We start from the raw sequence: 115343 nt of genomic DNA on the forward strand, positions 1-115343 counted from the left end.
GCGGCGCCGACGAGCCCGGTCACGAAGACGCAGGCACTGAGGGTCTTGAGGGCGGGTGGGGCGATTGTGGTCATGCTCGAACACCTACTCGGAAGTTCTTCGGCGCCTCGCACGCGAGCCGCCGGCTTGGTATCTGCATCGTCGAGAATTACGCCTCTCGGGTGCGTAAGACTCCTGAGCCGCATTTCCGCACGAAACGCTAGCGGCACGATGCCGACAATCCCGATAGGCGCGGCGTCGTTATCCAAATCGAGACCTTCGCCGCTTTCGGAGGCAATTCGAAGTCTTGTCCGAACGGTTATCCAAGGGCACGGCCCTTTTCTCCCGCTTCGTTAGATTGTCAGCGGCCGCGATTGATGTTCGGCCGTTACGCCGAATCGAGAGGGAAGGCCCAACCGATGACCCGTACCCCCAAGTTCCTGATGCTGTCCCTCGCCGCGACGTTGGCGTCGACGGCGGCGCTCGCCGTCTCCGCGCCCTCCGCCACGGCGGATCCGTTCTGCGGCGGTACCGGCAGCGGCGGGAGCAGCGGGTTCGGGAGCACCGGCGGCGCGGGCAACCCGATCCCGTGGTTGAACGGTCAGGACGGGCGGCTCCCCAACCTGAAGGGCAAGACCCAGGCGATCGAGCATGTCACCGGCCTCAACGGCCCCAACGACACCGCACGGCGGTTCAACGTGGTCGGCACCGACCTCGGCATCATGTGGGACAACGGCGCAGGCCAGGTCCTCACCGCGTTCGGCGACACCACCGGGCTCAGCCAGGCTCCCCTGTGCGAGGGGCTGGTCGGCGACTGGCGGAGCAACGTGCTCTTCCGCAGCTCCGACCGCGACCTCGGCGACGGGATGAGCATCGACAGCTCGCCCCTTGACCGGCCGAATCACTCGAAGGAATTCCTCCCGAGCAAGAAGATCCCCGGCGTCGAACACACCGTCATCCCGACCACCGGTATCTCCGTCAACGGGGTGCAATACATCAACTACATGTCCATCCGCAGCTGGGCGGCGCCGGGCGAATGGGTCACCAATTACTCCCAGATCGCAACCTCCACCGACAATGGCGAGACCTGGACGCCGCGGCCGGAATCGGTGCGGCTGAATGTCCTCGACGACGCCCTCTCCCTGGCGAATCTCCCGGCGACGGGAAATCAGAATTTTCAGATGGGCGCCTTTGTCAAGCACGACGGCTTCATCTACAACTTCGGCACGCCCTCGGGCCGTTCCGGGCAGGCCCGGCTCTCCCGCACCCCGGAAGCCTCGATCCTGAACGTCGCCGGCTACGAGTACTGGGACGGCCACGGCTGGGTGGTCGGCAACCCCGCCGTCGCGGTGCCGGTGCTGGACGGCAGCGTCAGCGAGCTGTCGGTCCAGTACAGCGCCTACCTGGGCAAGTTCATCGCGCTGTACTCCAACGAATCGAACGCGCTGATCATGCGGACCGCGCCGGTGCTGACCGGGCCGTGGAGCACACCGGAGACGCTGATCAGCAGCGCGACCGTGCCCGGCCTGTACGGCGCATACATGCATCCCTGGTCGGAGGGCGAGAACCTGTACTTCCTGGCCACGACCTGGTCCGACTACAACGTGATGATGATGCGCACCAAGCTCAGCCGCTGACCCCGACGAGCGAGAGCCCCGCCGACCGCACGGGTCGACGGGGCTCTCGGCCGCTTACCGGTTACTGCGAGACGTTGACCATCTCGTAGTCGGCGACCGTGCCCGCCAGCACGCGGAGGTGGTCGTCGGCGCTGCCAAGCGTGTGCTCGATCGCGACGAGCCGGGAGACGTAGTGCCCCACCGGGTACTCGGCGGTCATGCCGATGCCGCCGTGCATCTGGATGGCCTCCTGACCGATGTGCCGCGAGGCCCGCCCGATCTGCAGCTTGGCCCGCGAGGCGATCGTCGGATCCTTCACGCCGTCGGCAAGGGACATCGTGGCGTACAGGCTCATGCTGCTCGCCAACTCCAGCGAGACGTACATGTCCGCCGCGCGCTGCGTCAGGGTCTGGAACTTCGCCAGCGGAACACCGAACTGCTTGCGCTGCTTGAGGTATTCCGTGGTCAGCCGCAGCGTCTCCGCCATCGCCCCGACCGCCTCGGCGCACAGTGCGGCCTGCGCGCGCACCTCGGACGCGGTGATCGCGGCGGTGACGTCGCCGCCGTCACCGAGCTGCTCGGCAGGCGCGTCGACGAACTCGACCTGGGCGCCGCGGAGCCCGTCGTGGGTGGCGTAGCCGCGCCGCGTCACGCCCTCGGCGGCGGCGTCGACCACGAACAGGCCCACTCCCCCGCCGGGGAGGGTCGCGCTGACGACCAGGCTGTCGGCGCAGTCGCCGTGCAGCACCGGGTTCTTGCGACCGGTGAGGACCCATCCGTCGCCGCGCGCGGTGGCGGTCGTCGAGACCTCGCTCGCAGGCCACCGACTACCGGGTTCGGCGTGCGCGAACGCCAGCAGCACGGTGCCCTCGGCGACCCGAGGCAGGTAGCGCGCGCGCTGGTCGGCCGAGCCTGCGTCGGCGATCAGCCCACCGGCGAGCAGCACTGCGAGGTACGGCTCCGGCGCCAGGGCCCGGCCGATCTCGTTCATCACGGCCATCGTCTCGACCGGTCCGGCACCCATCCCGCCGTCCTCCTCGGCGAAAGGCAGTCCGAGCAGACCGATCTCGGCGAAGCTCTTCCACACGTCCCGACTCCAGCCGAGGTCCGTGGCGGTGACGGCGTTGCGCTTCTCGGCATCGTAGCTGCGGGCGAGCAGCTCACGGGTCGTGTCGCGCAGCATGACCTGTTCGTCATTGAGTTCGAAGTCCATTGCGGCGCCTCACAATCCGAGGATCGAAGAGGCGATGATGGTGCGCTGCACCTCGCTCGATCCGCTGTAGATGGATACCTTTCGGTAGTTCAGGTAGGTCGGGGCGGCGTGCTGCGCCCAGGACGGCGAGTCGATGTCGGCCGCACCGAACGGCAGCGAATCGGGGCCCGCGACGTCCATGAGGATCTCGGTGGAGGCCTGCTGCAGCTCCGAGCCGCGCAGCTTGAGCAGCGAGGACGCCGGGTTGGGCTTGCCGTCCGCCGAGCCGGCGACCACCCGCAGCTGGGTCAGCTCGAGCGCGAGCAGCTCGTTCTCCAGCTCCGCGAGCCGCGCCGCGAACAGCGGGTCCTGCAGCAGCGTCCCGTCGCCGACCTTGGTCTGGGCCGCCAGCTCCTTCGCCTTGGCCAGGCGCACCTTGGAGGTGCCGACCCGGGTGACGCCGGTGCGCTCGTTGCCGAGCAGGAACTTCGCGTATCCCCAGCCGGCGTTCTCCTCGCCCACGAGGTTCTCGGCAGGGACGCGAACGTCCTCGAACCACACCTCGTTGACCTCGTAACTGCCGTCGATCAGCTTGATCGGGCGGACGGTGACGCCGGGGGTCTTCATGTCGATGAGCAGGAACGAGATGCCTGCCTGCCGCTTCGGGGCGTTCGGATCGGTCCGGACCAGGCAGAAGATCCAGTCGGCGTGCTGTGCCAGCGTGGTCCAGGTCTTCTGGCCGTTGACGATGTAGTCGTCGCCGTCGCGGACGGCTCGGGTCTTGAGCGACGCCAGGTCTGAGCCCGCCTCCGGCTCGGAGAAGCCCTGGCACCACCAGATGTCGAGGTTCGCCGTGGCGGGCAGGAACTTCTCCTTTTGCTCCTGCGAGCCGAACGCCGCGATGACCGGTCCGACCATGTCGGCGTTGAACGCCAGCGGGTCCGGCACCGAGGCCAGCTGCATCTCGTCCAGCCAGATGTGACGCTGCACCGGCGTCCAGTCGCGGCCGCCCCACTCGACCGGCCAGTTCGGCACGGCGAGCCCGTTGGCGTTGAGGATCGCCTGGGTGGTCTTGAAATCCTCGGCGGTCAGCTCACCGCCGCGCGCGGCGCGCTCACGGATGTCGGCCGGGACCTGGGTGGTGAAGAACGTGCGCATCTCGTCGCGAAAGGCGAGTTCCTCGTCGGTGAGTTTCAGGTTCATTGTGTGCTTTCTGTGTCAGATCGCCGAACCCCGGCCGGCCGAACCGGACGGGGCGAGCCGAGAGCGCGCACCGCAGAACTAAGCGCACGCTCATTTCCTAAGCGCATGCTTATACTTGTCCCGTTGGCGGGTGTTGTCAAGGTGCAGAACGTGAAGCGGAGGCCAAGGGTGAGCGAATCAGTGGCGGCGGAGACACCCGGCGTGGTGAGCAGCTCCAAGGCCGCCGCGCGGATCCGGGCCGCAGCCGTGGAGGCGTTCGCCGAGAACGGCTATGGCGGGACCACCACCCGCGACATCGCCGCCCGCCTCGGCCTGAGCCCCGCCGCGATGTACCCGCACTACAAGTCCAAGGAAGAGCTGCTCTACGCGATCAGCTACGAGGGCCACCAGCGGTGCGTCGAGCTGCTCACCGACGCCGATCCCGTCGACTCGCCACCCACCGCCAGGCTGCGCGCGGTCGTCGGCGCCTTCACCCGCTGGCATGCAACGCACCACGCCCGCGGACGGGTGGTGCAATACGAGCTGACCGCGCTCTCACCCGAGCACTACCGCACGATCATCGGGCTCCGCCGCGACGTGAACCGGATCGTCAAGCGGATCGTCAGGGCGGGCGCCGCGGACGGCTCGTTCGTCGTGCCGGACGTCGAGGGCGTGACCCTCGCGATCACCTCGCTCTGCGTCGACGTGTGCCGATGGTTCCCCGGTGGCGGGTTCACCGAACCGGATCGGGTCGCGGAGCTGTATTCCGAACTGGCCCTTCGACTCGTCGCGGCCACCGCCTGACCGTCAGTCCCGCCCGCGGCCCGGTTCCGCGCGCGAGGTGAGCGCCAGGATGTCCCGGTACAGGACGCTCTGATACGCCCCCATCAGCTCCTCGACCCCGCCGAACTGGTCGCCGACGTGATGGGTGTTCTCCGCCGAGAGTTCCCGGTTGCCCGAGCGCGCGATGAGGTCGTCGATCCGCGAATCGAGGCTCATCGTCCGCTGCACCGCGGCGATCGCCTGCAACTGCTCCTCCGCCTGGGAGAGCAGGTCGCCGATGCGGGCCAGCGCCGCGACCCGGTCGACCAGCTGTTGCCACACCGGAGCCAGCGCCGTCTGCCGCGCCGTGATCTGGGCGCGGGCACCCTCGCCCCGCGTGGACCGCATGGCAGCGGCGAGCTCGGCGGTGATCCCCCGCAGCGCCACCGTGTCGGCCGCGATCTGGATCAGCTCGTCCGCCAGGTCCAGCTGGGCACGCTGGATGAGGAAGTGCTCCGAATGCCAGGCCGACGACCCGTCGATCCGGTCGTACAGCGTGCCCGCCAGGTAGAGCAGGGTGTCGTAGCGGTCCGCGAACCGCTCGCCCTCGGGCGCAGCGCCCTGGGCGAGGGCCTCGGCGGCCCGGCGACCGACGCCGGCCAGCGGGGTGCTCTCGGTGAGCGCGGCCACCCGCTCCGCGGCGGCGCCGAGGGTCGCGTTCCGCACCTGGTCGACGGGGCGATCGCCCGAGGTGACGGGCACCGGGGTCCGCTGCAGCGCGGCGAACAACGCCTCCCGCTGGTCGGGTTCGAGGTGCACCCCGTCGCGGCGCTCCCGCCGGATCGCACGTACCCCGCTCGCGTAGTGCGTGGCGGACAGCACCATGGCAGACCGCAGGTGATCGAGCCGCTTGGCGACCTCCGCCGCCCGGAAGGTGAACACCGCCTGCACGGGCCCCGGCCGCAGCTCCGCCGCCCGACCCGCGAGCCGGGCCTGCTCGTCGGTGAGCCGTCGGAGGGCACCGAAGCCCCCGATCGACGGGATGGTCCGGCCCGTCCGCCGCCGCTCGGCGAGGATCTCGCGGGTGGCGACGTCGACGTGTCCGGCCGCGATCAGCACGGCCGCCTCGTCGGACAGCACCGGCAGCCGGGCCTCGACCCACGCCCCCTCGCTCCACCGCCGCACCTGCAGCGAGATGCGCTCGCGGCGCTGCGCCGCGGTCTCGTAATCGCCCGGGACCTGCGGGTCATCCGACATCGAGCCTCCTCGAGTTCCAGGACTCCACTGTTCCAGAAATCCGGGGAACGCGCCGCGACCGCTTTCGTGGATCTTGCACACCCGGGATGGGAAACTCTGACGGTGACGCAATCACCCGAACGCGGAAACAGACGCCGGATTCGTCCATCACTGCTGCGGTTGTGGGGCATCGCGGCGGTCGGCCTGCTGTGGCCGGTACCCGTCGCCGCGGCACAGGCGCCGCCGAGCCAGCCCGCCGCCTGCGTGCCGTTCGGGACCGCGCAGCTGCCGCCGGGAGTCCCGTCCGGCGGCGGCAGGCTCGGGTTGATGAACCTGCCGGTGTTCACCGGACAGTCCGCCCCTGCCAGCGTCGAACTACGCACGCCGACCACGCAGTTCAACCGGTTCTCCGATTTCGCACTGGTCGGCCACGACCTGCTCACCCGTCCCCGAACGGCAGGCGGTGCCAACGCCGAACCGTGGCGCTACGTCCCGATGCCCGAGTGCCTGCGGGGCCGCATTATCGGGATCTCCGTGGACGACGACGAGTTGGCCGCCATCGGCGACAACGGCTGGATCTACACGATGGACAACGCCTCGCAGGACCCGATCTTCTGGAACTGGACGTCCGCGTGGGGCTCGCCGCTGTGGTTCGCTCCGGGACAACAACTTCCGGGCGAGAACGGGAACGGCTGGGCGCTGAGCGTCTCCTCCCCGTGGGACAACCAGACCTTCACGGACATCGCGGGGCGAATCCACTACGTGGGGCTGGGGAAGATGACGATGCTGCCCGCGCTGACCGGCGACGGCAGCCGCATCACCTTCGCGGACCCGTGGCTGCCGAACGACGACAGCTACGAGATCGGCGGCCCGGTCGGTGGCCGATTCCAGTCGATCTCGCTGTCCGCGGCCGGGTCGACGACGTTCGTGATGAACAGGTACGGCGACATGTACACCCGCAGTTTCGATTTCGACTCGTCGGGCTCGGACTCGGTCTTCTTCCGGTACAGCTGGGACAGCCAGGCCGGTAAGCCAACCGCACCCAACATCTTCGCCGAACTGCTCGATCGCAGCACCGCCGCCATCCAACTGCCCGCGCCCGACTGGGTCCATCAGCCCAAGGTCCCCGGCGAGATCACCTCGGCGATCAGCGTCAACTCAACCGGGCCGGGCCCGGGCCAGCGCGAACTGCGGGTCGAGGGCCGCCGCGACGGCGCCACCGGGTTCTGGCACAAGAGCCCGACCGCGCCCGACTGGGAATTCACCCGCACTGACGCGGCGCGCCTTGGCACCCCCGTGGACAACCCGTCGGCGGACCGGTCGAAGGACACCCTTGCCCCGCCCGCACCCTGGCACCTGTCCGGGAACCTGCCCGCGCGCGACGGCAGCATCGACGGGCAGACCCTGATCGACATCGGCCTCCCCTACTCGGTCGTCGACCCACGGCTGCTCGACGCGGTCGGATCGCAAGCCGCACCATCGGGTTACCGCATCTCGGCGTCGCACTTCGACCCGGCGGCCACCAGCAGGGCGGCGACGGTGACCGCACCCGACGGCGCCGAGATCCCGGTGATCCTGCACACCGCGGACGGACTGCGCCTCGGCCCCCGCGCCGCCGGGCTCGACGGGGAGCCGCGCCATCTGGTCGGCGCCGTCGAGGTCCCCCGCGATGCCTTCGACACGCGCGGCGACGATCCCGCGCTCGACGGCTTCGTCCGGGACTGGATGCGGGGCAGGCAGATCGCCGCCATCACCCTCAGCGCCACCGACCACGATCTGGTGGTGAGGTAGCACCGTCGAACCCATCGAACGACAACCGAGGAAATCAGGTGCCGCGATGCACAAGCTCACCGTTCGATCCATCGCACTGACTGCCGGCGCCATCGCGGCCCTCACGGCGTGCGCGGACCCGATCTCCGGAGTCGCGCAGGATGATCCGCCGTCGCCCGAACAGGTTGGCGAGCTGTTCGACACCTGGAACGAGACGCTGGCGACGGGCGACCCCGAGGCCGTCGCCGACCTGTACGCCCCGGACGCGGTGCTCCTCCCCACTGTGTCCAATGAAGTACGCACCGACCGCGCCGGCATCGTCGACTACTTCACCGGCTTCCTGCCCAGCAAGCCGAGCGCGGTGATCGAGCAGTCCGTCGTCAACGTGCTCGACGCGGACAGCGCGATCGACACCGGCGTCTACCGATTCACCATGAACAAGCCAGAGGGCCAGGAGGTCGTCGATGCCCGTTACACGTTCGTATACGAGAAGAGGGACGGCAAATGGCTGATCGTGAACCACCACTCCTCCGAGATGCCGGAATCATGAACCGCGCCACCGCACCCCGCCCCCGACTCGTCGTGCTCTGTGGCGTGCTGACGGTGGGCGGGGTGCTCGCGCTAACCGGCTGCGGAGACGGCAGCGAGGGCCTCGCGACCACCTCGGGGTCGGTCACCGCAGCGCCGGTCGACTCCCCCACCTCCGGGTCGGGCGCCACGCTCATGTCGACCACCCCGAACACCGCCTGGAGCACCGACCCCCAGCGGGCCGACGCGTCCGACGACGCGCACCTGACGGTCACCGGCCTGCGCGTCGGCGGTCACGACGGCTATGACCGCGTGGTCTACGAACTGGGCGGCACCGGCGTCCCCGGCTTTTCGGTCCGCTACGCCGACCTCGCCGTCCAGGAGGGCAGCGGGGAGGTGATCCCGATGGCAGGCAACTCGATCCTCGAGGTCCTCATCACCGGCAGCGGCTACCCGTTCGACACAGGTGTCGCCGAGTACGACGGACCGAACCCGTTGCCGGGCGAGGGTTCCGAGTTGATCACCGAGACCCGGATCTCCGGGGTGTTCGAGGGGACCACCCAGTCGTTCATCGGACTCGAGTCCGGCGGTCATCCGTTCACGGTGTCCACCCTGAGCGACCCGACCAGGCTGGTCGTCGACATCGAGCACTGACGTCGACGACCAGCCCGGCGGCACAGGCGATCACACCCCTGCGATCGCCTCAAGCGGCTTGGTGCGCGCGGCCCGCGCGGCCGGCCACAGTGCGGCCAGCACTCCGACCACCGCGGAGCCGAGCAGCATGGCGACCACCTGCCCCCACGGCACCGCGATCACGTCGAGGCCCTCATCCGCAAGCGTGCTGACGAAGCCCCAGCCGAACGCGACTCCGAGCAGCACACCGACCGCCGCACCGAAGACCGCGATGAGCACCGACTCGAGGTAGATGGTGCGACGCACCTGCGGCCGCTGCATACCGACGGCCCTGAGCATTCCGATCTCGCGGCGCCGCTCCACCACCGACAACGCGAGGGTGTTGATGATGCCGAGGATCGCGATCACGATGGCCAACGCGAGCAGTCCGTAGAGCACCGCCAGCAGGGTGTCGATCTGCTTGCCCTGGCTGCCCTTGAACTCCTCACGGTCCTTGACCTGCACCACCAGGAACTTGTCAGTGGCCGCCGCCAGATCGCCGCGCATCGCCGCCAGGTCGGCGCCGGGCTGGGCCTCGATCAGCACCGCCCAGACCGCCCTGACCGCGGCCGGGGTCACCTGCTCGTACACCGATTCGGGCACCATCCACTTGCCGAGGAGCTGGGAGTCGGCGTAGATGCCGGTGACATTGGTGGTCACCTGCTCGCCGTCGCGGTCGGTCAGGACGACCGGCGTACCGATCCGCCATCCCTTCTCTGCGGCTGTCGTCCGGGAGACCAGCATGTTGGTGCCTGCCAGCTCGGCCGACCCCTCCTCGAGGGTGTAGTCGAGGACACCGTCGAGCTGTCCGCTGAGGGCGGTACCGAACTGCTGCTCGTCGTCGATCTTGACCGCAACGCCGTGCAGTTCGACCGCGTCCGCAACCCCTGGCACGTCCTCGACGGCGGCCGCCGCACCGAGGGGAACACCCATCGAATCCGGGCCCGCGAGGATGTAGTCGGCGCGAACACCGTTGTCCACCAGGGAGTTCACGCTCTCCTTCGCGGAAGCGCCGAACACCCCGATCACCGACACCAGCATCAGCCCGAGGGTCAACGCGAACGCGGTCGCCGCGGTGCGGCGGGGGTTGCGCACGGCGTTGGTGCGGGCCAGCCGGCCCACCGGACCGAACGGCTTGGCGAATACCGCGCCGAGCGCGCCCACCACCGGGCGCGAGAGCGCCGGGGCCGCGAGCAGGACCGCGACGATCAACGCGGCCGCACCGAGGCCGACCGTCGTGGCCGCCCCGCCGCCGGTGCCGCGAGAGCCGACCAGCAGCAGCGCGCCGCCGACCACCGCGGCGATCGCGCCGACCAGCGTCCGCACCCGCAGCGAGTCACCGGTGGAGGAGAACTCCTCCCGCATCGCGGCGACCGGCGGTACCTTGGCCGCCCGGCGCGCGGGGCATAGGCACTGACCACCGTGACGAGCACGCCGACGAGGAGCGCGACGATGACGGTGCGGGGCTCGAGCTGCAACGGCCCGGACGGCAACCCGACATCGAAGCCGTTGAGCATCGCGCGCAGCCCGTAGGCGAGGCCGACGCCCGCGGCGATGCCGAGCGCGCTGCCGAGCAGGCCGACGATGAGCGCCTCGAGCACCACCGAACGCCCCACCTGCTTGCGGCTGGCCCCGATCGCCCGCAGCAGCGCGAGCTCGCGCAGCCGCTGGGCCACGATCATCGAGAAGGTGTTGTAGATGATGAACGTTCCGACCAGCAGCGCGATCGCGCCGAACGCGAGCAGGAAGTAGTTCATGAAGCTGAGCGCCGAGTTCACCTCCGCCTTCACGTCCTCGCGGACCTGATCGCCGGTGTCCACCTTGAGGTTCGGGAGGGCGGTCGCGACCCGGTCGCGGAGCTCGGACTGCGAGACCCCGGTGCCCGCGACGTCGATGTAGTCCACGTGGCTGCCGTCGGTGAAGAGTTCGCGCGCCTGCGCGCCGTCGAACTGCGCGCCGACGAATCCGCCGGAGTCGGACGGTGTTTGGTAGATCCCGCTGACCGTGACGTCGATGACGCCGCTCGTGGGCACCAGCACCTGGGTGCGGTCCCCCACCGCGAGACCGGCCTTGCGTGCCGCGCCCTCGTTGAGCGCGATCTGACCCGGAGCGGCGGGCGGCGCCCCCGCGACCATCACATCGGGATCGCCGAGCGCCTGCTCCGGCGGGGTGTACGACAGCCCGATGCTGGGCGCGCCGCCGGACTGCAGCGGCTTCTTGTCGGCGCCGAGCAGCACGATCGGGCCGTCGACGGCAGGCACGACCGCGCGCACCCCGTCGACCGCCTCGAGCTTCGGGAGCTCGGTCAGCGGCACCCCACTCGACCCCTCCTCCAGTCCGCTGACCCGGACGTCGACGCCCTTCGCCGCGTCCGCGAACAGCCCGTCGAAGGTCTTCTGCAGCGTGTCGGTGAACACGAACGACCCGGCAACGAAGGCGGTGCCGAGGACGACGGAGAGCACGGTCAGCGCGAGCCTGACCTTGTGCGCCGCGAGGTTTCGCAGCGACACCTTGCGCATGGGTGAGGACATGGTTCAGCCCTGTCCGTCGACGGAGACGGTGTCGACGGTGTCGAGCCGCTTCATCCGGTCCAGGACGGTCTCGGCGGTCGGGTCACGCAGCTCGTCGACGATGTGGCCGTCGGCAAGGAACACCACCCGGTCCGCGTAGCTCGCGGCCCGCGGATCGTGGGTGACGATCACGACGGTCTGGCCGAACTCGTCGACCGCGGCCCGCAGGATGGCCAGCACCTCGCCGGAGGAGCGGGAGTCCAGGTTGCCGGTGGGCTCGTCGCCGAAGATGATCTCCGGCTGACCCGCCAGCGCCCGCGCGCAGGCGACACGCTGTTGCTGGCCGCCGGACAGCTCGCTCGGCCGATGGTCGAGCCGGTCCTTGAGCCCGAGCCGGGTGAGCACGTTGTCGAGCCAGGACGGGTCGGCCTTGCGGCCCGCGATGTCGAGCGGGAGGGTGATGTTCTCCAGCGCCGTGAGCGTCGGAACCAGGTTGAACGCCTGGAAGACGAATCCGATCCGGTCGCGCCGCAGCTGCGTCATCTGCTTGTCGGAGAGGGTGGTCAGCTCGGTGTCCCCGATCATGACCGACCCCGAAGTGGCGGAGTCCAGCCCGGCCAGGCAGTGCATCAGCGTCGACTTACCGGACCCCGAGGGCCCCATGATCGCGGTGAACTCGCCGCGCGCGAAGTCGGCCGACACCCCGTCCAGCGCGCGGACCTGGGTGTCCCCGGAGCCGTACGTCTTGTTCAGGTTCTGCGCGCGGGCGGCGACGGGGGTGGGGGCCGGCGTTTCGGTTGACACCGCGACGGCGCCGAGGGCATGCGAGCTCATGACTGCCTTTCGTCCTGGGGCTGGGCTGACACTGCGACCGCATCAGTCTTGTCGGAGCCGATATGCGAGCGCCATCAGGGACCACCCTGATCTTTTGGCACAATCGAACCATCACGGGAGGCGATCAGTGGCAGCTCGTCAGAACGTCGGCGGCACCGCCGTCGAGGCGCGAACCAGCGACGTCGTCGCGTTTCGACTACACGCGCACCATCTCACAGACCGGCAACCGGCCGACGGGTTGCACGAGATCGCGGGTGCATGCGGAATCCAGAACAGTCCGCCTGGTTCGGCACTGCTGGCGCTGCACGCCCGCGTCGTGGGCGTGACGCAGGACCGCATCGACCGCCTCGTCGGCGAGGAGAAGAGCCTGCTGCAGACCTGGTGCATGCGCGGCTCGCCGTTCTATTTCCCGACCGTCGACGCTCCTGTCTTCACCACGGGCGTCCTGCCGACCACCGAGACGGCTCGACTGCATCTGATCGTCGGCGTCGACCACGCGCTGAACGAACTCGGGATGGGTTTGGACGAGGCTGTCGACCTCACTGCCGACGAGATCGGGGCGGTGCTGTCGACGCGGCAGCTCGCGATCAATGAACTCGGCGAAGAACTGGCCGAGCGCATCGCGGGCAGACTATCACCCGCCCGACGCGAGACCTGGCAGGCGACCGGCCCCTATGCCGCGAACCAGCCGCTCGGTGAGGCCGTCGTGCACTTCTGCATCCGGATCCTGACGTTGCGCGGCGTCGTCTGCATCGCACCGCGCACCGAGAACAAGGCACCGTTCGTCCTGCTCGAAGAATGGCTGGGAAACCCTCTGCCGCAGGTCGACCCCGACAGCGCCCGCGCCACCCTGCTGCGTCGATACCTGCACTGCTACGGGCCATCCACCCGCAAGGACTTCGCGGCCTGGGTCGGTGTCCGCGCCGGCGACGTGGACCCGTGGTGGACCCTGCTGGATGAGGAGCTCACCCCCGTCGAATTCAACGGTAACCGGACGTGGATCCACTCCGACGATCTGGACACGCTCCGGTCGCCGCCCGAGGCTCGCGGGGTGCGGCTGCTGCCGCCACGCGACCCCTATACGCAAATGCGTGATCGCGACACCATCGTCGACCAGAAACACCATCGCGAGGTGTGGAAGACGGTCGGCGAGCCCGGCGCGGTGCTGGCCGACGGCACGATCGTGGGAATCTGGCGGCCTCGCAAGAGCGGCCGCACACTGACGCTGACGGTGACGACATTCCGATCGCTGGGCCCCGAGCTCCGCAAGCAGCTGCACGAGGAGGCCGATCACGTGGCCGAGCTGCGCGGTGCGACAGCGGTGCAGGTCGAGTTCGAGCGGTGAAGATCGGCCGAGAAGGGGTTCTCGAAGTCGTCTGTCCGACCCAGGCCCTACCCTGGTAGCCATGCGCATCGGAGCACACGTACGCGAGGACGACGATCCCATCGGGGCAGGTGAGCGGCTCGGCGCGGAGGTGGTGCAGCTGTTCCTCACCGATCCGCAGAAGTGGAACAAGCTGACCCCGCATCCGAGGGCCGAGCAGATCCGCGACAGCGCGATCGACGTCGTGGTCCACTCGTCGTACGTCATCAACGTGGCGAGCCTGAACAACCGGATCCGGATCCCCTCCCGCAAGTCGGTGGCGGATCAGGCGAAGGCCGCGGCTGACCTCGGCGCGATCGGCCTGGTCGTGCACGGCGGGCATGTCCGCGACGGCGAGGACCCAGCCGCCGGTTTCGACAACTGGCGCAAGCTGTTCGAGCGGCAGGCCGACAAGGGCGGCTTCGAGGTGCCGATCCTGATCGAGAACACCGCGGGCGGGGAATCCTCGATGGCCCGGCGGTTCGACGACATCGCCCGGCTGTGGGACCAGGTCGGCGAGTTCGGCGCCGGCTTCTGCCTCGACACCTGCCACGCGTGGGCCGGCGGCGAGGAACTGGTCGGCGTGGTGGAGCGGATCAAGGCGATCACCGGGCGCATCGACCTGGTGCACTTGAACAATTCCCGCGACGAGTTCAACTCCGCGCGGGACAGGCACGCGAACCTGACCGACGGCACCATCGACCCGGAGGTGCTCGCGGCCGTCGTGCTCGCCGCGCAGGCCCCCGTCATCCTCGAGACCCCGGCGGACGGCCTCGCCGACGACCTCGCCTACCTGCGCGAGGCCGTCGGCAACGCCTGAGCCGACCCCCTACAGCGCCTCGGCGATCCGCTTGATCTCGTCGAGCCGCGCGTCCCATTGCGCGCCGATCGCCTCGAGCCGGCGACCGACCGCGCTGAGGGTGGCGCCGATCGCGCGGTATCGCACCTCCCGGCCCACCGGGACGCGTTCGACGAGCCCGGCGGCCTCGAGCGCCACGAGGTGCTTCGCGATCGCCTGCCTGCTGACGGGCAGGCGATCGGCGAGCGCGGACGCCGACAGGTCCGCCTCGCCGAGCAGCACGAGGATGTCCCAGCGGGTGTCGTCGGCGAGCGCCGCGAACACGCGGGTCGTTACCGGGCCCCCTCTTGTCATGCCGCCTTCGCCTCGAGGTAGGCCACGAGCTCGTCCAGTTCGGCGTTCCAGCCCTGCCGGTTGCCCTCGAGCGCGTCGCGGCGCTCGGACTCCACGTTGCTGACCCGGTCGAATCCGGTCTCGACGACGGTGAGCTCGGTCGAGCCACCGAGCTCACGGAGCGCAAATCGCACGTCCGTGCCGCGGATCAGGTCAGGGTCATCGGCCTGGCCCCAGCGGTAACCGAAGCGATCTGGCTCGTCGACCTCGATGATCTCGAGCGGCATGTCGCCGTGCTCGTCCCAGCTGAAGACGCCCCTGGCCCCGACGGTGAGCGAATCGATGACCGCACGCTGGCCGAACCATTTCGCGATGTGCTCCGGATCGGTCAGTGCCTGCCAGACCCGATCGCGCGTCGCGTCGATGATCACGGTGCGGCTGACGGTGTAGCGCCCCTCGTCCACGATTGCCTGACCTGTCGACGTCATCTCGATCTCCTCCTGTGGGTTGCCCGCGATATCTGCAACTCAATGGTTGCACTTACGGTCAACCAATGCAACTCTCCGGTTGCATCAAGGAGGTCGCGTGTCGCTGCCCGTCGTCCCGGGAATTCGGGTCGCCGATTGTTAGGATCGGCAAGTGAACTCGCTGGTCGAGGCCCTCAGCTCCGATACCGCACCCTGGTGGGCGGTACCGCTGTCGATGATCCTCGGGATCCTGCTCGGCGTGTTCGCCGTCCGGCGCGGCAGATCGGCATCGACACCGGAACCGGTCCGCATCAACACGTCCGACCCGCAGGCCCGATCCACCTACGTGCGCTTCCTTGCCGCGGCCGACCGGGCACACAACAGCATCGTCGAGGTCGACCATGCCGTGCTCGCCGACGCGGACCTCGAGGAGTCGCTCGAGTCCGACGACCCGCAGCTGAAGGCCCTGGCCCGGTCCATCGTCGAGATGGACTCGATCGCAAACGAACTCCGGATCTGCGCCCCCGGCCCGGTGGTCGACGCGACCGTCGCCCTCTTCGGATTCGTCACCGACTCCACCATCGACGGCGTCACCGACCAGGACGCGTTCCGGACCCGGTACAACGACAAGAAGTCCGCACTGATCGGTGCGATCCGGGAGTCACTCGGGGAGCAGCCGCTCACGCCTGCACGCTGAACGGGTCGTGGTCGGCGGTTCTGCCTGGCGCCCCGACACCGGGCAGCCAGCCGCTGAAATCATCTCTCGCCGGGGGCACGGTTATCCGGTACCTTCACCTCGGAGCAGCACACGACACGAGGAGCATTGAGTGAACGGCAAGAACCTGGCACGTCGCACCACGGCCGCATTCGCGATCGGCGCGACCGCCACCCTCGTGTTCGCGGGCACCGCGGGCGCCGACCCCCAGTCGGACGGCATCCAGGATCTCCGCAAGGCCGCCGCCAACTCCGAGGCGAACAGCGCCGCCGTCGACGTCCTGGTCGGCTCTCCCCTGGTCACCACCAACATCGCGAGCTCCTTCGGCCTGTTCGCGTTCACCTCGCCGACGATCGGCTGCGGCCCCGGCGTCCCGATCACGCTCACCGGCGCCTCCGCCAGCAGCGGCGGCGACCTCAAGGCCGGCCAGATCCGGTTCCAGGCCTCCCCCGCGTCTCCGGCGTGGCGAAGGGCTCCGGCCTCACCGCTGTGTGGGTCAACACCAGCACTGGCGCCCGCGGGATCGCGCCCATCGACGGTGTCACCGAGTTCGGCACCCCGTCGCTGTCGAAGGTCGTCGACTCGGGCCCCGGCAACGTCGCCGCCGCACTGTTCGGCACGGTCACCTACGCGGACGCGACCTGCGTGGTGCTGCCGACCGTCGGGATGTTCACCGTGGCGCCTGACGCGCCTGCCGCACCCGCCAAGTAGCCTTCCGCCCCAAAGCAAACAACGCCCGGCCACGATGTGGCCGGGCGTTGTTCTTGTGTGGTCAGTAGCGGTCGCGCTTGGGCTTGCGGTCGAACTTGCCCTTGCCGCCGTCGCGCGGGGGCCGCTGCCCTGGCGGGCCCTGGTCAGGGGTCAGCTGGATGAGCACACCGGAGATCCGGGTCCGCCGCAGCGCCTCGAGGGTCTCGCTCGCGAGGTCCGCGGGCAGCTCCACCAGGCTGTGATCGGGCCGAATGCTGATGTGGCCGAAGTCGCTTCGCCGAAGGCCGCCCTCGTTGGCGATCGCGCCGACGATCGCGCCCGGCGCCACCCGGTGCCGCTTGCCGACCGCGATCCGGTAGGTGGCGAGCTCCTGCCCCTCCCGACCGAACTTGGGCGTGTCGTCGAACTTGCGGGGCGGGCGCTCCGCGCGCGGCTCGCGCTCGCGGCGCGGCGGCGCCGGCGGCTCGGGCGGCATCAAGAAGGTCTCCCCGTCGCGCGAGAGCACGGCCAGGGCCGCGGCGATGTCGGCGAGCGGCACGTCGTGCTCGCGCTCGTAGTCCTCGATCAGAGTCCGGAACAGCGCCAGGTTGTCGGAGTTCAGGCTCTCGGTGATCGAGTCGCCGAACTTGGCGACGCGCTGCGCGTTGACGTCCTCGACGGTCGGCAGCTGCATCTCCGTCAACGGCTGGCGCGTGGCCTTCTCGATCGCCTTGAGCAGGTGCCTTTCCCGCGGCGCCACGAACAGCAGCGCCTCGCCGGAGCGTCCGGCGCGGCCCGTACGGCCGATCCGGTGGACGTAGGACTCGGTGTCGTGCGGGATGTCGTAGTTGACGACGTGTGAGATGCGCTCGACGTCGAGGCCACGGGCCGCGACGTCGGTCGCGACGAGGATGTCGAGCGCGCCGCTCTTGAGCTGGCCGATGGTGCGCTCACGCTGCGCCTGCACGATGTCGCCATTGATGGCGGCGGCCGAGAACCCCCGCGCCCGAAGCCTTTCGGCGAGGTCCTCGGTGGCCTGCTTGGTGCGGACGAAGATGATCATCGCCTCGAAGGTCTCGACCTCGAGGACCCTGGTGAGCGCGTCCAGCTTCCGCTGGTGCGCGACCTGCACGTACCGCTGCGTGATGTTCGGCGCGGTCGACGTCTTGGTCTTGACCGTGATCTCGACCGGGTCGTGCAGGTACTGCTTGGAGATCTTGCGAATCGCCGCGGGCATGGTCGCCGAGAACAGCGCCACCTGCTTGTACTCCGGGGTGTCGGCGAGGATCCGCTCGACGTCGTCCTGGAAGCCCATCTTGAGCATCTCGTCGGCCTCGTCGAGCACCAGGTAGTCCAGGTGCGAGAGGTCGAGGGTGCCCTTCTCCAGGTGATCGATCACCCGGCCCGGCGTGCCGACGATGATCTGTGCGCCGCGGCGCAGCCCGGACAGCTGCACGCCGTAGGCCTGGCCACCGTAGATGGGCAGCACCTGCAGTCCCGGGATGTGCGCCGAGTACTTGCCGAACGCCTCGGCAACCTGCAGGGCGAGCTCGCGGGTCGGCGCCAGCACCAGCGCCTGCGGCCGCTTCTGCTCGGTGTCGATGCGGGAAAGGATCGGAACGGCGAACGCCGCGGTCTTGCCGGTGCCGGTCTGCGCGAGTCCGACGACGTCGTTTCCGGACATCAGCGGCGGGATCGTCGCGGCCTGGATCGGCGACGGCGACTCGTAGCCGACGTCCGAGAGTGCCCGCAGCACCCGTTCATCGATGCCGAGATCGGCAAAGGTGGTGGTGTCGGTTTCCGGCTCGGGGTTGTGCTCGGTGTCGCTCATCTCACCAGGAGTTTAGTACGTCGCCGCCGGGAGTCCCGTTCACGCCCTTGTCGCGCCCGTCGCCGACACCGGCCGGACGGGCTGACGGAGCACCGTCCGCAGCTTCTCGGGCGCCGACTTCCTGGGGTCCCCGAGGTAGATCTCGTGGTGCTTGCCATTGAATTCGAGACCGCGGCCGGGAATGAACTCGGTGTGCAACCGCTCGAGGGTCGGCGCCTCGTCGTCGTACGAGCCGACGTGCATGATCTGCACCGACAGGCCTTCGTCGAGCAGTTCGTGCCGCAACTCCCCCACGACGGGCAGCTTCTTCTTGGACTCCGTCTCGGCGAGGATTGCCGCGACCTCCTCGGCGGCCATCCAGTCCGGCTGTCGGATCTGCATGGTCCAGTACCACTCCGACTTGCTGCGGTCGACGAAGACGGCGGGGTCCGGCGCCCACCACCGGCCCTCCAGCGGCCCGACCACATAGTCGGCCTCGTGCCTCTTCTTGCTCGCGAACTTCACCGCGTACGAGGCGGCGTACAGCGCCTCCACCGCCAGCCGATAGTCCTCGGAGACGTTCGGATCGCCGTGTCCGTCGATCATGAGGAACCACATCGGCGGAACCTCCACCAATGCGAAGTCACCGGCCGCCGGCGAGTAGAGCTCCTTCTGCTTCTTGAAGTCCAGCTTGGTCATCGTTTCCTCTCAAGGGATGTCAGGGTCCGGGCGACCCAGCTCAGTTCCGCGTCGAGCATCACGACCGAGTACTCGAAGACGGCCTCGACGAAATCCGGTAGCGGTTGTTGGGCGTCACGCGCGGCGAGCACCTCGGCGCGCTTGCGCAACAAGGCGTCCGAGCGTCGCCGAAGTGCGGCGACCGACTCTGCGGGCGGGATGAGCGGCCAGTTCGCCATCCCGACCAGCACCGGTGCGGCGGTCGCGGACGGCTCGGCGAGCAACTGCGCGGTCCGCTCCGCGGCGGCCGCGCGGCCGGCCGCGGTGATCGCGTAGACCCGGCGGGGTCGGCCGGGTCCGCCGACCTCGGCCGCCACCTCCTCGATGAGGCCGCGCTTGTCGAGCTTGCCGAGGAGGTAATAGATCGAGGAGAACCCGATCTGCGTCCACTGCCGCATGCCGCGCTCGTCGATCACCTTCTCGAGGTCGAAGCCGTGGCGCGGACGCTCGGCGATCAGGCCGAGGACGGTCACCTCGGATTCGGTCAGGTCTGCGGGCACCCGCATATCCTAGCACTAGGATATAAGTGGCGTGGGCCGCACGGCCACCCTGGTCGCGGCTCCGCGGCGGCCGCTGATCACAATGTGCCCGTCCCATTCGCCCGAATCCGACTAGGAGCGACAGTGCCCGAGCAGACGCCGATCCCCACCCACTGGTACAACATCGCGGCGGACCTCCCCGTGCCGCCGCCGCCCCACCTGCACCCGGGTACCCGGGAACCGGTGACCCCCGCCGACCTCGAGGCACTGTTCCCGAGCGCCCTCATCGCACAGGAGGCCGCCACCGAGCAGTACATCGAGATCCCCGAGGCGATCCGCGAGGTGTACAAGACGTGGCGCCCGGCGCCGCTGATCCGGGCCCGCGAGTTCGAGAAGGCGCTTGGCACCCCGGCCCGCATCTACGTCAAGTACGAGGGCGTCAGCCCGGTCGGCAGCCACAAGACCAACACCGCGGTGGCGCAGGCGTATTACAACGCCCAGGACGGGGTCAAGAAGATCACCACCGAGACCGGCGCAGGCCAGTGGGGCAGCGCGCTGTCGTTCGCGTGCGCCAAGTTCGGCATCGAGCTGGAGGTCTGGCAGGTGCGCGCCTCCTACGCCTCCAAGCCGTACCGCAGGCACCTCATCGAGACCTACGGCGCCACCGTCCATCCGAGCCCCTCGGATCTCACCGAGTCCGGGCGCAAAATGCTGGCCGAGTTCCCCGACACCCCCGGCTCGCTCGGCATCGCGGTCAGCGAGGCAGTGGAGGTCGCGGCCGGTGACCCCGACGCCCGCTACGCCCTCGGCAGCGTGCTCAACCATGTGGTCCTGCACCAGACCGTGATCGGCCTCGAGGCCGTCGAGCAGCTGCGTGCCGCGGGCGAGGAGAACGCGGACGTGGTGTTCGGTTGCGCCGGTGGCGGTTCCAACCTGGCCGGGCTCGCGTTCCCGTTCATCCGTGAGGTACTGCACGACCGGGCCCGCACGCGCATCGTCGCCGCCGAGCCCGCCGCCTGCCCATCGATCACCAAGGGCGAGTACCGCTACGACCACGGCGACGTCGCGGGCCTGACGCCGCTGCTGAAGATGCACACCCTCGGGCAGGACTTCGTCCCTGACCCGATCCACGCAGGCGGACTGCGCTATCACGGCATGGCGCCGCTGCTCAGCCACACCGTCGAGCTCGGTTACGTGCAGGGCCAGGCCGTCGACCAGACCGACTCGTTCGCCGCGGGCGTGCTGTTCGCACGCGCCGAGGGCATCGTGCCCGCACCCGAGTCGGCCCATGCGATCGCCGCCTGCGCCGAGTACGCGCGTGGCCTGACCGAGCCGGAGGTCCTGGTCATCGGCCTGTCCGGGCACGGCATGCTGGATCTGCCCGCCTACCAGGCCTACCTGGACGGGAACCTGACCTCCACCACATAGGCACACCGGCGGGCGCGCCTGCGTCGCGCCCGCCGGCTGGGCCATACTCGTGCCATGGTCGAGATCGCCGTTGCCCAGTTCTCCGCAGGACAGGACAAGCGGGAGAACCACCTGACACTGCGCAACCTCGTCGGCGAGGCCGCGGCGCGGGGCGCGCACGTCGTGGTGGCACCCGAGTACGCCATGTTCACGGCGCCGCCGACGGACGAACGCATCCTCGCCGCGGCCGAGCCACTGGACGGACCGTTCGTCGGCGGGATGCTCGAGATCGCCGGCCAGTTCGGCGTGCACGTGATTGCCGGCATCAACGAGGCCCTCGACGGCGACGACCGGGTCTCCAACACCCTTGTCGCCGCGGCCCCTGACGGCCGGATCACGGCCGTCTACCGCAAGCTCCACCTCTACGACGCCTTCGGTTACCGGGAGTCGGAGTTCTTCCGGGCCGGCGCGATCGACGATCCGGCGACCTTCGAGGTGGACGGGCTCACCTTCGGCATGCAGACCTGCTACGACCTGCGGTTCCCTGAGGTGACTCGGCGGATCGTGGACGCGGGCGCGGACGTGCTGTTGCTGCCGGCGCAGTGGGTGCCCGGGCCCATGAAAGAGGACCACTGGACCACGCTGGTGCGTGCGCGCGCGATCGAGAACACCATCTACGTCGCCGCCGCCGACCAGAGCGCCAGGACCGGGGCGGGCAACTCGATGATCGTCGACCCGATGGGCGTGGTGCTCGCGTCGCTCGGCGATCAGGTCGGAACCGCGCGCGCCGAGGCCACCGCCGAGCGGATCGCCCAGGTTCGGGCGACCAACCCGGCACTGGCGCTGCGCCGGTTCGGCATCACCGAGCGCTAGGTCCCTCGACCCGGCCCGCGAACTGTGCGCGTGTTTCACCCCGACTGGGGTGAAACACGCGCACGGGCGCCGGAGGCGCTCGAGCGGCGTAGCGTCAGAGACAGGATGCTGTACGAGACTCGCGCGAAAGCCGGTCGCGCGTTGGCCGAGTCGCTCGGCCACCTGCGCGACGCGGACCCGCTCGTGCTCGGGCTGCCAAGGGGTGGGGTGCCCGTCGCGACCGAGGTCGCGCACGAACTCGGCGGCGAACTCGACGTGATCCTCGTCCGCAAGCTCGGAGTGCCATGGCAGCCGGAGTTGGCGATGGGCGCGCTCGGCGAGGGGGGCATCCGGGTGCTCAACGACGACGTCCTCGCGCAGACCGGGATGAGCCCGCTCGGGCTGGCCACCGTCGAATCGCGGGAGCGCCGCGAACTCGAGCGGCGCGCCAGGGTGCTGCGCGGCGATCGGGGCGGATCCCGCTGCGCGACCGGACCGTGGTGATCGTCGACGACGGCATGGCCACCGGGGCGACGGCGGCGGTCGCGTGCCGGGTGGCCAGGGCCGACGGGGCCGCCCGCGTGGTGGTCGCGGTGCCCGTCTCCTCCGAGGAGGCGGTCGCACGGCTGACCAGGGAGGCGGACGAGGTGATCTGCCCGCTCGTCCCGCGCTGGCTAGGCGGTGTCGGCGGCGCCTACCGGGATTTCCACCAGCTGACGGACCAGGAGGTGACCGACCTGCTCGCCACGTGATCTTCACCTCAACCCGGCGAAAAACCCGCAGATCACGAGACTTGGGGTTACACGTAAAACTCCGTAGCGAGGCTAACCCTCGCAATTCGGACAAGCTTGAGAGTGCATACCGACCACGGATGTGATCCAATGCACACTCCACACGTCAGTAGTACCTGGAGGGGTCACAGTGCGAGAGTTCGAAGTTCCGGCGTCGTTTTCCATCCCGGAAGACATCTCCATGGCCGATACGGTGTTCCGCCTCGAGAAGGAGAGCCCCCAGCACGTTCCCTTCAAGCGACTGGTCGACGGCACCTGGGTCAACGTCACCGCGGCTGAGTTCGCCACGCAGGTCAAGGGTGTCGCAAAGGGCCTGATGGCCTCCGGCATCGCACTCGGCGATCGCGTCGCCATCCTGTCCGCCACCCGCTACGAGTGGGTCGTGCTGGACTACGCCATCTGGACTGCGGGCGGCTGCACCGTCGCCATCTACGAGACCTCCTCCGCCGACCAGGCGCAGTGGATCCTCGAGGACTCCGCCACCTCCGTGCTTGTCGTCGAGACCGCGAAGCACGCCGCCACCGTCAAGGACGTCGCCGAGGCCGCCCCCGCGCTGCGGGAGATGCTGCAGATCGAGGCGGGAGCCCTCGACGAGCTCACCGCCCGCGGCTCCGCCATCACCGACGAGGAACTGCACGAGCGCCGCGGACAGGTGAACGCCTCCTCCCCCGCCACGCTCATCTACACCTCCGGCACCACCGGCCGCCCCAAGGGCGTCCAGCTCACCCACTCGAACTTCTACGCCGAATCCAAGGCCGTGAAGATCGCACTGAACGACGCGATGTACGAGGGCCAGAGCACCCTGATGTTCCTGCCGCTGGCGCACGTGTTCGCCCGCGCCATCTCCTTCGGCGCCTTCGACAACAAGGTGACCGTCGGCCACACCGCCGACATCAGCACCCTGCTCGAGCAGTTCGCGGCGTTCAAGCCGAACTTCATCCTCTCGGTGCCCCGCGTGTTCGAGAAGGTGTACAACTCCGCCAAGCAGAAGGCCGAGGACGGCGGCAAGGGCAAGATCTTCGCGAAGGCCGCCGACACCGCCATCGCCTGGAGCGAGGCCCAGGACACCGGCGGAGCGGGCCTCGGGCTCAAGCTCAAGCACGCCCTGTTCGACAAGCTGGTCTACGGCAAGCTGCGGGCTGCGCTCGGCGGCGAGTGTGACCGCGCGGTGTCCGGCGGCGCGGCGCTCGGCGCGCGTCTCGGCCACTTCTTCCGTGGCATCGGCCTCCCGATCTACGAGGGCTACGGCCTGACCGAGACCAGCGCCGCGATCACCGTGAACACCACGGATGCCCAGAAGGTCGGCTCTGTCGGAAAGCCGATCAACGGGCACGCGGCCAAGATCGCTGAGGACGGCGAGCTGCTGGTCAAGGGGCCGGTCGTGTTCAACGGCTACTGGCACAACGACGCGGCAACTGCGGATTCCATCCGCGACGGCTGGTTCCACACCGGTGACCTCGGCTCGATCGACTCTGAGGGCTTCGTCTCGATCACGGGTCGCAAGAAGGAGATCATCGTGACCGCCGGCGGCAAGAACGTCGCCCCGGCCGTGCTCGAGGACGCGCTGCGCGCCCACGCCCTGATCAGCCAGTGCCTGGTCGTCGGCGACGCGAAGCCGTTCATCGGTGCGCTGATCACCATCGACCCCGAGGCGCTGCCGGGTTGGCTCGAGCGCAACGGCATCGCCGCGGACATCGCGATCTCGGAGATCGTCAAGCACCCGGACCTGGTCGCCGAGATCGACGCCGCGGTCGCCGAGGGGAACAAGAAGGTCTCCAACCCGGAGCAGATCAAGAAGTACCGCATCCTGGATGTCGACTTCACCGTCGAGACCGGCGAGCTGACCCCCACCCTCAAGCTCAAGCGCAACATCATCCACCAGGAATTCGCGACGGCGATCGAGGCCATTTACACCTGAGCGAGCCCCGGCCATGAGTGAATGGGTCGTCCCTCCGATCGGGGGACGACCCATTCGTTTTCAAGGAGGACTGCCAGATGCTCAACCCGCAGGACGTACTCGTGTACGACCCGGTGACGACCTTCTTCAACAACCTCGCGCTCGCGTTCGGCTCGGCCGACGCGGTCATCATGACCTGATCCGACTCAGTAGGTCGCCGGCAGATCCGCGCGCAACTCCGCGGTGAAGTCGGCGACCGAGAGCGGCCGAATCTCGACCGCGGACTCGGTCCGCACCAGGTACCGACCGTCACCGCTCACGTCGATCCAGCTGAACGCCCGGCTCGCCGACGCCGCGGGCTGGTCGACTCCTGTGGTCACGGTCACCTGCCCCACCCCGTTACGCGGCAGATCGAGCAGCGCTCGGATCCGGGCCGCCGTGGTTGCCGAACGCACTGGTACCAGGAGTGAGGACCGGCGTCCGCCGCGGACCTCGGACACCGGAGCCCTCATCGCCCGCCCGCCACCCGCTTCGGCCCCCGGCAGCATGTCCATGATGCGCTGGGCCAGCGTGTCCACCCCGCCGAGACACATCGCCAGGTCCCCACCCGTGTCCGCGGTGGGGCCGGGGCGCTGCGCGACGACAACGGAGGTGCGCTCGCTCGCGCACCCCAGCACCCGGACCACGGCTGCGGGTCGCCCATCCCATTCGGCGGCGAGCCGCCCGTCGCTGACCGCGGCAGGCCGGCCATCGCTGACGGCGGCGCCGCCCTCCACCCCGAATATCTCCACCCGCACGGACGGTTTCGCGAGAATCCCCAACGCCACGTCGAGCTCCGCGGAGCGGTAGCCCTCGTACCAATCGGACAGCGCTTGCGCGTGGGCGGCACTGTCGTCGCCGCTGCGATGTACCTCCAGCGGGTACGGGAACCGGTCTAGTCCGGCCTCGCGCCAGGCATGGTCGAACTCATCCGAGCTGAGATTCCATCGCATCCTGATCAACCGTCCGTCCCCGACTACGTGCCCCTGTTCCGGTTGGACGCACACGCGCCCGACGCGGTTCCACCTCCGCGCTCGCTCGGCTAGATCCGGGCCGCGTCCACCAGCCGCTGCGCCACCGTGACATCGCCGAACACCTCGAGCGCCGCGAGCGGTCGTCGCCGCCACATCGTAAGCAGCAGCTCCTGCGCGGTGCCGCGGACCGCGACATCGCCCTTGGCGTGCCCGGCCTCGACGGTGACCCCCTCGGGTCCGAACCGCAGCAGCCATTCCGCATCGTCGGTGTCGGTGCCGTGCAGGTGCACGGTCCTGCCGTGCAGCTCCGGTGGGATCCGATCGGCTGGCATGGCGCGGACCAGCATCAGGCGGGCCCACTCGTCGACGCCGTCCGCGGCCGACTCCGCGGAGATGTCCTCCGGCGGGGGCCACCCGCGGCGTGCAGCGCGTCGGCGGCGTCGACCCGGTGCACCGCGACCTCGTGGGCCTGCCTGCGCGCCCAGAACCCCACGGTGCCGGGACCCGCGAACGTCGGTGCGCCGCGGTCGAAATCGTGGGCGGAGATCTCGGCCAGGAGCTGCTCGAGGGATTCCCGATATGCGGGCAGGCAGTCCGGGCCGCGGGGCAGCGACTCTGGCTGACCGGCCCCGTGCAACTCGGCTCCCGGCCCCGCCGCGAGCGTCGTCCGCACCCATCGGTGTACCCGCCCGGTGTGCCGCACGACCCGCTCCAGGGTCCACCCCGGCACCGTCGGGACATGGGCGTCGAGCGCCGCCGCGGGCATCGCGGCGAGCCGCAGGCCCTCGGTTCGCAGCGTCTCGAGGTGTTGGTCCGGTGTCATTCCTGAACGGTACCCAGCACGAAGGCCGCGACGTCGGAAGTCACGACCCGCTGCACCGGTTCGTGCAGCAGATCGTGACCGGCGTCCGGGTATTCGCGCAGCGCGGCGGACGGCAGTGCCGCCGCCCACGACCGGACCGGGTCGATCGGCGCCATCCTGTCGTCGACGCCGTGCAGGGTCAGGATCGGCAGCCGCGTGGCGATCGGCGGCCGCGAGGCGATGACGCGCGGCAGTGCGCTGAGCACCGCCGCGCGAAACCTCGTCGGCTCCACCTCGATCGCGGCGAGCGCCGCGGCCGCGCCGAGCGAGTGCCCCATCACGACCACCGGCAGATCCGGACGCTGTTCCTCCGCGATCGCGGCGAGCCGCAGGGCATTGGCGCCCAGTCCTGGCAGCGGACCGATCACCCCGAGGTCACCCTCCGACAAACCATGGCCGATGTGATCGAGGGCCCACACCTCGATGTGCTCGGCCGACATGGCCCGACCGAACCGGTGATAGTTACCGCTGTGCTGGCCCAACCCGTGCAGGAACACCATGACGGCGACCGGATCCGGCACCGGCCAATGTCGATAGTGAATCTGCCCGCTGACCCCCGAGAAGAATGGCATCGGGACATTGTGCCGTCAGCACACCGCGCAGCGGCACGAAATCATCTGAGATAGTCGACCGATGCCGCGACGCTTCCTCGCATGTGCCCCCACCCTCCTGCGCGTCCTCGGCGTAGTCGCGATCGGCACGGCGGTCAGCGGATGCGGCGGCGCGGGCATCGAGGGGACTGCGGTCGCCGCCAAGGACTGGGGCACCCCCGCCACCTCCAGAGGGCCTGCGCCGACGCGCCCGCCTGATCCGGCTGCCGCAACCGACGCCGCCCGGATCGGCGCCGGGTCCCCGGTCGACCCCGAGGCCTACCACGACGCGAAGGAGACCGACTCCTCCCCCGCCGCGCCACCATCGGATTTCACTTCACGACACCGAGCGGCAACATCCGCTGCTCGACGCCGAAGGAGCCGACCGTGCTGCTGTGCGAGGTCAGGGACCACACCTATCCGTCCTCGGCCAAACCCGAAGACGCGAAGGAGCCGTGCCAGTGGTTCCCCGATTACGCGATGCTCACCGACGAGGGCGTCGCCGCAGGCGTGTGTCTGCCCAGACCGCTGGTCACCCGGGGCAGCAAGGTGCTGCCCTACGGCAGCAGTATCCGGATGGGCGACTTCGGCTGCCTGAGCACCGAGGGCGGATTGCTCTGCGCCAACGAGGTTTCCGGGCACGGTTACCAACTCAGTCGTGAGGCGCTGCGGACTTTCTAGGACGAAGCCGCCTGTCAGCGCCCGGTCGGAGCACAGGCCGCCACCAGCGCCGGCAGCGCCTCGGCCGCGGTGGCCCGCCAGCAATGGGTTGCCACGGCGGTCAATTCGGTTGGCTCCGGATTGATCTCGACCACTGTCGCACCCGACGCGGCCGCCCGCGCCGGGAGTTCTGCCGCCGGGTACACCATCCCCGAGGTGCCGACGACCACCATCAGGTCGCACCCCTCGACGGCACCCTCCGCGACGTCCCACGCCGCCTGCGGCAACGGCTCGCCGAACCAGACCACGCCCGGCCGAACCGCCGCGCCGCACGCCGCACATTCGGGTGGCGAAAGACGTTCCACCGGTTCTCGATCCGGAATGACGTCGACGTGCGCCGCCGTTCCGCACGCACTGCACCGCGGCGCGAAGAGGCTGCCGTGCAGGTGCGCGGCGACGTCCGAGCCGGCCCGCTCGTGCAGGTCGTCGACGTTCTGGGTGACCACGGCCAGCTCGGCGAACCGTGCCCAGTCCGCCACGGCGCGGTGACCGGCGTTCGGCTGGACCCGTCGCACCAGCGTGCTGCGCCACTGGTACCAGGCCCACACCAGCTCGCGATCACGTTCCCACGCCCGCGGGTGGCCAGCTCGGTCGGGTCGAACCGCTGCCACAGCCCGGTGAGCGCGTCGCGGAAGGTGGGCACGCCGGACTCTGCGGACATGCCAGCCCCGGAGAACACCACCACCCTGGCCGCGGTGCGGGCCGCGTCGATCAGCACCGGATCGGGTTCAATGGGGCTCATGTCGACGATTGTGCCCGGATACGGCGACACCCTGCCCAAGCTGCTGATCGTGGACCCGGCACCGGACCCGGCCGCGGAGGACCGGATCGCCGGGTCGCTGCACCGCATCGGTGTCGCCTCCCGGCCCACCGGGCTGCGCGCGCCGGGCCAGCACCTGTTCGGGACCCGGATCGTCTCCGCGGTCGGCGACGCGTCGTGGCTGGACGGGGAGTACGCCGAGGTGGGCCGCTGGGTGCGGGTGATCGTCGCGCTCGGCCCGGCCGGCTGGGATGCGACGCTGCGTGCGCTGGCGGCGGCGGGCGTCGTACCGCCCGAGCCCGCTCCGGGGTTCGCGCCCGGCGCCCGATTGACGCTGACCCCGGCCGACGGCCGCCCGGTGACGGTGCTCGGCATCGACCACCCCGCCGACCCGGACCTGCTGGGGGACGCGGCGCTCGACGCCGAGTTGGCGGCGGCCCAGACCCTGGCCGGTGTCTCCGCGGCCTGCGGCGGGCGCGGCTGACGACCGCCCGCGCCCGGATCCGGGTGGCGTTCACCCGGCTCGGTCGGTGCCGTCTGCGATAGTCGTCCCCGTGTTCCTCCTCGACGACGTGTTGATCTTCAGCGCCAGCGACTTGTCCCAGGCCGCGGAGTGTGAATACGCGCTGCTGCGCCGGCTCGACGCGAAGCTGGGGCGGATCGAACCGGCAGGCGCCGACCGGACGGACCCGATGCTGGCCCGGACGTCGGAGCTCGGCGACGCGCACGAACAGCGTCAGCTCGACCGGTACGTCGAGCTCTTCGGGATGGTGTGGTGCGGATCGACCGACCGCGCCTGGACTGGGAGGAACTGACCCGGGCGAACAAGGCGACGGTGGCAGCGGCCCGGTCCGGTGCGGACGTGATCTACCAGGGCACCTTCTTCGACGGACGCTTCCTCGGCTTCTGCGACTTCCTGGTGCGTGAGGGCGGCCGGTACGTGGTGGTCGACACCAAGCTCTCGCGCCACGCCAAGGTGACCGCCCTGCTGCAGTTGGCGGCCTACGCGGATGCGCTGACTGCGGACGGGGTCCCCGCCGCGCCGCACGCAACGCTGGTCCTCGGTGATCACAGCACCGCGGACTTCGCACTGGGCGACATCGCGCCGGTGTTCCGACAGCGTCGCGACGAGCTGATCCGGGTCCTCGACGGGCACCACCGCGAGCAGGCGCCGGTGGCCTGGTCCGATCCGCGCTACCGCTGCTGCGGCCGATGCGAGCAGTGCACGCCGGAGATCGCGCGGACCCGGGACCTGCTGCTGGTGGCCGGGATGCGATTCTCGCAGCGGGAGAAGCTGATTCGCGGCGGCGTCGCGGACCTCGACGCCCTAGCCGACCGCACCGAGCCGGTCGAGGGCATGAGCGCACGCACCTTCGGCGGACTGCAGGCCCAGGCCGCCGCGCAGGTCCGGCAAGCGCGCTCGGACACCCCGGTGTACGAGGTGATCGACGGTGCGAGCGCGCTCGCCGCCGTCCCGGAGCCCGACCCGGGCGACATCTTCTTCGACTTCGAGGGCGACCCGCTGTGGGCGGAGGACGGATCCACCGACTGGGGCCTCGAATACCTGTTCGGCGTGACGGAGACCGAAGGGACCTTCCGCCCGTTCTGGGCGCACGACCGCGCCCAGGAACGCCGCGCCCTGCTCGACTTCCTCGACTATGTCGCCGAGCGCCGCACACGTTTCCCGGGCATGCACGTCTACCACTACGCGGCCTACGAAAAGTCCGCGCTGCTGCGGCTGGCCGGCCGCTACGGCGTCGGCGAGGAATCGGTTGACACGCTGTTGCGGGAGAACGTGCTGGTCGACCTGTACCCGGTGGTCCGCGGCGCGGTCCGGGTCGGCACCTCGTCGTACTCGATCAAGAAGCTCGAACCCCTGTACATGGGCGAGCAGCTGCGCGACGGCGACGTGACCAACGCCGCCGCCTCGATCGTCGCCTACGCGGACTACTGCGCGCTGCGCGACGCGGGGCGCGAGCGCGAGGCACAGGACCTCCTGAAGGAGATCGCCGACTACAACGAGTACGACTGCGTCTCCACGCTGCGGCTGCGGGACTGGCTGCGGGCCGTCGCGGCGGAGCACGGAGTGCAGCCCCACCCGGCGCAACAGGTGCTCTCGGCGCCCGTCGAGGAAGCGAGCGCGGCCGAGACCGCGCTCCGCGACCATGTCGGCGACGCCCTGCCAGGAGAGCGCACCGACGACCAGCGGGCCGCGGCCCTGATGGCTGCCGCGGTCGGCTACCACCGACGCGAGCGCAAACCGTTCTGGTGGGCGCACTTCGACCGGCTCGTCCAACCCGAGGACGAGTGGGCGGAGGCCGCCGACGTGCTGGTGGCCGAGCGGGCCGAGGTGCCCGTGGAGTGGCACAAGAGCACCCCGCGGCAACGCAAGCAGCGCAGGCACGTTCGCCTCGCTGGGCACTGGGGCGCCGGCACCACGGTTCGCGTCGGCGACCAGCTGTACGCGCTCTACGAGCAGGGCACCGGGATCGGCTCCGACGACCCGCGCACCCGCGGCGCCGTCCTCGTCACGGTCCTCGCTCTCGAGGAGGAGGACGGACCCGACGGCGAGCCGCGCGAGGTGGCGGTCGTGGAGGAACTCGAGCCGACCGGCACCGGCCCGCACGCCGTCCTGCCGATGGCACTGGCCCCCGGCCAGCCGATCCGGACGGTGGCCATCGAGGCCGCGATCGCCGAGCAGGCCGCCGCGATGGCCGCTGCCCTGCCGTCGATGCCCGCCTCGGCCGCCGTCGACGTGCTGCGCCGGGTGCCGCCCCGCACGCGTTCCGGCAATCCGCTCCCCATCGCCGACCCGGACCACAAGGCCGCCGCGATCGTGGCAGCGCTGCGCGACCTCGACGACTCCTACCTCGCGGTGCAGGGGCCACCCGGCACCGGCAAGACCCACACCGGCGCCGCGGTGGTCGCCGAGCTGGTGAACCGGCACGGCTGGCGAATCGGCGTTGTCGCCCAATCCCATTCGGTGGTCGAGAACATGCTCGACGGGATCGTGCGCGCCGGGGTGCCCGGCGAGCAGGTCGCGAAGAAGCCCGGTTCCGGCCTGGCCGAGAACCCGGAGTGGACAAAGGTCGAGTCCAGCGGACTCGCAGCCTTCCTCACCGAGCACGAGCCGACGGGCTGCGTGATCGGCGGGACCGCATGGGATCTCGCGCACACCGCCCGGGTTCCCGCAGGCAGCCTGGACCTACTGGTGGTCGACGAGGCCGGTCAGTTCTCGCTCGCCAACACCGTCGCGGTGGGGATCTCCGCACGCAACCTGCTACTGCTCGGCGACCCTCAGCAGTTGCCACAGGTCAGCCAGGGCACCCATCCCGAGCCGGTGGACACCTCGGCCCTCGGCTGGTTGGCGGAGGGTCACGGCGCACTGCCGCCGGAGCTCGGCTACTTCCTGGACCGGACCTGGCGGATGCACCCCGCGGTGTGCACGGCGGTCTCGGACCTGTCCTACGACGGACGGCTGCACTCGCAGGAGCCGGCCACCACCGCCCGCGCCCTCGCAGGCGTGGAACCCGGCGTTGCGGCCCTGTACGTCGAGCATCACGGCAACTCGACCGAGTCGGTCGAGGAAGCCGAGGCCATCGCGGCGGAGGTGGGCGCGTTGCTCGGCACCCCGTGGACCCCCGGTGCCGGCGAGGACACCCGCCCGCTCGCACAGTCGGACATCCTCGTCGTCGCCCCCTTCAACGCCCAGGTGAGCCTGCTCCGCCGGACCCTCGCCGATGCGGGACTCGACGAGGTCCTTGTCGGCACCGTCGACAAGTTCCAGGGCCGAGAGGCCGCGGTGGTGCTGATGTCGATGACGGCGTCCTCAGCCGACGAGGTCCCCGAGGCATGGGCTTCCTGCTGTCCAGGAACCGACTCAACGTGGCCCTCTCCCGCGGGAAGTGGCGTGCCGTGATCGTCCGCTCCCCGGCACTGACCCACTACCTACCGACCACGCCCGCCGGACTGACCGAGCTCGGCGCGTTCATGCGGACTCACCTCTAGCCGAAGCACTGCCCTCGCCGCGGAAGGTCGGCACCGTGGTGCGGGTCCCGTCGGCCTCGACGAGGTGCAGCTCGTTGAACCGCTCGCAGAGCTCGCCGGCCTTGGCGTGCCGGAACCACACGCGGTCCCCGATCCGGAGGGCCGCGGCCGGATCGCCGGTCACCGGGGTCTGGACCTCGCCTGCGCCCTCGTTCCTTGTGAGCTTGAGGCCCGCGGGCCAGACCGGGGTCGGCACCCGCGTTGGGCCCGCGGGCCCGGACGCGATGTAGCCGCCGCCGAACAGGGTGGCGATGCGGGGCGTCGGCTTGCGGACCGCGGACAGCGCGAAGTACACCGACGGGCGGGGGTGAAGGCGTTGTACCGGTCGAAGAGCGTCGGCACGTACAACCCGGAACCGGCCGTCACCTCGGTGACCGAGCTGTCGGCGGAGCTGACCTCGAGCGAGCCGGTGCCGCCGCTGTTGACGATCTGCAACTGGCCGACGGTGGCGGTGACGGCATCCACGACCGCCGTGCGCCTGGTCGCGAGCTCGGCAGCGGAGGCGCGCTTGACCAGCCGGACCGGCGCACTGGTGTCCGGCAGGCCGGCGATCTGCGCCTCGTAGAACATCACGCCCACCACCACGAACCCGCGGCGCTTGGCCTCGCGGGCGACAGCCGCGGCCTCGTCGGGGGTCCGCAGCGGCGACCTCCGGACGCCGAGATGGAGCGGGCCCACCCGCAGCGAGGCGTCGATGTCGAGGCACACCCGCGCAGGCACCGATGTGCTGCCCGCCGCGTCGTGCAGCACATCGAGCTGGGCCGGGTTGTCGACCATCAGCGTGATCGACTCGAGCAGCAGCGGGTCAGAGGCGAGCTCGGCGAGCGCACCCCGGTCGACGGTGGGGTATCCCATGAGCACGTCGCGCGCGCCGAGCCGCACCAGCCAGATCGCCTCGCGCAGCGAGTAGGACATGATGCCCCGGAATCCACCCTGCGCCGTGAGCCCGGAGCCCAGCGTCTCCTCGAGCACCGCCCGGCAGCGAACCGACTTGCTGGCCACCCGGACCGGGGTGCCACCGGCGCGCCGGACGAGGTCCGCGGCGTTGGTGCGCAGCGTGCCGAGGTCCACCGCGGCCAGCGGCGGATCGAGTTCACGGGTTGCGGCGTCCAGCCGTTCGCGGGTGGAGGTCATGGCGTAGGAGTCCAGCCGTTCGCGGGTCGAGGTCATGGCCTGAGTCAACCATCCAACTGGACGAGTGTCCAGGTTTTAGGCCTGCTCGGCTTCCGCCTCGACCGCCTTCATGGCGATCATCTGCACCGCGTCGTCGAGCTGGGCGATCACCGCCTCACCGTCCCGGTCGACAAGCCACCGCAGCACGATGCCGTCGATCACCGCGAGGCAGAAGCGGGCGATGTGCTCGACCGGTTCGGTCCAGGTGGTCCCCGTGTACCGGGCCGTCTCCTCAAGGAAGGCGGTCGCCTCGATGTCCATCGTCCGATACTGCAGCGAGGCGATGGACCCGGCCAGCTCGGCGCCCGCGGCCTGCTGCCTGAGCCCGTACGCAGTGATCTCGTAGGTGAGCAGCTGCCGGTTCGGCGTCATCTCGATGAGAGGCCACATATTGGACAGGCCGCTGTGCAGCACCTCGCGCAGGCCACGCAGGCCACTCTGGTCACCCTCACCCTGCGCAGTGCCGAATGCGTACCGCAGCGCAGCGCTGAGCTGGAGAACGAGGGCCTCGCCCATGGCGGCGACCAGCGCCTCCTTGTTCTCGAAGCAATAATGGACCACCCCGAGCGAGACCCCCGCCTCCTCGGCGACGGCACGAATGGTGACGGAGTTGATCCCGGTGCGTTCCGCGATACCCATCGCGGACTCTACGAGTTGGGCGCGACGTTCGTCCGCAGGAAGCCGATTCAGCATCTGCCGATCCTAGAACGCCGGAGCCAGATCCGTATCAGGTGTTGACCTGGACGATCGTCCAGTAGATTATGAGTGAATGGAATCACATTTCTGGCAGAACTGGGCCGGCTGCGCCAGCGCACGGCCCACTCGCCTCGCTGCACCCGCGAGTGTCGCGGAGCTGAGTGACGAGATCACCCGCGCCGCAGCGGAAGGCTTGCACGTCAAGTGCGTTGGTGCCGGACATTCCTTCACACCCGTCGCGGTCACCGACGGCGTGCAGATCAGCCTGGACAACCTTACGGGGATCCAGTCCGTGATCCCGGTGGAACCGTCGGGCGCCCTCGTCACCGTCCTCGCGGGCACTCGCCTGAACGAACTCAATCCCACATTGTGGTCTCTGGGTCTCGCGATGACGAACCTCGGCGACATCGACGTACAGTCCATCGCAGGCGCGATCTCGACCGGCACCCACGGCACGGGCGCCCGTTTCGGGGGTCTGGCCACCCAGGTCCGCGCGCTGCAGATCGTGCTGGCGGACGGCTCGGTGATGAACTGTTCCGCAGAGGAGAACGCGGAACTGTTCAACGCCGCGCGGCTCGGCCTTGGCGCGCTCGGCGTCATCGCGTCGATGACGCTGCTGTGCGAGCCTGCCTACGCCATGCGTGCGGTCGAGGCCCCCGCGCGGCTGAGCGAGACCATGGAACGGATCGACGAGCACGCCCACGGCGTCGACCACTTCGAGTTCTACTGGTTCCCGCACACCGACCGGGTGCTGACCAAGCACAACACCCGCCTGCCCGGGACACCCCGCTCACCCCCGTCAACAAGGTCCGCGGTTACATCGACGACGAACTGCTCTCCAACACCCTGTTCGAGGGCGTCAACCGCGTCGCCGCCCGGTTCCCTGCCGCGATCCCGCGGATCAACAACCTCTCCTCGCGGGCGCTCTCGGCGCGCGAGTTCACCGATCGCAACTACGCGGTCTTCGCCTCTCCGCGCCGGGTGCGGTTCCGCGAGATGGAGTACGCGATCCCCGCCGAGGCGCTTCCCGAGACGCTGCGCGAGATCGACGGCTGGCTGCAGAGGTCCGACTTCCGGGTCGCGTTCCCGGTCGAGGTCCGTTTCGCGGCGGCCGACGATGTCTGGCTGTCGACCGCGAACGGCCGCGCCACCGCCTACATCGCCGTGCACCAGTACCACCGTCGCGATCACAGCGAGTACTTCAACGCCGTAGAGTCGATCGCCCGCGCCGTCGACGGACGGCCGCACTGGGGCAAGCTGCACTCGCGCACCGCGGCGGATCTGCAGCCGACCTACGCGCACTTCGACGAGTTCCGTTCGGTGCGGGACAAGTACGACCCGGCCCGGGTGTTCGACAACGCCTACCTGCGCCAGGTGCTGGGATAACGGCGCTCCGCGCCCTGTGAGTGTGTCGTACCCCGATGGGGGTACGACACACTCACAGTTCAGCCGAGCAGCGCCGCCTTGCGCTCCTGCGAGGCGAACGAGGCCCGGATCGAATTGCGGGCAAGGGTTTCCCGTTCCTGCTCGGTGAGCCCGAGCTCAGCCTGCAGGCGCGCGAAGTTGTCGTCGACGTACCCGCCGAAGTACGCGGGGTCGTCGGAGTTCACCGTGACCAGCAGTCCCGCCTCGAGCATGCGGCGCAGCGGATGCTCGGCCAGGGTGTCGACCACCTTCAGCCGCACGTTCGACAGCGGGCAGACGGTCAGGGGGATCTGCTCGTCCACGAGCCGCGCGATCAGAGCCTCGTCCTCCAGGCACCGCACGCCGTGGTCGATCCGCTCCACCTCGAGCAGATCCAGCGCCTGCCAGATGTAGTCGGGCGGGCCCTCCTCCCCGCGTGGGCCACGGTGTGCAGCCCGTTCGCCCGCGCCCGCGCGAACACGTCCACGAACAGCGACGGCGGATAGCCGACCTCGGCGGAGTCCAGGCCGAGACCGAGAACCGGGACGTCCAGCCGGAGCACCTCGTCCAGCATCGCCTCGGCCTCGGGCACCGGCCGGTCCCGCAGCACGGCCGCGATCAGGTCGCTCGACACCCCGAACTCGGCCTCGCTGGCGCGGACGGCATCGGCCAGCCCGTCGAGGACCGCACGCAGCGGCACCCCACGAACCGTGTGCGCCTGCGGGTTGAAGAAGATCTCCGCGTGCCGGACACCGCCCGCCGCCGCGCGTGCGAAGTAGGCGCGGGCCAGGTCGGCGAAGTCCTGCTCGGTCCGCAACACCGCCATGTTCGCGAAGTAGAGGTCCAGGAAGGACTGCAGGTCGCTGAACTCGTAGCGTCCGCGCAGGTCATCGAGGTCCCGGTAGGGCAGCTCCACCTTGTTGCGCTCGGCGAGCGCGAAGATCAGCTCCGGCTCGAGGGATCCCTCTATGTGCATGTGCAGCTCGGCGAGCGGGGTCGACACGGTGTCCTCCTGAGGTCGTCAGGCGTCCAGTATCCCGCGTCAGCTCGCCGATTCCGGACTCGGCGGCGTCCACGACTGGTCGGTCGGCAGGTAGGCGCGCAGCATGAGGACGAACTCGCCGGGCGGGGCGGGCAACCAGTTCGAAGGGCCGGACGCGGGCGGCTTGGCCCCGATCCAGAGGTCGAGGGATCCGTCGGCGCCCCGCACCAGTCCGGGGGTGCGGTCACCGATCGCATAGCGGCCCAACGGGTTCGCCACGAAGAACATGTCCGGTCCGTACAGGGTGACGGACCAGAAGCCGCGCTCGTCGATCGGCGGCAGCCCGCCCGCGGGGAAGTGCAGCCGGTAGCCGCTCTCTCCACGCAGCGGTGCGCCGTCCGAGTCGGTCCTGGCGACGTAGTACATCGACTCCTCGGGCACGTTCGCCCCGAGCCCGATCTTCGCGACCCCGGCGCGGTGCAGGTAGTCGGTGCCGTATCGGCCCGCCTCCTGCAGCGAGCTCCACGGCCCGTCGCCGCCGAAGGAGGTGTTCGCGAGCCCGACGATCTGCTTGTCGCCGCGGACCACTCCCGCCGCAAGGGCCGCGACGTCGTCCGGCTCACCGCCGCTGGGGGTCGCGCCGGGAGTCACCCCGAGGGTGGCGAGCTGCTCGAGCATCGGCGCGTCCGCCGCGGGCGGCGGGTTGGCCGCGAGGATCGCGGACAGCTCGTCGAAGACCTTCGGGCCGGAGCCCGCGATCGCCTGTGGCGCCGGGTTGTTGCCGCAGTCGGTCGGCGGCAGTGGCGGCGGCGCGTCCGGGATCGGGGCGGCGAGCACGGTCATCGTGTACTGCTGCTGGGCGGCGCGAGCCGCCGCCAGGTCCGCGTCGGACTCCACCAGGGTGCGCCCGATCATCCAGGCATCCCAGGTGGGCGACTCGATCACCGCAGCGCCCGCGGGTGTCTCGCCGTGCCACCCGGGCGGCACGATCACGTGCGAGCCCGCCGCCTGCCCGGTCTCCCTGGTGCCGATGTTGCCGAACACGTTGGTGTACATGTCGAGCAGCTGGAAATCGAAGTACCGCTCCCCATCTCCGGATGGGTCAGCAGCACCGGGCCGGACCGGAGGTCGAGCCAGGCGATCGAGTACAGGGTGTCCGCGTTCGGGGCGACGACCACCCTGGTCTCCGGCCCGGACATGGCGGCCTGGCTGTACAGCTGGTTGACCGGCAGCAGGCAGATCATGTTGGCCCGGGTCCGGGCAAGGGCGATCGGCGCGTAGCCGTAGACGTAGCCGTCGGCCGCGACGTCTGCCTGCGCCTTCGCCGAATCCTGTTCCTGCGAGGCGCACCCGCCGAGCAGTCCGGCCACCAGCACGAGTGTCGACAGCACCGCCACCCGGCGTCGACGCACCCCTATCGGCCCTTCCAGACCGGGGCGCGCTTCTGCGCGAAGGCGATCGCCCCCTCCTGCGCGTCCTCCGAGGCGAAGACCGGACCCATCAGCTCCAGCTGCCGGGTGAACGCCTCCTCGTCGGTCCAGCCGGACGACTTGACGATCACCTCCTTGGTGGCCGCGACCGCGAGCGGGCCGTTGGCGGTGATCCGCTCGGCCAGCTCCAGCGCGCCCTCGAGCGCCTTGCCTGGCTCGGTCAGCCGGTTGACGAAGCCGTAACCGTGCGCCTCCTCGGCGGTGAAACTGTCTCCGGTGAGCGCCAATTCGAGCGCCTTCTGGTACGGAATCCGCTTCGGCAGCCGCAGCAGGCCGCCGCCCGCGGCGACCAGTCCCCGCTTGACCTCGGGGATGCCGAACCTGGCCTCCGAGGACGCGACCACCAGGTCCGTCGCCAGTACCAGCTCGGTGCCGCCCGCGAGTGCGTATCCCTCGACGGCGGAGATGATCGGCTTGCGGGGCGGTGCCTCGGTGAAGCCGAGCCCCTTGCCGGGGGCGATCACGTTCTCGCCCGCGACGAACGCCTTGAGATCCATGCCCGCGCAGAAGTTGCCCCCGGCGCCGGTCAGAACGGCGAGCGACAGGTCCGCATCGGCGTCGAGTTCGTCGACCGCGGCGGCGAGCCCGTTGCTGATCGCGGCGTTGATCGCGTTGCGCGCCTGCGGGCGATTGATGGTGATGACCAGGATGCGGCCACGACGTTCGAGCAGCACTTCATCAGACATGCCGCCAACCCTAGGCGCTACCGCGCCGACGCGAGCCGACTCCGCGCTCAGCGCCCCGTGTAGGTGGCCTTGCCGGGTCCGACGTCGAGGAAACTGCGGACCGCGCCCGCGAGGTCCTCGGTGCCGAACAGCCGGCCCGAGACCTCCGGGGTGATCGAGTCCGCGTGTGCGACACCGCCGGAGCGCCAGGCCTCGATGATCTGCTTGGTGGCGTGGTGCGCACGGGTCGGGCCGTCCGCGAGCCTCGCGACCAGGGCGCGCGCGGCCGAGTCGACATCCTCGTGCACGGCGTTGACGACGCCCCAGGAGGCCAGCGTCGCGGCGTCGTACAGATCGCCGGTCATCACCAGTTCCCTGGCCCGGCCCGAACCGGCGCGCTCGGCGAGCCGCTGCGGCCCGCCCATCGACGGCGTCAACCCGACAACCGTCTCGACCAGACCGAACTTGGCCTTGGGCGCGGCGAGGATGATGTCGCAGGCGAGCGCGATCTCGAAGGCGGCGGTGAGCGTCAGCCCGTGCGCGGCGTACACCACAGGGCAGGGCAGGGCCTCGATCTGGTGGATGATCTCCGCGAACAGGGTCTGCCACAGCTCGGCGCCCTGCTCGGCGCTCAACCCCTCGAAGACGTGTACGTCGACGCCGCCGGAGACGACCTTGCCCTCGGCGCGCAGCAGCACCGCACGCGGCGGGGCCGCGCTCAGCGCATCCACGTCGGCGGTGATCGCGTCGAACATAGCCTGGTCGAACAGGTTCAACGGTCCGTGCGCGAAGGTCAGCACGGCGATCTCGGCACCGGCGTCCGTGGTGATGCGCTCCAGCCGGGTCGGCTGTGCGGGCTCGGAACCGGCAGGCGGGAACGACGCAGTCATGGCGTCAGCCTGCCACACCCGAGCCCGCGCGGCCTAGGCCTGGACGCGCTCCTGTTCGACGTCAACCGGGGGCTTGTCCCCTTCCCGGATCGGCCGCGAGAAGCACAGCGACGCAATGAAACCGATCAGCAGCACACCCGCGGGCAGCAGCACCGCCTGCGCCATCGAGGTGCTGAACCCGTCGACGATGAAGCTCGGCATCGGACCGCCCGCCTCGTGCTCACCGCCGGTGGGTACGCCATTGGCTGTCAGCCGTGAGGTGATCAGGGCACCGATGCCGGCGCTACCGAGCACCGCACCGACCTGGCGGGTGGTGTTGTACACACCGGAGCCCGCGCCCGCCGCGTTCATCGGCAGGTTCCTGGTCGCGGTTGCCGCCAGCGGCGACCAGATGAAGGCGTTCGCGACGCCCATCAGGGCGATGGGCAGCAGCAGTTCCCAGATCGCGACGTCCGGCTTCATCACCAACGCGAGCCACCCGAGCGAGATCGAGAGCATCAGGAAGCCGGGCGCGGCGATGTAGCGCGGGTGCACCCGGTCCACGAGCTTGCCGACGTTCGGCGCCAGCGCGCCGGTGAGCACCGCCATCGGGACCATCAGCAGCGCCGAACCGGTCGGCGAGAGCCCGCGGACGGCCTGCGCGTAGAACATCAGCGGCACCACCATCGCGGTGATCGAGAAGCCCATCGACGTGATGGCGATATTGGCCAGGGAAAAGTTGCGGTCCTTGAACAGTCCCAGCGGCAGCAGGGGCTCGTTCTTGTTCCACGACTGGTACCAGATGAAGACCCCGAGCAGGATCAGGCCGGCGACGATCGACAGCCAGACCAGCCCGGACCAGTCGTAGGTGTTGCCCTCCTGCAGGCCGAAGACCAGGAAGAACATGCCCGCGGCACTCAGGATCACCCCGGGGATGTCGAAACGGTGCTGATGGGTCTCGAGCGACGGCACGAACCGCCACGCTGCGAAGAAGGCGATGATGCCGACCGGGACATTGACGATGAAGATCCACTGCCAGCCGAGTCCGTCGACCAGGACGCCGCCCGCGAGCGGGCCGACCAGGGTGGCGACACCGGCGACGGCACCCCACAGCCCCATCGCGGTACCGCGCTTGTCCGGCGGGAAGATCCGGGTGATCACGGCCATCGTCTGCGGGGTCATCAGTGCGGCACCGAAGCCCTGGAACACGCGGGCGACGATGAGCATCTCGATGTTGCCGGACAGACCACACCAGAGCGAGGACGCGGTGAACAGCGTGAGCCCGATCAGGTAGAGGTTCTTGGGACCGAATCGGTCACCGAGCCTGCCCGTGACGAGCAGGGGGACCGCGTAGGCCAGCAGGTAGGCACTGGTCACCCACACGACGCTGTTGATGTCGGTCTGCAGATCCTCCATGATCGCCGGGTTCGCGACCGCGACGATGGTGGAATCCACCAGGATCATGAAGAACCCGAGGCACAGCGCCCACAGCGCCGGCCATTGCTTGATCTCGGTTTGCATGTCAATCCTTCGCGAGTTGGGGATTGCGCTTACTGATGAGTTCCTCTGTGAGCCAAGGTAGTTCGCCGCTCTCGATCTCCACGATCAGGCCCCGCAGCCAGTCCGCCTCGGCCTTCGCGACGGCCCGCAGGTAGTCCATCCCGAACCAGAAGACCCGCGGGATGTCCTCGGCCACCACCGCCTGCCGCATCCCTTCGAGTTCCCGGATGTCCTCGTCGATCCGGGACACCCGTTCACCGAGCAGCTCGCAGACGGTGCCCGCGTCGAGGTTGTGCGCCTCGGCCAGCGCCACCGGGAACTGCGGGTACTCGCTGACCGGGGTGGCCAGGATCTCGCGGATCCGCACGGTCAGCGCCGCCCGGCCCGCCTCGGTGATGGCGTAGGTGGTGCGCTCGGGCGGTTGCCCTCACGTTCCGTGCCGAGCGCTACGACGAGTTCCTGCCGCTCCAGCCTGTCGACCGTGTGATAGAGCGAGCCCGGCCTGATCTTCACCAGCCGATCGTCGCGCCGCTGGATGAGCAGTTGGTACATCTCGTACGGATGCATGGGGCGCTCGAACAGCAGCGCCAGCACCGTGATCCCGAGGGGAGTCAACGCCGTTGCCGCCACGCTCACGCCTTCCTATTCCGTACCAATTAATCCAGATGGAATATACGGCGCGGAAGCATCGTCGGCAACAGCTTTCTCATGAAGCTCTCATGTGGGCGCGGCATCCTGATCCGAATGTGGACCCCGAAGGCGAAGGCCCGTGGCCGCGTACCGCGGTTCATCCCGGGCGCGACGATCGCGGCGATGTGCGCGGTCGCGCTGATGCTGGTGCACTCGGTGTTCGTCACCACCGAGGGTGGCCAGCTCCTCGACCAGCAGATCATGCGCACCGCGAACGCCGCACCCGACTTCTGGCACGAGGCGGGCTTCGCCCTGCTCGGCGCGGTGAACGCAACGGTCATCGCCGCGGCGATCGGCGCGATCGTCCTCATCGGGCTGATCCGTCGTCGACCGCGCTCGATCGTCGTCGCGTTGGCGGTGATCGCGGGCGCGAACCTCACCACGCAGGCGGTCAAGGTGCTGCTCGATCGGCCGTACCTCGGCTGGGGCGCGCAGAACACGCTGCCCAGTGGACACGTCACCGTGATCACCTCGCTGGCCGTCGGGTTGGCGATGGTCCTGACCCCGGGCTCGCGGTCGGCGGCGGCCGCGCTGATGTGTGGGGCTGCCGCCGCGGCCGGGTCCGCGGTGATGATCTGCCAGTGGCACCGGCCGAGCGACGTGATCGCCGCGGTGCTCGTCGTCGTCGGCTGGGCGGCGATGCTGTGGCCGGCGTGCGCCGCGCGCAGGGACCGATACCGTGGCGAGGGTGGACGCCCATCAGATCGACATCATCGCCCTGGCCTGGGCCAGGGAACTGGGACTGCCGGACCTCGGCCTGGTCCGGCCGGGTACCCGGCATATCCGGGTGGACCAGAGTTCCGACCGGGTCCGGTTCCTCCGACTGGCTGGGGCGAGCGCGCTGGTCGGCCCGGACTGGGCGATCGAACGGGCGGAGCGTTACAGCGACGATGAACTGACCGACGGCTCGACGATGCTCACGATCACCAAGGACCACGGCGGCAGCTGTTCCGGCCCGCGGCTGCTGTCCTTCGCCGCCGACGTGGGCACCGAGATCGGCCGCGAGGACCCGTTGATCTCGCACGACCTCGAACACGTGCTGGCCCTGCAGTCGGCCTGCCCGCCCGACGATGCGGCGGAGGCCGACCTCACCGGCAAGCGGAACTGGTTCACGCTCGTCGATGCCGCCGGGACGCCACTGGCCTCGTCCGGGTACTCGGAATGGCAGGGCATCCTGGCCCACATGGGCACGCTCACGTCGCCGGACCATCGCAGGCGCGGACACGGAGCCGTGGTGGCCCGGCTGACGACGAACGACGCGATCGACGCCGGTCTGATCCCCCAGTGGCGCAGCCACCCCGGCAACACGGCCTCGCGCCGGCTGGCCGCGTCGCTGGGCTACGAGGAGCTGGGTGTCCATACCGCGGCCACGCTCCCGCGAAGTACCGTGTGATTGTTGCCCACCGTCGACGGAGTTGATGAACAGTGACCGACGAGAACAGCACCACCGGCTCGTACGTCGAAGCGGGCCAGGAGTTCACCCGCGACACCCGCTACATCACCACCCGGATCACCGCGGACGGCCGCGACGGCTATCCGGTCGAACCCGGTCGCTACCGACTCGTCGTCGCGCGAGCCTGCCCCTGGGCGAATCGGGCCATCATCGTGCGGCGCCTGCTCGGCCTCGAGGGCGTCCTGTCGATGGGCATCTGCGGGCCGACCCACGACCAGCGGAGCTGGACCTTCGACCTCGATCCGGGCGGGCTGGACCCGGTGCTGAAGATCCCGCGCCTGCAGGACGCGTACTTCGCCCGCTTCCCCGACTATCCGCGCGGGATCACGGTGCCCGCGATCGTCGACATCCCGACCGGTCAGGTGGTGACCAACAACTATCCGCAGATCACTCTCGACCTCGCGACCGAGTGGAAGGTGTACCACCGCGAGGGCGCACCCGACCTGTACCCGGAGGCGCTGCGACCGGAGATCGACGAGGTCGCCGAGCTGGTGTTCAAGGACGTCAACAACGGCGTGTACCGCTGCGGATTCGCCGGCACCCAGGATTCGTACGACGAGGCCTATGACCGTCTCTTCGCGAGGTTGGACTGGCTGACCCACCGGCTCGCGACGCAGCGATTCCTGGTGGGCGACACCATCACCGAGGCGGACGTCCGACTGTTCACTACCCTGGTCCGGTTCGATCCGGTCTACCACGGGCACTTCAAGTGCAACCGCAGCAAGCTCACCGAGATGCACGTGCTGTGGGACTACGCACGAGACCTGTTCCAGACGCCCGGCTTCGGCGACACCATCGACTTCGCGCAGATCAAGAAGCACTACTACGTGGTGCACTCCGACGTGAACCCGACCCAGATCATCCCCAAGGGACCGGATCTCGCCAACTGGCTCGAGCCGCACGGACGGGAAGCGTTGGGCGGCAGACCGTTCGGCGACGGCACGCCGCCGCATCCGCCGAAGCCCGACGAGGTGGTCCCCGCCGATCACTGGGTCCTGGGCGGCTCTCCTGCGTAAGTGCCGAAGCTCCAGTACACCCCTTCGGGGTCCCGGCAGGTGAATCCGCGCGAGCCGTAGTCCTCGTCGGTCAGCCCCTTCACGATGGTGGCCCCGGCGTCGACGGCACGCCTGTACAGCGCGTCGGGATCCGGGACGACGATGTACACCGAGCCGACCCCCGTCGGCAGGTCCCCACCGCGGAGTCCGGGCGTTGCGAGCCGAGCATGACGCCGCCGCCACCCGGCCAGTCGAGCTGGGCGTGGTCGACCCGCTCCCCCTCGCCGTAGACGGCGGTCTCGATGAATCCGAAGGCCTTCACGAGGAACGCGATGGCCCCTCGCGCGTTCGCGTAGCTGAGCGTGGGCCAGATGGTGGTGGTGTTTGTCGTCTGTGTGCTCATGCCCTCGACACTGCTCCTTCCGACGTCTGGTCCGCTTGGATGAATGAGAACAGCTCCTCGGCCCGCCACCTCGAGGGCGGGATCCCGACGATGTCCCGCCAATCGCGCGCCAGGTGGGCCTGGTCGTAGAAGCCGCACCGGACTGCGGCGTCGGCGAGCGAGATGGACGGCCTGCTGCGCAGGAGTTGGTGCGAGCGGTGGAAGCGAGCCAGCTTTGCCGCCTCCTTGGGGCTGATTCCGAACTCGGCGGCGAACCGGCCGACCAGGTGCCTTCTGCTCCAACCGACCTCGCGGGCCACCTGGCCCACCCGCACCACACCGTCGCCGGCTGTCAGGAGCTGCCACGCGTGCGCGAGGTGTGGGTCGATCTCGGCGTCGGCGAGGCGGCGGGACAGCACGTCGTCGAGCACCGCGAACCTGGCCTCCCAGGAGGGCTGCGCCGCGATCCGGTCGCTCAGCTCGTCGGCGTCGGCGCCGAGCAGGTCCTCGAGCTCGACGACCCAGGCGCCGAGCTCTGCGGCGGGCACACCGAGGAGCGCCCTGGAGCCGGCCGGGGTGAGGGCGAGCTGGACACCGTGCTGGTTGCCGTCGTGCCGGATCGTCACCGGCGCGGTGGACAGGCCGCTGGCCAGGGTGGCCCAGGCGCCGGGCTGCTGCCGCGGATCGGACATCCGTGCGAGCTCGAGCGGGGCGTCGAGCGCGATGATCACCGTCAGGTACGGCGAGGGCAGTCCCAGGTGCGAGCCGGGCTCGAACCCGGTCAGTCGATAGCCCTCGTAGGGACCGACGAACGGGCGCAGGGCCAGTGCGGGCGACGCCCGTCTACCCTCCGAGTGCCCGGTCATGAACTCAGCGTAGGCAGTGATCTGCGTCGCATCCAGGGATGACGTGCCCGGGCCAGGAACAAACGTGACGAGGCTGACCGTTGGACAGGAGTTCGGCCGCGGACGGTGCTGGCCGTGACGGAGGGGAAGACCATGGCGGACAAGCTGGGACGTATCGAGCAGGTCATCGTGTCGCTGCTCGACAATGGCGCCAAGCTGCAGGGACCTGCGATCCAGAAGTACGTGGACCGGGTTCGCCGCGCCCATCCCGACGAGAATCCCCAGCAGATCATCGAGCGGATGGAGAAGATCTTCCTCACCGCTGTGACCGGCAGCGGCGGCGCGGTGGGCGCGGCCGCGGCGGTGCCCGGCATCGGCACGGTCGGCTCGATCGCGGCAGTCGGCGCGGAGTCGGTGTTCTTCCTGGAGGCCTCGGCCCTGTTGACACTGGCGATCGCCTCGGTGCACGGCATCTCGGTGCAGCAGCACGAGCAGCGCCGAGCGCTGGTCCTCGCGGTGGCGCTGGGCGCCTCTGGCATGGAGATCGTGGAGAAGGCCGTCGGCGCGACCACGAAGAACTGGGGCTCGCTCATCACCAACCGACTCCCGGCGCAGACGATGTCGGGGATGAACCGGAAACTGATCCACAAGTTCGTCACCAAGTACGCGGCCCGTCGTAGTGCGCTGATCCTGGGCAAACTGGTACCCGCGGGTATCGGAGCGGCGATCGGCGGCACGGGCAACCGGGTGATCGGCAAGGGCGTGATCAACAACGCTCGCGACGCCTTCGGGCCCGCACCCGCGCGGTGGCCGCTGGAGCTTACTACCTGACCCCCGCAGGGTATGGTCTAGGAATGGACCGGCTCCGCCTCGCCCCGCAGCGCGCCGCACTGTCGTGCGCACTGCTCCTCGGCGCGCTGGTCTGCGGCCTGCTGGCGATGCATCACGTGGCCGCGGCCGTGCAGGACGCCGGGCAGGCGCACGGTTCGGCTGCGTCAGTCGGCGCGCCTGCGATGGACATGCATGGGGCGATGGCTCGATCCGCATCCACCGACATGGCACCCGACCAGCTGCCATCACATGTCGAGACCTCAGCCCCTGTGGCAGCACCTGCGGACCAACAGCCGGCCGACCACACCGGCGGCCACCACATGCTCAACGCGTGCGTCGCCGTCCTGCTCTCGGCAGTGCTGCTGGCGATGTCCCTGATCGCGTTCGGCCTGCCGTCGGGCGCGGGCACCCGGATGCGCCGCGGCCGGTCCGCGGTCACCTACACCGGTCGCGGGCCGCCGTTTGCCGTGCCCACCTCTAGTCGCCTTGCCACCTTGTGCCTTCTGCGGGTCTGACAGGGCCACTGCGTCGTGCTCGACGCAGTTCGGCCACTGTTCCACTCGAAAGACCAAGGAAGAACGATGAACACACGTACCAAGACCACAGGCCTGATCGCCGCGGCCGCTGCCGCCGTCGCTCTGATCGCGGGCTGCTCCAATGACGACTCCGGATCTGGCCACTCGATGGATTCGATGGGCTCGACGTCGATGACCTCGAGTGCGGCGCAGTCCGCGGAGTCGGGCACACATAACAACGCCGATGTCATGTGGGTGCAGATGATGATTCCGCACCACCAGCAGGCCGTGGAGATGGCGGCGCTGGCCGAGGGCCGCACCGAGAACGCGGAACTGCTGGCGCTCGCCGGCCAGATCAAGGCCGCCCAGGACCCCGAGATCGTGCAGATGACGGGGTGGCTCACCGAGTGGGGCGTGCCGACGATGGCAGCCGAGATGAGCCACGCCGACATGGGCCACGGCGACGGCGGCGACGGGATGATGACGACGGAGCAGATGACGCAGCTCGAGCAGTCGTCGGGGGCCGATTTCGACCGGGCGTGGCTGGAGATGATGATCGCCCACCATCAGGGCGCGGTGGATTCCTCGTCCGCGATCCTGACCGACGGACAGAGCGAGCAGGTCCAGGAGCTCGCGAAGAAGATCATCGCAGGCCAGCAGACCGAGATCACCCAGATGAAGGCGATGCTCGGGCAGTAGTCGAGCGCGAAGGCGGGTCGGGGCGGAATCCCGTTCCGGCCCGCCGTCGGTCCCTCGCCGAGGTCAGCTGACAGGTACGGGATGAATACAGGAAGCCCTCCTACATCCGAAGCCGGGTCGTGCTCGGCACCGTCCATCGCCGACCTCACACTGGGTCCGGACTGACTGTGCGTGTAACCGCTGGATTCGACTTCGACTGGTCGGTCACGCACAAACGTCGGCAGCATCTCGACACTCCCAACCGAGATGTTTGATCGTAAGTAGGGGCATCGTTCGAGTGAGCGCGACGCGCACCGGTCGACGACGATCCATCGCGCTGTAACGCCAACGGTCCCTTGTTCGAAAAACAGACCAACGACTACGTTTTGGGGGTTTGTCGTATGAAGCGTTCGGGATTCGTCGCGGCCAGTGTGCTGGCCATCGGCTTGGCCAGTCCGCTGGCGCCAACGGCAGCGGCTCAGGACTTCGGCAACCTCGTAGAGCACGGACCGTGCAGCGATCGGTTCCGGCTCCCGTGGGAGCAGGCCTCGCCCACCACGGACGTCGTTCTCAGCCCGTTCGGCACGGCCGAGATGTTCTGCGCGTCCTGGCACGGCGTCACCCAGGTCTACCAGCTCGACCCGTGGGGCAAGAAGCACCGGATCACCATGGCCAGTGCGAACCTGGGCAGCATCAACCCGCCCCTAGGGTTCTACGTGTGGGATCCCGCAACGTTCTGACCATCATCTCGGCCTAGTACATCCCATCATCTCGGGCTAGTTCATCCGAGAACGGTGCGGGTCAATTGGTCGTCGCGGTTCCATGAATGCTGTTGGTCGGCGCGCTCGATCGGGGTCCGCCGGCACACCGCGCAAGGCACGCACACGGGCCGCGAGCTTACGACGCATACCTGCGTGGGCATGGACGTCAGGCGAGAGCGGGCAGCTCGCACTGCGTCAGTGCCGGCGTCCTTCAGAACGGTGGCGGGTCCGGTGATGTCGCTGGTAGCGGCGGTGGGGTGTGGCCGCGGCGGCCGGTGATCCGCGGGGCCGGGCTGGTGAGGGTGTGGCTGCCGTGGGCGCCTGCGGGGAGGGTGAGGGCGGTGGTGCCTGTGCGGGAGGTCCAGAGAAGGGCGTGGCCGGGTAGTGCGGTGACTGTCCAGAGGCCGAGGGTTTTGAGTTGATGATGGAACTGGCAGAGGCATTGCAGGTTGGTGGCGATGGTCCAGCCGCCGGCGATGGGGTCGTGAGCGCGGTATTCGATGATGTGGTCGAGTTGGCATCCGGTGGCGGGGCGGGTGCAGCCGGGGAATCGGCAGTGGCCGTCGCGGGCGTGGACGAGCGCGGTGGTGGCGGCGTCGGGTCGGTAGGTGAGGGCTCCGACGGGTGGGGTGGTGAGGCCGCCGTGTCCGTCGGGGTGTTGTGGTCGGGCGAGGGTGGGGTCGGCTTCGATGGCGGCGAGGATCGCGTCGGTGATGGTACCGACGCTGGCCGGTGGTGGTGGTGGTGGTGGTGAAGTGCACGATCGCGGTGGAGGTGCCATACCGAATTCGGGGATGTAGCCGGCTTTTCGGCGACCGCCGCGGGCGAGGAACGACCGCACGCAGAACCGCGGCGGGAGCGGTGGGGGCGATGCCTCGAGGCCGGGCGGGTCGGCCGTGATGTGGGCAGACTTCTCGCCAGCAGTTTCATCTTCTGGCTCGTCGACAACGTCCGGGGCTGGCCCCCGCTCCCGCTCCGGCTCCGGCTCCGGCTCCGGCTCCGGGGCAATGTCATTGACAGTTCCTGTGGCCGCGCGGTCGCCGCAACCGGCGGCGTCCTCGTCATGGGCGATCAGCCCGAGCTCCTCGGCCAGGTTCAGTGCCTCGGTGAGCAGTGCCTGCCACGTCCCGTCCGCGGCCAGCTTGCGTGCCAGCTCCGGGTCGATCAGCCCGTGCCCGTGCAGGTACGCGGGCTCAGACAGCAACCCCACCAGCGTCGCGACATCGATGGTGATCTGCGTCAGCGGCGCCCGCCGACCGGGCAGCGCGGCCCGGCCCGCCTGGGTACAGTCCTCTCGGTCGCAGCTGCACCGCAGGTACGGCTCGCCGTGCATGATCGCCATCACCGAATCCACCAGCCGGCACTGCTTGCCGCGCTTGTCATGCGGGCAGACCGTGGCCGCGAACTCGGCGACCAGCTGCATCACCTGCTCGGCCTCCTCCGGCGACACATTCACCTCGATGGTGGAGATGGTGCCGCGGGAACGCTTGACGATGCGGCGCCCCAACTCCTGCGCGGTTTCCCGTTGCGCGGCCGCCTCCTCCGCCGAGAACTCGGCCACCAGCCGTCCGATCTCACCGGCGAGCGGGCCCGGCGTCAGCCGCCGCGCGGCCGCCACGATCCCCGGCTCCAGCGCGGCCACCGTCTCCGGTTTCAGTCCCGTCGTCTCGCGACTGATCGCCCGCACCCGCGGCAGATCCAGCTCACCGGACTCGAACGCGGAGCGGGCCAGGGGCAGCCGCAACCGTAGGTCCATGCCCAGCGCGGCGTGGGACTCGGCGACGGTCTTCGAGCAGCCCATCCGCACCGCCAACTCCGCGATCGCACCGTTGCCGCAATCGACGATGTCACCCGACCCCAACCGCACATCGCGCTCGATCCACGACTCCCAGAACCGGCCCGCCGCCAACACCTTCCGCGCCGCGAACCGATTCTCCGCCCGGCAGGACCAGGCCACCTCGTCGAGGGCAGCGACATCGGCCAGCAACGAGGCGACCTCCGCCTCGACACCGGACCTCACCTCGCCAACCCCGACCACGCCACCGTTCTCGAACATACATTCGATACTACGCCGGGGGTCCGACATAAATCAGAACTTGCACGAAGTTCGGCCCAGCGCCGAGTCGTCTACTATCCACCGTAGTAGCCGATGAGTTGCGAGGGGGGCCTCATGCCGGTCGACACCACACTGGCGCAGTACAGCGACTTCGCGTTCGCGTCCGCGTTCGCGATCTACGTTCTTGCTCTGGGTCTTTCGGCATTCGATTTGCGGGCACTTCCGTTCGCCGCCGCGCCGCAGCGGACGCCCAGGTGCGGGCCGTGGCCATTGTCGGCGCATCAGCCCCGGATATGCCGGGGCGGATCTCGGCTGCGGACAGCAGCCGCCCGCCAAGCGAGCGAGCTGGACATGCCGCCATCGCGGTCACGCTCGTCGCCCTGGCACTGAACGCGGCCGCGATCGTCCTGCGTGGCCTGGCGACCGACCGCTGGCCGCTGGGCAACCTCTACGAGTACGCACTGTTCTTGTGCGCAGCGACTGTCGTGTGCTGGCTGGTCGCGGTGCGGAAGTACCCGATCCGCAACCTGACGGTGTTCGTACTCGCTCCGGTGGTCGTACTCCTGTTCATCGCAGCAGCGGCGATGTACAACGACGCCGCTCCCCTCGTGCCGGCGCTGCGCTCCTACTGGATCGCCATCCACGTCACCATCATCGTGTCCGCCTGCGGGATCCTCACGTTCGCCAGCACAGCCAGCCTGCTCCACATCGTCGCCGTCCACGGACACGCCAACGACCGCGGCCCGAAAGTCTGGATCGCCAACCGACTTCCATCCGCAGACCTGCTCGATCGAGTCGCCTACCGCACGACCATCGTCGGCTTCCCGCTGTACACCATCGGAGTCATCTGCGGCGCGATCTGGGCCGAAGCCGCATGGGGACGCTTCTGGGGCTGGGATCCGAAGGAGACCGTTTCCTTCATCGCGTGGGTGCTCTACGCCGCCTATCTACACGCGCGAGCTACGAGCGGGTGGGGGACCCTTCGCGCGTCGTGGATCAACGTCGCGGCACTGGCCACCACACTGTTCAACATGTTCGCTATCAACTTCGTCGTCTCGGGCCTGCACTCCTATGCAGGACTCAACTAGCGCGCGACCACCTGCTCCGACTCCGGCACCTCCGCCCGAGCAGAACGGAGCAGCGGCACCAGGAACGCCAACCCGAGCACCAGGATTCCCGCCGCGACGGCGAGCGACCGCGAGTACCCGGTGTCGAGCAACGGGGCCACCATCAGCGGGCCGAGCACCTGGCCGAGCCCGTACAGCGCGGTGCCGATCGCGGGGGCACGCGGGCCCACCAGCTCCGTGCCCTCCGCGAGCGTCAGCATCACGATTCCCATGAACGTGCCGCCGAAGGCCAACGCCGCCAGTAATTGCACCGCCGTCGAATCGAACAGGGCAGAGGCCCCCACCCCGGTGATCTGGACGGCGAACGCCACCGCGAGCATCGCCACCCGGGAGTGCCTGCGTGACAGCCTGATCCACAGCACGCACGACGGCAGCCCGGCCAGCCCGACCGCGATCCACACCGCGCTGCCCAACCAGGTCGCCGTTCCGATGGAGGCCACCGCGGCGACGATGAAGGTGGCGGACACGATGTAGCCGATTCCCTCGCAGAAGTAGGCCGCCATCAGCCAGGCGAATCGCGTCCGGTCCCGGCGCGACACCGGCGACCGCCTGCCCGCCGAGGTCGCGGTTGCGGGTTCACCGCCCGGCAGCGACCACGCGAACAAAGCCAGCACCGCCGCCAATGCGGCCACCACCAGCCAACTCACCCGCCACGATCCGCCCGACCCCAACGCGAGAAGCGCGCAGCCGGACAACGCGATTCCGGCCCCGATGCCACCGAACACCCAGCCGACACCGTCCCCGCCGCCCGTGACCTGCTGGTGCGCCACCCGCGCGGTGAACACGAACAGCACCGCGCTGGCGACACCGGCCAGGAACCGCAACGTCAGCCACAGCGACATCGACTCCGCCGCAGGCATCAGCGCCAGGGTCGCGATCAGCAGGACAAGCGAGACCCGCAGCGCCGCCCTGCTCCTGGGAATCCAATGCGCGAAGATCGCCGCCACCGCACCCACCAGATAGCCGAGGTAGTTCGCCGTCGCCAGCGTGGCCGCGGACTCCGCGGTCAGCCCCGTCTGACCCACCATCAACGGCAGGATCGGCGTGAACGCGAACCGGCCCAGCCCCATGGCGACGGCCAGCGTGAGGCTCGCGCGCAGCACGAGCAGCCGATCTTTGCCCCCGGTAACCACCATGATCAGCAGGCTACGACCCTCCGAGGATCGCCGAATCAGCTGCCGGAATGAACGCCGGCATCGCGGGGTTGCGCAAAGCACCCCTATGGCAAGCCAATCGGACGGAGAGCCCATGAGCGTCATCGAAGAAACCCCCGACCTCGGCCGAATCGGTGTGTGGCAGCCCGCATACTTTGCGACTCCCGAGTTCGGTCAGGCGCTGGAACGTCTGGGTTACGGCACCGTCTGGCTCGGCGGTTCCCCACCCGCGGACCTGAAGACGGCCGAGTCCCTGCTCGACGCGACCACCGGTCTCACCGTCGCCACCGGGATCACCAACATCTGGGTCTCCCCCGCCGCCGAGGTCGCCGCGTCGTTCCACCGGCTGGAGGCGCGCCACCCGGGCAGGTTCCTGCTCGGCATCGGCGCCGGTCATCCCGAGCACTCCGGACAGGTCTACGCGAAGCCCTACCAGGCACTCGTCTCCTACCTCGACGAACTCGACGCGGCCGGAGTCCCCGCCGGGCGCCGTGTCCTCGCGGCTCTCGGACCGCGCGTGCTCAGGCTCGCGGCGGACCGCACCGCGGGCGCGCACCCCTACCTGACCACCCCCGAGCACACCCGCGAGGCACGCGAGTTGCTCGGCCCCGCACCACTCCTCGCACCCGAGCACAAGGTCGTGCTCGACACCGACGCCGCGGCGGCAAGGGCGATCGGCCGCCCCGTCGTGGAGAACCCGTACCTGCACCTGCAGAACTACATCGCGAACCTCACCCGGCTCGGATTCACCGAGGCCGAACTCTCCGACGGCGGCAGCGACCGGGTGATCGACGCCCTCGTCGCTCACGGTGATGCCGCCGCGATCGCTGCCCGCCTCACCGAACACCTCGACGCGGGCGCGAACCATGTCGCCATTCAGGTGCTCCCCGTCGACGGCGACCAGCTGCCGGCCCTCTCCGCGCTGGCCACGGCACTGGGCATACAGAACTGATCGGCGTACAGAACTGAAACCACGCGGGAGATCTCCCCGCCCCTCCCTCCGCGGATAGGCTGTCGCCCATCACGGAGGGAGGGCACGGCATGAGCGCAGGGGGATACCCGGCGGCACTCGAGGCGATCGGACTGTCCAAGCAGTTCAAAACCGTTGACGCCGTATCGGATCTGAGCTTCACCGTGCCGCAGGGATCGATCACCGGGTTCCTCGGCCCGAACGGCGCAGGCAAGACCACCACCCTGCGCATGCTGCTGGGCCTGGTGCGCCCGACCGCGGGCACCGCAACCATCGCCGGTGTGCCGTTCGCGGAGCTCACGCAACCCGCGCGCGTGGTCGGCGCGGTTCTCGATTCGCTGAGCCTGCACCCGAACCGCACCGCGCTCGGCCATCTCCTCGTCTACACGGCCGCGACCGGACTCCCCGATTCGCGCGCCCGGCAGGTCCTGGCGCTGGTCGGGCTCGAACAGGCCGCACACCAGAAGGCAGGCACCTTCTCGCTCGGCATGCGGCAGCGGCTCGCGCTGGCCACCGCGCTGCTCGGCGACCCCAAGATGCTGGTCCTCGACGAACCCGCGAACGGCCTCGACCCCGAGGGCATCGCCTGGCTGCGCGAGTTCCTCAAGGCATTCGCCCGGTCCGGCCGCACGGTCCTGGTCTCCAGCCACATCCTGCGCGAGGTGGAGCAGACCGTCGACCGCCTGGTCATCGTGAGCGAGGGCCGCCTGGTCTACCAGGGCGGTATCGACGACCTGCGGCGCTCTCGCCAGGGCCGCATCCTGATCGCGGGCTCCGATCCCGCCACCCTTGCGATCGCCTTGGCCGCCAACGGGATCACCGACGCCCAGGTGCTGCCCGACGGCCGCCTGGCCGTCACCGGCGCCGAGCTCGACACGATCGCCGCCATCGCCCAGCCCGCAGGCGTGCGCATCTTCGGCGCCACAGCCGAGCCGGTCGACCTCGAGCAGGTGTTCCTGTCGATGACATCCGGCCGGTACGCGGCCGACTACCAGCCGGGTCACCATTACGGAGGTCCCCGATGACCGCGCTGCTCACCGCCGAACTCCGCAAGGTCACCACCCTGCGCTTCTGGTGGGCCCTGGCGATCGCACCGCTGGCGGTCGCTCTGTTCGCCGGGGCGATCTTCGCGGCGGTCGACGACACCCTCACCACCATGGACGCCGAACTCACCACCAGCGCGGCGAACGTCGGGCTCTTCATCACCATCGGCTGGGTGGCCCTGTTCGCCGGCCTGTTCGGCGCGGTGAACGCGGGTACCGAATTCCGATACAGCACACTGACTCCCACCTTCCTCACGTCCTCCGACCGGGACCGGGTGCTCGCCGCGAAACTGATCGTGACGGCGGCCTTCGGCGCGCTGTACGCGATCGCGGCCATGGCGCTCGCGGCGATCTGCCTGACGGCGTTCGGCGGCGCCGTGGAATTCGACGGCTCGCTGGCGGAACTGTTTGCCGCCGGGGTGCTGACGTCCATCGCCTGGTCGCTGATCGGGGCCGGGCTGGGTCTGGCGTTCGCCTCCTCGATCGGCGCAGCGATCGCGCTGCTGGCCTGGTACCCGGTCGGCGAGATGATCGTCGGCGCGATCCTCGCCGGGTTCGGTGCGGGATCGGTAGTGCAGTGGTTGCCCGGCGCGCTCACCCTGTCCACCGTGCTTGGCGCGGCCACCGACGGGCTCTCCGACACCGCCCCGTGGCCGCTCGCGCCGATCGTGCTGCTGGCCTGGGCGGCGCTGTCCGCCGGCCTCGGCTGGTGGCTGACGCGAACCCGCGACATCACCTAGGGCTGAGTCGTCCGCGTCGGACCCCGGGGCTACCGTGGATTTCGATGGTGACCTCGAAGAGCAAACGCGGCTGGATACGTCGGCTGACGGCCGAATGCTGGGCGCACCGGACCGTCGTGCTCGGCGCGCTCGCGGTCACGGTGATCGCCGCGATCATCGACATCTCGTTCCCACTCCTGACCCGGATCGCGATCGACGACGCCACCAGCGGCGCAACCGAGATGATCGCGACCGTGGCCGCGACCATCGCGGCGCTGGCCGTGGTCCGGTTCGGCTGCCAGTTCGGCCGCCGGATGCTCGCCGGGCGGCTCTCCATCGATGTGCAGCACGATCTCCGGCTCGGACTGCTCGGCTCGCTGCAACGCCTCGACGGCGCCGGCCAGGACCAGATCCGCACCGGACAGGTGGTGTCCCGCTCTATCACCGATCTGCAGCTGGTGCAGGGCCTGCTCGCCATGGTCCCGCTGTCCGCGGGCGCGCTGATCCAGTTCCTGCTCGCGGTCGTGGTGATGGCCTACCTGTCCCCCTGCTCACCGTCGTCGCGCTGCTCGTGGTCCCTGCGGTTTCGCTGGTGGTCTGGCTGATCCGGCCCAAGCTGTACGCGGCCACCTGGTCCGCCCAGCAACGCGCCGCCGACCTCGCACAGCACGTCGAGGAAACCGTCACCGGGGTCCGGGTGGTCAAGGGGTTCGGCCAGGAGGCCCGGGCGGTGCAGCGCCTCGAGGGCCTCGGCCGCGACCTCTATGCCGAACGGATGCGGGCCGCCCGGATCAACTCGCGCTTCACCCCGACGATGGCCGCGCTGCCGCAGCTCGGACTGGTCGGGGTGATCGCCCTCGGCGGCGCGTTGGCGCTGCAGGGCTCGATCTCGGTGGGCACCTTCCTCGCGTTCGCGACCTACGTGGCGACCATGTCGAACATCAGCCGCCTGCTGTCGTCGGTGGTGATCATGGCCCAGCTGTCGCGGGCCGCGGTCGAACGCGTCTACGAGGTGATCGACACCGAGCCGTCGGTCGCGGACCCGGCGCGGCCGATCCCGTTGCCCGCCGGGCCGATCGGGGTCCGGCTGCGCGGGGTCACCTTCGGCTTCGAGTCCGGCCGCGAGGTGCTGCGGGACCTGGACCTCGACATCGCTCCCGGCGAGACGGTGGCCGTCGTGGGTCGGGCCGGCTCCGGCAAGACCGCGCTGTCGCTGCTGCTCCCCCGCTTCTACGCGCCAACCGAGGGCAGCGTGGGGCTCACCTCGGACGGACAGGCCATCGACGTGTCGGACCTGCGCGCCGATCAGCTGCGCGAGGCCGTCGGGCTGGTCTTCGACGAGCCGTTCCTGTTCTCCGACACCATCTCCGCGAACATCGCGCTCGGCCGCTCCGACGCCAGCGCCGAGGAGATCACGATCGCTGCGAAGATGGCGCAGGCGGACGAGTTCATCGAGGCGCTGCCCGACGGCTACGACACCGTCGTCGGCGAGCGCGGGCTCACCCTCTCCGGCGGCCAACGCCAGCGGGTCGCACTGGCGCGCGCGCTGCTCGTCGATCCCCGGCTGCTCATCCTCGACGACGCCACCTCTGCCGTCGACGCAGCCACCGAGGCCGCGATCTTCGACACCCTGCGCTCCCAACGCGATCGGACCACGCTGATCCTGGCGCACCGACGCTCGACGCTGACCCTGGCGGACCGGGTCGCCGTCCTCGACGAGGGCCGGATCATCGACAGCGGGACGATCGCCGAGCTCGACGAGCGCTGTCCGTTGTTCCGTGCGCTGCTCGCCGACCCTGACCCGGAAGGCGCGCGCTCGGACCCGACGCCGGTGCCGACGGTGCCCGAACCCACCGACGCCCAACTGTGGCCCGAGACCGTGCCGTCCACCGAGTTCGACGCGATCGTCTCCGACAACCCGACCGCGTCGGCGGGGCACGGGCACGGCGGCGCCCCCGGCCGCGGCGGAGGAGGCGGTGGCGGAGGGCCGATGGCAGGCGCCCTCGGCGACGTCGCTGCGACCCCCGAGCTGCGGGCCGCGGTCGAGGCGCTGCCGCCCGCGGTCGAGAACCCTCGGATGGACGACGCAGGCCTCCGCAGGCCCGATCCCGACTTCCGACTGTCCTCGCTGCTGCGGCCGGTCCGCTGGATCCTGGCCGCGGTCGTCGTCTGCCTCGCGCTCGATTCGCTCGCGGGTGTGCTGTTCCCGTCGATCGTGAAGTTCGCCATCGATCACGGCGTGGTCCCCGACCAGCCGTCGGCGCTGTGGTGGGCCACCCTCGCGGGGATCGCGCTGGTGGCCACCAACTGGGTTGTGGTCGCGGTGATGACGGTGATCACCGCCCGCGCGGGCGAGAAGGTTCTCTACGGCCTGCGGGTGCGCAGCTACGCGCACCTGCAGCGGCTCGGACTCGACTACTACGAGCGCGAGCTGTCCGGCCGGATCATGACGCGGATGACCACCGACGTCGACGCGCTGTCGTCGTTCCTCCAGACCGGCCTGTCCACCGCCGTGGTCAGCGTGCTGACCGTCGTCGGCATCTCGGTGGCGCTGCTGCTCACCGACGTCGTCCTCGCGCTCGTCGCCCTCGCCGTTGTTCCGCCACTGATCGTCGCCACCCTGATCTTCCGGCGGGTGTCCTCCGTCGCGTACTCGGTCTCCCGCGAACGCATCTCCATCGTGAATGCCGACTTCCAGGAGAACATCGCCGGCCTGCGCGCCGCACAGGCATACCGCCGGGAGGACTTCGCGGCGGAACGCTTCGCCGCCAGGGCGGACAGCTACCGCCGCAGCCGGATGCGCTCGCAGCTCGCGATCTCCATCTTCTTCCCGTTCATCACGCTGCTCTCCGACCTGGCACTTGCCGCGGTTGTCCTTGTCGGTTCGCGCGAGGTCGCGAGCGGCGACGCCACCGCGGGGACGCTCGTCGCGTTCGTCCTGTACCTGGGGCTGCTGTTCGGCCCCATCCAGCAGCTCTCGCAGGTGTTCGACGGCTACCAGCAGGCCAGCGTCGGCCTCAGCCGCATCGGCGACCTGCTGCGCACCTCGAGTTCGATCGAGACCGCGACCCAGACCGACACCGTTCCCATCGAGGGCCACCTGCGCGGCGACGTCTCCTTCGGCGCGGTGAGCTTCCGCTACAGCGGCGCCGAACGGGAGGCACTGAGCGGGGTGGACCTACGGATCGAGTCCGGCACCACCGTCGCGCTCGTCGGCAAGACCGGCGCGGGCAAGTCGACCGTGGTCAAGCTGCTCGCCCGCTTCTACGACCCGAGCACCGGTTCGGTTCGGGTCGACGACGTCGACCTGCGGGCCTATCCGCTGCACCGGTACCGCGGCCGCCTCGGTGTGGTCCCACAGGAGGCGCACCTCTTCTCGGGGACGTGGCGAGCAACATCGCCTACGGCAAACCCGACGCCACCCGTGACGAGATCGTGGCCGCGGCCCGCGCGGTCGGGGCGCTGCCGACCATCGCCGGATTCCGGGGCGGGATGTTCCAACCCATCGGGGAACGCGGCCAGGGGCTGTCGGCCGGGCAGCGACAACTGATCGCCTTGGCCCGCGCCGAGCTGGTCGACCCCGACCTCCTGTTGCTCGACGAGGCCACAGCGACGCTCGATCCCGCGACCGAGCGGACCGTGCTCGAGGCGGGCCGGCTGCTCACCCGCCGCCGGACGGCGGTCATCGTGGCGCACCGCCTCGCGACCGCCGCTCAGGCCGACCTCGTGGTCGTGATCGACGACGGGCGGATCGTGGAGAAGGGACGGCACGGCGATTTGCGGCGTGCCGGTGGTCACTATGAGCGACTCTGGGATGCAGCGCAGAGCCAAGAAGGGAATAATTCGCGGGGACTAACCGTCATCGATAGTAGTGAACCCGGCGGCCTGAAGTGATGTACTTCACTCGGCGGGCGCCCGGTGCGCGCTCGTCACAGATGGGGTCTAGCCTCAGGTCTATCCGCGCTGATCTGGGACCAAGAGAGAAACGAGGCGAACACCTGCCGTGAGCAGCAGTTCTACGTCACAATTCGGACAGAACCAGTGGCTGGTCGACGAGATGTACCAGAGGTTCCAAAAGGACCCGGCATCAGTCGACGCGAGTTGGCACGAATTCCTCACCGATTACACGCCAGATGCTTCCGGAGCCGGCAACGGCGTGAGCAGCCCTGCTGTTCCCGCGGCGCCCGCCCCGACGAACGGCACCGCCGCACCCGCAGCGACGAACGGCACGCCGCCCGCCCCGGCCGCTGCCGCACCGCCTGCCGCAGCACCGCCTGCCCCCGCCCCGGCAGCCCCGGCGCCGGCCCCCGCAGCAGCTGCACCGGCAGCCCAGCCCGCGGCCACCGCCCCGGCCCCCGCTGCCAAGCCCGCGGCCCCGGCTCCCGCAGCCAAGCCCGCGCCCGCAGCCCCCGCTGCCAGCACCGACGAGTCCAAGATCCTGCGTGGCGCCGCTGCCGCGGTCGCGCGCAACATGTCCGCCTCGCTCGCGATCCCCACCGCAACCAGCGTGCGCGCCATCCCGGCGAAGCTGATGTTCGACAACCGTGTCGTCATCAACAACCACCTCGCCAGGACCCGCGGCGGCAAGATCTCGTTCACCCACCTGCTGGGCTACGCCATCGTCCAGGCCGTCAAGGCCTTCCCGAACATGAACCGGCACTTCGCCGAGGTGGACGGCAAGCCGAACGCGATCACCCCCGCGCACACCAACCTCGGTCTGGCCATCGACCTGCCCGGCAAGGACGGCAGCCGCTCGCTGGTCGTCGCCGCCATCAAGGGCACCGAGTCGATGAACTTCGCCCAGTTCCACGGCGCGTACGAGGACATCGTCCGCCGCGCCAGGGACGGCAAGCTCACCGCGGAGGACTTCGCGGGCGTCACCATCTCGCTCACCAACCCCGGCACCATCGGCACCGTGCACTCCGTGCCGCGCCTGATGCAGGGCCAGGGCGCCATCATCGGCGCCGGCGCGATGGAGTACCCGGCCGAGTTCCAGGGCGCCAGCAACGAGAAGATCGCCGAGATGGGCGTCGGCAAGCTGATGACGCTGACCTCGACCTACGATCACCGCATCATTCAGGGCGCGGAGTCCGGCGACTTCCTCCGGACCATCCACAACCTGCTGATCAGCGACGATTTCTACGACGAGCTGTTCCACGCGCTGCACATCCCGTACGAGCCCGTGCGGTGGCGCCAGGACATCTCCGCGACGGACATCGACAAGAGCACCCGTGTGCTCGAGCTGATCGCGGCGTACCGCAACCGCGGACACCTGATGGCGGACACCGACCCGCTGCAGTTCGTCAAGGACAAGTTCCGCAGCCACCCCGACCTCGACGTCACCACCCACGACCTGACGCTGTGGGACCTCGACCGCGAGTTCAACGTCGGCGGCTTCCACGGCAAGCAGCGGATGAAGCTGCGCGACGTGCTGTCGATCCTGCGCGACGCGTACTGCAGGCACATCGGCGTCGAGTACACGCACATCCTCGACCCCAAGCAGCAGCAGTGGCTACAGGAGCGCGTCGAGGCCAAGCACGTCAAGCCGACCGTCGCCCAGCAGAAGTACATCCTGAGCAAGCTGAACGCCGCCGAGGCCTTCGAGACCTTCCTGCAGACCAAGTACGTCGGCCAGAAGCGGTTCTCGCTCGAGGGCGCCGAGTCGGTCATCCCGATGATGGACGCCGTCATCGACCAGAGCGCCGAGCACGAGCTCGACGAGGTCGTCATCGGCATGCCGCACCGCGGTCGCCTCAACGTGCTCGCCAACATCGTCGGCAAGCCGTACTCGAAGATCTTCACCGAGTTCGAGGGCAACATGAACCCGGCGGCCGCACACGGCTCCGGTGACGTGAAGTACCACCTCGGCGCCGAGGGCACCTACATCCAGATGTTCGGCGACAACGACATCAAGGTCTCGCTCACCGCGAACCCGTCGCACCTCGAGGCCGTCGACCCGGTCCTCGAGGGCCTCGTCCGCGCCAAGCAGGACATCCTCGACAAGGGCGAGGAAGGCTTCACCGTGCTGCCGCTGATGCTGCACGGCGACGCCGCCTTCGCAGGCCAGGGCGTGGTCGCGGAGACGCTGAACCTGTCGCTGCTGCGCGGCTACCGCACCGGTGGCACCGTGCACATCGTCGTCAACAACCAGGTCGGCTTCACCACCGCCCCGGAGCACTCGCGCTCCTCGGAGTACTGCACCGACGTCGCGAAGATGATCGCCGCACCGGTCTTCCACGTGAACGGCGACGACCCCGAGGCCTGTGTCTGGGTCGCGCAGCTCGCCGTGGACTACCGCGAGGAGTTCGGCAAGGACGTCGTCATCGACATGATCTGCTACCGCCGTCGCGGCCACAACGAGGGCGACGACCCGTCGATGACGCAGCCGGCGATGTACGACCTCATCGACACCAAGCGCAGCGTCCGCAAGAGCTACACCGAGGCTCTGATCGGCCGTGGCGACATCTCGCTCAAGGAAGCGGAAGACGCGCTGCGTGACTACCAGGGTCAGCTGGAGCGGGTGTTCAACGAGGTCCGAGAGCTGGAGAAGTTCAAGCCGGAGCCGTCGGAGTCGGTCGAGCTCGACCAGACCCCGCCCGCCCGCCTGACGACCGCCGTCGAGCCTGCCGTCCTCGAGCGGATCGGCGACGCATTCGTCAACGTGCCCGAGGGCTTCACGGTGCACCCGCGCGTCAAGCCGGTCATCGAGAAGCGCCAGGAGATGTCGCGCGACGGCAAGATCGACTGGGCGTACGCGGAACTGCTGGCGTTCGGTTCGCTGGTCGAGCAGGGCGCGCTGGTGCGCCTGACCGGTCAGGACTCGCGCCGCGGCACGTTCACCCAGCGTCATTCGGTACTCATCGACCGCAAGACCGGCGGCGAGTACAACCCGATCTCGGCGATCGCGGCGAACGCGGGCAACGGCGGCAAGTTCATGGTTTACGACTCGGCACTGACCGAGTACGCGGGCGTGGGCTTCGAGTACGGCTACTCGGTGGGCAACCCCGACGCGCTGGTGCTGTGGGAGGCGCAGTTCGGCGACTTCGTCAACGGCGCCCAGACGATCATCGACGAGTTCATCTCCTCCGGTGAGGCCAAGTGGGGCCAGCTCTCCGACGTCGTGCTGCTGCTGCCGCACGGCCACGAGGGCCAGGGCCCGGACCACACGTCCGGCCGCATCGAGCGGTTCCTCCAGCTGTGCGCGGAGGGCTCGATGACCGTGGCGGTGCCGTCCACCCCTGCGTCGTACTTCCACCTGCTGCGTCGTCACCACCTCGACGGCATCCGCCGTCCGCTGGTGGTCTTCACCCCGAAGTCGATGCTGCGCAACAAGGCCGCGGTCAGCGATCTCGCGGACTTCACCACCGGCAAGTTCCGCTCGGTGTTCGAGGAGCCGGAGTACGAGACCGGCGGCGGCGAGCGCGACAAGGTCAAGCGCGTGCTGCTGGTCAGCGGCAAGCTGTACTGGGAACTGCTGGCCCGCAAGCAGAAGGACAACCGCGAGGACATCGCGATCGTGAGGATCGAGCAGCTGTACCCGCTGCCCAGCCGGCGCCTGCGCGAGACCCTCGACCGGTACCCGAACGCGACCGAGTTCCGTTGGGTCCAGGAGGAACCGGCGAACCAGGGTGCCTGGCCGCTGTTCGGCCTGGCGCTGCCGGAGCTGATCCCCGACAAGCTGACCGGGATCAAGCGGATCTCTCGCCGCGCCATGTCGGCCCCGTCCTCGGGCTCGAGCAAGGTGCACGCCGTCGAGCAGCAGGAGATCATCGACGAGGCGTTCAAGCCGATCGCGTAGCTTGACCGCACCCGTACTGCCACTGAGCCGGGTCGAATTCACTCGCAGGAGCGAATTCGACCCGGCTTCGTGGTATCTCGACCTGCCCGCGATCGGCGAACTGTGCAGGGACGGACTCGATTTCACCAGCCCGGTGACTGTCGTCGTCGGCGAGAACGGCGTCGGCAAGTCGACCCTGGTCGAGGCCATCGCCGGCGCCTGGCAGAACGGATTCCGCGGCGCCCAGGACCGGCTGTGGTCGGCAGGCGGCAGCGCCGAGGACACCGACCTGCCCCGCCACCTCACCTGCATCGGGGCGCAGCCCCGGCCGTACGGCGGCTGCTTCCTGCGGGCCGAGGCCATGCACTCGCTCTTCGACCGGGCCGACGGCGATCGCGTCCGGGACACCGACCAGGGGCTCAACGAGCTCTCCCACGGCCAGTCGTTCCTGCGCTACGTGGCGGACCGGCCGATCGGTGTCGGCCTGTGGATCCTGGACGAGCCGGAGGCCGCGCTCTCGTTCCAGTCCTGCCTGGCGCTGCTCGGGGTGATCAAGGACCTGGCTGCCGAGGGCTCCCAGGTGATCATGGCGACCCACTCCCCCGTGCTGGCCGCCTGTCCCGGCGCCGAGATCTGGGAGCTGACCGAGGACGGCATCGAGTACCCGCAGTGGGACGAGCTCGACCTGGTCCGGAACTGGCGCTCATTCCTGGACGGCCCCGACCGGTTCCTGCGGCACCTGTAGCGGCTTCGCCGCCCGTGCGCGATCCGTACCCCTACCGGGGTGAAACGCACGCACGGCCGCGACCCCGAGCACCGTGGCGGCGAGCAGGGCGCCGCCGGCCGCCAGTGTGAGCGCATCGGGGTCGGTGAACGGCTGTCCGCGCAGCGCCTGCCACGACAGCAGCACCAGCAGGCCCGTGTAGCCACCGGCCAGCACCCCCATCACCGCCGCCCGCGCGCCCTCCTCCCGGAGCCACGCGACGCGCGGGGCGAGCGCCGCAAGCACGACCGCGGCCAGCAGCAGGATCTGCAGCGCGTGCAGGCCGACGAAGTGCGGGATGCGCAGGTCCCCACCGGTGGTGCTCCAGTTGGTGATCGGCATGCCGGGTCGGTCGTCGGTCGCCCCGACGGTGTGCCGGGCGCCGAGCTCGACCATCCGGCCGTTTGCGTCGCGTGCCGATTGATCGCCCTGGAAGCCCACCATGTACGCGATCCCCATCCCGGCCAGCGCGAGCCACAGCCCGGCCTTGATGGCCCGGGTGGTCGTGCGGTCGGTCAGCCGCTGTCGGAGCAGGATCACGGCGATCACGAGGTTGGCGGCGAACAGCCCCAGCACGCCGAACCCGAAGATCGTCTGCCCTACCGAGTTGACGATGTCGTCGGAATTGTTGAAATGGCTGAAGGTTCCGCGGGCTGCCTGCACTGCGATGAAACCGACATCGGTGAGGCCTGCCACCGCGAAGACGAGAGCCAGCACGCCAGTCCAACGACTCCCCCGGTGCGGCAGGTTCAGCAGCCACGCCAGGGTGGCGCCGTAGAGCGCGAAGGCGATCGCGAATTTGAACGGTTTCACCCAGACCGACACCCCCAGCAGCATGCGGTCGTCGACCACCATGCCGACGGCGCAGGCGAACGCGAGCAACATCATCGCGGTGACCATCACCATGAGGGGCCGCTGCCGGGCGAACAGGGAGCGAACCTGCGATCCGAGGGTGTCCATGCACCGACGGTATGGACGCGGACCCGATCGGCGCGTCCCGCTGCGGAGTGAGATCGGATCCCCTACCCAGGTATGAGAAGGCGCGACTAGATCTCGTAGGAGACGCTGCCCATCATGCCCGAATCCTGATGAAAGCTGTTGTGACAGTGGAAGGCCCACACCCCGGGATTGTCGGCGTCGAAGTGGGTCGCCATCGTGGTCCTCGGCAGCACGATGACGGTGTCCTTGCGCGCGCCCGACTCGGCGAGCTGGAAGGTGTGGCCGTGCAGGTGCATGGGGTGCCACATATCGGTGTCGTTGCGCCAGCTGATGCGCACTCGCTCACCGCTGCGCACCCCGTATCGGTTCGACTCGACGCTGTTGGGGTCGAAGGGGACGCCGTCGATGCTCCACGTGTACGGGCTCATCGACCCCGTGAGCCGGATATCGAGGGTGCGGGTGACATCGCGGCGCGGGAGCCGGTCGGCCTCGGTCGCCGACATGTCCCACGCCATCGGGATCCTTCCGTCCAGCTCGGCCACCGGAATGTCCGCGGGCGGCCGCTCACCCGGACCGGTGCGGACGATCGCCAGCGCCCTGGCGTTCTTTCCCTCCGCGGAGGCGACGAGTGGGAACACCCCGTCCTGAAGCGTGACCAGAGCGTCGTACCGCTCGCCCATCCCGAGCAGTACCGCGTCGGCTCGCACCGGGTCGATCGGGTAGCCGTCGGTGTGCGTCACGGTGAGCTCGTGGCCGCCGAGCGCCACCCGGAACGCCGTGTCGGCGCCTGCGTTGACGATGCGGAGCCGGGCACGGTCGCCTGGCCTCGCGGCGAACTGTGGCGGATCGGCGGGGATCCTGCCGTTCACGAGGTAGTAGGGGTACTTCACGTCGCCTGCGTCGCCGCCGAGCAGTGCGCTCTCGCCGTCGGTGAGCATGTACTGCGGCGCGGTCATGCCGGGCATCCCGCTCATGCCGCCCATTCCTGCCGTCAATTCGCGGTAGACGTCGTCGGGCGTGCCGGTGATCCCGTCCATCCAGTCCTTGAGGAACACCGTCCACTCGTGGTCGTAGCGCAGGCCCTCGTTCGGGTCCTCGATGATCAGCGGTCCGGACAGACCCCGGTCGAGCTGCAGCCCGGAATGCGAGTGGTACCAGTACGTTCCCGGGTCCGGCATCACCGCCTCATAGACAAAGGTCTGCCCCGGCGCTATCGGCGGTTGGGTGAGGACCGGGACACCGTCCATGTCATTCCGGATCGCGATCCCGTGCCAGTGGATCGTCGTGCCGACTGGCAGGTCGTTGGCCACCTCGGCGCGCAACCGTTCGCCTGCCCTGAGCCTGATCTCGGGGCCCACCGCGGTGGTGCCGAACCCCCAGGTGTTCGCAGCGACTCCGCCAAGGTCCACGGTCACCGGCCTGGCCGACAGGGCCATCGGTACCACCGCCGCCGAACGAGCAAGCGCCCGATCGCGCGCCGCGATCTCGGGGTCGGAGGGAGTGATGAAGCGCGGCTGCGGCGGTGCACTCGAGCACGCCACGGCGAGACCGCCTGACACCGTCGCCGCGGCAGCGTACTTCAGGAAGTCCCTACGAGACACGGGATCCATCGCGGCACCCTCCGCTGTGAACAGCGACAAGTCTATCCCCGGAGAGCGAGTCGGACGGTTACGCGCCCAGCAACGCCGCCGCCGTCTCCGAGCTCAGCGCGACCGCGGGCAGGGCGGTGACGATCAGGTCGATCAGTTCCTCGCGGGCGATCTCGGGGTCCCTGAGCCAGCTGATCGTGGCCTCCTCGACGAACGCGATCCAGCCGCGGACCGCGAGGGTGATCCGGGGTCCCGGTTCGATGCCCAGCTTCGGCAGTTGCAGGGTGATCCGTTCCGCCATGATCGCCCGGGTCCGCTCGAACTCGTCGCGCATCTCGGGGTCCCCGCTCGCGGTGCCGCGGAGCAGCGAGACGTAGGTGTTTCGGTTCTCCGAGACATAGTCGACATAGGAGGTGATCGCGGACCTCAGGATCTCGAGCGGCTCCAGGCTGAGGTCGGGTTCGGTGTGGGCGAGCATCTCGACGTTGGTGTGGCGCACGATGGCGAGATGGAAGTCGCGCTTGGACGCGAAGTAGTGGAAGAGCAGTCCGCGGGAGACGCCTGCCTGGTCCGCGATCTCCTCGACCGAGACCTGCTCGAGGGGTCGCTCCGCGAGCATGCGTGCGCCCAGGTCGATGAGCTGAGCGCGCCTCTCCTCCGGGCTGAGCCGGGTGCGCTTGGTGACCGCCATGACCATCAGCTTACTGAATTGTCGTCAATAAGCTATTGACTGTGACTCAACAAGCCCCTACTGTGTGGTACATGAGTCTTCCAGTTACAGATACCGCCGTGAAGCCGGGTGGAGCTCCGCGACACGTCGACACGCTGATCATCGGCAGTGGCTTCGCGGGCCTGGGCGCCGCGATCAAGCTGGTTCAAGAGGGCAAGCGGGACTTCGTCGTCCTCGAACGCGGCAGCGAGGTGGGCGGCACCTGGCGCGACAACACCTACCCCGGCGCGGCCTGCGACGTCCCCTCGCATCTGTACTCGTACTCCTTCGCGCTGAATCCGACCTGGACCCGGTCGTTCTCCAAGCAGCCGGAGATCCAGAACTACATCAGCTCCGTCGCGCGCAAGTACAACGTGCTCGACAAGCACGTCTTCGACTGCGACGTGCAGGAGGCGCGCTGGAACGACGTCAGCGCACGCTGGGAGGTGCAGACCTCGCAGGGCGCATTCACCGCCAAGATCGTGATCTCGGCCGTCGGCGCGCTGTGCGAGCCGTCGCTGCCGGACATCAAGGGCATCGACGGATTCGAGGGCGAGATCTTCCACTCCGCCCGTTGGAACCACGACGCCGACCTGGCAGGTAAGCGCATCGCCGTGATCGGCACCGGCGCCTCCGCCATCCAGATCGTCCCCCAACTCGCCGCGAAGGCCGGCCGGCTCGACGTCTACCAGCGCACGGCGCCGTGGGTCCTGCCCCGCGCGGACCGCGAGTACACCACGCTCGAGAAGCTCGCGTTCAAGTACGTGCCCGGGTTCCAGAAGCTCTCCCGCACCGGCATCTACTGGATGCGCGAGACCCAGGTCGTCGGCCTGGCCAAGGCCCCGATCTTCATGAAGCCGCTGCAGTTCGCGGCCGAGCGCCACCTGCGCATGCAGATCAAGGACCGGGACCTGCGCAAGAAGGTCACCCCGAACTTCCAGATCGGCTGCAAGCGCATGCTGATCTCCAACAACTACTACCCCGCGCTGGCCCAGCCGAACGTCGACCTGGTCACCGACGGCATCGCGGAGGTCACGGCCAACGGCATCGTCGACCGCAACGGCGCGACCCGCGAGGTCGACGCGATCGTGGTGGCCACCGGCTTCCACGTGACGGACTCCCCCACCTTCGCCGGGATCATCGGCAAGGACGGCCGCTCCGCCGCGGAGGTCTTCGAGGCCAGCGGACAGCAGGGCTACAAGGGATCGGCGATCGCCAACTTCCCCAACATGTTCTTCCTCGTCGGCCCGAACACCGGCCTTGGCCACACCTCGATGGTCTTCATGATCGAGTCGCAGCTCAACTACGTCATCGACGCGATCAACACCATCGAGCGCAACGGTATCGGGACCATCGAGGTCCGCCAGGAGGTGCAGGACGCCTACAACAAGGACCTGCAGGACAAGCTCGCGCGCAGCGTCTGGAACAACGGCGGCTGCGCCAGCTGGTACCTCGACAAGCACGGCAACAACACCACGCTGTGGCCGGGCTTCACCTTCCAGTTCCGCAACACGACAAAGAAGTTCGACCTCGCCGCCTACCGCAGCGTGGCCACCAGGGATCTGCCCGCGATCACCGGCGACGAGATCGCCGCCGAGATCGAACGCGGTATTGCACCCATCGCCGGCACCGCAGGCGATGCACCGATTGCCGGCACCGCCGGCGATGCACCGCTTGCCGGCACCGCCGGCGATGACGACGAGAAGGTTGTTGCACAGTGAGCGATTTCGCAGGCAAGGTCGTGGTCATCACCGGAGCGGGATCCGGCATCGGTCGCGCGCTCGCGCTGAACCTGGCGCAGAAGGGCGCCCGGCTCGCCCTGTCCGACTTCGACAGCATCGGACTGGCCGAGACCGTGCGCCAGGCCGAGGCGCTCGGCGCCGAGGTCAGGTCCGACCACCTGGACGTGTCCCAGCGCGAGGCCGTACTGGAATACGCCGACGCGATCGCCGCCCACTTCGGCAAGGTCAACCAGATCTACAACAACGCAGGCATCGCGTACCACGGTGAGTTCGAGAAGTCCGAGTTCAAGGACATCGAGAAGATCATGGACGTGGACTTCTGGGGAGTCGTCAACGGCACCAAGGCATTCCTGCCGCACCTGGTCGCATCCGGCGACGGGCACGTGGTGAACGTCTCGAGCCTCTTCGGGCTGCTCTCGATGCCCGGTCAGTCCGCATACAACTCCGCGAAGTTCGCGGTCCGGGGCTTCACCGAGTCGCTGCGGCAGGAGATGCTGATCGCCAAGCACCCGGTCAAGGTGACCTGTGTGCACCCCGGCGGCATCAAGACCGCCATCGCCCGCAACGCGACCGCGGGGCCAGGGGAGGACCTCGCGGCCTTCTCCGAGTTCTTCGACAAGAAGCTGGCGCGCACCACGCCTGAGCAGGCCGCGAAGGTCATCGTGAACGGCGTGCAGAAGGGCAAGGCGCGGGTGCTGATCGGCGCCGACGCCAAGTTCCTCGACGCCTGGGTACGCCTGGTCGGCTCGAGCTACCAACGCGTTGTCGCCGAGATCGCCGGCCGCGTGATGCCGAAGGGGAAGTAGCCCAGTGGTGTTCCTCCCCCGACCGCTGGTCGCGGCGAACCTCGGCGCCTTCTACCGGGTGGCCCTGCACGCGAAGATGCCGGTACCCGCGGCGCGTGCCCTGCTCGACGCCGGTTCCCCATTGCAGCGGCTCCCCCGCGACACCGTCGTGCGCGAGCTGACCCTGGCAGGCCGCAGGGCCGAGCGCATCACGGTCGGGGCCACCGAGCGCCGCACCGCCGTGCTGTACCTGCACGGCGGCGGGTACACCCTCGGATCGCTCGCCACCCACCGGTCGCTGGCCGCGTACCTGGCACGCGAGTCCGAGGCCGCGGTGTACCTGCTCGACTACCGCCTCGCTCCGGAGGATCCGTACCCGGCCGGACTGGAGGACGCGGTCGACGCGTACCTCGAGCTGTTGGTCGAGCACGGGTACTCCGCCGATCAGGTTGCCATCGCGGGGGATTCGGCGGGCGGCGGACTGTCGCTTGCCACCACGCGCCGCCTGATCGACGCGCACGACGTGCGCCCGGCTGCGCTCGGGCTGATCGCGCCATGGGTGGACCCCGGCGCCAGGGACGCCCCGAAGGATCGCGATCTCGTGGTCAACACGGCGTGGTCGTTCGTCGCCGCCGAGGCGTACCTCGGCGGCGGAGACCCGGCCGACCCGGGCTTCGCGCCGCTGCACGCCGACATGGCCGGGCTACCGCCGACCATCGTGCACGTCGGCACCTCCGAGGTGCTGTACCCACAGGTGACGGAACTGGTGCAGAAGATGCGCGCCGCCGACGTCACGGTTCGGTTCACCGAGTACCCGAACCTGTGGCACGTCGCGCACCTGCAGGCGTCGATCCTGCGGGAGGCAAACGACGCCGTGCGCGAGCTCGGCGGCTTCCTGCGCGAGGCGCTCGAACGCACCGAGGTCTAGCTCACGCATCGAACGGGTGGTTACCGGGAGGATCGCCGAGAGGCGAACCCGGTAACCGCCCGTTCGTGCGTCACCGCGCTCAGCGAGCCGCGCGCCATTCGTCCGCGGCCTGCGCCGAGGTGAGCTCGCCGACGCGGACCCGCTCCGCCATCGACGCCAGGTCGGCCGAGGTCAGCTCGCCCGCAACGACGTTGAGCGCCTTGACCTGATCCTCGGTGAGCACCCCGCTGCGAATCAGGGGCACGACGTTCTCGGCCGGCGCAGATTCCTCGGTCTCCAACTCTGCCTCGCTGTAGTCGGACACCGAGAGCCCCTCCGGCAGAGACCTGTTCAGCTCCTCGAACACCTCGTCCGGATCGGTGAGCGCCGAATCCGGCTGGAAGTAGTGCAGCAGCTGCCCGGTGAAGTCCGGCACCACCGTGATGTCCGCCGCCCCGAGTCCCTCCACGTACTCCGCCCTGGTCTCCGGGGAACCCACCTCGACCGGGGATCCGGTGCCACGCAGGATCCCCGCATAGATCTCCGCGACGACCTGTGACTCCGCGCTCTCCCCGGATCCGACGGTGATCGCTGCCGGTGCCTGTGTCTCGTCGAGCCGGGAATTGTCCACCGTGCATCCGGCGAGCGCGCACACCACGGCCGCGGACATCGCTGTCATCGCGGCCTTCCTCCACCGAGCCGTCATGGCGCGCCACGCTCCCTCTCCTCACCCAGCGAATGTCCTCCCTATCGTTACACTCGGTGGCCAGCACCATCTCGAGCGGCCGAGAGATCCGGCTTGTTGACGCCGCAGCAACCAGTCCGAAGGGGACGGGTGCTACCGCCGGAACCGATGGAAGGACGCCATGAGGTTCTCAGCTCTCCGCTCCGCACGCCTGCTCCCGTTTGCCGTCGCCGCGGCGGTCACCTCCCTTGCCCTCACCGGATGCGGCGGCGACTCCGACCCGCTCAGCAGCGGCGGTGGCACGAGCTCGGACCCGAACGCGATCATCGTGGGGTCGGCAAACTTCCCCGAGTCCGAGACCGTGGCGAACATCTACGCGGAGGCCCTGCGTGCCAATGGCTTCGACGTGCAGACGAAGCTCAACATCGGCAGCCGCGAGACCTACATCCCCGCGGTCAAGGACGGGTCCATCGACGTGATCCCGGACTACACCGGCAATCTGCTGCAGTACCTCGACAAGGACACCACCGCGACCAGCGCCGCCGAGGTGGACGCGGCCCTGCCCGAGGCGCTCGGCCCCGACCTGGCGATCACCACGCCCGCACCCGGCGAGGACAAGGACGCGGTGGTGGTCACCCGCGAGACCGCCGACAAGTGGCAGCTGACCTCGATCGCGGACCTGGCGCCGCACTCCGCCGAGGTGAAGTTCGGCGCCCCAGCCGAGTTCCAGGAGCGCGCGGGAGGGCTGCCCGGACTCGAGGCCGACTACGGCCTCGTCATCAGCCCGCAGAACTTCGTGCCGATCGCGGACGGCGGCGGACCGGCCACGGTGGCCGCCCTCTCCTCCGGCCAGGTCACCGCGGCGAACATCTTCACCACCTCGCCTGCCATCGCCAAGAACAACTTCGTGGTCCTCGAGGACCCGAAGAACAACTTCCCGGCGCAGAACGTGGTGCCGGTCCTGCGCGCGAACAAGCAGTCCGAGAAGCTGGCGGCGGTCCTGAATGCGGTGTCGGCCAAGCTGACCACCGACGAGCTCATCGCCCTGAACACCTCGGTGTCCGGCGACTCGAAGACCGAACCGGACGCCGCCGCCACCGAATGGGTGTCGGCACAGGGGCTCGACAAGCCGGTGTCGTAGGCGGCCGGCCTTGATCTCCTTCGAGTCGGTCACCAAGCGCTACCCGGACGGCACCACCGCGGTCGACAACCTCGACCTGGTCATCGAGCCCGAGTCCTTCACCGTGTTCGTCGGACCGTCGGGCTGCGGCAAGACCACGTCCATGCGGATGATCAACCGGATGATCACCCCCACCTCCGGCAAGGTGATCGTGAACGGCCAGGACGTCACCCGCACGGACGCGGTCAAGCTCCGCCTCGGCATCGGCTACGTGATCCAGAGCGCGGGCCTGCTGCCGCACCGGACCGTGGTCGACAACGTGGCCACCGTGCCTGTGCTGCGCGGCGATTCGCGACGCGCGGCCCGCAAGGCCGCGCTCGAGGTGCTCGAGCGGGTCGGGCTCGACCCCGCGCTTGCCACCCGCTACCCGTCCCAGCTCTCCGGCGGCCAGCAGCAGCGCGTCGGCGTCGCAAGGGCCCTGGCGGCCGACCCACCGATCCTGCTGATGGACGAGCCTTTCAGCGCGGTCGATCCGGTGGTCCGCGAGGACCTACAGGCCGAGATGCAGCGCCTGCAGGCGCAGCTGCGCAAGACCATCGTGTTCGTCACCCACGACATCGACGAGGCGGTCCGGCTCGGCGACCGCGTCGCGGTGTTCGGCCCGCACGGCAGGCTTCAGCAGTACGCCGATCCGCAGACCGTGCTCGCCTCCCCCGCAACGGATTTCGTCGCCGACTTCGTGGGACGCGATCGCGGGTACCGCGGGCTGTCGTTCCGGCCCGCCGACGAGGTGCCGGTGCACGAGATCCGCACCGCCGTCGAATCCGAACTCGCCGCGCTTCGCCTCGGCCAGGGCGAGTGGGTGCTCGTGGTCACCGAGGACGGCGCGGCGCCGCGCGGCTGGATCGACGTCACCGGCGTCGAGGGCATCCGGGCAGGCAACACACTGGCCGAGAGCACGTCCGCGGGCGGTTCGCTGTTCACGCGGGGCGGGGACCTACGGCAGGCACTGGACGCCGCGATCTCGTCGCCGTCCGGAATCGGGGTCGTGGTGGACCATTCCGGCTCGGTGGTGGGCGGGGTCAACGGATCCGAGGTGATCCGCAAACTCGCGGATCAGCGACAGGCCGAGGACCGGGCCAGGAACCGGCACTTCTTCAACGGCGAGACGGCCGGCTGATGCGCTGGTTGATCGACAACTTCTCGCAGGTTGTCGACCTCGCGAAGACGCACCTCTACCTGGCGCTGCTGCCGCTGCTGATCGGGCTGCTGATCGCGGTGCCCGCCGGCGTCGCCATCCGAAATATCCCGTGGCTGCGCAAGACCACCATGACGCTCGCCTCGCTCGCGTTCACGATCCCCTCGCTCGCGCTGTTCGTCACCATCCCGCCCCTGCTCGGGCTGAACATCCTCGACGAGATGAACGTGGTGATCGCGCTGGCGATCTACTCGACCGCACTGCTGGTGCGCGCCGTGCCCGAGGCCCTCGACTCGGTGCCCGAATCGGTGATCGACTCGGCCACCGCGATGGGCTTCACCCCGCTTCGCCGCGCGCTGACCGTCGAACTGCCGCTTGCCCTCCCGGTGCTGATCTCCAGCATCCGGGTCGTCGCCGTCACCAACATCTCGCTGGTGTCGGTCGGCTCGCTGATCGGCATCGGCGGACTCGGTGAGCTGTTCACCAAGGGCTACCAGCGCGACTACCCGGACCAGATCCTGGCGGGGATCATCGCGATCGTCTTCCTGGCGTTGGTGATCGACGGCCTGCTCTATCTTGCGGGCCGCCTGCTCACCCCGTGGACCAGGACCGCCCGTAGCCGCAGGGCGGACGGACCGGCGGCGCTCCTCCGCGCGACGGAGGGCCCCGCATGAACCTGTTCGGATCCGCCTTCGACTTCATCGCCGACCCGTCGAACTGGTCCGGCCCCACCGGCATCGGCGCCCGGATCGTCGAACACCTCTGGTACAGCCTGCTCGCGGTCGCCATCTCCGCGGCCATCGCGATCCCGTTGGGACTGCTCATCGGGCACTTCCGCAGGGGCGATGCGATCCTGGTCGGGCTGGTCAATTCGCTCCGCTCACTGCCGACCCTCGGCATCCTGACGTTCCTGGTGCTGCTCCTCGGGCTCGGCCTGATCCCGCCGATCATCGCGCTGGTCCTGCTCGGTATCCCGCCGATCCTGGCAGGCACCTACGCAGGCGTCGCGAACGTCGACGCGGTCGTGGTCGACGCCGCGCGATCGATGGGGATGACCAGGGCACAGGTACTCGGCCGGGTGGAGGTCCCCAACGCGCTGCCGCTGATCGTCGGCGGGCTGCGCAACGCGACGCTGCAGGTCATCGCCACCGCCACGGTCGCCGCCTACGTCAACCTGGGCGGACTGGGGCGGTACATGTTCGACGGCCTGGCGCTCGGTGACTATGCCCGCATCCTGGTGGGCGCGATCCTCGTCGCGGCGCTGGCCCTGATCCTCGACGGCATCCTCGCGGTCGCGGTGTGGGCCTCGGTGCCGGGCACGGGCCGACTGCGCCGCACGCCGACGCTGACCTGAGCCCGCCCGGAAAAAGACCGGACAACGCGAAGGGCCCCGTCGTGCGGTGTCAACCGCTCGACGGGGCCCTTCTACGCAGAACTGGAGGCTCAGGCCTGGGCGACGCCCTCGGCCTTGGCCGCGGCCGCGACGGCCTCGGCGACCGCGGGGGCCACCCGCGGATCGAGCGGGCTCGGCACGATCTTGTCGACGGCCAGCTCGTCGGCGACGACGGACAGGATCGCCTCCGCCGCGGCGAGCTTCATGCCCTCGGTGATGCGGCGGGCGCCTGCGTCGAGCGCACCCTTGAACACACCGGGGAAGGCGAGCACATTGTTGATCTGGTTCGGGAAGTCGCTGCGGCCGGTCGCGACGATCGCGGCGTGCTTGCGTGCGATGTCCGGGTGGATCTCCGGGTCCGGGTTGGACATCGCGAAGATGATCGCCTCGGGGCCATCGTCGCGATGATCTCCTCCGGCACGGTGCCCGCGGACACGCCGAGGAACACGTCGGCGCCGTCGAGCGCCTCGACGATGCCGCCAGTGCGTCCGGCCGGGTTGGTGCGAGCGGCGAGGTCCGCCTTGATCTCGTTCAGGTCGGCACGGTCGCTGGACACGATGCCCTTGGAGTCGAGGACGGTGACGTCGGCGATGCCGGCCGCGAGCAGGATGTTCGCGCAGGCGACGCCTGCCGCACCGGCACCGGAGATCACCACGCGCAGCGCCGTGATGTCACGGTCCTGGACCTTGACCGCGCCCTTGAGCGCGGCGAGCGCGACGATGGCGGTGCCGTGCTGGTCGTCGTGCATGACGGGGCAGTCGAGGGCCTCGATGACCCGCTTCTCGATCTCGAAACAGCGCGGGGCCGAGATGTCCTCGAGGTTGACGGCACCGAAGCTCGGGCGCAGCCGGATGAGGGTCTCGACGATCTCGTCGGGGTCCTTGGTGTCGAGCACAAGCGGGATCGAGTTCAGACCGGCGAACTGCTTGAACAGCGCGGACTTACCCTCCATCACCGGCAGCGAGGCGCGCGGTCCGATGTCGCCGAGTCCGAGCACCGCGGTGCCGTCACTCACGACGACGACGAGACGGCTGGTCCACGTGTAGCGGTCCGCGAGCGTCTCGTCGGCCGCGATCGCGCGGCTGACCTGTGCCACACCGGGCGTGTATGCGATCGACAGGGCGCGCTGAGAATCGAGGGGGCGGTCGTCTCGACAGAGAGCTTGCCGCCGACGTGGCCCGCGAAGATCTCTTCGTCGGTCAGCTCAACCTTTTTCGGTGTGGTTGCTTCAGACACAAGAGACACGATTGCACTCCTACTCATGCCGCTCCCACTCGGGGGCGGGTTACTGGGAAGTAGCAGCGCCGAGGTGGAAATCGACGCAGCCGCAGGTTTTTGGTCGAGATGGGGGTGAGGCTAACCGAGGGTGCACGATCAATTCCCGATTGGTCTACGGGCCGCTGCACTCAACTCGGAAGCGCGAAGGCGCCAGGCGGGGTGAGCCCGGGCGCGAAATCTGCCGCTGGTGAATCCGACTCTCGCTCCGTTACCGGGGGTAGCACCGGCGCGAAGTGCAACAAGTGTGCCACCGCGGCCTCACCGCACGCAAATCTCACCGGTGAGTAGCTTTTTGGTGAGCTAACGCCACCACTGGGTCCACAGCAGGAGGCCTGTGACCAAGAACACGCCCACCGAGCCGAAGACGGCCGTGACACCCCGCCGGTGATCGGCCACCCGCTGCGCCAGCAACACCAACACGACCGCAACGATGTGGGCACCGACCGACACCTTCCCCGGCCCGGGGAACCCGCGCTGGCCGCCCAGATACGACGTGCCGAGGACGACCACCGCCAGCACCACAACGCCTGCCGCGACGGCACCGCTCAGCGCCCTCAAGCCGCGGACGACTCCCCCGTTGCTCTCGGCGTGGCCCTCGTACTCGTCGACCGACACGTCCCTACCCACCTGCGATGAATCCGCGGACCGAGTCCGCAATGAGCTGCACCGCGATCGCGGCCAGCAGGAGTCCGGCGATCCGGGCCAGCAACGAGATGCCGCTCACGCCCAGCAGCCGGATCAGCACCGTGGAGAACCGCAGCACCACGAACAGGATGAGGTGAATCGTCAGAATCGCCAACCCCACGGCCAGCGGGGCACCCGAATGCCCCTCGGCCTGGTTCACGAAGACGATCACCGCGGCGATCGCACCCGGCCCCGCCATCAGCGGCGTCCCGAGCGGCACCAGCGCGACGTTGACGTCCTCATTGCCCTTCGGCTGATTCGCGTCCCGGCCTGTCAACAGCTCCAACGCGATCAGCAACAGCAGCAGGCCGCCCGCGCCCTGCAGCGCGGGGATCCCGATGTGCAGGTAGTTGAGGATCGCCTGGCCGCCGATCGCGAACACCGTGATGACGGCCAGCGAGACCGCGGGTGCCTGCCACGCGGCCCGGTTACGCGCCTCCTTGCTCTTGCGGCCGACCAGGGACAGGAAGACGGGGATGGCGCCCGGCGGGTCCATGATCACGAAGAGCGTGATCACGGCCGTCATGTACAGGGTGGTATCGAAGGACATCAGCGCTCCTCCCTCATCCCGAGATCACGTCGACGCCACTGGACCTGGCCACGATCCGGTCGAACTCGCTTGGCGCGGTGAGAAATTCGCCGAGCTTCACCGACTTGTTGACGCCGTGATAGTCCGAGGACCCGGTCACGATGAGATCGTGTTCGCGGGCGATCGCGGCGAGGATCTCCCGATCCGCGGGCAGGTGGTCGTGATGGTCGATCTCCACACCGGCGAGACCGTCCGCGACGAGTTCGCCGATCTGCTCCATCGCGAGCAGGCGGCCGCGGCTGGCGGCCCGCCCGTGCGCGATCACACTCACCCCGCCCGCGTCAGCCACCATCCGCACCGCCTCGGGCAGCGGCGTGTCCGCCTTGTGCACGTAGTAGCGGCCGCCGGTCTTGAGCAGTTCACCGAATGCCTCGTCGACGGATCCGACCACCCCCGCCGCCACGAGCGCCTGCGCCAGGTGCGGGCGACCGGCCGCGGGCCCCGCCGCCGCCATCACCTCGTCCGGGTCCACGGGCAGGCCGTCGAGTGCCATCCGCTCGGCCATTGCCCGCAGCCGCGACGTCCGCTCGGCGCGCAGCCGTTCGCGTTCCGCGGCGAAGGCCGCATTCTTCGGATCGAAGAGGTAGGCGAGCAGGTGAACCGCGACCGGCCTGCCGTCCTCGCCACGGCCCTCGCAGGACATCTCCATGCCTCGGACCAGGCTCAGCCCGGCGGGCAGCGCGGCGGCGGCCTCGGCCCAGCCGGCGGTGGTGTCGTGGTCCGTCAGGGCCACCACGTCCAGCCCGGCGTCCGCGGCGTGCCGCACCAGGTCAGCGGGACTGTCCGTCCCGTCCGAGGCAGTTGTATGGGTGTGGAGGTCGATGCGCACCGAGCCATTGTCTCAGGCTGTGGGAAGCGGGTTCGACACCTCGCGGCGCGGCGTCCGCCCGGATCCACCGGGCTAGGATTGACCCGAGATCATCGCCGGGCTCGAGAGGGAGTGGCTGCCGTGCCGTCCATGCCGTCGCTACGCCCGACCCGCAGGTCGCCCGGCACCGCCCCGGTGCGGATCCCCGTCCCGACCGCAAGGGCCATCGTGGACTGCGCCGTGTACATCGACGGCGAGCGACTGCCGGGGAAGTTCACCCACTCCGCGGCCCTCGCCGAGGTCCGCGCCCGGGGCAAGGGCTTCGCCTGGGTCGGCTTGCACGCCCCAGACGAATATCAGATGGGCAGTGTCGCAGAGGTTTTCGGCCTGCACGAGCTGACGGTCGAGGACGCCGTGCACGCCCACCAGCGACCCAAGCTCGAGCTGTACGACGACGTGCTCTTCCTGGTCCTGCGCACCGTGAATTACGTTGAGCACGAGTCGATCACCACGGCCAACGAGGTGGTCGAGACCGGCGAGATCATGATCTTCCTCGGCACCGACTTCGTGGTCACCGTCCGGCACGGCGAGCATTCCGGCCTGGCCGGGGTACGGGCGCTGATGGAGGCCAACCCCGGACGACTCGCGCTCGGTCCGTCGGCCGTGTTGCACGCGATCGCCGACCACGTCGTGGATCAGTACCTCGCGGTCACCGAATCCGTCGAGAAGGACGTCGATCTCATGGAGGAGGAGGTCTTCAGCCCCCGCACCCGAGTCCCGATCGAGCAGATCTACCTGCTCAAGAGGGAGATCGTCGAGCTGCGCAAGTCGGTGAACCCGCTCGCCAGTCCCCTGCAGCGGCTGAGCCAGGACACCACCACCACCGCTGTGCCGAAGGAGGTCAGGCGCTACCTCCGCGACGTGCAGGACCACCACACCATCGTCGCCGAGCGGATCGCCGAGTTCGACGAGGTGCTCAGCACCCTCGTCGAGGCGGCCCTTGCCAAGGTGGCAGTGCAGCAGAACACCGACATGCGCAAGATCTCGGCCTGGGTCGCGATCGCCGCGGTGCCGACGATGATCGCGGGCATCTACGGTATGAACTTCGACCACATGCCGGAGCTGCGCTGGAGCTACGGCTATTACGGGGTGATCGTGCTGATCGTGATCGCGTGCACCGGCCTGTTCGTCACGTTCCGCCGCAACAACTGGCTCTGACTAGAGCGAGGCTGCCCCGCGCGCCGGGTCGCGCACGTCGATCCCGGCCTCCGCCCACGCCTCCCGCAGCGCCGCGGCGCCGCGCAGCCGCACCCAGGCGGCCTCGGTGCCGGTGATCGGCACCGCGGCGAGGAAACGCACAGGATCGGCGGGCTCGGGCAGCTCGAGATCCTCGACGTCGCTCTCCCCCAGCAGCACCGCGGTGAACGGGGCGCCCTTCCACAGCGGCTCGCCCACGTCGAGCAGGCCGTCGACCGTGAGGACCACGCCCTCCACCGCGGGCGCGGCGGCAAGGATCGCCAGCGTCTTGTGCACGCCGGAGGCGACGCCGACGCCGCCGCGCAGGGTCAGCATCAGTTCCGCGCGCGGCCCCCGCACGGGGTCCGCGATGGCGTCGCTCGGATCACCCATCGGATGCCGCGAACAGCCGAGCGAGACGTACCGGACCAGGTCGTCGGAGTCGGCGGGAAAACGGAGTACCTCCAGCGGTTCGAGCCCGAGGAAGGTCACGGAGGCGGCGGAGGGCGCGGGCCCACCGATCCGCTCGGTGAGGTGCGCACGGACGGAGGCGATGACGCTGTCACTCACCCGTTCATCTAACACCCCATGGCAGGCAGGCACCGATCAGGGCGCCGGGGTGAGCGTCACGGTGACGTCCTCGCCCGACTGCGGCTGCCGGAGGGTCAGCAGCCGGGATTGCTGATCCCAGGCCAGCACCTCGCCGCCATCGACCGCCACGCCTGCAGGGAAGCCGCGCTGCGGCAGGTAGACCTCGGTCGGCGCCGACACATCGCGGTCGGGCCGGAAGGTCAGCTGGAGCCGGTCCGCGGACGCCTCCCAGGAGATCGGCGTACCGGCGACCGCGCGCGGGTACGGCGTGTCGAGCGCGGTGACGAGGTTCCGTGCGGTGCCGTCCTCCCCGTACGGGCCCCACGGACCCGGATCGCGCGACCAGTAGCTCACGCCCGCACCGATCTCCGCGGCCGTGGCGTAGATCCGGTCCACGTAGTCGAGCGCACCCGGGAGCGTGGTGTCGAGCCCGAACTCCCCCAGGATGATCGGGGCGTCACCGAGGGCGGCCGCGGTGCGGACGGTGTTGTCGCGCCACGAGGCGACCGTCGCGTCGACCAGGTCACGGGAGGTGCCCTCGTAACCCGCGCCGAGGTCCATCGGCAGCGGATAGATGTGGGGGCAGTAGGCGATCCGCTGGTCGCCGTCGCGGCTGTCGGTGATCGCGCCGAGGCCGCTCGGGGTGCCCCAGTTGTTGCCCATCGCCTGCGGCGCCACACAGACCCAGCTGTCCTGATCGACCGTGCGGATCGCGTCGGTCGTCTTCTGGTAGAGCGACGTGAGCGGCCCGGACTCGAAGACGGGGCCCTGCAGGGTGCCGCCGTAGGGCTCGTTCATCAGATCGTAGGCGACGACCGCGGGATGGTCGGCGAATCGCTCGGCCACCGCTCGCCACGCGTTCGCGTAGTGCTCGGAGAGTTCGGGGTGCGCGCCGGTGGTGTTCCAGAAGTTGTCGAAGGCCCGGATCACGCCTGCGTCGAGGTAGTACTGCTCCCACATGTCGTGCGATCCGACCGGCAACCCGTCCATGTACGTGGCCCATGCGGGGGCGCCGTTGCCGGCCTTGCCGCCCGGGGTGATCGCGTCCCCCCAGGTGTCCTGGTGCATGTCGAGCATGACGTGATAGCCGCGGTCCGCGTACCACCCGATGCGTTCCTCGACCCGGTCCAGGTACTCCTGGCTGTAGACGCCGGGCTCCGGCTCGACCGAGCGCCAGGAGATCAGGAACCGGACGAAGTTGGTGCCCATGTCGGCGTGTTCCCGCTCGAGGTCGGCCTCGGTTAAGTCGGGCATGCCGTCGGGGGTGCTCTTCGCGCTGGACGCGGTGTTGAATCCGCGCAGGACGAGCGAACGCCCCTGGTCGTCGGTGAGGTACGACTCGGCGGGGGCCGGATCGGATCGCAGCATCGCGCCAACACCACCGGCGAGCACGAGCGCACCGGCCGCAACGAGGGACACCACTCTGATTCGCCGCACAGGACCCACACCCAACTTTCTGCATGATTCTGGACGCTTGGTCCATTCGATCCCGTTAATGTTGCGGCATGTCTGACGCCAGCGCTGCTGTTTCGGTGAATCCGCAGGTCGATGCCGATTTCCGTGCCCCGTGGCCGGCTGTCGCGACGCTTGCGGCGATCTCGGTCCTGTTCGGGGTCTGGTCGATCACGGGCGCCGTGCTCACCCGAGTCCCGGAGTTGCTCGTCCCGAGTGCGATCGGGCTGCCCTTCGGCATCCCGGCACTGCGCCTGTTCCCGCTGGGCGAGACGACCACCACCAACTGGCTCGTCGATTGCGCTGCGGCACTGGTGATGCTCGCCGTCGTCTGGATGCGGCTGACCGACTCGGCGCGCAGGCACCCCGGCGGCGGTGTCGGGCGCGCCTTCTGGGCGGGCCTGGGCGCCACCGTGATCGGCGTCCTCGCAGGCAACCTGATCCGCACGGTGTATCTCAGCTTCGTGCTGCAGGAGGGACCGGGCGCCTACCTGGCCTCGCTCGTCGGCGGCGCGCTCGTGTCGGTGCTCTGGGGCGCGATCGTCGGGCTGTTCGTTGGCGCGGCCCATGCGCTCGCGCGGCGGATCTCGCAGGGTGCGGCGGCCCAGGAAGCGGGCAACGACCTTCCCGCAGCAGGCGAGTCGTCGATCGCGGAGGCGGCTACCGCGCGTCCGTGAACCGGATGTCGTGATCGTCGGCGTCGGGGTGCGCGAACGTCAGCAACCGCTGCGCCTCGGCCTCGAGCGCGGACGCTGCGCCCTTCGCGACCGGGGCGAATGTCGCGATCTCGAGTGCCGCCGAACGCTTCTTGGCGGTGATCGTGACGAATCCGGCGACCTGGCCACCGACCAGCACCGTCGGCTTGATGATCCCGTTCACGGTGAACACCGCCTTGCGGTGCTCGTCGGCGATCACCCGGCTCCGGTTCGCATGGCCCAGCAGGACGCTGTCGTACGGCGCCAGGATCCGTGGCGGCAGGCTGCCTGCCGGGTCCGGACGCGGGGCGTCGGGCAGATCGAACAGTTCGGCGCCGTCCTCGTCGACGAACACCCGCAACCGCGGACGGAGTCGGTCGAACACCTCCCCCAGCCTGGTCAGGCCGGACCAGGCCTGGGCGTCCGCGGCCGATGCCGGGCCGTAGGCCGCCAGGTAACGCAGGATGATCTCGTCCGGAATCGGTTCGGACAGCGGCGTATCCGTCCACCGCTCCAGGGTGGTGCAGACCGGCTGACCTGACCTGCCCCAGATCCCCCGCGGGGGCACCTGCACGAGCGGGAGCAGATTCCTGACCCCATGCGCGAGGGCGGCCGGGTCACGGTCCGGCCAGCGCTCGGCCAGCAGGGGTCGCAGCTCAGCCATCGCCATCGGGGTGCGGTCGACGACCTCGCGGCTCCAGTCGGCCAGCGCCGCGATGTCCATGCCTGCGAGGCCCTTCTTGTGCAGGGTGTTCGTCCGCAGGTCCGCGTCCATGATCGGCTGAACCCACGGCCGGAGTGCGCGAGCGTCGGCCGCGGTGACCGCGTGCACCGTGCCGCGCATCAGGACGATCCGCACGACGTCTCGGTCCTCGATCAGCGTTGACAGATCTGCAGGCCGAAAACCCTTGAGCCGGGCCCACAGCGCGAAGTACGGCGCCATCGGGGCCTGCGCCTGCAGCCCGAAAAGGTGACCCACCATCGTCAGCGCACTGTCGCCATCCGCGCGGCGCAGCAGGTGCTGACGGTCGAGCGTCGCGCGGCTCAGGGCCCTGCGGGACAATCGTTGTCGCCTAGCCTCCAGCCCTGCTGACATTTCACTCCCCTACCGCCGAATGACTTCCGTCGCCGCACCAAGGGTAGGTCACCGCACCACGAAATCCTCGGCACGGTGCGCTCACGCGATGCGGCCGGAACGAAGTTCGGTCACCGCGATGTGGGCGGCCCGGCCGATCGCCCGGTCGACCACGGGTAGGGCAGGATCGGCACGCGCCGCCCGGGTGAAAACAGCTACAGCAACAGGAGTCTCGCCTGGGAAGCCCACCACTGCTACCTCGTTCCGGATCGCCCCGATCGTCCCGGTCTTCCCCGCCACGGTCACCCCCGCATAGGGAAATCCCGAGCGGATTCGATGCGGCCAGATCTGTCCGGCCATGACCTCCCTGATGAACTCCCCCTGGACCGCGGACACCGCCCTGTCCGTCCAGATCGCGTCGAGTAGCGACGTCATCTCGCGAGGGGTGGTCGCACTCGTGAAGGCCGGATCGTAGGCCGAGACCGCCCACGCCTCGTCATTGTCGGCAAGTGCCTCGAACGCCTCTCTCGTCGTGTGTGAATGTGCGTCCTCGAGCAGACTCCGATGGACATCCGCTGTACCGCCGATGATTCGCGTACGGGTCAGGCCCAGTTCTGCGAGTACTCGATCGATGCCATCCAGTCCCACCCTTCCGAGGATGAGGTCCGCGGCGGCGTTGTCGGACACGGTCATCATCGACAGAGCCAGATCACGCCAACTCATCACCACCGGGTCCCTGAAGGTCGACACCCCGGTCGGCCCCGGTGTGCAGTCCGCGGGATTGATGCGCACCCTCGCTGTCGGCGAGAGGGATCCCGCGTCGAATGCCCTGCACAGAGCGACCACGAGCGGGAGCTTGTAGACGGACGCCGTCACGACGAGTTCGTCGGCACCGACCGAGACGACGTCATCGTCATTGTCCGCGGGCCGCGTTCCGATGCGACGGGCGTGAAGCCAGCCCGTACAACCGGCGTCGGCGAACACGTCGCGGATCCGCTTCTCTGCGGTCGTCCTCATCGTCCCGCCCGCAGGAGCACCCGGTCCAAGGCGCCGGCCGACAGCCCGAGATCGGCACCCGACCGCCAGACGATACGAAGGCGCAGCGCAAGTTCCTCTCGCAACATGTCGACCCAGGACACGCCTGGCATCGGTGTCGGCGGAGTCGTCGTCACCCCGAAAGTGCCACCGGCCGCCACGCGGACGAGGAGGTCTCGCGGCCCCGTCGAGACGACCACTTCCGGGTCCAGGCCACGGGCCCGCCACATGTCCACGAACAGGTCGTGAGCGGGAGGGTTGTCCGACCGTGGACCTGCCGCCAATATCAGCCCCCGAAGCATCCGGACCTGCGCCTTCTTCGCGATCGCGGCCGGATGGTCTTCCGGCACGACCACCCAACGCCGAATCTTCAGGACGGGACCACTGTCGAGACCCGTGAGCAGCGCCGGGTGTTCGACCACAGCGACGTCGAGACTCCCCGTTCGGACGCTCTCCACCAGTTCGGTGGTGGTCGCAGTGGTGGTGACGACCCTGGTGATCCTTGCCTTGTCGGCGTCGCGGAGAGCGTGGACACACCGCACCACCACGTCGTCGCCGAGCCCGTGAGTGACACCCCACCGCACCGGTGCGTCATGTCCGCCCGCGATGCGCCGAGCCTCGTCCTCGAACCTGGCAGCGTCGGAGACCAGGAGCCGTGCTCGCGGAAGCAACTGTCGCCCAGCGTCCGTGAGCCCGACGCCACGAGCGCTGCGGTGGACGAGTTCGGTGCCCAACCTCTGTTCGAGACGCCGTACGCCCTGCGACAACGGCGGTTGTGTCATTCCCAATCGTGCCGCGGCATTTCCGAAATGCCCCTCTTCCGCAACGGCGACAAAGAAATTCAAATGGCGGACCAGATCCATAGCCACCATTGAAACAGCCGATCAGGGGACCTCAGGGGTTCGTTACGAAATGCTCCGCACAGAACGACCCTCTGAGCTGGAGAGATAGCATTCTCGACTCGTCTAGACGCTGTGAGCGTCTTTGCGCACGGCGGCGTCGACCCCGACATTGGGGTCATGACAAGACGTCGAGTTCATCCGAAATCAAAGCGGGGCAGCGTCGGATATCGCGGTGCCCGCACCCTCGCCCTCGCTCTTCCCCTGCTTCTGGGCGCGTGCACTGCCGCCGCGGATCAGACCGTGCCGGACACGTCGGTGGCCGAGACACAGGAACTGCAGTCCCTCGACACGAAACTCGACGCGCTGGAGGCCCGCTACGCCACGCGAATCGGGGTCACCGCAATCGACCCGGCCACCGGCCAGATCTACCAGCATCGGGGCGACGAACGGTTCGCCCTGTGCTCGACATTCAAGACGTACGCGGTCGCCGAGGTACTCCGCCGGACCCGCGCGGGCACTTCGTCACTCGACAAATCCGTCCTGGTCGAACCCGGTGACCTTGTGGAGAATTCACCGATCACCGCGGCCGCCGTCGGCACCCCGATGACACTGCGGCAGATCGCCGAAGCAGCGCTGACCCGGAGTGACAACACGGCAGGAAACTACCTGCTCGAGGAAATCGGTGGACCACCCGCGGTCACCTCACTCGCCCGCGAAATCGGAGACGAGAGCACCCGTCTGGATCGGTGGGAGACCGAACTGAACAGCGCGCTCCGCGGCGACCCCCGGGACACCTCAACTCCGAACGATCTCGCGGACGGCTACCGGGCACTGCTCCTCGGAGACGCGCTCGGATCGCCCGAGCGCGCACAACTCGTCGATTGGATGCGGGCGAGCAAAACGTCGGACAAGCGAATTCGCGCAGGGCTGCCGGAAGGGTGGACCGCTGCTGCCAAATCCGGCGCGGGCCGGTTCGGGACCGTCAACGACGCAGGCGTCGCGTGGGACCGGGACAGCAACCCCCTGGTTCTCGCCATCCTCACCGACAGCCTGACGAATCAGGAAGACGCACAGGGGAACAATCAGGTGGTCGCCGACACCACCGCCGCGGTGGTCGAGGCCATGACTTCGCCATGAGTCACCCGTGTGGAGACCCCTGGTCCGGCGGGAGCTGTCAGATGGCCAGCTTGGCGAGCAGATCCCGCGCCCGCTCGGCGGTCTTCGGCTCGCAGAGCACGTCATAGCGGCCTGCCACCAACTGCATGGTGGACGCGAAATCACGCTGACCACGCGTGGCGGCGTACGGGATGGTGGTGGAGATCAACCCGAAGATGATGCCGCCGATGATGCCCGCGACCAGCGGGCCGAGGAGGCTGTCGGTGAAGAGTCCGAGCAGCAGGCCGAGGAACACGCCCAGCCAGGCTCCCGAAACGATTCCGCCACCAATCACTTTCGCCCAGGTGAGGCGTCCGAGAACGCGCTCGACCTGCATCAGGTCGACACCGACGATGGTGACGTCCTCGACAGGGAAGGCCTGATCCGACAGGTGATCGACGGCGCGCTGTGCCTCGGCATAGGTCGGGTACGAACCGATCGGCCAACCGGTGGGAGGGGTCGGCAGCGGCCCGCCGCGTCCGGTCCGATTCGGCTGTGCGAGCGGATTGGTCATCGTCTGTGCTCCCTCATCGGTGATTCAGCTCGTGAGAACTGCACTCTCGTCGATGTCCATCTTACTGAGAGTTCGGGTCGAACCGTGTGGTCCGCACCATGCCCGCCGCGCGCCCCTTGCCCGCGACGACCAGCGCCATCTTGGCGCTCGCCTCGTCGATCATCTCGTCACCGAGCATCGCGGCGCCGCGCCCGCCGCCCGCCGCGGAGGTGTGGAACTCGTACGCGTCGAGGATCATCTCGGCGTGGTCGTAATCGGCCTGACGCGGGCTGAAAACCTCGTTGGCCGCGTCGATCTGGCCGGGGTGGAGCACCCACTTGCCGTCGAAACCGAGCGCCGCGGTCCGCCCGGCCGCGCGCCGGAAGGCCTCGACGTCGCGGATCTGCAGGTACGGCCCGTCGATCGCCTCGAGCCCGTGCGCCCGCGCCGCCATCAGGATCGTCATCAGGATGTGGTGGTAAGCGTCGCCCGGCTCGTATCCCTCGGGCTGCTCGCCGACGACCAGGGTGCGCATGTTGATGCTCGCCATGAAGTCCGCGGGGCCGAAGACCAGCGTCTGCACCCGCGGGCTGGCGGTCGCGATGGCGTTGATGTTGGTCAGGCCGATCGCGTTCTCGATCTGCGCCTCGATGCCGATCCGGCCCACCTCGAGCCCGTTGGCACGCTCGACCTGGGTGAGCAGCAGATCGAGTGCCTGCACGTGACTCGCATCGGTCACCTTCGGCAACAGGATCGCGTCGATCCGGGCACCGGCGCCGGAGACCACCTCGATGACGTCGGCGTGGGTCCACTCGGTTGTCCAGTCGTTGACCCGGACGACCCGGATCTGCTCACCCCACCCGTCGGAGTTCAGCGCATCGACGATCTCGGCCCTGGCCTGTGCCTTGGCTATCGGCGCGACGGCATCCTCGAGATCGAGGAAGATCTCGTCGGCGGGCAATCCCTTGGCCTTGTCGATCATCTTCCTGCTGCTGCCGGGAACGGCAAGAATCGACCGACGCGGGCGCGCGACCTGCATGTGGACCTCCAGTGTGAATTAGCCTGGCCATCATGGCAGCAGTGAGCAAGGTCTTCGTAGCCAGGCTCGCCGGCCTGGTGGTGCTCGGGCCCGACGGAGAATCGATCGGTCGCGTCCGCGACGTCGTCATCACCATCCGGGTCGGCCGACAACGCCCCCGAGTCCTCGGACTGGTCGTCGAATTGCTCACCCGGCGAAGGATATTCATCCCGATGCTGCGGGTGACGGCCATCGAGCCCGGCTCGGTGACGCTGACCGGAAACGTGAGCCTGCGCCGGTTCACGCAGAAGCCCGGCGAGGTACTGGCCCTGGCCCAGATACTCGACAGCCGGGTGCGCGTCGACGACCCCGAACACGATGACCTGGCCGGTCAGGAGGTTCTGGTCGCGGACCTGGGCATCGAGCTGACCAGGACGCGGGACTGGGTGGTCTCCCGCGTCGCGGTCCGCAAGCCCCGAGGTCGGCTTGCCCGCCGCACCGCGATGCAGATCGTCGACTGGCAGCACGTGCAGGGGCTGACACAATCCCAGCTGGCCCTGCCGGGACAGGGCGTCTCGCAGCTGTTGGCACAGTTCGAGGGCATGCGTCCCGCCGATGTCGCCGAGGCCATCCGCGAGCTGCCCGACAAACGCCGTCACGAGGTCGCGGTCGCGCTCGACGACGAGCGGCTCGCGGATGTGCTGCAGGAGTTGCCGTCCGACGATCAAACCGACCTGCTCACCCACCTCGAGGTGGAGCGGGCGGCCGACGTGCTCGAGGCGATGGACCCCGACGACGCCGCCGACCTGCTTGGCGAGCTGCCCGACGCGGAGGCGGAGTCGCTGCTGCAGCTGATGGATCCCGAGGACTCCGAGCCCGTGCGCCGGCTGCTCGAGCACTCCCCCGACACCGCGGGCGGCCTGATGACGCCCGAGCCGGTGATCCTCACACCCTCGACCACCGTCGCCGAGGCGCTGGCCCGGGTCCGGAACCCGGATCTGACGCCGGCCCTGGCCAGCCTGGTGTTCGTCGTCCGGCCCCCGATCTCGACGCCGACCGGCCGATATCTCGGCTGCGTGCACCTGCAGCAGCTGCTGCGGGAGCCGCCCGCGACCCTGGTCGGCGGGGTGCTGGACACCGACCTCACCCGGCTCGACCCGGACGAATCGCTGACGGCGGTGACCCGCTACTTCGCGAGATACAACCTGGTGTGCGGCCCGGTCGTCGATGACGAGGAGCACCTGCTCGGCGCCGTCACCGTCGACGACGTGCTCGATCACCTGCTCCCGGAGGACTGGCGCGAACAGGAAGTGGCCGATGAGTGAGAAGCGGACATCGTCGGAGAAGACGACGGCACTGAGCGCACGTCAGCGGCTCGACACACCACGCGGATCCCGGCTGTTCAATTTCCAGATCGACGTCGAAGCCGTCGGCCGGGTCGGCGAGCGGTTCGCGCGGTTCCTCGGCACCGGGCGATACCTGGCCATCCAGACGATCGTGGTGATCGTCTGGATCACCCTCAATGTGTTCGCGGTCCGACTGCAATGGGATCCGTACCCGTTCATCCTGCTCAACCTGGCGTTCTCCACCCAGGCCGCGTACGCGGCGCCGCTGATCCTGCTGGCGCAGAACCGGCAGGAGAACCGGGACCGCGTCTCGCTCGGGGAGGACCGGGCAAGGGCCGAGCAGACCAAGGCCGACACCGAGTTCCTTGCGCGCGAGCTCGCCGCGCTGCGCCTGGCCGTCGGCGAGGTGGCCACCAGGGATTACCTGCGCCGCGAGCTCGAGGAGATCAAGTCCCTGCTGACCCCTCAGGACGAGGACGAACCGAGGCCACCGCGCCGGTAGCACCACCCGAAAGAGCCACCCCCAGCGTTTCCGCTATGTAATCTGGGTCACATTTCGTGGGTCGGGCATCGCGAAGGGTGGGCGCATGCAGATCAGGGGTCTTGCGGCCGGGTCGACGGCGACGCTGGTCGCGGTCGGGGCCGCGGCAACGGTCGTGGGCGCCGCGCTCGGCTTCGGACCGTTCGGTACCGCCGCACCCGCCCTTGCCGGCGTCGCGGTCACGACGCAGAACGCCCTCGATCCCGCGGGCACGGTCGGGGTGTTGCCGCCCGCACCGAGGCCCGCCCGCGCACCGCATGCGTACACCCCGCCGCCACCGGTCCAGTTCGAGCTGCCGCCCGCACTGGCGCCCCGCCTGTCCCCGATGCCTGCGGCGATCACGGTGAGCGAACTCGGCATCCCCGAACTGGTGCTCGGTGCGTACCGGATGGCCGAGTCGACGATGGCCGCCGAGGCACCCGGCTGCGGGGTCACGTGGCATCTCCTGGCCGGGATCGGCCGGATCGAGTCCGGGCACGCGGGTGGCGGCCGAACCGACGCGGCGGGCACCACGGTGACCCCGATCCTGGGACCGGTCCTGAACGGGCACCTCGCGGGCAACCAGGTCATCACCGACACCGACGGCGGCGCCCTGGACGGCGACAAGAAGCACGACCGCGCGGTCGGACCCATGCAGTTCATCCCCAGCACCTGGGCTCGATACGCCGCCGACGGGAACGGCGACGGCACCGCCGACCCGAACAACGTCTTCGACGCCTCGCTGGCGGCCGCCCGGTACCTCTGCTCGGGTGGACTGAACCTGCGCGACAGCGCCCAGGAGGTCCGGGCGGTTCTGCGCTACAACAATTCGATGGCCTACGCGGCCAATGTGCTGGCGTGGTCCGCGGCGTATGCGGGTGGCGGGACGCCCGCCCCCGGTTCGATCCCGGAGGTCCGGCCGGAGCCGGCCGAGCCGACATCGACACCCGAGCCGGGCCGAGCGGTCGATGCGGCCGCACCCGTCGCGCCCGCCGCACCGGCCCCGCGCCGGCACCGCTGATCCCCGGCCTGCCCGAGCTGCCGTGCCTGATCTTCTGCCCGCCGCCCGGCGGTGCGCCAGCCGCACCGGCGACGCCGCCTTCCCCGCCCGCGCCCTGACCGTCCGGGCGGAACGCTCGGACGCCCGCCGCCAGGTCTCAAACGGGCTCACTTTTCGGTCTCGACTCGCCCTCGACGTGACCTAACTGAAACTATCTTCTTTTCGCTTCGACCTGCAACTATGTCCAGAATTCCGCTACGCAGATCACGGTAAAGTAACGGAAGTATCTCGAATTCGGGTAGCCTCGGCTCCGGTCGATAACAAATCAGTGCCCCGACCGGGACGCAGGAGGATCACCGTGGGTCGCCACAGCAAGAAGAACGATTCGAATCTTCGCCGCAACTCCGTCGTGGCACTCGCCGGGTTAGTCCCCGCCGGGCTGGTTGTCGGGACCACGGCAAGCGCCTCCCCTCGCTCCCGTTCACGGTCGCCGCCGAGTCCGCACCGATCGCCGACGTTCCCGCCGCCCCGCAGCCCGAGGCCGAGCCCGCCGCCGTGGCGACGCCCGCCCCGGATGTCGCCCCGGTCCTCGCGCCCGCCCCGAGCCCGCACCCGCGCCCGCGCCCGCCCCCTGCCCGACGGTCCGCTCGGCATCCCCGGCATCAACTTCGCCGCCTACCAGTCCGCCGAGAAGCTGCTCGCGAAGGACCTGCCCGGCTGTGGCATCACCTGGATGCAGATCGCAGGCATCGGCATGGTGGAGTCGCACCACGCCAACGGCGGCCAGGCCCACGACAATGGTGACGTGTTCGAGCCGGTGATCGGGCTGCCCCTCAACGGCAGCCTGCCCGGACAAGCCGTCATCATGGACACCGACGGCGGCGCCCTCGACGGCGACACCGTCTACGACCGCGCGGTCGGACCCACCCAGTTCATCCCGACCACCTGGGCACAGTTCGGCGCCGACGGCAACGGCGACGGCAAGATCGACCCGCAGAACCTGTTCGACTCCGCAGCCGCGACCGGCAAGTACCTGTGCGACCGCGGGACCAACATGCGCGACATCGGCTCGGCCACCATGGCGATCCACCGCTACAACAATTCGATGGCGTACGTGGCCAACGTGACCGCATGGGCGCTGGCCTACTCGACCGGCATCACCCCCACCGCGGACGCCCTGCCGCGTATCCACTGAGTCCAGGCCACCTAGGATTAGGGCATGCCAGTAGTGACCGAGTCCGACGTTCGTAGCGCGCTGTCCCGGGTGCTCGATCCGGAGATCCGCAAACCCATCACCGAGCTGGGGATGGTCAAGAGCGTCGCGCTGTCCGACGACGCCAGCGTCGACATCGAGATCTACCTGACGACCGCGGGCTGCCCCATGCGGACCGAGATCACCGATCGGGTCACCAAGGCGGTCTCCGACGTGTCCGGCATCGGCGCCATCCGCGTCGAGCTCGACGTGATGAACGACGAGCAGCGCACCGAGCTGCGCAAGTCACTGCGCGGCGACTCGGCCGAGCCGGTCATCCCGTTCGCCCAGCCCGGCTCGCTGACCCGCGTGTACGCCGTGGCATCCGGCAAGGGCGGTGTCGGAAAGTCTTCCGTCACAGTCAATCTCGCGGCCGCCATGGCCGCCCGCGGCCTCTCGGTCGGTGTCCTCGACGCGGACATCTACGGCCACTCCGTCCCCCGCATGCTCGGCACCGACGCCAAGCCGACGCAGGTCGAGCGGATGATCATGCCGCCGCAGTCGCATGACGTGAAGCTCATCTCGATCGCGCAGTTCACCCAGGGCAACACCCCCGTCGTCTGGCGCGGGCCGATGCTGCACCGCGCGCTCCAGCAGTTCCTGGCCGACGTGTTCTGGGGCGACCTGGACGTGCTGCTGCTCGACCTGCCGCCCGGCACCGGCGACGTGGCGATCTCCGTCGCCCAGCTGATCCCCGGCGCGGAGATCCTGGTGGTCACCACCCCGCAGCAGGCCGCGGCCGAGGTGGCCGAGCGCGCGGGCGCGATCGCGCTGCAGACCCGCCAGCGCATCGTCGGCGTCGTCGAGAACATGTCCTGGATGGAGCTGCCGGACGGCACCCGGATGGAGGTGTTCGGCTCCGGCGGCGGTCAGGCGGTGTCCGACCGGCTCACCAAGGCCGTCGGCGCGAAGGTCCCGCTGCTCGGGCAGATCCCGCTCGAGCAGGCCGTCCGCGAGGGCGGCGACGAGGGCGTCCCGATCGTGCTCAGCGCACCCGACTCCCCGGCAGGCACGGCGCTGCGCGAGATCGCCGAGAAGCTCTCGGTCCGCTCGCGCGGCCTGGCGGGCATGTCGCTCGGCATCGACACCACGCGGCACCTGTAGGCCCGGCGCTCAACGGCCGCGCCACGCGTCGGTACCGATCACCTCCAGCGCCTCGCGCACCGCGATCAGGGTGTCGGCTGCCAGCAGCCGGTCGCAGTACGGCAGCGCCGCGGCCATCGCCCCGACCAGCGGCTCGAACCCCGTGGCCCCCGCGCGGGGGTTGAGCCAGATCACGCGGTACGCCCTGCGGTGCAGGCGGGCCATCGCGGCACCCAGCTCCTCCGGGCCGTCGCTGTCCCAGCCGTCCGAGGCGATGAGCACTACCGCCCCACGCAACGCATTGCCGTGGTGCGACGCGAGCAGGTCGCGCACACTGCCGCCGATGTGGGTGCCGCCGAACCGGTCGACCACCCTGTCGTTGGCGTGCGCGAGCGCGGCCTCGGCGGATCGGTGTGCGAGCACGGCGGTCAACCTGGTCAGCCGCGTCGAGAAGGCGAAGACCTCCGCGTTGCCACGGGTCACGGCGGCACGCATCAGGTGCAGGTAGACGTCGGTATACGGCTGCATGGACTGGCTCACGTCGCAGAGCATGACCATCCGCCGGGGCCGGATCACCGGTCTGGTGCGCACGATCGTCAGGGTCTCCCAGCCGGTGCGCCGCGACCGGGCGATCGTCTCCCGGAGCGCGATCCGCCTTCCCGCCGGGTGGCGTCGCCTGCGCCTCGTGCGTCGTTGCGGCCAGGCGACCGATGCCCGGTCCAACCAGCTGCGCAGGGCCCGCAGCTCGTCCTCCCTGAACTCCCCGAACGGCAGGCCCTCCACCGCCTCAAGACGGCCGGGCAATCGCAGGGGCAGGCTCGGCCCCTCCTCGCCACGGTCGCGCGTGACCCGGACCGCCTCCATCGTCGCCCAGGGCAGTCCCACACCCTGTGATTCGGTCGAGTCGCTCCCCGCGCGCGACAACAGCGCCGCAATGTGGGAATCGGGCAGCGAATCACGCAGCGCGCGGCGTGCATTCGGGTCCATCGCCAACAGCGACGCACCGAAGACGCCCGTGAACACCCGGTCGAAACCGGCGAGATCGACCTGCCTGCGCACCAGTGTCAGGCGCGCCGCCCAGTACAGGCGGGACATCGACGTCGGCCGCAACGACGCCAGCGCCCTGGCGAACTCCGCCGCGGCGCCCTCGGTCACCGGGATCCGCGCGGCCCGCAGGCGCATCGTCAGCGCGATGGAGAAGGCTGCCAGGTCCATCCCCCTGGCCAGCGCCGGTTCGCCCATGGCAACGGCTCAGTGCCGCCGCAGGTATCGAATGGCCAGCCCGACCACGAGACCGGCCAGCAGCGCGGCCGCGAGTGGGAGCAGCCGCTTCGCGAGGGCCGGTCCGGCCAACCCGAGCAGGTCGAGCGGCTCGGGCTCCGCGGCAGGCTCCGGCGCCAGGAAGGGCGCACCGGACCGGGCCGGCTCGGCAGGGGCCGCCTTGACCGGCTCGGTCGCCTGCTCCCCCGCGGCCAGCTTGGCCTCGAGCGAGGCCGCGAACTGGTTCATCATCTTCTCCGACACCTGTGCGATGACGCCGCTGCCGAACTGCGCCAGCTTTCCGACCACCTTCATGTCGGTGTCGACGGTCACCCTCGTCGCATCGCCGACCTCGACCAGGCGCGCGGTGATGGTGGCGGAGGCGTTGCCCGCGCCCCGTGAATCCCGGCCGTTGGCCTCGATCACGGCACGGTGCGCGCCGCGGTCGGCTTCCGTCAGCGCGGCCCGGCCGGAGAACTCGCTCGTCACGGGGCCGACCTTGACCTTCATCTTGCCCAGGTAGGCGTCGCCGTCGCGGCCCGTCAGCTGCGCACCCGGGAGCAACGGCGCGACCACATCGAGATCGGTCAGGGTGTCCCAGGCCGTCTCGATCGGCGCGTGCACCGTGAACTGATTTTCCAGCTTCATCGCCCTTGACCTCTCATGTGGTGGCATCGGGCGCCGCACACGGCGTGGCCCGATCGCGTTCGTTGTCGTCGAGCAGCGCGATGATCGAGTCCCGGTCGTCCGGGGTCTTGGCGATCGCACCGAGGCTCGTCACCGCCTCGGCGCGGCCGAGTTCGGTCGCGCCCAGTGCCGCGAGCGCCGACACCCAGTCGATCGACTCGGCCAGACCAGGCGGCTTGTCGAGGTCGAGCCCGCGGGCATCGCCGACGAACTCGGTGACCTGTTTGATCAGCGCCGTGTTCGCCTCCGGCACGGTGCGCCGCAGGATCGCCACCGCGCGTTCGGGTTTCGGATACTCGATCCAGTGGTAGAGGCAGCGCCTGCGGAGCGCGTCGTGCAGATCGCGGCTGCGGTTCGAGGTGAGGACCACCACGGGTGGTCGCTCCGCGGAGAAGGTCCCGAGCTCCGGCACAGTGACGGACGACTCGCCGAGGAACTCCAGCAGCAATGCCTCGAATTCATCATCGGCACGGTCGATCTCGTCGACCAGGAGCACGGGGGCCCCTGCGCCCCTGTGCCGCACGCACTGCAGGATCGGGCGCGGCAGCAGGAACTCCTCGGTGAACAGATCCGACTCGTCCAGCCGGCCCGCGCGCGACTCGGCCATCCGGATCGCGAGCAGCTGCCGTTGGTAATTCCAGTCGTACAGGGCCTCACCGGCACCGAGCCCCTCGTAGCACTGGAGCCGGATCAGCGTGGTCTCGAGCGCGGCGGCGAGGGCTTTTGCGGCGGTCGTCTTACCCACTCCCGGCTCGCCTTCGAGCAACAGCGGCCGCCCGAGGGCCAGCGCCAGGTAGATCGCCGACGCCGTGCCCTCGTCAAGCAGATAGTCCTGCGCGTCGAAACGCCCGACGACGTCGGCGAGATCGGCGAACCCCGGCCGGCTCATGGCTCACCGAGAATCCTGCGCCTGCAGCGCCAGGTAGTCGTCCCACGTGTCGACGTCGAGCGGGATCTCGGCATCGACCGGCACCTCCAGCACCGGGATCCGGCCCGATTCGAGCAGTGTCCACACCCCCTTGTCGCCGTGCAGCCTCCGCAGCTCGGGGAAGATGCCGCGACCGAACCAGAGCGGGTGCCCGCGGCCGTCCCGGTATCGGCAGACCGCGCTCGCGTCCGGCGGCGCGACGTCCAGCAGCGCCGCGACCGTCGCCGATCGGACCCCGGGTTGGTCGCCGAGCATCAGGACGATGCCCCGCGCGTGCGGGTCGACCTCGTCCAGTGCGCGCGAGATCGTCGAGGCGCAGCCCGAGCCGAAGTCGGGGTTGTGCACGACCTGTACCCCGGACAGGTCGACGGCGGCCTCCACCTCGGCGGCCGCCCCGCCGAGGGCCACCAGCACCTGGTCGAGGCGGCACTCGCGCGCGACCCGCAGCACCGCCGCCAGTAGCGGGGCGCCCCGGTACTCCAGCAGCTGCTTGGGCCTGCCGAGGCGGGCCGATCCCCCGGCCGCGAGGACGATGCCGGTGACCGTCACGGGGACCGCTCCCGCGCGTACTGGTCGCGGCACCCGGTGCTGCAGAACCAATACGTCTGCCCGTCGAGTTCGACTCGCGGGGTGTCCGCGCGGACCGTCACCGTCATGCCGCAGTTCGGATCGGTGACCGTGTCCTGTGCGGCGGCGGCGAGTGCCGCGTCCAGCGCCGGACTTCGGCGGGCCAGCCCGCCGAGCCGGATGCCCTGCACGATCTGCGCGAGGATCGACAACGCGATCTCGGCAGGGGTGCGCGCCCCGATGGGCAACCCGGCCGGGGTGTGGATCCTGGCCCGCTCCGCCTCGTCGAGTTCGAGCTGATCCAGCACACTCGCGCCGCGGATCCTGCTGGCGACCAACCCGATGTATCCCACCCCCGCGTCGAGCGCGGCCCTGATGGACTCCGCCTCGTTCCCCCCGAGACCGACGATCACCGCCGCCACCGCGCCGTCGGGCCTGCCGCCCTCCTCGACCCGCTCGATCTGGAGACCCAGAATCCGGGCCAGCTCGGCGACCGCGTCCGCGGCGGGATTGGTGCCCATCAGATACAGACGGGCGGCGGGCAGTCGCGGCGCGAGGAAGATCTCCAGTGCACCCCCGGACAGGCACGGGTTGACGACGACCGTCGCCCCCGGGGCCTCCGGGAACTGGGCCTGGCCGTCCGGCAGCACCCTCAGCAGGACGCTCTCCTCGGACTGCAGGGCATCGAGCGCGGCCCTGCGCACCGAACTCTCGGCGCACTGACCGCCGACGAAACCCTCGATGGTGCCGTCCGGGAGCACGATCGCCTCGTCGCCGGTACGCGCGGAGGTCGGCGGCTCGGCACGAACCACGGTCGCGTGCACGAACGGTTGCCTGCGGTCGATCAGCTCGGCGATCCGCGCGTTCGTCTCCATGCCCGCACCCTCCTGCGCTGTGCTGGGTCCTGCCCGGTCTCCGGCCGCGGGCTAGATCGGTGGCGCCGCTCTGCCCTGCATCGCCTCCCACACCCGCGAGGGTGTCAGCGGCATGTCGGCGTGCCGGACGCCGAACGGCTTCAGCGCGTCAATCACGGCGTTCACGACGGCGGGCGGCGAACCAACGGTCGCCGACTCGCCGACACCCTTGGCACCGATCGGATGATGCGGCGAGGGCGTCACCGTGAAACCGGTCTCGAGGTGGGGTACCTCGAGCGCGGTCGGTATCAGGTAGTCCATCAGCGAGCCGCCAAGGCAGTTCCCGTCCTCGTCGAACGCCATGATCTCCATCAGCGCCATCCCGATCCCGTCGGTGATGCCGCCGTGCACCTGTCCCTCGATGATCATCGGGTTGATCCGGGTACCGCAGTCGTCGACCGCGAGGAACCTGCGCACCTTCACCTCGGCGGTGCCGGGATCGATGTCGACGACGCAGAAATACGACCCGTACGGGTAGGTGAGATTCTCGGGGTTGTAACAGATCTGGGCTTCGAGCCCGCCCTCGAGACCCTCCGGCAGGTCGCCTGCACCGTACGACCGCATCGCGATGTCCTGGATCGTCACGGCCGTCGTCGGATCGCCCTTCACGTGGAAGGAACCCTTCTCCCATTCCAGGTCGGCCACGGACACCTCGAGCATCCCCGACGCGATGATCTTCGCCTTGTCCCGCACCTTCCGCGCGACCAGCGCCGCGGCCGCCCCTGACACCGGCGTCGACCGGCTGCCGTAGGTGCCGAGGCCGAACGGGGTGTTGTCGGTGTCGCCGTGCACCACTCGATGTCGTCCGGCGGGATGCCGAGTTCCTCCGCGACGATCTGCGCGAAGGTCGTCTCGTGCCCTTGCCCCTGGGTCTGCACCGACAGCCGCACCACGGCCTTGCCGGTCGGGTGCACGCGCAGTTCGCAACCGTCCGCCATGCCGAGCCCGAGGATGTCCATGTGCTTACGGGGCCCGGCGCCGACCGCCTCCGTGAAGAAGGACATGCCGATTCCCATCAGCTCGCCCCGCTCACGCTTCTCGGCCTGCTCCCGGCGCAGGTCGGCATAGCCGATCATGTCCATGGCCTTGCGCATGGTCACCTCGTAGTCGCCCGAGTCGTAGACCCAGCCGGTCTTCGAGGTATACGGGAACTGGTCCGGCTTGAGAAGGTTCTTCAGCCGCAACTCGGCGGGATCCATGTCGAGGTCATAGGCGAGGCAATCGACCAGTCGCTCAACGAGATACACCGCCTCGGTGATCCGGAACGAGCAGGCATACGCCACCCCACCAGGAGCCTTGTCGGTGTAGACCGCCGTCATCTTGCAATAGGCGGCCTCGAGGTCGTAGCTTCCTGTGAACACCCCGAAGAAGCCGGCCGGGTACTTCACCGGAGCCGCGGTGCCGTTGAAGGCGCCGTGGTCGGCCAGCACGTTCGTCCGGATCGCGAGAATTTTGCCCTCCCGGGTGGCTGCGATCTCACCCTGCATGATGTAGTCCCGCGCGAAACCGGTGCTCATCAGGTTCTCGCTGCGGTCCTCCATCCACTTGACCGGCTTCCCGGTCACCAGCGAGGCGACGATCGCGCACACGTATCCGGGGTAGATCGGCACCTTGTTGCCGAACCCACCCCCGATGTCCGGCGAGACCACCCGGATCTTGTGCTCGGGCAGCCCCGCCACCAGCGCGTACAGGGTCCGGTGGGCGTGCGGCGCCTGGGAGGTGGACCAGAGCGTCAGTTTTCCGTTGACCGCGTCGAAATCCGCTACGGCACCACAGGTTTCCATCGGCGCCGGGTGCACCCGGGGGTAGACGATCTCCTGGGTGGTGATCACCTCTGCCCTGGCGAACGCCTCTTCGGTCGCCTTCGGATCGCCCGCCTCCCAGTCGAATACATGGTTGTCGGTCTTGCCCTCGAGGTCCGTGCGGATCACCGGTGCGTCGGGAGCGAGCGCCTTGCGGGCGTCGATCACCGGATCGAGGATGTCGTACTCGACGTCGATCAGCTCGAGCGCGTCACGCGCCGAGTACCTGTCCTCGGCGATGACGCACGCCACCTCCTGCCCCTGGAAACGCACCTTGTCGGTGGCGAGGACCGCCTGCACGTCGTTGGAGAGAGTCGGCATCCAGGCCAGGCCCTGCTCGGCCAGGTCGGCGCCGGTGATGACCGCCTTCACCTTCGGATGCGCCTGCGCCTCCGTCGTGTCCACGCGCACGATGCGTGCGTGTGCGACGGGCGACCGCAGGATGGCCAGGTGCAGCATGCCGGGAAGCACGATGTCGTCGACATAGTTCCCGCGACCACGGATGAAGCGGGGATCCTCCTTGCGGAGCATCCGCCCGTACCCGACCGGCTTCTTGTTGTTGTCGAAGTGCTCATTGTCCGACTCGTCGGTCACGGGTCCGGTCGGTGGATGGTCGACGGTGGTCATGATGCACCTCCGGCGTGCTCGCTGACGCGCGGCGGTGAGGTCGTCTCGGGCTGCGCCGCGGTGGGACCGGTGCCGCGCTCCGGTTCCGGTTCGCGTGCCGCGCCCTCTTCGTGCGCCGCGGCCCACTGCACGGAGCGGACGATCGTGGTGTACCCGGTGCACCGGCAGATCTGTCCGGAGATCGCCTCGCGAATTGTCTGTTCGTCCGGATGCGGGGTGCTGTCGAGCAGGGCCCTGGCGGTCATCATCATGCCGGGAGTGCAGAAGCCGCACTGCAGGCCGTGGCATTCCATGAAGCCCTGCTGGACCGGGTCGAGTTCGCCGTCGCGTTCGAGGCCCTCGACGGTTCGCACCTCGTGCCCTGCTGCCATCGCGGCCAGCATCGTGCAGGACTTCACAGGCTCGCCGTCCACCAGCACCACGCAGGTGCCACAGTTGCTGGTGTCGCAGCCCCAGTGGGTTCCGGTCAGTCGCAGCTGATCTCGCAGGAAGTGCACCAGAAGCATCCGGGGCTCGACGTCCTCCGTGACCTCGCTGCCGTTGACGGTCATCGTCACCTGCATGTCTTTCGTCCTTCCCTGGTCCCCCGACCTGCCCTCGCTAGTGGACCCGTCCGGCGGCCGTCCGCAGCGCGCGGCGGGTGAGTTCCTTGGCCAGGTGCCGCTTGTACTCCGCGGTCCCCCGCGCGTCGGTGACCGGTTCGCAGTGCCGTGATGCCAGATCGCCTGCATAGAGGGCGACCTCGTCGGTGCACGGCTTGCCGATGAGGAACTCGTACACCTCGCCGAATCCGGACGGGTCGGCGTTCACCGCTGTGAGACCGATCCTCGCCTCGACGACGACCGGTCCGTCCAACCACACCGCGGCACCCGCCGCCGCGATCGCCCAATCCCCTACGCGTCTTTCCACTTTCGCGTAGGCATTCGACCCGTGATCGCGGAAGGGAATCCGGATCTCGGTGAGGATCTCGGTGTCCGCCGCGGCGGTCTCGTATGGCCCGAGGTGGAACTCGGACATGCCGATCGAGCGCTCGCCGCCCGGCCCCCGCAGCACGCAGGTCGCGTCGAGCACCTCGCACACCGTGCTGAGGTCCTCGGCCGGGTCCGCCTGGCAGAGCGATCCGCCGATCGTGCCGCGGTTGCGCACCACCGGGTCGGCGATCACCCGCTCGGCGTCCCGGAAGATGGGCCACAGCGCGGCCAGTTCCGCGGACTCGAGCAGTTCCCGGTGTCGCACCATCGCACCGATCCGCACGCCCGACGGCTCCACCGTGATGTGACCCAGCTCGTCGTGCAGCGGGTTGATGTCGATGAGGTATTCGGGGTTCGCCAGCCGCAGCTTCATCATCGGGAGCAGGCTGTGGCCACCGGCCACCAGTCGGGCCTCGCTCCCCAGTCGTTCGAGCAGTCCGATCGCGTCGACCACGCTCGTCGCTCGCTCGTATTCAAAGGGTCCAGGGACCTGCATCTGATCCACCTCGCATCGCATGGGGACAAATCCAGACTCGACCGGTCCACCGGGGGTGTCAAGCGCCCCGAGCGATCAGCACAAACGGTCCGCACACGACTCGTGCAGGCCCCGGTCAGGAGGTCTCGTCGTGGTGGATCCGGCCCTCGATCGCTGTCAACCGTTCGCCGCCCCCGCCCCAGCGCAGCTCGATGATCTCCGCGGCGATGGACACCGCGGTCTCCTCGGGCGTGCGGGCCCCGATGTCGAGTCCGATCGGGCTCGACAGCCGTGCCAACTCCGCCTCGCCGAGCCCGGCCTCGCGCAGGCGCTGAAGCCGATCGCGGTGGGTACGCCGCGACCCCATCGCCCCGACATAGGCGACCTCGGGCAGCCGGAGCGCAAGCGCCAGCAGCGGGACGTCGAACTTGGGGTCGTGGGTGAGCACGCAGATCACCGTGCGCCCGTCGATCGCCTCGGCGTCGATCTGCGACTGCAGGTAGCGGTGCGGCCAGTCGACGACGACCTCGTCCGCGGTCGGGAAGCGGGTGTGCGTGGCGAACACCGCCCTGGCGTCGCACACCGTGACGCGATAGCCGAGGAAAGCGCCCTGATGGGCCACCGCCGCGGCGAAGTCGATGGCGCCGAAGACGAGCATGCGTGGACTCGGGGCATGACTCGCGACGAACACGCGCATACCCTCACCGCGCCGCTGCCCGTCGGGACCGTAGGTGAGTACCCCGGTCCGTCCCGCCGCGAGCAGACCTCGGGCGTCATCGCCGATCGCGGAGTCGGCACGCGCCGAACCGACCGTTCCACCGATCCCGTCCGGCCGCACGATCATCCGGCGCCCGACCCACGCGGTCTGTGGGTGCTCGATCACGGTCGCCACGGCCACCGGGCGTTCGTGCTCGATGTCCGCGGCGACCTCGGCGAGCTCAGGAAAGGTGCGGCGGGAGACCGGCTCGACGTAGATGTCGAGAATGCCGCCGCAGGTCAGCCCCACCGCGAAGGCATCGTCATCGGTGACGCCATACCGCTCGAGCTCCGGCAGGCCGGACTCGACCACGTCTCGGGCGAGCTCGTATACGGCGCCCTCCACACAGCCACCCGAGACCGAGCCGGCCACGGTGCCGTCGGGGGCGACCACCATCGCCGCGCCGGGGGCCTCGGTGCCGACCTGAAGGTCTGCACCACCGTGCCGACACCCGCGGTCCCGCCCGCACGCCAGATCGCCATCAGCTCGGTGAGGACATCGCGCATCAGACGTCACCGTCTGCGTGGCACAGCTGGTTGCGGGCGCCCTGGGTGGTTCCCATGGCTGGACGCTACGCCGAATGCGCTCGATAGAGTGTGGCTTCCTGGACGGTGGACGAGGCGGGGGCATTGAGCACACTGGATCCGGCGCGGCGGCGGCACGACGAGCTCGAGTCCCAGCGCGGCAGCCCCACCTTTTTGCTTTGGCTCTGCTTCCGGTTCGCGGTGTTCGTGGCCTGCGCGGCGCTGCTGGGTTACGGCCTGGCCTGTGTCGCCGACATCTTCCGGCACGCCGTCATCGACACCGCGTTCGCCGACGAGGCCCGGTTCGACGAGGCTCCGACATGGCTATGGTGGCCGTTCGGGGCGGCCTTCGGCTACGTCCTGTTCGGCATCGGGATGTCCCACGACCTCGCGACCTTCCTGGGGCGCCACCGCTGCCCCGGCCTCATGGCCGCGGCCGGCTGGGCGGGAATCACCCTCGGCTTCTCGGTGTCCACCCTGAACTGGTGGCCACCGGCGCAGGTCGGCGCGGCCATCGACCCGGTCACCCTGACCGAGACGCCGTGGAGCCCGCTCGCCTGGGTGGGCTACTACACCGAGATCTGGATTCCCCTGCTCCTGCTGGTGACGACCGGAGCGGCGGTGTCGCGGACCGTTTCCGGGTTCCGCAGGCAGAACGTCCAACTCGCGGAGCGTGACCGGCTGTTGGCACGCGGGCTACGGGTGCCGGGCATCATCGCCGACGTCAACGTGCTCGTCGACAGTCCTCAGGAGGACGGCTCGGTGTCGATCGCGGGTATCGACGCGACGGTGACGTTCACCGACGCCCAGGGCGTAACACGGTGGGTCACGCGAAGGGTTCCGAGCCTGCACCGGGCACCGGACCAGGGCACGACACAGGTCCTGTTCGATCCGGAACGCCCCGGCGACGAGGGCTCGATATTCGTTGCTTTCCACCGGAACCCGGCGACCAGCGACTGGATTCCCGATGATTCCGTCCGCTAGCGAGATGGCGGCCGATACCGGACGCGCGGGCGCATCCGACGCAAGTAGGGAAATTCAGCACTCAACAGCGTGCCAACAGTCCGAGTCGTAACCAAATCGCGGACTGGTCGTAGTGCACCCGTTCGTAGCCGATCACCTACGGAGTGAGTCCCTCTGGGATGGATTTCGGCCAGGGCTCGCCGGGCGGCCACGGTTCAGACAACCCGAACAGATTCGCTGCAGTGATCGGCGACGGTGTCGCGACGGGATGGGCGCCGTCCCAGCCAACTGTCACACCGGGGAATCCGAGGACGTCGGGTAGCGGGTGGAGTGGATTGGGGTGTCGCCACAGCGTGGTTTCGGCTTTGTGGACGTGGTACGGCATTAGCTGATTAACCAACAGCACGGCGGAGACGTTTCGATTCTGCCAATCTGGGGGAACTCCGAAGTACCCATCAGGCTGCCGCACCGCTCGAGTGACTGTCTCGCCATCCACAGTTTGACCAAACTGGATAGCGTCATTGCCGTAGAGCGCGTTCGTACTGTGCCAATAATCTGAGTCGTGAATATAGGTGCCGACCGCGACGACAAACGGAATACTCAGGTCACCATATGCATGGTGCTTGACGTCCAGCGCGCGGCGGATTGCAGGGGCATCGTCGATGAAGCTCGCTTCCCCGTAGGCGTACACACCTATCGCTCGGTCGGATGACCGGACACCGCGCGCGTGCTCCCTTTTGGGGATTGCCTTGAATGTCGTGGCCCAACCTCCATGCTGCCAGTCCCGCTGAGGCGCATGTTCAAGGTCTGAGTAGTCGTCCGGGTTCAAGCCGGCAAGCCAACCACGCAGATCATTGCGTAGCCGTGCCGATGCGGGCGGGTTCGGACCTTCCCGAAGCCGCTCGAGGCACAGCGTGAAGTTGGGGTCTCTGAGTTGGTTCACGGTATCCAGCAGCACTGCGCGACGATTAGCGGCAGCTTCCGCTTTTGCACTGGTGCCAGGAGCGATCGCTTCCAGATAGAGGCCGAATCCATCACGCTCAGCGTAAAAGTCGGGCCGACGTGGCGTATGCGGCACGCTCGGATGAACGGTCACGGCGAAACCCGATCGCATCAGACACTCGTGGATGTACAACTCCAGGAATGCGCTTCGAAATTGATCGTCCTTGCCGGACCTGAACCGCTGACACAGGTCGTTGTAGTCCTCGTCATCAGTGATGTGGTCGGCCCATGTCTGCATCAACTGGCGCGGCTGATGCCAGTAGTCACCGGATACCCGGTTGAGGAAGTCGAAAGTCGATTCGCCGTGGCCAGCCGGGTTGCAATCACGACGCTCGGCCCCGTCAAAGATCGGATCCCGTGGATTGGTCATGTCACGGAACCATTCGTCGACGGACCGTCAGCGAAGGATCCACAGGCAAGCCAGACCGCGACCTGCGGATCACGACGAAAACTCGCACCCAGGTGTGCGCGGCGCTGCCGTCATCGGTTCCGTGCGACGCTACGTCGCGTCGGCGTCGTACGGCGGGCGCTCGCCGGAGGCGAGGGGGGTCGACTCGCGTTGCGGCGTAGGGGCAGGGCGCTGCCGCCGGGCCCGCCGCTGCTCTGCGGCTTCGCGTCGAAGTTCCCGGTCAGGATCGAGTCGTCGCCGTCGAGCAGATGCTTGGTGATCATCGAGCGCGGCGTCATCCCCCGGAGCTGCTGCAGATCGGAGAGCGGCTTGCGCAGGTCCTCGAACTCGGGACCGAGCTCGTCCTTGAGCTGCTGCGTCGCGCCGCCCGCGTAGTCGCGGACCTGGCGCAGCGACTTCGTCACCCAGGAGACGGCACCGGGCAACCGCTCGGGTCCGAGGATCACGAGCGCTGCGACGAGTAGGACCATGAACTCGCCCCAGCCAATGTTGCCAAACACCGGGTCAGCCTACGTGCCCACGGCGATCCGCGCCGCTATCAGTGCCGAATTCACATCGCATACCGCTGCCCTCCGACGGCGCCGCTCAGTCCGAAGCGGGCGTGACCTGGACTTCGACCGTCCGGCCCGCCCGCACCAGTTGCACGGGAACCGGCTGGTCTACAGCCTGCTGGTGCACCGCGACCACCAGCTCGTCCGCGCTGGTCACGTCACGCCCACCGACCTTGACGATGACATCGCCTTCGATGATCCCGGCCTGCTGCGCTGGCCCACCCTCCTTGACGTTCGCAACCTCGGCGCCACTGGTCTGCTCGTTGGTCACCGACCGCGCGTTCACGCCGATCTCGGGGTGATGCATTGATCCGGTACGGATCAGTTCCTGCGCCACCGCGGTGACGTCGTCGACGGGGATGGCGAACCCCAGGCCAACCGATCCCCGCTCTCGCTTCGGATGGCGGAGTTGATCCCGATCACCCGGCCCTCGCGGTCCACCAACGGTCCGCCGGAGTTGCCGGGGTTGATAGCGGCATCGGTCTGGACGGCATCGATGACCGCATCGGTGTCGGTGCCCTCGCCGGACAGCCGGACCGGGCGGTGCAGCGCGCTGACGATCCCGCTTGTGACCGTCTTGCTCAGACCCAGCGGCGAACCGACCGCCACCACGTCGTCGCCGACCTTCAGGTCCGCTGACCGGCCGAGCTCGGCGACGGTCAGGTTGCCGACGTCCACCTTGAGCACCGCGAGGTCGGTCTTCGTGTCGCGGCCGACGACGCGTGCGGGCGCCTTGGTGCCGTCCGCAAAGACGACGCGGAGCGTTGCCGCGTCCGGGTTCGTCGCGGCCATCGAGATCACGTGGTTGTTGGTGACGATGTAGCCCTCGCCGTTGATCACGACGCCGGAGCCGGTGCCGGACTGCTCACCGAGCGCGACCTGGATGGACACCACCGACGGGAGCACCGCCTCGGCGACCTTTGCGACCTGGCCGAGTTCGGCGTCGTCGCCGCTCGACTGCGTCAGCTCGACCCGCTGACTGGTCAGTGCACCGACATTCTCGGCCGTGACCCGGCCGATGATGCCGCCGACCAGGCCGATCGCCAACGCGACGCCTGCCAGCGCGGCCAGCGCCCGCGGCGCGATGCGCTCGCCGAGCAGAACGTCGCGAATGCCGAGGGCTGGCGCGGGCGGCAGATCCCCGGCAGCGGGGGCATCGAGGGCGGGGGAACCGAGTCGTGCCGGCGCATCCGGATCCCGCCACGGATCGGCAGGCGCCTCGTCCGCCGCCTCGTCGGAGTCGCCCGCGGACGGATCGCGCTGGATCGACTCGGTTTCACCTGCCGGGCGGCCGAAGGCCTCGGCGAGCACCGGATCGGGACGCCGGACGGCGACCTTCGGATCCGCGGTGCGGTCCGCGCCGGGCGCGAAGGAGGAGTCGACACCGTCGGGCCGCCCGAAGGCCGCGGCGGCCGCGGGATCGACGGTGGGACGGTAGAGCGGTCGCGGTGCCAGCCGGGGCGGTGCCGAATCCTGTTCGGCTGCTGCATCCAGCGCGCCGGCGGCCGGGGATGTGGGATCCGAGTTCACGCGGCTGTGTACCCCTCGTTGGCGTCAGTCACGGATCCCAGTATCACCGACGCGGCGCGACGCGGGTTCACCGACGCGGTGCGTCGCATCATCACCGACGCGGTGGCGACTAGCGCCGCCTGCGCCACGACGACGCGAACGAGTACGAGGTGACCATCGCCGCGAGCACGGCGCCTGCCTTGCCGTCGGGACGCCGGAAGCCGGACCGCTCGGCGAAGCGACGACCGCGGCCCTGAGCCGTTGCGTCGACGTCCGGGAGCGGGTTGCACATCGGGATCTGGCTGAGAATGCCGAGAAGCGAACTGGGCATGCTGATCTCGGAGGCCTGGCGGAGCGCGCCGCGCGCGTGGTGCTGGGCGTCGACCTCGGCCGCGCACTCCGGACACACCGACAGGTGCTGCGCGGCCCGCAAGTAGGCGTTCATCTGCAGTTCGCCGTCGACGTACGCCGCAATCGCCTCACTGGCCAGATGTTCGGTAGAGCTGAAGCGGCGCGGTTTCCGGGCCTGCGTCATCCAACCCTCCTGCACGGTCATGCGAATGTCATCTTCCCTGTCCCCGACACCGCGGTCAGATACTCCTTCAGCGCCTGCCGTCCACGATGGATTCGGCTGCGTACGGTACCGAGCTTGACTCCCAGTGTGGCACCGATCTCCTCGTATGACAGGCCTTCGACGTCACAGAGCACCACCGCGGCACGGAACTCGGGGGCCAGCGAGTCCAGCGCGGACTGCAACTCCGGATCGAGCCGGGCATCGTGATAGATCTGCTCGGGATTCGGGCGGTCGGACGGGACCCGCTCGTAGTCCTCGGGCAGCGCCTCCATCTTGATCCGGTTGCGGCGCCGCACCATGTCGAGAAACAGGTTCGTGGTGATCCGGTGCAACCACCCTCGAAGGTGCCCGCCTGGTAGTTCGAGAGCGACCGGAACACCCGGATGAAGGTCTCCTGAGTGAGGTCCTCGGCGTCCTGGGCGTTGCCCGAGAGCCGGTAGGCCAGCCTGTACACCCGGTCGCCGTGCTCACGGACGAGCTCGTCCCATGAAGGCATGCTGGTCTGATCGCCGGTGGCGTCGAAGGCGGCGGTGCCGCTCAGATCGGCGGCGTCGGGGCCGCCCATCGGCACCGACTCGGTGAATTCCGCATCGAAGGCGGGTACGGCGTTGACCATCGAGATTGTGGAAACCTCCTGCTAAGGACAGCTGGTGAGCGAGCACAGGACGATACGAATAAAAGGCACAACCCCCACAATGTCGGGTTTGTTCCCTCGCGTCGGTGTCGTCCGGTACCCCCTTCCGGGGCGGTCAGCGATCTCGTGTGCCCCTACCTTTTCCGATCCAAATGTGTGAGATGTGTGAGCAACCTGAGGTTCAGCTGAGAATCTGCGGGTCAGCGGCCAAAATCACGTGCGCGCCTCGACTCCAGCGCAGCGGGTCGGCTATAACCTCGGATTCGTGCACAACAACGCCGAGCAGCTGCTGGCTCACACCGAGGAATCGGTCCTGGAGGACGCGGTCCTCACGCTCGCACGCGAACGGGCGGAGGATCTCGGCGCGACTCCGGTTCCGCCGTCGGTCGGCGCGCTGTTGAGCCTGTTCACCCAGATGCTCGACGCCAAGACCGTGGTGGAGATCGGGACAGGCGCAGGGGTGAGCGGGTTGTGGCTGCTCGACGGCATGCGTGCCGACGGGGTGCTCACCACCATCGACACCGAGCCGGAGCACCAGCGGGCCGCCAAGGACGCGTTCCGGTCCGGCGAGATCGCGCCCGGCCGAACCCGGCTCATCAACGGCTGGGGCCTTGACGTGCTCCCCCGCCTCGCCGACGCCGCCTACGACCTGGTATTCGTGGACACCTCGCCCGCCGACCACCCGCAGTTCGTCGCCGAGGGGGTTCGACTCCTCCGACCAGGAGGGGTGATCGTCCTGCACAACGCGCTGCTCGGTGGGCGCGTGGCCGACCCAAGCCAGCGCGACGCGACCACACTGGCCGTGCGTGCGGCCGCCAGGGCGATCGCGGAGGACGACCGCTTGACGAAGGTGCTCCTGCCGGTCGGCGACGGCCTGCTCTGCGCGTCGCGTTCGGAGTAGCTGCACAGCCTCCCACCTGCGTCGGCGAATTTTTACGGCGTCTTGACGGGAGACCCTTGCCGAGCAACTGAACGAGTGTTTAATCTACTAAACATGCGTTCAGCAATGGCCGACTCCCCTACCCCCGACCGGGACCTGACCGCCCGTGCGCGGATCCGCGACACGGCGATCCGGGTCTTCGGCGAGCAGGGCTTCGTCACCGGCGTCCGCGCCATCGCGACCGCGGCGGGCGTCTCCCCCGGACTGGTGAATCACCATTTCGGCTCCAAGGAGGGCCTGCGCGCCGAATGCGACGCGCACGTTCTCGAGATCATCCGGGAGCAGAAGGCTCAGGCCATGTCGACGCCCGGCCCAGCGGGCGCGATCGCGGCGCTGAGCGAACTCGAGCAGTACGCGCCGGTCGTCGCGTACATGGTGCGCAGCTTCCAGGCCGGCGGCCGACTCGCGGAGTCCCTCTTCGAACACATGGTGGCCGACACCGAGGAGTACCTCGCGATCGGCGTGCGCTCCGGCAAGCTGCGAGCCAGCCGCGACCCGAAGGCGCGCGCGCGGTACCTCACCCTCAACAACGTCGGCGCGCTGCTGCTCTACCTGCAGATACGAGCGGACCGGGAGGGCACGCTCGACTACGCAACGGCCATCCGCGACCTCTCGGACGAGATCACCCTGCCCGCACTCGAGATGTACGCCGAGGGGATCTTCACCGACTCCTCGCTGCTCGACGCGTTCCTGGCCACCGAGGCCGACGACCCCACCACCCATCCCGACACGGAATCCCCGACCGAGGAGATGCCATGACGACCCCACTGATCGACGTTCGCGACCTGGTCAAGACCTTCGGCCAGATCCGTGCCCTCGACGGCCTCGACCTGCAGGTCGCGCCAGGCGAGGTGCACGGCTTCCTCGGCCCCAACGGCGCGGGCAAATCGACCACCATCCGGGTGCTGCTCGGCAGCCTGCGCGCCACCGCGGGCAGCGCAACGGTTCTGGGCCGCGACCCGTGGCGCGACGCCGTCACCCTGCACCGCGACCTGGCCTACGTGCCGGGCGACGTCACCCTGTGGCCGTCGCTGACCGGCGGCGAGACCATCGACATGCTGGCCCGGATGCGCGGCGGCATCGACGAAGCCAGGCGCTCCGAGCTCATCGAGCGCTTCGACCTCGATCCACGCAAGAAGTCGCGCACCTACTCGAAGGGCAACCGGCAGAAGGTGTCCCTGATCTCGGCGTTGTCGTCCAACGCCCGGCTGCTCCTGCTCGACGAGCCGACCTCCGGCCTGGACCCGCTGATGGAACAGGTCTTCCGCAAGAGTGTCGCCGAGGCGGCCAGCCGCGGCGTCACCGTGCTGCTGTCCAGCCACATCCTGTCCGAAGTCGAGGCGCTGTGCGATCGGGTGACGATCATCCGCGCGGGCAAGACGGTGGAGAGCGGCTCGCTGTCGTCGATGCGACACCTGAGCCGCACCTCGATCAGCGCCGAGCTGACGGGCGACCCGGGCGACCTCAGCAGGCTCGCAGGCGTCGAGGACGTCTCGATCGACGATCACACGCTCCATTGCCAGGTCGACAGCGAGCACCTGGGCGAGCTGATCCGCGTGCTCGGTGATGCCGGGGTGCGCAGCCTGGTCAGCAAGCCGCCGACGCTCGAGGAACTGTTCCTGCGCCATTACCAGGTCGAGGGACCCGAGCACACCGGGGAGAAGGTGTCGGCATGAGCACCGCGACGGTCGCGGGCCCCCGGCATCCGGCCGCGGCGGTCCCGCGCGGGACATCGAATTTCACAGGAACCCTCGGCTTCGTCCGGCTCTTCCTCCGGCGGGACCGGATCGTGCTGCCGTTGTGGGTGCTGCTCCTCTCGCTGCCGCTGGCGCCCGTCTACATGGGCAGCATCGAGAGCATCTACCCCACCGAGTCGGACCGCGCTGCCTTCGCGGCCACCATCATGGGAAGCCCGGCGCAACGCGCCATGTACGGCGAGATCTACAACGACAGCCTTGGCGCCGTCGGCATCTGGAAAGCCGGGATGTTCTACACGCTGATCGCCATCGCGGTGATCCTCACCGTCATCCGGCACACCCGGGCGGAGGAGGAGAGCGGTCGGACGGAGCTACTCGATTCGACCGTCGTCGGCCGGTACGCCGGCCTGACCGCCGCGTTGCTGGTCGCCTTCGGCGCATCGATCGCGACCGGGCTGATCGGCGCGGTGGGACTGCTCGGCACCGACGTGCCGCGCGCAGGCTCGATCGCGTTCGGGCTCGCGCTGGCGGCGTCCGGGATCGTGTTCACCGCGGTCGCCGCCGTCGCGGCGCAGCTGAGCACCAGCGCCCGCACCGCCCGCGGCATCGCCTTTGCCGTCCTTGGCACCGCCTTCGCGCTCCGTGCCGTCGGCGACGCCGGACCGGCCGCGCTGTCCTGGCTGTCGCCGCTGGGCTGGTCGCTGCAGGTGCGCCCGTACGCGGGCGACCGCTGGTGGGTGCTGCTGCTGCACCTGACCACGGCGGTCGCGCTCACCGCGGTGGCGTATGCGCTGCTGCGCAGGCGGGACGTCGGCGCGGGGGTCATCGCCGAGCGTCTGGGCTCGCCAACGGCGACGGGGACGCTGAGCGGCCCGTTCGGCCTTGCCTGGCGGCTGCAGCGCGGCACGGTGATCGCCTGGACTGTCGGGATCGGTCTGTACGCCCTGCTGATCGGCAGCGTCGTACACGGGATCGGCGACGAACTCGGTGGCAGCGACGCGGTACTGGAGATCGTCAGCCGGATCGGCGGAACGCAGGCGCTCGAGGACGCGTTCATCACGATCGCGTTCACCATGCTCGCGGTCGGCGCCGCGGCCCTCGCGATCTCCTCGGCGCTGCGGCTCCACGGCGAGGAGACCGCGCAGCGCGCCGAGTCGGTGACCTCCGGCGCGGTCGGCCGGATCCGATGGGCCGCAAGCCATATCGTCTTCGCCATCGCTGGCCCGGCCGTCGCCCTGCTCGCCGCCGGGCTGGTGGCCGGGGTGACATACGGAATCGCGGCGGGCGATGTCGGAGGGAAGCTACCCGGGGTGCTCGCCACCGGGCTCGTGCAGCTGCCCGCGGTCTGGATGCTGGCGGCCGTGACGGTGCTGCTCTTCGGACTGGTTCCGCGTTTCACCCCGGTGGCGTGGGGCGTGCTGGTGACCTTCGTCGCCCTGTTCCTGCTCGGCTCCATCTCCGGCGTCCCGCAGTGGGTGCTCGACCTCCAACCCTTCAGCCACACACCCAAGTTGCCCGGCGCGGAGTTCGAGGCCACCCCGCTGGTGTGGCTCCTGGCGATCGATGCGGCGCTGCTCGTCGCCGGCCTGATCGCGTTCCGACGACGGGACCTCCGTCAATAGGCACCCTCCCTGGGTCCCGCCGGATCCGTACCGTTACCCAGAGATGGACAGTTGACCAACTTCCGGTTGAACGGCTATCGGAGGGACTGGATCGGGGGCACCATGAGGTCTCGTGATCTGCTCAGACCGCCCCCGATCGGAGTCGGGGGCTCCGCCCCCGCTGACTGCGACCGTCCGCGCCTCGCCCTGCCACACACCTGGGTGGAGCGCGCGCTGTGCCGCGCCGAACACCCCGATCAGATGTTCGTGCGCGGCGCCGCCCAGCGCGAGGCGGCCGCTGCGTGCCGCCGGTGCCCCGTCATCGTCCAGTGCGGCGCCGAGGCCCTCGACAACCGTGTCGAGTTCGGTGTCTGGGGCGGGATGACCGAGCGTCAGCGCCGTGCGCTGCTCAAGCGCCATCCGAACGTCGAGTCGTGGGCCGAGCTGATGAGGTCCTCCGAGCCGGTGCGCGCGACCGCGGGCTAGATCCACACGCCCGCGCCGATGGAGCGACGCCACCGGGTTGGAGCAGATTCGCGAGATCTTTGACGAGTCAGCGCGATATGGACCGAACCTCGGAGCCGCTGCGTACGATCAAACCATCTCGCTGGAACACCTCTCGGAGGCCGACGTGAGCGGACTTGGTATCGATCTCGGAACCACCAACACTGTCGTCGGCACCCCGAAGACGGCATCGTCCTGAACGAGCCATCGTTCATGCTCGTTCGAGAGAAGGATCCGCACCACGCGCTCTCGATCGGCATCGACGCGCGGGACCTCGTAGGCCGCAATCCCGTGGGAGTCACGCCCGTTCGTCCGATGCGCGATGGGGTGATCGTGGACCTCGAGTCGGCCAGGGCATTCGTCACGGCCGTCATCAAGCGCGCGGCCCCGAGCAGGCACTACGGTCTGCGGCCGAAGGGCGTCTTCTCCGTTCCTGCGGGCGCCACCTCGCTCGAGCGTCGGGCACTACTCGAGGTCGGACACGAGGCCGGTCTGCGCAAGGTCGGGCTGATCCCCGAGCCGGTCGCGGGGGCACTCGGCTGCGGGATCAACCCGCTCGAACCCCGCGCCCACCTCGTCGTCGATATCGGCGGCGGCACTTCGGAAGTCACCGCATTCTGTTTCGGCGGCATGCTCTCGCATCGCAGTTGCCGACTCGCGGGGATGAACTGACCAACGCGCTGTCTCACTACTTGCGGACCGAGCACAACATCATCGTCGGCGAGCTCACCGCTGAGCGGGTGAAGGTCGGTGCGCCCGAGACCGCCGAGGGGCAGTCGCTCGTCGTCGAGGGCCGCGACGCCGTGACCGGCCGGGCACGTCTGGTCACGCTCGAGACCGAGGAGATCGTGGATGCGCTGCGGCCGACCGCAATTGGGATTGTGCAGACACTGGCCGAGTGCCTGGAGGACATTCCCGCGCAGGCGATCGGTGACGTGATGTCCGAGGGGCTCCTGGTGCTCGGCGGTGGGTCGATGCTGCGCGGCCTGTCACAGCTGCTCGAAGAGTCCTTCGGGCTCCCGGTGAAGACGGCCGAGCGCCCGCTGACCTGCGTCGCCGAAGGTGCGACTGCTTGTCTCGACCACCCCGAAGTGGTTGCCGCCTACAGCGACTGACCAGCGCGCATCAGGAGCGCCCCGCGGTGGATCAGTGATCAGCGGTTCGGTACCACGGCCCGTGGCGCGAGGTAACGCTCGAGGAGTTTCTTGGCGACGGGCCCGGATGTCGCCGATCCGAAACCACCACCACGGACCAGCACCGAGACCACGATCTCGGGAGCGTCGAAGGGCACCACCGCGGAGAACCAGGCATTGAGGCCTTTCCCTGGCGCCGACGGATCTTCCGCCGTTCCTGTCTTGGCGCCCGCCGCGACCGGCAAGGTGGCAAGCTGCCCGGCGGTACCGGCTGCGGCAGATGCCCGCATCCCCGCTCGCACGGGGCCGAGTTGGTCCGCGAAGGACAGTCGACGAGGCTCGGCGGTAGGAATGGGCAACGCGTCCGGCCCGTACGCCGCAGCCAACTGGGGGGTCACCGTCGAGCCGGTGGCGATGCCCGACGTCCAGCGCGCCAACTGCACAGGAGTCGCACTGACGGTGCCCTGTCCGATACCCATCAGCAGCGTCGATCCCGGATACCAGGTTCCCCCGATGCTGGCGACGTTCTCCGGAGTGCCAAGGAAGCCCGCGGCCTCGCCCGGCAGGTCGATCCCCGACTCCTCGCCCACACCCAACTCTGCGGCGGTCGCCGCGATGCGCTCGGGGCCGAGGAGTTCCGCGAGCTGGTAGAAGTAGACGTTGTCCGACCACTGGATCGCCCCGACCAAGCTGTTCGGTCCCATCGGTTGCCAGTTCGCGAAGGTGTGACCTCCATAGGTGTACGACGCACCGCCTGCGAGTTCGGCGTCCGGCGACAGCACGTTGTACTTCGCGTTCGCCGCCGCGACGACGATCTTGAAGGTCGAGCCCGGCGGTGCCGCGGACTGGTCGGCGTGGTTGAGCATCCGTCCCGGCCCGGGGCCCTCGGTCTGTGCCGCCAGCGCAACCGCGTCGACCGGGGGACCGTAGACGTTGTTGTCGA

The 115343-nt window shown here is 69.2% G+C and carries 95 protein-coding genes, 19 pseudogenes and 1 riboswitch (2 of these 115 only partly in view); of the genes and pseudogenes, 53 read left to right on the forward strand and 61 right to left on the reverse strand.

Annotated elements, in window-relative coordinates; genetic code table 11:
* A protein-coding gene (locus BTZ20_RS18645; protein WP_072754253.1) for a hypothetical protein crosses the window boundary here: on the reverse strand, positions 1-74 show its 5' portion. The gene continues 145 nt to the left of window position 1, outside the view; only the first 74 of its 219 coding nucleotides appear in the window; the start codon lies at positions 72-74; its stop codon lies beyond the left edge, outside the window.
* A 324-nt stretch (positions 75-398) separates the two neighbouring features.
* Between BTZ20_RS18645 and BTZ20_RS18650 the strand changes: the two genes are divergently transcribed.
* Complete coding sequence (locus BTZ20_RS18650; protein ID WP_077042378.1) at positions 399-1616, forward strand: DUF4185 domain-containing protein; 1218 nt, start codon at positions 399-401, stop codon at positions 1614-1616.
* A gap of 61 nt (positions 1617-1677) precedes the next feature.
* On the opposite strand, the gene BTZ20_RS18655 is transcribed toward BTZ20_RS18650, so the two are convergent.
* Positions 1678-2808: an acyl-CoA dehydrogenase family protein gene (locus tag BTZ20_RS18655; protein WP_077042379.1), complete on the reverse strand. Its 1131-nt coding sequence runs from the start codon at positions 2806-2808 to the stop codon at positions 1678-1680.
* A gap of 9 nt (positions 2809-2817) precedes the next feature.
* Positions 2818-3990, reverse strand: coding sequence for an acyl-CoA dehydrogenase family protein (locus BTZ20_RS18660; RefSeq protein ID WP_077042380.1), 1173 nt, complete (start codon positions 3988-3990; stop codon positions 2818-2820).
* Positions 3991-4191: 201 nt separating this feature from the next.
* Here BTZ20_RS18660 and BTZ20_RS18665 point away from each other — a divergent pair, with 201 nt between their 5' ends.
* Positions 4192-4773, forward strand: coding sequence for a TetR/AcrR family transcriptional regulator (locus tag BTZ20_RS18665; RefSeq protein ID WP_077043820.1), 582 nt, complete (start codon positions 4192-4194; stop codon positions 4771-4773).
* A gap of 3 nt (positions 4774-4776) precedes the next feature.
* Here BTZ20_RS18665 and BTZ20_RS18670 read toward each other — a convergent pair whose 3' ends face one another.
* Positions 4777-5988, reverse strand: coding sequence for a hypothetical protein (locus tag BTZ20_RS18670; RefSeq protein WP_077042381.1), 1212 nt, complete (start codon positions 5986-5988; stop codon positions 4777-4779).
* 186 nt (positions 5989-6174) lie between these two features.
* Here BTZ20_RS18670 and BTZ20_RS18675 point away from each other — a divergent pair, with 186 nt between their 5' ends.
* From BTZ20_RS18675 to BTZ20_RS18685, 3 genes are read left to right on the forward strand one after another with little or no spacing between them, the layout of a single operon-like run.
* On the forward strand, positions 6175-7758 hold the full coding sequence (locus tag BTZ20_RS18675) for a hypothetical protein (RefSeq protein WP_077043821.1): 1584 nt from the start codon (positions 6175-6177) through the stop codon (positions 7756-7758).
* Positions 7759-7804: 46 nt separating this feature from the next.
* The gene (locus BTZ20_RS18680; RefSeq protein ID WP_077042382.1) at positions 7805-8287 is read left to right on the forward strand and encodes an SgcJ/EcaC family oxidoreductase; all 483 of its coding nucleotides are present in this window, start codon (positions 7805-7807) and stop codon (positions 8285-8287) included.
* A complete protein-coding gene (locus BTZ20_RS18685) occupies positions 8284-8919 on the forward strand; it encodes a hypothetical protein (RefSeq protein WP_077042383.1) in 636 nt (211 codons plus the stop codon). Before BTZ20_RS18680 ends, BTZ20_RS18685 begins: the two co-directional genes overlap by 4 nt.
* 30 nt (positions 8920-8949) lie before the next feature.
* On the opposite strand, the pseudogene BTZ20_RS18690 reads toward BTZ20_RS18685, so the two are convergent.
* Positions 8950-11456 (reverse strand): annotated as a pseudogene (locus BTZ20_RS18690) (ABC transporter permease).
* A gap of 15 nt (positions 11457-11471) precedes the next feature.
* Positions 11472-12281 carry an ABC transporter ATP-binding protein gene (locus BTZ20_RS18695; RefSeq protein WP_077042384.1) on the reverse strand — a complete coding sequence of 270 codons (810 nt, stop codon included), beginning with the start codon at positions 12279-12281 and terminating at the stop codon, positions 11472-11474.
* Between the two features lie 127 nt (positions 12282-12408).
* On the opposite strand from BTZ20_RS18695, the gene BTZ20_RS18700 reads away from it, so the two are divergent.
* On the forward strand, positions 12409-13626 hold the full coding sequence (locus tag BTZ20_RS18700) for a winged helix DNA-binding domain-containing protein (RefSeq protein WP_077042385.1): 1218 nt from the start codon (positions 12409-12411) through the stop codon (positions 13624-13626).
* A 61-nt stretch (positions 13627-13687) separates the two neighbouring features.
* Positions 13688-14464, forward strand: coding sequence for a deoxyribonuclease IV (locus BTZ20_RS18705; RefSeq protein ID WP_027502899.1), 777 nt, complete (start codon positions 13688-13690; stop codon positions 14462-14464).
* Positions 14465-14473: 9 nt separating this feature from the next.
* Here the strand turns inward: BTZ20_RS18705 and BTZ20_RS18710 are convergent, their stop codons facing one another.
* Positions 14474-14797 (reverse strand): ArsR/SmtB family transcription factor, encoded by a 324-nt coding sequence (locus BTZ20_RS18710; protein WP_077042386.1) that lies wholly within the window; start codon positions 14795-14797, stop codon positions 14474-14476.
* Positions 14794-15264: an SRPBCC domain-containing protein gene (locus BTZ20_RS18715; protein WP_077042387.1), complete on the reverse strand. Its 471-nt coding sequence runs from the start codon at positions 15262-15264 to the stop codon at positions 14794-14796. The genes BTZ20_RS18710 and BTZ20_RS18715 overlap by 4 nt, the downstream gene beginning before the upstream one ends.
* Before the next feature lie 151 nt (positions 15265-15415).
* Here BTZ20_RS18715 and BTZ20_RS18720 point away from each other — a divergent pair, with 151 nt between their 5' ends.
* The gene (locus tag BTZ20_RS18720) at positions 15416-15940 is read left to right on the forward strand and encodes a hypothetical protein (RefSeq protein WP_077042388.1); all 525 of its coding nucleotides are present in this window, start codon (positions 15416-15418) and stop codon (positions 15938-15940) included.
* Positions 15941-16021: 81 nt separating this feature from the next.
* Here the strand turns inward: BTZ20_RS18720 and BTZ20_RS26870 are convergent, their stop codons facing one another.
* Positions 16022-16345 carry a hypothetical protein gene (locus tag BTZ20_RS26870; RefSeq protein ID WP_145982348.1) on the reverse strand — a complete coding sequence of 108 codons (324 nt, stop codon included), beginning with the start codon at positions 16343-16345 and terminating at the stop codon, positions 16022-16024.
* Positions 16346-16420: 75 nt separating this feature from the next.
* Between BTZ20_RS26870 and BTZ20_RS26875 the strand changes: the two genes are divergently transcribed.
* A complete protein-coding gene (locus BTZ20_RS26875; protein ID WP_145982349.1) occupies positions 16421-16669 on the forward strand; it encodes a hypothetical protein in 249 nt (82 codons plus the stop codon).
* A gap of 61 nt (positions 16670-16730) precedes the next feature.
* Here BTZ20_RS26875 and BTZ20_RS18730 read toward each other — a convergent pair whose 3' ends face one another.
* The 3 genes from BTZ20_RS18730 to BTZ20_RS18740 are packed head-to-tail and all read right to left on the reverse strand — an operon-like array spanning position 16731 to position 19696.
* Positions 16731-18479 (reverse strand): DEAD/DEAH box helicase, encoded by a 1749-nt coding sequence (locus tag BTZ20_RS18730; protein ID WP_077042389.1) that lies wholly within the window; start codon positions 18477-18479, stop codon positions 16731-16733.
* A 39-nt stretch (positions 18480-18518) separates the two neighbouring features.
* Positions 18519-19157 (reverse strand): GyrI-like domain-containing protein, encoded by a 639-nt coding sequence (locus BTZ20_RS18735; RefSeq protein ID WP_077042390.1) that lies wholly within the window; start codon positions 19155-19157, stop codon positions 18519-18521.
* On the reverse strand, positions 19154-19696 hold the full coding sequence (locus tag BTZ20_RS18740) for a PadR family transcriptional regulator (protein ID WP_223263409.1): 543 nt from the start codon (positions 19694-19696) through the stop codon (positions 19154-19156). The genes BTZ20_RS18735 and BTZ20_RS18740 overlap by 4 nt, the downstream gene beginning before the upstream one ends.
* A gap of 123 nt (positions 19697-19819) precedes the next feature.
* Between BTZ20_RS18740 and BTZ20_RS18745 the strand changes: the two genes are divergently transcribed.
* The 4 genes and pseudogenes from BTZ20_RS18745 (at position 19820) to BTZ20_RS18760 (ending at position 24643) form a co-directional block, all read left to right on the forward strand.
* On the forward strand, positions 19820-21103 hold the full coding sequence (locus tag BTZ20_RS18745) for a TrpB-like pyridoxal phosphate-dependent enzyme (protein ID WP_077042392.1): 1284 nt from the start codon (positions 19820-19822) through the stop codon (positions 21101-21103).
* A gap of 54 nt (positions 21104-21157) precedes the next feature.
* Positions 21158-21955 (forward strand): carbon-nitrogen hydrolase family protein, encoded by a 798-nt coding sequence (locus BTZ20_RS18750; RefSeq protein WP_077042393.1) that lies wholly within the window; start codon positions 21158-21160, stop codon positions 21953-21955.
* A gap of 105 nt (positions 21956-22060) precedes the next feature.
* A pseudogene (locus BTZ20_RS18755) lies at positions 22061-22686 on the forward strand (phosphoribosyltransferase).
* Between the two features lie 169 nt (positions 22687-22855).
* Positions 22856-24643, forward strand: a complete 1788-nt coding sequence (locus BTZ20_RS18760) for an AMP-dependent synthetase/ligase (protein WP_077042394.1) — start codon at positions 22856-22858, stop codon at positions 24641-24643.
* A 185-nt stretch (positions 24644-24828) separates the two neighbouring features.
* On the opposite strand, the gene BTZ20_RS18765 is transcribed toward BTZ20_RS18760, so the two are convergent.
* The 4 genes from BTZ20_RS18765 to BTZ20_RS18775 all read right to left on the reverse strand — a co-directional run bounded on the left by BTZ20_RS18765 (position 24829) and on the right by BTZ20_RS18775 (position 27069).
* Positions 24829-25614, reverse strand: a complete 786-nt coding sequence (locus BTZ20_RS18765) for an ESX secretion-associated protein EspG (RefSeq protein ID WP_077042395.1) — start codon at positions 25612-25614, stop codon at positions 24829-24831.
* 89 nt (positions 25615-25703) lie between these two features.
* Positions 25704-25967: a hypothetical protein gene (locus BTZ20_RS26370; RefSeq protein WP_262982496.1), complete on the reverse strand. Its 264-nt coding sequence runs from the start codon at positions 25965-25967 to the stop codon at positions 25704-25706.
* Positions 25968-25981: 14 nt separating this feature from the next.
* Positions 25982-26458, reverse strand: a complete 477-nt coding sequence (locus BTZ20_RS26375) for a maleylpyruvate isomerase N-terminal domain-containing protein (protein ID WP_083742751.1) — start codon at positions 26456-26458, stop codon at positions 25982-25984.
* A complete protein-coding gene (locus BTZ20_RS18775) occupies positions 26455-27069 on the reverse strand; it encodes an alpha/beta hydrolase (RefSeq protein WP_077042396.1) in 615 nt (204 codons plus the stop codon). The genes BTZ20_RS26375 and BTZ20_RS18775 overlap by 4 nt, the downstream gene beginning before the upstream one ends.
* 342 nt (positions 27070-27411) lie before the next feature.
* On the opposite strand from BTZ20_RS18775, the gene BTZ20_RS18780 reads away from it, so the two are divergent.
* A complete protein-coding gene (locus tag BTZ20_RS18780; RefSeq protein ID WP_317616102.1) occupies positions 27412-27768 on the forward strand; it encodes a DUF6636 domain-containing protein in 357 nt (118 codons plus the stop codon).
* A gap of 14 nt (positions 27769-27782) precedes the next feature.
* On the opposite strand, the pseudogene BTZ20_RS18785 reads toward BTZ20_RS18780, so the two are convergent.
* Positions 27783-28549, reverse strand: a pseudogene (locus tag BTZ20_RS18785) (SIR2 family NAD-dependent protein deacylase).
* On the opposite strand from BTZ20_RS18785, the gene BTZ20_RS18790 reads away from it, so the two are divergent.
* Positions 28467-29051: a hypothetical protein gene (locus BTZ20_RS18790; protein ID WP_189636704.1), complete on the forward strand. Its 585-nt coding sequence runs from the start codon at positions 28467-28469 to the stop codon at positions 29049-29051. The pseudogene BTZ20_RS18785 and the gene BTZ20_RS18790 overlap by 83 nt on opposite strands.
* 70 nt (positions 29052-29121) lie before the next feature.
* Positions 29122-32575, forward strand: a pseudogene (locus BTZ20_RS18795) (TM0106 family RecB-like putative nuclease).
* On the opposite strand, the pseudogene BTZ20_RS18800 reads toward BTZ20_RS18795, so the two are convergent.
* Both BTZ20_RS18800 and BTZ20_RS18805 read right to left on the reverse strand, forming a co-directional pair.
* A pseudogene (locus tag BTZ20_RS18800) lies at positions 32572-33748 on the reverse strand (amino acid deaminase/aldolase). The pseudogenes BTZ20_RS18795 and BTZ20_RS18800 sit on opposite strands and share 4 nt — an antisense overlap.
* Before the next feature lie 75 nt (positions 33749-33823).
* Entirely contained in the window at positions 33824-34480 is a 657-nt protein-coding gene (locus tag BTZ20_RS18805) for a TetR/AcrR family transcriptional regulator (protein ID WP_077042399.1), read from the reverse strand.
* Positions 34481-34556: 76 nt separating this feature from the next.
* On the opposite strand from BTZ20_RS18805, the pseudogene BTZ20_RS18810 reads away from it, so the two are divergent.
* Positions 34557-35869 (forward strand): annotated as a pseudogene (locus BTZ20_RS18810) (D-arabinono-1,4-lactone oxidase).
* A 59-nt stretch (positions 35870-35928) separates the two neighbouring features.
* Here the strand turns inward: BTZ20_RS18810 and BTZ20_RS18815 are convergent.
* The 8 genes and pseudogenes from BTZ20_RS18815 to BTZ20_RS29535 all read right to left on the reverse strand — a co-directional run bounded on the left by BTZ20_RS18815 (position 35929) and on the right by BTZ20_RS29535 (position 42029).
* Positions 35929-36863, reverse strand: a pseudogene (locus BTZ20_RS18815) (adenosine deaminase).
* A gap of 66 nt (positions 36864-36929) precedes the next feature.
* Positions 36930-37784, reverse strand: coding sequence for a DUF1214 domain-containing protein (locus tag BTZ20_RS29215; RefSeq protein ID WP_411269159.1), 855 nt, complete (start codon positions 37782-37784; stop codon positions 36930-36932).
* Positions 37767-38113 (reverse strand): annotated as a pseudogene (locus tag BTZ20_RS29925) (DUF1254 domain-containing protein); the annotation flags it as partial. The pseudogene BTZ20_RS29925 and the gene BTZ20_RS29215, both read right to left, overlap by 18 nt.
* 170 nt (positions 38114-38283) lie before the next feature.
* Positions 38284-39045, reverse strand: a complete 762-nt coding sequence (locus tag BTZ20_RS18825) for a crotonase/enoyl-CoA hydratase family protein (RefSeq protein ID WP_077042400.1) — start codon at positions 39043-39045, stop codon at positions 38284-38286.
* Between the two features lie 47 nt (positions 39046-39092).
* A complete protein-coding gene (locus BTZ20_RS18830) occupies positions 39093-39914 on the reverse strand; it encodes an enoyl-CoA hydratase/isomerase family protein (protein ID WP_077042401.1) in 822 nt (273 codons plus the stop codon).
* Positions 39915-39947: 33 nt separating this feature from the next.
* Positions 39948-41414: an MFS transporter gene (locus BTZ20_RS18835; RefSeq protein WP_077042402.1), complete on the reverse strand. Its 1467-nt coding sequence runs from the start codon at positions 41412-41414 to the stop codon at positions 39948-39950.
* Position 41415: 1 nt separating this feature from the next.
* Complete coding sequence (locus tag BTZ20_RS29530; RefSeq protein ID WP_317616053.1) at positions 41416-41760, reverse strand: hypothetical protein; 345 nt, start codon at positions 41758-41760, stop codon at positions 41416-41418.
* 2 nt (positions 41761-41762) lie between these two features.
* Positions 41763-42029 carry a PadR family transcriptional regulator gene (locus BTZ20_RS29535; RefSeq protein ID WP_317616054.1) on the reverse strand — a complete coding sequence of 89 codons (267 nt, stop codon included), beginning with the start codon at positions 42027-42029 and terminating at the stop codon, positions 41763-41765.
* 108 nt (positions 42030-42137) lie between these two features.
* Here BTZ20_RS29535 and BTZ20_RS28370 point away from each other — a divergent pair, with 108 nt between their 5' ends.
* The 3 genes from BTZ20_RS28370 to BTZ20_RS18855 are packed head-to-tail and all read left to right on the forward strand — an operon-like array spanning position 42138 to position 44552.
* Positions 42138-42977, forward strand: a complete 840-nt coding sequence (locus BTZ20_RS28370) for a phosphatase PAP2 family protein (RefSeq protein ID WP_223263410.1) — start codon at positions 42138-42140, stop codon at positions 42975-42977.
* Between the two features lie 19 nt (positions 42978-42996).
* Positions 42997-43476 (forward strand): GNAT family N-acetyltransferase, encoded by a 480-nt coding sequence (locus tag BTZ20_RS18850; protein ID WP_223263411.1) that lies wholly within the window; start codon positions 42997-42999, stop codon positions 43474-43476.
* Between the two features lie 32 nt (positions 43477-43508).
* On the forward strand, positions 43509-44552 hold the full coding sequence (locus BTZ20_RS18855; RefSeq protein WP_077042405.1) for a glutathione S-transferase family protein: 1044 nt from the start codon (positions 43509-43511) through the stop codon (positions 44550-44552).
* Here the strand turns inward: BTZ20_RS18855 and BTZ20_RS26880 are convergent.
* Positions 44522-45037: a VOC family protein gene (locus BTZ20_RS26880; RefSeq protein ID WP_223263829.1), complete on the reverse strand. Its 516-nt coding sequence runs from the start codon at positions 45035-45037 to the stop codon at positions 44522-44524. The two genes, BTZ20_RS18855 and BTZ20_RS26880, sit on opposite strands and share 31 nt — an antisense overlap.
* Positions 44931-45779: a helix-turn-helix domain-containing protein gene (locus tag BTZ20_RS28375; protein WP_077042406.1), complete on the reverse strand. Its 849-nt coding sequence runs from the start codon at positions 45777-45779 to the stop codon at positions 44931-44933. Before BTZ20_RS28375 ends, BTZ20_RS26880 begins: the two co-directional genes overlap by 107 nt.
* A 132-nt stretch (positions 45780-45911) precedes the next feature.
* On the opposite strand from BTZ20_RS28375, the gene BTZ20_RS18870 reads away from it, so the two are divergent.
* From BTZ20_RS18870 to BTZ20_RS18885, 4 genes are all read left to right on the forward strand, one after another.
* Complete coding sequence (locus tag BTZ20_RS18870; RefSeq protein ID WP_077043822.1) at positions 45912-46589, forward strand: hypothetical protein; 678 nt, start codon at positions 45912-45914, stop codon at positions 46587-46589.
* 23 nt (positions 46590-46612) lie between these two features.
* Positions 46613-47104, forward strand: a complete 492-nt coding sequence (locus BTZ20_RS18875; RefSeq protein WP_077042407.1) for a hypothetical protein — start codon at positions 46613-46615, stop codon at positions 47102-47104.
* 66 nt (positions 47105-47170) lie between these two features.
* Complete coding sequence (locus tag BTZ20_RS18880) at positions 47171-47803, forward strand: DUF305 domain-containing protein (RefSeq protein WP_077042408.1); 633 nt, start codon at positions 47171-47173, stop codon at positions 47801-47803.
* Between the two features lie 380 nt (positions 47804-48183).
* Complete coding sequence (locus BTZ20_RS18885; protein WP_077042409.1) at positions 48184-48522, forward strand: hypothetical protein; 339 nt, start codon at positions 48184-48186, stop codon at positions 48520-48522.
* Between the two features lie 232 nt (positions 48523-48754).
* Here the strand turns inward: BTZ20_RS18885 and BTZ20_RS18890 are convergent, their stop codons facing one another.
* Positions 48755-50599, reverse strand: coding sequence for an HNH endonuclease signature motif containing protein (locus BTZ20_RS18890; RefSeq protein ID WP_077042410.1), 1845 nt, complete (start codon positions 50597-50599; stop codon positions 48755-48757).
* 114 nt (positions 50600-50713) lie between these two features.
* On the opposite strand from BTZ20_RS18890, the pseudogene ccsB reads away from it, so the two are divergent.
* Positions 50714-51687 (forward strand): annotated as a pseudogene (ccsB, locus tag BTZ20_RS18895) (c-type cytochrome biogenesis protein CcsB).
* Here ccsB and BTZ20_RS18900 read toward each other — a convergent pair.
* On the reverse strand, positions 51684-52862 hold the full coding sequence (locus tag BTZ20_RS18900) for a YbfB/YjiJ family MFS transporter (RefSeq protein ID WP_077042411.1): 1179 nt from the start codon (positions 52860-52862) through the stop codon (positions 51684-51686). The pseudogene ccsB and the gene BTZ20_RS18900 sit on opposite strands and share 4 nt — an antisense overlap.
* A 112-nt stretch (positions 52863-52974) precedes the next feature.
* Between BTZ20_RS18900 and BTZ20_RS18905 the strand changes: the two genes are divergently transcribed.
* From BTZ20_RS18905 to BTZ20_RS18930, 6 genes and pseudogenes are all read left to right on the forward strand, one after another.
* Complete coding sequence (locus tag BTZ20_RS18905; protein ID WP_077042412.1) at positions 52975-53832, forward strand: LLM class F420-dependent oxidoreductase; 858 nt, start codon at positions 52975-52977, stop codon at positions 53830-53832.
* Between the two features lie 89 nt (positions 53833-53921).
* Complete coding sequence (locus BTZ20_RS18910) at positions 53922-54875, forward strand: ABC transporter ATP-binding protein (RefSeq protein ID WP_083742754.1); 954 nt, start codon at positions 53922-53924, stop codon at positions 54873-54875.
* Entirely contained in the window at positions 54872-55633 is a 762-nt protein-coding gene (locus tag BTZ20_RS18915) for an ABC transporter permease (RefSeq protein WP_077042413.1), read from the forward strand. The genes BTZ20_RS18910 and BTZ20_RS18915 overlap by 4 nt, the downstream gene beginning before the upstream one ends.
* 44 nt (positions 55634-55677) lie before the next feature.
* A pseudogene (locus BTZ20_RS18920) lies at positions 55678-59506 on the forward strand (ABC transporter ATP-binding protein).
* Positions 59507-59615: 109 nt separating this feature from the next.
* A complete protein-coding gene (locus BTZ20_RS18925; protein ID WP_077042414.1) occupies positions 59616-63410 on the forward strand; it encodes a multifunctional oxoglutarate decarboxylase/oxoglutarate dehydrogenase thiamine pyrophosphate-binding subunit/dihydrolipoyllysine-residue succinyltransferase subunit in 3795 nt (1264 codons plus the stop codon).
* A gap of 22 nt (positions 63411-63432) precedes the next feature.
* Entirely contained in the window at positions 63433-64134 is a 702-nt protein-coding gene (locus BTZ20_RS18930) for an AAA family ATPase (protein WP_077043823.1), read from the forward strand.
* Here BTZ20_RS18930 and BTZ20_RS18935 read toward each other — a convergent pair.
* The 3 genes from BTZ20_RS18935 to BTZ20_RS18945 all read right to left on the reverse strand — a co-directional run bounded on the left by BTZ20_RS18935 (position 64093) and on the right by BTZ20_RS18945 (position 67371).
* Positions 64093-65112 (reverse strand): hypothetical protein, encoded by a 1020-nt coding sequence (locus tag BTZ20_RS18935; RefSeq protein ID WP_077042415.1) that lies wholly within the window; start codon positions 65110-65112, stop codon positions 64093-64095. The two genes, BTZ20_RS18930 and BTZ20_RS18935, sit on opposite strands and share 42 nt — an antisense overlap.
* 86 nt (positions 65113-65198) lie before the next feature.
* Complete coding sequence (locus BTZ20_RS18940) at positions 65199-66701, reverse strand: multicopper oxidase family protein (protein ID WP_077043824.1); 1503 nt, start codon at positions 66699-66701, stop codon at positions 65199-65201.
* A gap of 58 nt (positions 66702-66759) precedes the next feature.
* Positions 66760-67371, reverse strand: coding sequence for a TetR/AcrR family transcriptional regulator (locus tag BTZ20_RS18945; protein WP_077043825.1), 612 nt, complete (start codon positions 67369-67371; stop codon positions 66760-66762).
* 71 nt (positions 67372-67442) lie between these two features.
* Here BTZ20_RS18945 and BTZ20_RS18950 point away from each other — a divergent pair.
* The 3 genes and pseudogenes from BTZ20_RS18950 to BTZ20_RS18960 all read left to right on the forward strand — a co-directional run.
* A pseudogene (locus BTZ20_RS18950) lies at positions 67443-68966 on the forward strand (flavin-containing monooxygenase); the annotation flags it as partial.
* A gap of 140 nt (positions 68967-69106) precedes the next feature.
* Positions 69107-69937, forward strand: coding sequence for an SDR family NAD(P)-dependent oxidoreductase (locus BTZ20_RS18955; protein ID WP_077042416.1), 831 nt, complete (start codon positions 69107-69109; stop codon positions 69935-69937).
* Positions 69938-69944: 7 nt separating this feature from the next.
* Complete coding sequence (locus tag BTZ20_RS18960; RefSeq protein WP_411269084.1) at positions 69945-70844, forward strand: alpha/beta hydrolase; 900 nt, start codon at positions 69945-69947, stop codon at positions 70842-70844.
* Positions 70845-70923: 79 nt separating this feature from the next.
* On the opposite strand, the gene BTZ20_RS18965 is transcribed toward BTZ20_RS18960, so the two are convergent.
* A complete protein-coding gene (locus BTZ20_RS18965; protein ID WP_077042418.1) occupies positions 70924-71502 on the reverse strand; it encodes a glycine betaine ABC transporter substrate-binding protein in 579 nt (192 codons plus the stop codon).
* A gap of 90 nt (positions 71503-71592) precedes the next feature.
* Positions 71593-71683, forward strand: a riboswitch (SAM riboswitch).
* Between the two features lie 6 nt (positions 71684-71689).
* Between BTZ20_RS18965 and BTZ20_RS18970 the strand changes: the two genes are divergently transcribed.
* From BTZ20_RS18970 to BTZ20_RS18985, 4 genes are read left to right on the forward strand one after another with little or no spacing between them, the layout of a single operon-like run.
* Positions 71690-72649 carry an ABC transporter substrate-binding protein gene (locus tag BTZ20_RS18970; protein ID WP_077042419.1) on the forward strand — a complete coding sequence of 320 codons (960 nt, stop codon included), beginning with the start codon at positions 71690-71692 and terminating at the stop codon, positions 72647-72649.
* A gap of 10 nt (positions 72650-72659) precedes the next feature.
* On the forward strand, positions 72660-73808 hold the full coding sequence (locus tag BTZ20_RS18975; RefSeq protein WP_077042420.1) for an ABC transporter ATP-binding protein: 1149 nt from the start codon (positions 72660-72662) through the stop codon (positions 73806-73808).
* On the forward strand, positions 73808-74500 hold the full coding sequence (locus BTZ20_RS18980) for an ABC transporter permease (protein ID WP_077042421.1): 693 nt from the start codon (positions 73808-73810) through the stop codon (positions 74498-74500). Before BTZ20_RS18975 ends, BTZ20_RS18980 begins: the two co-directional genes overlap by 1 nt.
* Complete coding sequence (locus BTZ20_RS18985; RefSeq protein ID WP_077042422.1) at positions 74497-75180, forward strand: ABC transporter permease; 684 nt, start codon at positions 74497-74499, stop codon at positions 75178-75180. Before BTZ20_RS18980 ends, BTZ20_RS18985 begins: the two co-directional genes overlap by 4 nt.
* An 89-nt stretch (positions 75181-75269) precedes the next feature.
* Here the strand turns inward: BTZ20_RS18985 and BTZ20_RS18990 are convergent.
* The 4 genes and pseudogenes from BTZ20_RS18990 to BTZ20_RS19005 form a co-directional block, all read right to left on the reverse strand.
* A pseudogene (locus tag BTZ20_RS18990) lies at positions 75270-76464 on the reverse strand (NADP-dependent malic enzyme).
* A 333-nt stretch (positions 76465-76797) separates the two neighbouring features.
* A complete protein-coding gene (locus BTZ20_RS18995) occupies positions 76798-77112 on the reverse strand; it encodes a hypothetical protein (protein ID WP_223263412.1) in 315 nt (104 codons plus the stop codon).
* Positions 77113-77116: 4 nt separating this feature from the next.
* The gene (locus tag BTZ20_RS19000) at positions 77117-77731 is read right to left on the reverse strand and encodes a MarC family protein (RefSeq protein ID WP_077042423.1); all 615 of its coding nucleotides are present in this window, start codon (positions 77729-77731) and stop codon (positions 77117-77119) included.
* 13 nt (positions 77732-77744) lie between these two features.
* On the reverse strand, positions 77745-78599 hold the full coding sequence (locus BTZ20_RS19005; RefSeq protein WP_077042424.1) for a PHP domain-containing protein: 855 nt from the start codon (positions 78597-78599) through the stop codon (positions 77745-77747).
* A gap of 120 nt (positions 78600-78719) precedes the next feature.
* Here BTZ20_RS19005 and corA point away from each other — a divergent pair, with 120 nt between their 5' ends.
* A complete protein-coding gene (corA, locus tag BTZ20_RS19010; RefSeq protein ID WP_077043827.1) occupies positions 78720-79796 on the forward strand; it encodes a magnesium/cobalt transporter CorA in 1077 nt (358 codons plus the stop codon).
* Here corA and BTZ20_RS19015 read toward each other — a convergent pair whose 3' ends face one another.
* Positions 79797-80384, reverse strand: coding sequence for a suppressor of fused domain protein (locus tag BTZ20_RS19015; protein ID WP_097212503.1), 588 nt, complete (start codon positions 80382-80384; stop codon positions 79797-79799).
* 36 nt (positions 80385-80420) lie between these two features.
* Entirely contained in the window at positions 80421-81824 is a 1404-nt protein-coding gene (locus BTZ20_RS19020; RefSeq protein WP_223263413.1) for a cellulase family glycosylhydrolase, read from the reverse strand.
* An 86-nt stretch (positions 81825-81910) separates the two neighbouring features.
* On the opposite strand from BTZ20_RS19020, the gene BTZ20_RS19025 reads away from it, so the two are divergent.
* Entirely contained in the window at positions 81911-82534 is a 624-nt protein-coding gene (locus BTZ20_RS19025) for a hypothetical protein (RefSeq protein ID WP_077042425.1), read from the forward strand.
* On the opposite strand, the gene BTZ20_RS19030 is transcribed toward BTZ20_RS19025, so the two are convergent.
* From BTZ20_RS19030 to BTZ20_RS19040, 3 genes are all read right to left on the reverse strand, one after another.
* Positions 82518-83648, reverse strand: a complete 1131-nt coding sequence (locus BTZ20_RS19030; protein ID WP_077042426.1) for a winged helix DNA-binding domain-containing protein — start codon at positions 83646-83648, stop codon at positions 82518-82520. The two genes, BTZ20_RS19025 and BTZ20_RS19030, sit on opposite strands and share 17 nt — an antisense overlap.
* Before the next feature lie 81 nt (positions 83649-83729).
* Positions 83730-84644, reverse strand: a complete 915-nt coding sequence (locus tag BTZ20_RS19035; RefSeq protein ID WP_077042427.1) for a serine hydrolase — start codon at positions 84642-84644, stop codon at positions 83730-83732.
* Positions 84641-85534: a LysR family transcriptional regulator gene (locus BTZ20_RS19040; RefSeq protein ID WP_083742757.1), complete on the reverse strand. Its 894-nt coding sequence runs from the start codon at positions 85532-85534 to the stop codon at positions 84641-84643. The genes BTZ20_RS19035 and BTZ20_RS19040 overlap by 4 nt, the downstream gene beginning before the upstream one ends.
* A gap of 147 nt (positions 85535-85681) precedes the next feature.
* Here BTZ20_RS19040 and bla point away from each other — a divergent pair, with 147 nt between their 5' ends.
* On the forward strand, positions 85682-86641 hold the full coding sequence (gene bla, locus BTZ20_RS19045) for a class A beta-lactamase (protein ID WP_077043830.1): 960 nt from the start codon (positions 85682-85684) through the stop codon (positions 86639-86641).
* 37 nt (positions 86642-86678) lie between these two features.
* Here the strand turns inward: bla and BTZ20_RS19050 are convergent, their stop codons facing one another.
* Positions 86679-87173 carry a general stress protein gene (locus tag BTZ20_RS19050; RefSeq protein ID WP_077042429.1) on the reverse strand — a complete coding sequence of 165 codons (495 nt, stop codon included), beginning with the start codon at positions 87171-87173 and terminating at the stop codon, positions 86679-86681.
* Between the two features lie 61 nt (positions 87174-87234).
* Complete coding sequence (locus BTZ20_RS19055; RefSeq protein ID WP_077042430.1) at positions 87235-88191, reverse strand: HpcH/HpaI aldolase/citrate lyase family protein; 957 nt, start codon at positions 88189-88191, stop codon at positions 87235-87237.
* Between the two features lie 32 nt (positions 88192-88223).
* On the opposite strand from BTZ20_RS19055, the gene BTZ20_RS19060 reads away from it, so the two are divergent.
* The 5 genes and pseudogenes from BTZ20_RS19060 (at position 88224) to BTZ20_RS19080 (ending at position 93392) form a co-directional block, all read left to right on the forward strand.
* A complete protein-coding gene (locus BTZ20_RS19060; protein WP_077042431.1) occupies positions 88224-89495 on the forward strand; it encodes a magnesium transporter MgtE N-terminal domain-containing protein in 1272 nt (423 codons plus the stop codon).
* Entirely contained in the window at positions 89488-90018 is a 531-nt protein-coding gene (locus tag BTZ20_RS19065) for a DUF1003 domain-containing protein (protein WP_077042432.1), read from the forward strand. Before BTZ20_RS19060 ends, BTZ20_RS19065 begins: the two co-directional genes overlap by 8 nt.
* Positions 90019-90103: 85 nt before the next feature.
* Positions 90104-91057, forward strand: a complete 954-nt coding sequence (locus BTZ20_RS19070; RefSeq protein ID WP_145982351.1) for a lytic transglycosylase domain-containing protein — start codon at positions 90104-90106, stop codon at positions 91055-91057.
* A gap of 337 nt (positions 91058-91394) precedes the next feature.
* A pseudogene (locus tag BTZ20_RS19075) lies at positions 91395-92231 on the forward strand (lytic murein transglycosylase).
* A 24-nt stretch (positions 92232-92255) separates the two neighbouring features.
* Positions 92256-93392 (forward strand): Mrp/NBP35 family ATP-binding protein, encoded by a 1137-nt coding sequence (locus BTZ20_RS19080; protein WP_077042433.1) that lies wholly within the window; start codon positions 92256-92258, stop codon positions 93390-93392.
* A 9-nt stretch (positions 93393-93401) separates the two neighbouring features.
* Here the strand turns inward: BTZ20_RS19080 and BTZ20_RS19085 are convergent, their stop codons facing one another.
* From BTZ20_RS19085 to BTZ20_RS19125, 9 genes and pseudogenes are all read right to left on the reverse strand, one after another.
* Entirely contained in the window at positions 93402-94613 is a 1212-nt protein-coding gene (locus BTZ20_RS19085; protein ID WP_077042434.1) for a vWA domain-containing protein, read from the reverse strand.
* A gap of 9 nt (positions 94614-94622) precedes the next feature.
* Complete coding sequence (locus BTZ20_RS19090) at positions 94623-95279, reverse strand: SRPBCC family protein (protein ID WP_077042435.1); 657 nt, start codon at positions 95277-95279, stop codon at positions 94623-94625.
* A gap of 13 nt (positions 95280-95292) precedes the next feature.
* Positions 95293-96207, reverse strand: coding sequence for an AAA family ATPase (locus tag BTZ20_RS19095; protein ID WP_077042436.1), 915 nt, complete (start codon positions 96205-96207; stop codon positions 95293-95295).
* 3 nt (positions 96208-96210) lie between these two features.
* Positions 96211-96795, reverse strand: a complete 585-nt coding sequence (locus BTZ20_RS19100) for an NTP transferase domain-containing protein (RefSeq protein ID WP_077042437.1) — start codon at positions 96793-96795, stop codon at positions 96211-96213.
* Positions 96792-97688, reverse strand: a complete 897-nt coding sequence (locus tag BTZ20_RS19105) for an XdhC family protein (RefSeq protein ID WP_077042438.1) — start codon at positions 97686-97688, stop codon at positions 96792-96794. Before BTZ20_RS19105 ends, BTZ20_RS19100 begins: the two co-directional genes overlap by 4 nt.
* A gap of 51 nt (positions 97689-97739) precedes the next feature.
* A pseudogene (locus BTZ20_RS19110) lies at positions 97740-100156 on the reverse strand (aerobic carbon-monoxide dehydrogenase large subunit).
* The gene (locus tag BTZ20_RS19115) at positions 100153-100719 is read right to left on the reverse strand and encodes a (2Fe-2S)-binding protein (protein WP_077042439.1); all 567 of its coding nucleotides are present in this window, start codon (positions 100717-100719) and stop codon (positions 100153-100155) included. Before BTZ20_RS19115 ends, BTZ20_RS19110 begins: the two are co-directional and overlap by 4 nt.
* A gap of 37 nt (positions 100720-100756) precedes the next feature.
* Complete coding sequence (locus BTZ20_RS19120; protein WP_077043831.1) at positions 100757-101623, reverse strand: FAD binding domain-containing protein; 867 nt, start codon at positions 101621-101623, stop codon at positions 100757-100759.
* Positions 101624-101738: 115 nt separating this feature from the next.
* Positions 101739-102865 (reverse strand): annotated as a pseudogene (locus BTZ20_RS19125) (XdhC family protein).
* A 123-nt stretch (positions 102866-102988) separates the two neighbouring features.
* On the opposite strand from BTZ20_RS19125, the gene BTZ20_RS19130 reads away from it, so the two are divergent.
* Positions 102989-103867: a hypothetical protein gene (locus BTZ20_RS19130; RefSeq protein ID WP_145982352.1), complete on the forward strand. Its 879-nt coding sequence runs from the start codon at positions 102989-102991 to the stop codon at positions 103865-103867.
* Positions 103868-104003: 136 nt separating this feature from the next.
* Here BTZ20_RS19130 and BTZ20_RS26885 read toward each other — a convergent pair whose 3' ends face one another.
* From BTZ20_RS26885 to sigE, 5 genes and pseudogenes are all read right to left on the reverse strand, one after another.
* Positions 104004-105218 (reverse strand): hypothetical protein, encoded by a 1215-nt coding sequence (locus tag BTZ20_RS26885; RefSeq protein ID WP_145982353.1) that lies wholly within the window; start codon positions 105216-105218, stop codon positions 104004-104006.
* A 129-nt stretch (positions 105219-105347) separates the two neighbouring features.
* Positions 105348-105757 (reverse strand): annotated as a pseudogene (gene tatB / locus BTZ20_RS19135) (Sec-independent protein translocase protein TatB).
* Positions 105758-105842: 85 nt separating this feature from the next.
* Positions 105843-107338 (reverse strand): annotated as a pseudogene (locus BTZ20_RS19140) (trypsin-like peptidase domain-containing protein).
* A gap of 109 nt (positions 107339-107447) precedes the next feature.
* Positions 107448-107852: an anti-sigma factor family protein gene (locus BTZ20_RS28380; RefSeq protein WP_145982354.1), complete on the reverse strand. Its 405-nt coding sequence runs from the start codon at positions 107850-107852 to the stop codon at positions 107448-107450.
* A 17-nt stretch (positions 107853-107869) separates the two neighbouring features.
* Positions 107870-108456, reverse strand: a pseudogene (gene sigE, locus BTZ20_RS19150) (RNA polymerase sigma factor SigE).
* Between the two features lie 334 nt (positions 108457-108790).
* On the opposite strand from sigE, the gene BTZ20_RS19155 reads away from it, so the two are divergent.
* The 6 genes and pseudogenes from BTZ20_RS19155 (at position 108791) to BTZ20_RS19180 (ending at position 114382) form a co-directional block, all read left to right on the forward strand.
* Entirely contained in the window at positions 108791-109426 is a 636-nt protein-coding gene (locus tag BTZ20_RS19155) for an O-methyltransferase (protein ID WP_189636508.1), read from the forward strand.
* A 93-nt stretch (positions 109427-109519) separates the two neighbouring features.
* Positions 109520-110224, forward strand: coding sequence for a TetR/AcrR family transcriptional regulator (locus BTZ20_RS19160; protein ID WP_077042441.1), 705 nt, complete (start codon positions 109520-109522; stop codon positions 110222-110224).
* The gene (locus BTZ20_RS19165; RefSeq protein WP_077042442.1) at positions 110221-111141 is read left to right on the forward strand and encodes an ATP-binding cassette domain-containing protein; all 921 of its coding nucleotides are present in this window, start codon (positions 110221-110223) and stop codon (positions 111139-111141) included. The genes BTZ20_RS19160 and BTZ20_RS19165 overlap by 4 nt, the downstream gene beginning before the upstream one ends.
* Positions 111138-112784, forward strand: a complete 1647-nt coding sequence (locus BTZ20_RS19170) for an ABC transporter permease (RefSeq protein WP_077042443.1) — start codon at positions 111138-111140, stop codon at positions 112782-112784. Before BTZ20_RS19165 ends, BTZ20_RS19170 begins: the two co-directional genes overlap by 4 nt.
* Positions 112785-112886: 102 nt before the next feature.
* Entirely contained in the window at positions 112887-113249 is a 363-nt protein-coding gene (locus BTZ20_RS19175; RefSeq protein ID WP_083742964.1) for a WhiB family transcriptional regulator, read from the forward strand.
* Positions 113250-113394: 145 nt separating this feature from the next.
* Positions 113395-114382, forward strand: a pseudogene (locus BTZ20_RS19180) (rod shape-determining protein).
* A gap of 38 nt (positions 114383-114420) precedes the next feature.
* Here BTZ20_RS19180 and BTZ20_RS19185 read toward each other — a convergent pair.
* On the reverse strand, positions 114421-115343 hold the 3' portion of the coding sequence (locus BTZ20_RS19185; RefSeq protein WP_077042444.1) for an FtsW/RodA/SpoVE family cell cycle protein. The gene runs 1903 nt beyond the window's last position; the window shows 923 of its 2826 coding nt (coding positions 1904-2826); the start codon falls outside the window, past its right edge; it ends in the stop codon at positions 114421-114423.

The organism is Rhodococcus sp. MTM3W5.2 (assembly GCF_001984015.1).
GTDB classification, from domain to species: domain Bacteria; phylum Actinomycetota; class Actinomycetes; order Mycobacteriales; family Mycobacteriaceae; genus Rhodococcus_G; species Rhodococcus_G oryzae.

Coding starts and splice junctions, on each gene's coding strand:
- BTZ20_RS18830 (WP_077042401.1), bottom strand. CDS start 39,914: ATGACTGCGTCGTTCCCGCCTGCCGGTTCCGAGCCCGCACAGCCGACC.
- BTZ20_RS18670 (WP_077042381.1), bottom strand. CDS start 5,988: ATGTCGGATGACCCGCAGGTCCCGGGCGATTACGAGACCGCGGCGCAG.
- BTZ20_RS18890 (WP_077042410.1), bottom strand. CDS start 50,599: ATGTTCGAGAACGGTGGCGTGGTCGGGGTTGGCGAGGTGAGGTCCGGT.
- BTZ20_RS18655 (WP_077042379.1), bottom strand. CDS start 2,808: ATGGACTTCGAACTCAATGACGAACAGGTCATGCTGCGCGACACGACC.
- BTZ20_RS28380 (WP_145982354.1), bottom strand. CDS start 107,852: ATGACGCAGGCCCGGAAACCGCGCCGCTTCAGCTCTACCGAACATCTG.
- BTZ20_RS19070 (WP_145982351.1), top strand. CDS start 90,104: ATGCAGATCAGGGGTCTTGCGGCCGGGTCGACGGCGACGCTGGTCGCG.
- BTZ20_RS18775 (WP_077042396.1), bottom strand. CDS start 27,069: ATGCCATTCTTCTCGGGGGTCAGCGGGCAGATTCACTATCGACATTGG.
- BTZ20_RS29215 (WP_411269159.1), bottom strand. CDS start 37,784: ATGATCGGGCGCACCCTGGTGGAGTCCGACGCGGACCTGGCGGCGGCT.
- BTZ20_RS18970 (WP_077042419.1), top strand. CDS start 71,690: ATGAGGTTCTCAGCTCTCCGCTCCGCACGCCTGCTCCCGTTTGCCGTC.
- BTZ20_RS18870 (WP_077043822.1), top strand. CDS start 45,912: ATGGCGGACAAGCTGGGACGTATCGAGCAGGTCATCGTGTCGCTGCTC.
- BTZ20_RS18715 (WP_077042387.1), bottom strand. CDS start 15,264: ATGACGTCGACAGGTCAGGCAATCGTGGACGAGGGGCGCTACACCGTC.
- BTZ20_RS19105 (WP_077042438.1), bottom strand. CDS start 97,688: ATGGAGACGAACGCGCGGATCGCCGAGCTGATCGACCGCAGGCAACCG.
- BTZ20_RS18825 (WP_077042400.1), bottom strand. CDS start 39,045: ATGTCTGATGAAGTGCTGCTCGAACGTCGTGGCCGCATCCTGGTCATC.
- BTZ20_RS18850 (WP_223263411.1), top strand. CDS start 42,997: ATGCTCACGATCACCAAGGACCACGGCGGCAGCTGTTCCGGCCCGCGG.
- BTZ20_RS19170 (WP_077042443.1), top strand. CDS start 111,138: ATGAGCACCGCGACGGTCGCGGGCCCCCGGCATCCGGCCGCGGCGGTC.
- BTZ20_RS18985 (WP_077042422.1), top strand. CDS start 74,497: ATGAACCTGTTCGGATCCGCCTTCGACTTCATCGCCGACCCGTCGAAC.
- BTZ20_RS18900 (WP_077042411.1), bottom strand. CDS start 52,862: ATGGTGGTTACCGGGGGCAAAGATCGGCTGCTCGTGCTGCGCGCGAGC.
- BTZ20_RS18735 (WP_077042390.1), bottom strand. CDS start 19,157: ATGACCAAGCTGGACTTCAAGAAGCAGAAGGAGCTCTACTCGCCGGCG.
- BTZ20_RS19090 (WP_077042435.1), bottom strand. CDS start 95,279: ATGAAGCTGGAAAATCAGTTCACGGTGCACGCGCCGATCGAGACGGCC.
- BTZ20_RS18765 (WP_077042395.1), bottom strand. CDS start 25,614: ATGCGATGGAATCTCAGCTCGGATGAGTTCGACCATGCCTGGCGCGAG.
- BTZ20_RS19055 (WP_077042430.1), bottom strand. CDS start 88,191: ATGCAGGTCGCGCGCCCGCGTCGGTCGATTCTTGCCGTTCCCGGCAGC.
- BTZ20_RS19040 (WP_083742757.1), bottom strand. CDS start 85,534: ATGGTGGCTATGGATCTGGTCCGCCATTTGAATTTCTTTGTCGCCGTT.
- BTZ20_RS19085 (WP_077042434.1), bottom strand. CDS start 94,613: ATGGGCGAACCGGCGCTGGCCAGGGGGATGGACCTGGCAGCCTTCTCC.
- BTZ20_RS18705 (WP_027502899.1), top strand. CDS start 13,688: ATGCGCATCGGAGCACACGTACGCGAGGACGACGATCCCATCGGGGCA.
- BTZ20_RS18660 (WP_077042380.1), bottom strand. CDS start 3,990: ATGAACCTGAAACTCACCGACGAGGAACTCGCCTTTCGCGACGAGATG.
- BTZ20_RS19160 (WP_077042441.1), top strand. CDS start 109,520: ATGCGTTCAGCAATGGCCGACTCCCCTACCCCCGACCGGGACCTGACC.
- BTZ20_RS18650 (WP_077042378.1), top strand. CDS start 399: ATGACCCGTACCCCCAAGTTCCTGATGCTGTCCCTCGCCGCGACGTTG.
- BTZ20_RS18880 (WP_077042408.1), top strand. CDS start 47,171: ATGAACACACGTACCAAGACCACAGGCCTGATCGCCGCGGCCGCTGCC.
- BTZ20_RS18915 (WP_077042413.1), top strand. CDS start 54,872: ATGACCGCGCTGCTCACCGCCGAACTCCGCAAGGTCACCACCCTGCGC.
- bla (WP_077043830.1), top strand. CDS start 85,682: ATGACAAGACGTCGAGTTCATCCGAAATCAAAGCGGGGCAGCGTCGGA.
- BTZ20_RS18750 (WP_077042393.1), top strand. CDS start 21,158: ATGGTCGAGATCGCCGTTGCCCAGTTCTCCGCAGGACAGGACAAGCGG.
- BTZ20_RS19095 (WP_077042436.1), bottom strand. CDS start 96,207: ATGAGCCGGCCGGGGTTCGCCGATCTCGCCGACGTCGTCGGGCGTTTC.
- BTZ20_RS18905 (WP_077042412.1), top strand. CDS start 52,975: ATGAGCGTCATCGAAGAAACCCCCGACCTCGGCCGAATCGGTGTGTGG.
- BTZ20_RS18835 (WP_077042402.1), bottom strand. CDS start 41,414: ATGCAAACCGAGATCAAGCAATGGCCGGCGCTGTGGGCGCTGTGCCTC.
- BTZ20_RS18910 (WP_083742754.1), top strand. CDS start 53,922: ATGAGCGCAGGGGGATACCCGGCGGCACTCGAGGCGATCGGACTGTCC.
- BTZ20_RS18710 (WP_077042386.1), bottom strand. CDS start 14,797: ATGACAAGAGGGGGCCCGGTAACGACCCGCGTGTTCGCGGCGCTCGCC.
- BTZ20_RS18695 (WP_077042384.1), bottom strand. CDS start 12,281: ATGAGCTCGCATGCCCTCGGCGCCGTCGCGGTGTCAACCGAAACGCCG.
- BTZ20_RS18685 (WP_077042383.1), top strand. CDS start 8,284: ATGAACCGCGCCACCGCACCCCGCCCCCGACTCGTCGTGCTCTGTGGC.
- BTZ20_RS19120 (WP_077043831.1), bottom strand. CDS start 101,623: ATGCAGGTCCCTGGACCCTTTGAATACGAGCGAGCGACGAGCGTGGTC.
- BTZ20_RS18940 (WP_077043824.1), bottom strand. CDS start 66,701: ATGGATCCCGTGTCTCGTAGGGACTTCCTGAAGTACGCTGCCGCGGCG.
- BTZ20_RS26370 (WP_262982496.1), bottom strand. CDS start 25,967: ATGCCAGCCGATCGGATCCCACCGGAGCTGCACGGCAGGACCGTGCAC.
- BTZ20_RS19000 (WP_077042423.1), bottom strand. CDS start 77,731: ATGTCCTTCGATACCACCCTGTACATGACGGCCGTGATCACGCTCTTC.
- BTZ20_RS19050 (WP_077042429.1), bottom strand. CDS start 87,173: ATGACCAATCCGCTCGCACAGCCGAATCGGACCGGACGCGGCGGGCCG.
- BTZ20_RS19165 (WP_077042442.1), top strand. CDS start 110,221: ATGACGACCCCACTGATCGACGTTCGCGACCTGGTCAAGACCTTCGGC.
- BTZ20_RS18790 (WP_189636704.1), top strand. CDS start 28,467: ATGCCAGCCCCGGAGAACACCACCACCCTGGCCGCGGTGCGGGCCGCG.
- BTZ20_RS18965 (WP_077042418.1), bottom strand. CDS start 71,502: ATGACAGCGATGTCCGCGGCCGTGGTGTGCGCGCTCGCCGGATGCACG.
- BTZ20_RS28375 (WP_077042406.1), bottom strand. CDS start 45,779: ATGACCGGGCACTCGGAGGGTAGACGGGCGTCGCCCGCACTGGCCCTG.
- BTZ20_RS19175 (WP_083742964.1), top strand. CDS start 112,887: ATGAGGTCTCGTGATCTGCTCAGACCGCCCCCGATCGGAGTCGGGGGC.
- BTZ20_RS19030 (WP_077042426.1), bottom strand. CDS start 83,648: ATGTCAGCAGGGCTGGAGGCTAGGCGACAACGATTGTCCCGCAGGGCC.
- BTZ20_RS19115 (WP_077042439.1), bottom strand. CDS start 100,719: ATGCAGGTGACGATGACCGTCAACGGCAGCGAGGTCACGGAGGACGTC.
- BTZ20_RS18980 (WP_077042421.1), top strand. CDS start 73,808: ATGCGCTGGTTGATCGACAACTTCTCGCAGGTTGTCGACCTCGCGAAG.
- BTZ20_RS19080 (WP_077042433.1), top strand. CDS start 92,256: ATGCCAGTAGTGACCGAGTCCGACGTTCGTAGCGCGCTGTCCCGGGTG.
- BTZ20_RS18935 (WP_077042415.1), bottom strand. CDS start 65,112: ATGGACACCCTCGGATCGCAGGTTCGCTCCCTGTTCGCCCGGCAGCGG.
- BTZ20_RS18945 (WP_077043825.1), bottom strand. CDS start 67,371: ATGGCGGTCACCAAGCGCACCCGGCTCAGCCCGGAGGAGAGGCGCGCT.
- BTZ20_RS18730 (WP_077042389.1), bottom strand. CDS start 18,479: ATGAGCGACACCGAGCACAACCCCGAGCCGGAAACCGACACCACCACC.
- BTZ20_RS18680 (WP_077042382.1), top strand. CDS start 7,805: ATGCACAAGCTCACCGTTCGATCCATCGCACTGACTGCCGGCGCCATC.
- BTZ20_RS26885 (WP_145982353.1), bottom strand. CDS start 105,218: ATGACCAATCCACGGGATCCGATCTTTGACGGGGCCGAGCGTCGTGAT.
- BTZ20_RS18885 (WP_077042409.1), top strand. CDS start 48,184: ATGAAGCGTTCGGGATTCGTCGCGGCCAGTGTGCTGGCCATCGGCTTG.
- BTZ20_RS19065 (WP_077042432.1), top strand. CDS start 89,488: ATGAGTGAGAAGCGGACATCGTCGGAGAAGACGACGGCACTGAGCGCA.
- BTZ20_RS26375 (WP_083742751.1), bottom strand. CDS start 26,458: ATGACACCGGACCAACACCTCGAGACGCTGCGAACCGAGGGCCTGCGG.
- BTZ20_RS18805 (WP_077042399.1), bottom strand. CDS start 34,480: ATGCTGAATCGGCTTCCTGCGGACGAACGTCGCGCCCAACTCGTAGAG.
- BTZ20_RS19035 (WP_077042427.1), bottom strand. CDS start 84,644: ATGAGGACGACCGCAGAGAAGCGGATCCGCGACGTGTTCGCCGACGCC.
- BTZ20_RS19025 (WP_077042425.1), top strand. CDS start 81,911: ATGTCTGACGCCAGCGCTGCTGTTTCGGTGAATCCGCAGGTCGATGCC.
- BTZ20_RS19060 (WP_077042431.1), top strand. CDS start 88,224: ATGGCAGCAGTGAGCAAGGTCTTCGTAGCCAGGCTCGCCGGCCTGGTG.
- BTZ20_RS28370 (WP_223263410.1), top strand. CDS start 42,138: ATGTGGACCCCGAAGGCGAAGGCCCGTGGCCGCGTACCGCGGTTCATC.
- BTZ20_RS18875 (WP_077042407.1), top strand. CDS start 46,613: ATGGACCGGCTCCGCCTCGCCCCGCAGCGCGCCGCACTGTCGTGCGCA.